Source organism: Variovorax sp. (assembly GCF_965279555.1).
In the GTDB taxonomy this organism is placed as follows: domain Bacteria; phylum Pseudomonadota; class Gammaproteobacteria; order Burkholderiales; family Burkholderiaceae_C; genus Variovorax.
On record NZ_OZ257247.1, the window covers coordinates 5,493,516 to 5,603,484 of the forward strand.

Annotated in this window: 113 protein-coding genes and 1 tRNA gene (2 of these 114 only partly in view); 67 read left to right on the top strand and 47 right to left on the bottom strand. The window is 67.4% G+C overall.

Translation table 11 applies throughout. From position 1 onward, the window contains the following. Positions 1-651, bottom strand: partial view of an esterase-like activity of phytase family protein gene (locus tag ACQY8B_RS25765; protein WP_422084532.1) — the 5' portion only. 498 nt of this gene lie to the left of the window's left edge; only the first 651 of its 1,149 coding nucleotides appear in the window; the start codon lies at positions 649-651; its stop codon lies beyond the left edge, outside the window. 227 nt (positions 652-878) lie between these two features. On the opposite strand from ACQY8B_RS25765, the gene rplN reads away from it, so the two are divergent. The 18 genes from rplN to ACQY8B_RS25855 all read left to right on the top strand — a co-directional run bounded on the left by rplN (position 879) and on the right by ACQY8B_RS25855 (position 9,796). Then, entirely contained in the window at positions 879-1,247 is a 369-nt protein-coding gene (rplN, locus tag ACQY8B_RS25770; protein WP_009124801.1) for a 50S ribosomal protein L14, read from the top strand. A 13-nt stretch (positions 1,248-1,260) separates the two neighbouring features. After that, positions 1,261-1,593, top strand: a complete 333-nt coding sequence (gene rplX, locus ACQY8B_RS25775) for a 50S ribosomal protein L24 (protein ID WP_422084533.1) — start codon at positions 1,261-1,263, stop codon at positions 1,591-1,593. Between the two features lie 11 nt (positions 1,594-1,604). After that, entirely contained in the window at positions 1,605-2,144 is a 540-nt protein-coding gene (gene rplE / locus ACQY8B_RS25780; protein ID WP_013544114.1) for a 50S ribosomal protein L5, read from the top strand. 8 nt (positions 2,145-2,152) lie between these two features. Then, positions 2,153-2,458: a 30S ribosomal protein S14 gene (rpsN, locus tag ACQY8B_RS25785; protein WP_237676609.1), complete on the top strand. Its 306-nt coding sequence runs from the start codon at positions 2,153-2,155 to the stop codon at positions 2,456-2,458. Between the two features lie 20 nt (positions 2,459-2,478). Continuing rightward, entirely contained in the window at positions 2,479-2,874 is a 396-nt protein-coding gene (gene rpsH / locus ACQY8B_RS25790) for a 30S ribosomal protein S8 (RefSeq protein WP_081267428.1), read from the top strand. 24 nt (positions 2,875-2,898) lie between these two features. Then, positions 2,899-3,432, top strand: coding sequence for a 50S ribosomal protein L6 (rplF, locus tag ACQY8B_RS25795; RefSeq protein WP_422084534.1), 534 nt, complete (start codon positions 2,899-2,901; stop codon positions 3,430-3,432). Positions 3,433-3,446: 14 nt separating this feature from the next. Beyond that, positions 3,447-3,812 (top strand): 50S ribosomal protein L18, encoded by a 366-nt coding sequence (gene rplR, locus ACQY8B_RS25800; protein WP_081267539.1) that lies wholly within the window; start codon positions 3,447-3,449, stop codon positions 3,810-3,812. An 18-nt stretch (positions 3,813-3,830) separates the two neighbouring features. Further along, the gene (gene rpsE / locus ACQY8B_RS25805; RefSeq protein ID WP_081267430.1) at positions 3,831-4,349 is read left to right on the top strand and encodes a 30S ribosomal protein S5; all 519 of its coding nucleotides are present in this window, start codon (positions 3,831-3,833) and stop codon (positions 4,347-4,349) included. Between the two features lie 24 nt (positions 4,350-4,373). Then, positions 4,374-4,556, top strand: a complete 183-nt coding sequence (gene rpmD / locus ACQY8B_RS25810; protein WP_019653974.1) for a 50S ribosomal protein L30 — start codon at positions 4,374-4,376, stop codon at positions 4,554-4,556. Between the two features lie 11 nt (positions 4,557-4,567). Then, the gene (gene rplO / locus ACQY8B_RS25815) at positions 4,568-4,999 is read left to right on the top strand and encodes a 50S ribosomal protein L15 (RefSeq protein ID WP_009124820.1); all 432 of its coding nucleotides are present in this window, start codon (positions 4,568-4,570) and stop codon (positions 4,997-4,999) included. Positions 5,000-5,026: 27 nt separating this feature from the next. Further along, a complete protein-coding gene (gene secY, locus ACQY8B_RS25820; protein ID WP_009124822.1) occupies positions 5,027-6,340 on the top strand; it encodes a preprotein translocase subunit SecY in 1,314 nt (437 codons plus the stop codon). A gap of 64 nt (positions 6,341-6,404) precedes the next feature. Beyond that, positions 6,405-6,518 carry a 50S ribosomal protein L36 gene (gene rpmJ / locus ACQY8B_RS25825; RefSeq protein WP_013544106.1) on the top strand — a complete coding sequence of 38 codons (114 nt, stop codon included), beginning with the start codon at positions 6,405-6,407 and terminating at the stop codon, positions 6,516-6,518. A gap of 23 nt (positions 6,519-6,541) precedes the next feature. Beyond that, on the top strand, positions 6,542-6,907 hold the full coding sequence (gene rpsM, locus ACQY8B_RS25830) for a 30S ribosomal protein S13 (RefSeq protein ID WP_013544105.1): 366 nt from the start codon (positions 6,542-6,544) through the stop codon (positions 6,905-6,907). A gap of 12 nt (positions 6,908-6,919) precedes the next feature. Beyond that, positions 6,920-7,324 carry a 30S ribosomal protein S11 gene (gene rpsK / locus ACQY8B_RS25835; protein ID WP_009124825.1) on the top strand — a complete coding sequence of 135 codons (405 nt, stop codon included), beginning with the start codon at positions 6,920-6,922 and terminating at the stop codon, positions 7,322-7,324. A 131-nt stretch (positions 7,325-7,455) separates the two neighbouring features. Beyond that, positions 7,456-8,079 carry a 30S ribosomal protein S4 gene (rpsD, locus tag ACQY8B_RS25840; protein WP_009124826.1) on the top strand — a complete coding sequence of 208 codons (624 nt, stop codon included), beginning with the start codon at positions 7,456-7,458 and terminating at the stop codon, positions 8,077-8,079. A gap of 142 nt (positions 8,080-8,221) precedes the next feature. Further along, positions 8,222-9,211, top strand: a complete 990-nt coding sequence (locus tag ACQY8B_RS25845; protein ID WP_009124827.1) for a DNA-directed RNA polymerase subunit alpha — start codon at positions 8,222-8,224, stop codon at positions 9,209-9,211. A 91-nt stretch (positions 9,212-9,302) separates the two neighbouring features. Continuing rightward, positions 9,303-9,701 (top strand): 50S ribosomal protein L17, encoded by a 399-nt coding sequence (rplQ, locus tag ACQY8B_RS25850; RefSeq protein WP_422084535.1) that lies wholly within the window; start codon positions 9,303-9,305, stop codon positions 9,699-9,701. An 18-nt stretch (positions 9,702-9,719) separates the two neighbouring features. After that, positions 9,720-9,796: transfer RNA gene (locus ACQY8B_RS25855), tRNA-Met, on the top strand. Positions 9,797-9,941: 145 nt separating this feature from the next. Here the strand turns inward: ACQY8B_RS25855 and ACQY8B_RS25860 are convergent. From ACQY8B_RS25860 to ACQY8B_RS25885, 6 genes are read right to left on the bottom strand one after another with little or no spacing between them, the layout of a single operon-like run. Next, entirely contained in the window at positions 9,942-10,340 is a 399-nt protein-coding gene (locus tag ACQY8B_RS25860; RefSeq protein WP_081267432.1) for a RidA family protein, read from the bottom strand. Next, positions 10,337-11,959, bottom strand: coding sequence for an AMP-binding protein (locus ACQY8B_RS25865; protein ID WP_422084536.1), 1,623 nt, complete (start codon positions 11,957-11,959; stop codon positions 10,337-10,339). The genes ACQY8B_RS25860 and ACQY8B_RS25865 overlap by 4 nt, the downstream gene beginning before the upstream one ends. Positions 11,960-11,964: 5 nt before the next feature. After that, on the bottom strand, positions 11,965-13,158 hold the full coding sequence (locus ACQY8B_RS25870; RefSeq protein WP_422084537.1) for an acyl-CoA dehydrogenase family protein: 1,194 nt from the start codon (positions 13,156-13,158) through the stop codon (positions 11,965-11,967). A 4-nt stretch (positions 13,159-13,162) separates the two neighbouring features. After that, positions 13,163-14,017 carry an enoyl-CoA hydratase family protein gene (locus ACQY8B_RS25875; RefSeq protein ID WP_422084538.1) on the bottom strand — a complete coding sequence of 285 codons (855 nt, stop codon included), beginning with the start codon at positions 14,015-14,017 and terminating at the stop codon, positions 13,163-13,165. Continuing rightward, the gene (locus ACQY8B_RS25880; protein ID WP_422084539.1) at positions 14,014-14,493 is read right to left on the bottom strand and encodes a MarR family winged helix-turn-helix transcriptional regulator; all 480 of its coding nucleotides are present in this window, start codon (positions 14,491-14,493) and stop codon (positions 14,014-14,016) included. The genes ACQY8B_RS25875 and ACQY8B_RS25880 overlap by 4 nt, the downstream gene beginning before the upstream one ends. Position 14,494: 1 nt before the next feature. Beyond that, complete coding sequence (locus tag ACQY8B_RS25885; RefSeq protein ID WP_422084540.1) at positions 14,495-16,873, bottom strand: bifunctional salicylyl-CoA 5-hydroxylase/oxidoreductase; 2,379 nt, start codon at positions 16,871-16,873, stop codon at positions 14,495-14,497. A 133-nt stretch (positions 16,874-17,006) separates the two neighbouring features. Here ACQY8B_RS25885 and ACQY8B_RS25890 point away from each other — a divergent pair, with 133 nt between their 5' ends. Both ACQY8B_RS25890 and ACQY8B_RS25895 read left to right on the top strand, forming a co-directional pair. Then, a complete protein-coding gene (locus ACQY8B_RS25890; RefSeq protein WP_422084541.1) occupies positions 17,007-18,275 on the top strand; it encodes a class I SAM-dependent methyltransferase in 1,269 nt (422 codons plus the stop codon). A gap of 11 nt (positions 18,276-18,286) precedes the next feature. Next, positions 18,287-18,610 (top strand): DUF1840 domain-containing protein, encoded by a 324-nt coding sequence (locus ACQY8B_RS25895; RefSeq protein WP_422084542.1) that lies wholly within the window; start codon positions 18,287-18,289, stop codon positions 18,608-18,610. 14 nt (positions 18,611-18,624) lie between these two features. On the opposite strand, the gene ACQY8B_RS25900 is transcribed toward ACQY8B_RS25895, so the two are convergent. Continuing rightward, on the bottom strand, positions 18,625-19,623 hold the full coding sequence (locus tag ACQY8B_RS25900; protein WP_422084543.1) for a Bug family tripartite tricarboxylate transporter substrate binding protein: 999 nt from the start codon (positions 19,621-19,623) through the stop codon (positions 18,625-18,627). A gap of 87 nt (positions 19,624-19,710) precedes the next feature. Then, positions 19,711-20,649 carry a LysR family transcriptional regulator gene (locus tag ACQY8B_RS25905; RefSeq protein ID WP_422084544.1) on the bottom strand — a complete coding sequence of 313 codons (939 nt, stop codon included), beginning with the start codon at positions 20,647-20,649 and terminating at the stop codon, positions 19,711-19,713. A 123-nt stretch (positions 20,650-20,772) separates the two neighbouring features. Here ACQY8B_RS25905 and ACQY8B_RS25910 point away from each other — a divergent pair, with 123 nt between their 5' ends. Further along, positions 20,773-21,543, top strand: coding sequence for an SDR family oxidoreductase (locus ACQY8B_RS25910; RefSeq protein ID WP_422084545.1), 771 nt, complete (start codon positions 20,773-20,775; stop codon positions 21,541-21,543). A gap of 129 nt (positions 21,544-21,672) precedes the next feature. On the opposite strand, the gene ACQY8B_RS25915 is transcribed toward ACQY8B_RS25910, so the two are convergent. The 3 genes from ACQY8B_RS25915 to ACQY8B_RS25925 are packed head-to-tail and all read right to left on the bottom strand — an operon-like array spanning position 21,673 to position 24,094. Then, positions 21,673-22,095: a MarR family winged helix-turn-helix transcriptional regulator gene (locus tag ACQY8B_RS25915; protein WP_422084546.1), complete on the bottom strand. Its 423-nt coding sequence runs from the start codon at positions 22,093-22,095 to the stop codon at positions 21,673-21,675. A gap of 23 nt (positions 22,096-22,118) precedes the next feature. Next, on the bottom strand, positions 22,119-23,087 hold the full coding sequence (locus ACQY8B_RS25920; protein WP_422084547.1) for an alpha-ketoacid dehydrogenase subunit beta: 969 nt from the start codon (positions 23,085-23,087) through the stop codon (positions 22,119-22,121). After that, positions 23,078-24,094, bottom strand: a complete 1,017-nt coding sequence (locus ACQY8B_RS25925) for a thiamine pyrophosphate-dependent dehydrogenase E1 component subunit alpha (protein ID WP_422084548.1) — start codon at positions 24,092-24,094, stop codon at positions 23,078-23,080. Before ACQY8B_RS25925 ends, ACQY8B_RS25920 begins: the two co-directional genes overlap by 10 nt. A 149-nt stretch (positions 24,095-24,243) precedes the next feature. Here ACQY8B_RS25925 and ACQY8B_RS25930 point away from each other — a divergent pair, with 149 nt between their 5' ends. The 17 genes from ACQY8B_RS25930 (at position 24,244) to ACQY8B_RS26010 (ending at position 41,048) form a co-directional block, all read left to right on the top strand. Continuing rightward, positions 24,244-24,525: a ParD-like family protein gene (locus tag ACQY8B_RS25930; RefSeq protein ID WP_422084549.1), complete on the top strand. Its 282-nt coding sequence runs from the start codon at positions 24,244-24,246 to the stop codon at positions 24,523-24,525. Beyond that, positions 24,522-25,319, top strand: a complete 798-nt coding sequence (gene map / locus ACQY8B_RS25935) for a type I methionyl aminopeptidase (RefSeq protein WP_422084550.1) — start codon at positions 24,522-24,524, stop codon at positions 25,317-25,319. The genes ACQY8B_RS25930 and map overlap by 4 nt, the downstream gene beginning before the upstream one ends. A 134-nt stretch (positions 25,320-25,453) precedes the next feature. After that, positions 25,454-26,347, top strand: coding sequence for a helix-turn-helix domain-containing protein (locus ACQY8B_RS25940; protein WP_422084551.1), 894 nt, complete (start codon positions 25,454-25,456; stop codon positions 26,345-26,347). A gap of 135 nt (positions 26,348-26,482) precedes the next feature. Further along, positions 26,483-28,102: an amidohydrolase family protein gene (locus ACQY8B_RS25945; RefSeq protein WP_422084552.1), complete on the top strand. Its 1,620-nt coding sequence runs from the start codon at positions 26,483-26,485 to the stop codon at positions 28,100-28,102. Continuing rightward, positions 28,099-29,163: a CobW family GTP-binding protein gene (locus tag ACQY8B_RS25950; protein ID WP_422084553.1), complete on the top strand. Its 1,065-nt coding sequence runs from the start codon at positions 28,099-28,101 to the stop codon at positions 29,161-29,163. The genes ACQY8B_RS25945 and ACQY8B_RS25950 overlap by 4 nt, the downstream gene beginning before the upstream one ends. Continuing rightward, a complete protein-coding gene (locus tag ACQY8B_RS25955) occupies positions 29,160-29,963 on the top strand; it encodes an ABC transporter permease (protein ID WP_422084554.1) in 804 nt (267 codons plus the stop codon). The genes ACQY8B_RS25950 and ACQY8B_RS25955 overlap by 4 nt, the downstream gene beginning before the upstream one ends. Further along, positions 29,960-31,033 (top strand): ABC transporter ATP-binding protein, encoded by a 1,074-nt coding sequence (locus tag ACQY8B_RS25960; protein ID WP_422084555.1) that lies wholly within the window; start codon positions 29,960-29,962, stop codon positions 31,031-31,033. The genes ACQY8B_RS25955 and ACQY8B_RS25960 overlap by 4 nt, the downstream gene beginning before the upstream one ends. Positions 31,034-31,079: 46 nt before the next feature. Beyond that, complete coding sequence (locus tag ACQY8B_RS25965; RefSeq protein WP_422084556.1) at positions 31,080-32,117, top strand: extracellular solute-binding protein; 1,038 nt, start codon at positions 31,080-31,082, stop codon at positions 32,115-32,117. 3 nt (positions 32,118-32,120) lie between these two features. After that, on the top strand, positions 32,121-32,963 hold the full coding sequence (locus ACQY8B_RS25970; RefSeq protein WP_422084557.1) for an ABC transporter permease: 843 nt from the start codon (positions 32,121-32,123) through the stop codon (positions 32,961-32,963). A 189-nt stretch (positions 32,964-33,152) separates the two neighbouring features. Continuing rightward, entirely contained in the window at positions 33,153-33,785 is a 633-nt protein-coding gene (locus tag ACQY8B_RS25975; RefSeq protein WP_081267540.1) for a response regulator, read from the top strand. Then, positions 33,786-35,096, top strand: a complete 1,311-nt coding sequence (locus ACQY8B_RS25980) for a phospholipase D-like domain-containing protein (protein WP_422084558.1) — start codon at positions 33,786-33,788, stop codon at positions 35,094-35,096. Between the two features lie 40 nt (positions 35,097-35,136). Beyond that, entirely contained in the window at positions 35,137-35,823 is a 687-nt protein-coding gene (locus ACQY8B_RS25985) for an alpha/beta family hydrolase (RefSeq protein WP_422084559.1), read from the top strand. Between the two features lie 125 nt (positions 35,824-35,948). Next, positions 35,949-36,452, top strand: coding sequence for a ferritin-like domain-containing protein (locus ACQY8B_RS25990; RefSeq protein WP_422084560.1), 504 nt, complete (start codon positions 35,949-35,951; stop codon positions 36,450-36,452). Between the two features lie 186 nt (positions 36,453-36,638). Then, entirely contained in the window at positions 36,639-37,661 is a 1,023-nt protein-coding gene (gene xylF, locus ACQY8B_RS25995; protein WP_081267451.1) for a D-xylose ABC transporter substrate-binding protein, read from the top strand. Between the two features lie 113 nt (positions 37,662-37,774). Further along, positions 37,775-38,965, top strand: coding sequence for a sugar ABC transporter permease (locus ACQY8B_RS26000; RefSeq protein WP_422084561.1), 1,191 nt, complete (start codon positions 37,775-37,777; stop codon positions 38,963-38,965). Positions 38,966-39,088: 123 nt separating this feature from the next. After that, positions 39,089-39,883 carry an ATP-binding cassette domain-containing protein gene (locus ACQY8B_RS26005; protein WP_422084562.1) on the top strand — a complete coding sequence of 265 codons (795 nt, stop codon included), beginning with the start codon at positions 39,089-39,091 and terminating at the stop codon, positions 39,881-39,883. Position 39,884: 1 nt separating this feature from the next. Continuing rightward, on the top strand, positions 39,885-41,048 hold the full coding sequence (locus ACQY8B_RS26010; RefSeq protein WP_285414036.1) for an ROK family transcriptional regulator: 1,164 nt from the start codon (positions 39,885-39,887) through the stop codon (positions 41,046-41,048). Between the two features lie 4 nt (positions 41,049-41,052). On the opposite strand, the gene ACQY8B_RS26015 is transcribed toward ACQY8B_RS26010, so the two are convergent. After that, on the bottom strand, positions 41,053-42,339 hold the full coding sequence (locus tag ACQY8B_RS26015; protein WP_422084563.1) for a helix-turn-helix domain-containing protein: 1,287 nt from the start codon (positions 42,337-42,339) through the stop codon (positions 41,053-41,055). A gap of 133 nt (positions 42,340-42,472) precedes the next feature. Between ACQY8B_RS26015 and ACQY8B_RS26020 the strand changes: the two genes are divergently transcribed. After that, complete coding sequence (locus tag ACQY8B_RS26020; protein WP_422084564.1) at positions 42,473-44,587, top strand: PQQ-dependent dehydrogenase, methanol/ethanol family; 2,115 nt, start codon at positions 42,473-42,475, stop codon at positions 44,585-44,587. Positions 44,588-44,606: 19 nt separating this feature from the next. Here ACQY8B_RS26020 and ACQY8B_RS26025 read toward each other — a convergent pair whose 3' ends face one another. Then, positions 44,607-45,587, bottom strand: coding sequence for a helix-turn-helix transcriptional regulator (locus tag ACQY8B_RS26025; RefSeq protein ID WP_422084565.1), 981 nt, complete (start codon positions 45,585-45,587; stop codon positions 44,607-44,609). Between the two features lie 192 nt (positions 45,588-45,779). Here ACQY8B_RS26025 and ACQY8B_RS26030 point away from each other — a divergent pair, with 192 nt between their 5' ends. Next, on the top strand, positions 45,780-47,906 hold the full coding sequence (locus ACQY8B_RS26030; RefSeq protein WP_422084566.1) for a carboxypeptidase regulatory-like domain-containing protein: 2,127 nt from the start codon (positions 45,780-45,782) through the stop codon (positions 47,904-47,906). 85 nt (positions 47,907-47,991) lie between these two features. Here the strand turns inward: ACQY8B_RS26030 and ACQY8B_RS26035 are convergent, their stop codons facing one another. Next, positions 47,992-48,966, bottom strand: a complete 975-nt coding sequence (locus ACQY8B_RS26035; RefSeq protein WP_422084567.1) for a tripartite tricarboxylate transporter substrate-binding protein — start codon at positions 48,964-48,966, stop codon at positions 47,992-47,994. Between the two features lie 251 nt (positions 48,967-49,217). Between ACQY8B_RS26035 and ACQY8B_RS26040 the strand changes: the two genes are divergently transcribed. Next, a complete protein-coding gene (locus ACQY8B_RS26040) occupies positions 49,218-49,787 on the top strand; it encodes a type 1 glutamine amidotransferase domain-containing protein (protein WP_422084568.1) in 570 nt (189 codons plus the stop codon). Here the strand turns inward: ACQY8B_RS26040 and ACQY8B_RS26045 are convergent. Continuing rightward, complete coding sequence (locus ACQY8B_RS26045) at positions 49,732-50,970, bottom strand: citrate synthase (protein WP_422084569.1); 1,239 nt, start codon at positions 50,968-50,970, stop codon at positions 49,732-49,734. The two genes, ACQY8B_RS26040 and ACQY8B_RS26045, sit on opposite strands and share 56 nt — an antisense overlap. Positions 50,971-51,052: 82 nt before the next feature. Here ACQY8B_RS26045 and ACQY8B_RS26050 point away from each other — a divergent pair, with 82 nt between their 5' ends. Together ACQY8B_RS26050 and ACQY8B_RS26055 are read left to right on the top strand one after the other, a co-directional pair. Further along, positions 51,053-52,174 (top strand): citrate synthase/methylcitrate synthase, encoded by a 1,122-nt coding sequence (locus ACQY8B_RS26050; RefSeq protein WP_422084570.1) that lies wholly within the window; start codon positions 51,053-51,055, stop codon positions 52,172-52,174. Between the two features lie 90 nt (positions 52,175-52,264). After that, positions 52,265-53,299: a hypothetical protein gene (locus tag ACQY8B_RS26055; protein WP_422084571.1), complete on the top strand. Its 1,035-nt coding sequence runs from the start codon at positions 52,265-52,267 to the stop codon at positions 53,297-53,299. Here the strand turns inward: ACQY8B_RS26055 and ACQY8B_RS26060 are convergent. The 7 genes from ACQY8B_RS26060 to ACQY8B_RS26090 all read right to left on the bottom strand — a co-directional run bounded on the left by ACQY8B_RS26060 (position 53,290) and on the right by ACQY8B_RS26090 (position 62,052). Next, positions 53,290-54,540: a phenylacetate--CoA ligase family protein gene (locus tag ACQY8B_RS26060; protein ID WP_422084572.1), complete on the bottom strand. Its 1,251-nt coding sequence runs from the start codon at positions 54,538-54,540 to the stop codon at positions 53,290-53,292. The two genes, ACQY8B_RS26055 and ACQY8B_RS26060, sit on opposite strands and share 10 nt — an antisense overlap. Positions 54,541-54,871: 331 nt before the next feature. Next, the gene (locus tag ACQY8B_RS26065; RefSeq protein ID WP_422084573.1) at positions 54,872-55,684 is read right to left on the bottom strand and encodes an ABC transporter ATP-binding protein; all 813 of its coding nucleotides are present in this window, start codon (positions 55,682-55,684) and stop codon (positions 54,872-54,874) included. A gap of 169 nt (positions 55,685-55,853) precedes the next feature. Further along, positions 55,854-57,185 (bottom strand): ABC transporter substrate-binding protein, encoded by a 1,332-nt coding sequence (locus tag ACQY8B_RS26070; protein ID WP_081267465.1) that lies wholly within the window; start codon positions 57,183-57,185, stop codon positions 55,854-55,856. A 51-nt stretch (positions 57,186-57,236) separates the two neighbouring features. Beyond that, entirely contained in the window at positions 57,237-58,301 is a 1,065-nt protein-coding gene (locus tag ACQY8B_RS26075) for a branched-chain amino acid ABC transporter permease (RefSeq protein ID WP_422084574.1), read from the bottom strand. A gap of 3 nt (positions 58,302-58,304) precedes the next feature. Then, entirely contained in the window at positions 58,305-59,234 is a 930-nt protein-coding gene (locus ACQY8B_RS26080) for a branched-chain amino acid ABC transporter permease (protein WP_422084575.1), read from the bottom strand. A 77-nt stretch (positions 59,235-59,311) separates the two neighbouring features. Next, positions 59,312-60,097 carry an ABC transporter ATP-binding protein gene (locus ACQY8B_RS26085; RefSeq protein ID WP_422084576.1) on the bottom strand — a complete coding sequence of 262 codons (786 nt, stop codon included), beginning with the start codon at positions 60,095-60,097 and terminating at the stop codon, positions 59,312-59,314. After that, on the bottom strand, positions 60,094-62,052 hold the full coding sequence (locus ACQY8B_RS26090) for an AMP-dependent synthetase/ligase (RefSeq protein WP_422084577.1): 1,959 nt from the start codon (positions 62,050-62,052) through the stop codon (positions 60,094-60,096). Before ACQY8B_RS26090 ends, ACQY8B_RS26085 begins: the two co-directional genes overlap by 4 nt. 84 nt (positions 62,053-62,136) lie before the next feature. Between ACQY8B_RS26090 and ACQY8B_RS26095 the strand changes: the two genes are divergently transcribed. Both ACQY8B_RS26095 and ACQY8B_RS26100 read left to right on the top strand, forming a co-directional pair. Beyond that, a complete protein-coding gene (locus ACQY8B_RS26095; RefSeq protein WP_422084578.1) occupies positions 62,137-62,916 on the top strand; it encodes a Crp/Fnr family transcriptional regulator in 780 nt (259 codons plus the stop codon). Further along, a complete protein-coding gene (locus tag ACQY8B_RS26100; protein WP_422084579.1) occupies positions 62,913-63,380 on the top strand; it encodes a hypothetical protein in 468 nt (155 codons plus the stop codon). Before ACQY8B_RS26095 ends, ACQY8B_RS26100 begins: the two co-directional genes overlap by 4 nt. A gap of 25 nt (positions 63,381-63,405) precedes the next feature. Here ACQY8B_RS26100 and ACQY8B_RS26105 read toward each other — a convergent pair whose 3' ends face one another. Next, positions 63,406-64,635: a type II toxin-antitoxin system HipA family toxin gene (locus tag ACQY8B_RS26105; RefSeq protein ID WP_422084580.1), complete on the bottom strand. Its 1,230-nt coding sequence runs from the start codon at positions 64,633-64,635 to the stop codon at positions 63,406-63,408. After that, positions 64,616-64,819, bottom strand: a complete 204-nt coding sequence (locus ACQY8B_RS26110; protein ID WP_428744991.1) for a helix-turn-helix domain-containing protein — start codon at positions 64,817-64,819, stop codon at positions 64,616-64,618. The genes ACQY8B_RS26105 and ACQY8B_RS26110 overlap by 20 nt, the downstream gene beginning before the upstream one ends. Before the next feature lie 229 nt (positions 64,820-65,048). Between ACQY8B_RS26110 and ACQY8B_RS26115 the strand changes: the two genes are divergently transcribed. Then, positions 65,049-65,813, top strand: a complete 765-nt coding sequence (locus ACQY8B_RS26115; RefSeq protein ID WP_422084582.1) for an SDR family NAD(P)-dependent oxidoreductase — start codon at positions 65,049-65,051, stop codon at positions 65,811-65,813. A 19-nt stretch (positions 65,814-65,832) separates the two neighbouring features. Further along, positions 65,833-66,090, top strand: a complete 258-nt coding sequence (locus ACQY8B_RS26120; RefSeq protein ID WP_422084583.1) for a hypothetical protein — start codon at positions 65,833-65,835, stop codon at positions 66,088-66,090. A 48-nt stretch (positions 66,091-66,138) separates the two neighbouring features. Here the strand turns inward: ACQY8B_RS26120 and ACQY8B_RS26125 are convergent, their stop codons facing one another. Further along, on the bottom strand, positions 66,139-67,155 hold the full coding sequence (locus tag ACQY8B_RS26125; protein WP_422084584.1) for an MBL fold metallo-hydrolase: 1,017 nt from the start codon (positions 67,153-67,155) through the stop codon (positions 66,139-66,141). A gap of 60 nt (positions 67,156-67,215) precedes the next feature. After that, the gene (locus tag ACQY8B_RS26130) at positions 67,216-68,202 is read right to left on the bottom strand and encodes a Bug family tripartite tricarboxylate transporter substrate binding protein (RefSeq protein WP_422084585.1); all 987 of its coding nucleotides are present in this window, start codon (positions 68,200-68,202) and stop codon (positions 67,216-67,218) included. A 209-nt stretch (positions 68,203-68,411) separates the two neighbouring features. Here ACQY8B_RS26130 and ACQY8B_RS26135 point away from each other — a divergent pair, with 209 nt between their 5' ends. Then, a complete protein-coding gene (locus ACQY8B_RS26135) occupies positions 68,412-68,789 on the top strand; it encodes a VOC family protein (protein WP_422084586.1) in 378 nt (125 codons plus the stop codon). A 19-nt stretch (positions 68,790-68,808) separates the two neighbouring features. Here the strand turns inward: ACQY8B_RS26135 and ACQY8B_RS26140 are convergent, their stop codons facing one another. From ACQY8B_RS26140 to ACQY8B_RS26160, 5 genes are read right to left on the bottom strand one after another with little or no spacing between them, the layout of a single operon-like run. Then, positions 68,809-69,390, bottom strand: coding sequence for a superoxide dismutase (locus tag ACQY8B_RS26140; RefSeq protein WP_422084587.1), 582 nt, complete (start codon positions 69,388-69,390; stop codon positions 68,809-68,811). Positions 69,391-69,429: 39 nt separating this feature from the next. Beyond that, positions 69,430-70,125 carry a helix-turn-helix transcriptional regulator gene (locus tag ACQY8B_RS26145; RefSeq protein WP_422084588.1) on the bottom strand — a complete coding sequence of 232 codons (696 nt, stop codon included), beginning with the start codon at positions 70,123-70,125 and terminating at the stop codon, positions 69,430-69,432. Positions 70,126-70,160: 35 nt separating this feature from the next. Continuing rightward, entirely contained in the window at positions 70,161-71,600 is a 1,440-nt protein-coding gene (locus tag ACQY8B_RS26150) for an efflux transporter outer membrane subunit (protein WP_422084589.1), read from the bottom strand. Beyond that, positions 71,597-74,677, bottom strand: coding sequence for a MexW/MexI family multidrug efflux RND transporter permease subunit (locus tag ACQY8B_RS26155; protein ID WP_422084590.1), 3,081 nt, complete (start codon positions 74,675-74,677; stop codon positions 71,597-71,599). The genes ACQY8B_RS26150 and ACQY8B_RS26155 overlap by 4 nt, the downstream gene beginning before the upstream one ends. Next, positions 74,674-75,783 (bottom strand): efflux RND transporter periplasmic adaptor subunit, encoded by a 1,110-nt coding sequence (locus ACQY8B_RS26160; protein WP_422084591.1) that lies wholly within the window; start codon positions 75,781-75,783, stop codon positions 74,674-74,676. Before ACQY8B_RS26160 ends, ACQY8B_RS26155 begins: the two co-directional genes overlap by 4 nt. A gap of 255 nt (positions 75,784-76,038) precedes the next feature. Between ACQY8B_RS26160 and ACQY8B_RS26165 the strand changes: the two genes are divergently transcribed. From ACQY8B_RS26165 to kdpE, 11 genes are all read left to right on the top strand, one after another. Then, a complete protein-coding gene (locus ACQY8B_RS26165) occupies positions 76,039-77,106 on the top strand; it encodes a M35 family metallo-endopeptidase (RefSeq protein WP_428744992.1) in 1,068 nt (355 codons plus the stop codon). After that, positions 77,087-77,539, top strand: coding sequence for a hypothetical protein (locus ACQY8B_RS26170; RefSeq protein WP_422084593.1), 453 nt, complete (start codon positions 77,087-77,089; stop codon positions 77,537-77,539). Before ACQY8B_RS26165 ends, ACQY8B_RS26170 begins: the two co-directional genes overlap by 20 nt. 121 nt (positions 77,540-77,660) lie before the next feature. Continuing rightward, complete coding sequence (locus tag ACQY8B_RS26175) at positions 77,661-77,783, top strand: hypothetical protein (protein WP_267898696.1); 123 nt, start codon at positions 77,661-77,663, stop codon at positions 77,781-77,783. Beyond that, entirely contained in the window at positions 77,780-77,878 is a 99-nt protein-coding gene (gene kdpF, locus ACQY8B_RS26180; protein ID WP_019657711.1) for a K(+)-transporting ATPase subunit F, read from the top strand. The genes ACQY8B_RS26175 and kdpF overlap by 4 nt, the downstream gene beginning before the upstream one ends. Before the next feature lies 1 nt (position 77,879). Then, entirely contained in the window at positions 77,880-79,679 is a 1,800-nt protein-coding gene (gene kdpA / locus ACQY8B_RS26185; protein WP_422084594.1) for a potassium-transporting ATPase subunit KdpA, read from the top strand. A 126-nt stretch (positions 79,680-79,805) separates the two neighbouring features. Then, entirely contained in the window at positions 79,806-81,899 is a 2,094-nt protein-coding gene (gene kdpB, locus ACQY8B_RS26190; protein WP_422084595.1) for a potassium-transporting ATPase subunit KdpB, read from the top strand. A gap of 13 nt (positions 81,900-81,912) precedes the next feature. Beyond that, on the top strand, positions 81,913-82,524 hold the full coding sequence (gene kdpC / locus ACQY8B_RS26195) for a potassium-transporting ATPase subunit KdpC (RefSeq protein WP_422084596.1): 612 nt from the start codon (positions 81,913-81,915) through the stop codon (positions 82,522-82,524). 13 nt (positions 82,525-82,537) lie between these two features. Next, entirely contained in the window at positions 82,538-82,912 is a 375-nt protein-coding gene (locus ACQY8B_RS26200) for a hypothetical protein (RefSeq protein WP_422084597.1), read from the top strand. Next, entirely contained in the window at positions 82,902-83,033 is a 132-nt protein-coding gene (locus tag ACQY8B_RS26205) for a hypothetical protein (RefSeq protein WP_267898697.1), read from the top strand. The genes ACQY8B_RS26200 and ACQY8B_RS26205 overlap by 11 nt, the downstream gene beginning before the upstream one ends. Before the next feature lie 14 nt (positions 83,034-83,047). After that, positions 83,048-85,813, top strand: coding sequence for a DUF4118 domain-containing protein (locus ACQY8B_RS26210; protein ID WP_422084598.1), 2,766 nt, complete (start codon positions 83,048-83,050; stop codon positions 85,811-85,813). Between the two features lie 4 nt (positions 85,814-85,817). After that, entirely contained in the window at positions 85,818-86,516 is a 699-nt protein-coding gene (kdpE, locus tag ACQY8B_RS26215) for a two-component system response regulator KdpE (RefSeq protein WP_422084599.1), read from the top strand. 126 nt (positions 86,517-86,642) lie between these two features. Here the strand turns inward: kdpE and ACQY8B_RS26220 are convergent, their stop codons facing one another. The 7 genes from ACQY8B_RS26220 to ACQY8B_RS26250 form a co-directional block, all read right to left on the bottom strand. Further along, entirely contained in the window at positions 86,643-87,761 is a 1,119-nt protein-coding gene (locus tag ACQY8B_RS26220; protein ID WP_422084600.1) for a zinc-binding dehydrogenase, read from the bottom strand. A gap of 86 nt (positions 87,762-87,847) precedes the next feature. Continuing rightward, positions 87,848-88,393: a dual specificity protein phosphatase family protein gene (locus ACQY8B_RS26225; RefSeq protein WP_422084601.1), complete on the bottom strand. Its 546-nt coding sequence runs from the start codon at positions 88,391-88,393 to the stop codon at positions 87,848-87,850. Then, positions 88,390-88,881 (bottom strand): hypothetical protein, encoded by a 492-nt coding sequence (locus tag ACQY8B_RS26230; protein WP_422084602.1) that lies wholly within the window; start codon positions 88,879-88,881, stop codon positions 88,390-88,392. Before ACQY8B_RS26230 ends, ACQY8B_RS26225 begins: the two co-directional genes overlap by 4 nt. Continuing rightward, a complete protein-coding gene (locus ACQY8B_RS26235; RefSeq protein WP_422084603.1) occupies positions 88,878-90,023 on the bottom strand; it encodes an MGDG synthase family glycosyltransferase in 1,146 nt (381 codons plus the stop codon). The genes ACQY8B_RS26230 and ACQY8B_RS26235 overlap by 4 nt, the downstream gene beginning before the upstream one ends. A gap of 459 nt (positions 90,024-90,482) precedes the next feature. After that, on the bottom strand, positions 90,483-91,559 hold the full coding sequence (locus ACQY8B_RS26240; protein ID WP_422084604.1) for an IS110 family transposase: 1,077 nt from the start codon (positions 91,557-91,559) through the stop codon (positions 90,483-90,485). A gap of 302 nt (positions 91,560-91,861) precedes the next feature. After that, positions 91,862-93,307, bottom strand: coding sequence for a nicotinate phosphoribosyltransferase (locus ACQY8B_RS26245; RefSeq protein WP_422084605.1), 1,446 nt, complete (start codon positions 93,305-93,307; stop codon positions 91,862-91,864). Between the two features lie 66 nt (positions 93,308-93,373). After that, complete coding sequence (locus ACQY8B_RS26250; RefSeq protein WP_422084606.1) at positions 93,374-94,444, bottom strand: bifunctional nicotinamide-nucleotide adenylyltransferase/Nudix hydroxylase; 1,071 nt, start codon at positions 94,442-94,444, stop codon at positions 93,374-93,376. Between the two features lie 83 nt (positions 94,445-94,527). Between ACQY8B_RS26250 and ACQY8B_RS26255 the strand changes: the two genes are divergently transcribed. The 5 genes from ACQY8B_RS26255 to ACQY8B_RS26275 all read left to right on the top strand — a co-directional run bounded on the left by ACQY8B_RS26255 (position 94,528) and on the right by ACQY8B_RS26275 (position 99,236). Beyond that, positions 94,528-95,361: a pseudouridine synthase gene (locus ACQY8B_RS26255; RefSeq protein WP_422084607.1), complete on the top strand. Its 834-nt coding sequence runs from the start codon at positions 94,528-94,530 to the stop codon at positions 95,359-95,361. Next, positions 95,328-96,455 carry a winged helix DNA-binding domain-containing protein gene (locus tag ACQY8B_RS26260; protein ID WP_422084608.1) on the top strand — a complete coding sequence of 376 codons (1,128 nt, stop codon included), beginning with the start codon at positions 95,328-95,330 and terminating at the stop codon, positions 96,453-96,455. The genes ACQY8B_RS26255 and ACQY8B_RS26260 overlap by 34 nt, the downstream gene beginning before the upstream one ends. 165 nt (positions 96,456-96,620) lie before the next feature. Next, entirely contained in the window at positions 96,621-97,277 is a 657-nt protein-coding gene (locus ACQY8B_RS26265) for a response regulator (RefSeq protein WP_422084609.1), read from the top strand. A 67-nt stretch (positions 97,278-97,344) separates the two neighbouring features. After that, entirely contained in the window at positions 97,345-98,736 is a 1,392-nt protein-coding gene (locus ACQY8B_RS26270) for a sensor histidine kinase (protein ID WP_422084610.1), read from the top strand. Positions 98,737-98,897: 161 nt separating this feature from the next. Further along, positions 98,898-99,236: a hypothetical protein gene (locus ACQY8B_RS26275; protein WP_422084611.1), complete on the top strand. Its 339-nt coding sequence runs from the start codon at positions 98,898-98,900 to the stop codon at positions 99,234-99,236. A 31-nt stretch (positions 99,237-99,267) separates the two neighbouring features. On the opposite strand, the gene aqpZ is transcribed toward ACQY8B_RS26275, so the two are convergent. Next, complete coding sequence (gene aqpZ, locus ACQY8B_RS26280) at positions 99,268-99,972, bottom strand: aquaporin Z (protein WP_422084612.1); 705 nt, start codon at positions 99,970-99,972, stop codon at positions 99,268-99,270. Positions 99,973-100,241: 269 nt separating this feature from the next. Here aqpZ and ACQY8B_RS26285 point away from each other — a divergent pair, with 269 nt between their 5' ends. Then, positions 100,242-101,294, top strand: coding sequence for an ABC transporter substrate-binding protein (locus ACQY8B_RS26285; RefSeq protein WP_422084613.1), 1,053 nt, complete (start codon positions 100,242-100,244; stop codon positions 101,292-101,294). Positions 101,295-101,414: 120 nt separating this feature from the next. Here ACQY8B_RS26285 and ACQY8B_RS26290 read toward each other — a convergent pair whose 3' ends face one another. The 7 genes from ACQY8B_RS26290 to ACQY8B_RS26320 all read right to left on the bottom strand — a co-directional run bounded on the left by ACQY8B_RS26290 (position 101,415) and on the right by ACQY8B_RS26320 (position 107,559). Next, positions 101,415-101,894, bottom strand: a complete 480-nt coding sequence (locus ACQY8B_RS26290) for a DUF3761 domain-containing protein (RefSeq protein ID WP_422089112.1) — start codon at positions 101,892-101,894, stop codon at positions 101,415-101,417. Between the two features lie 108 nt (positions 101,895-102,002). Continuing rightward, complete coding sequence (locus ACQY8B_RS26295; RefSeq protein WP_422084614.1) at positions 102,003-102,668, bottom strand: hypothetical protein; 666 nt, start codon at positions 102,666-102,668, stop codon at positions 102,003-102,005. Next, on the bottom strand, positions 102,665-103,504 hold the full coding sequence (locus ACQY8B_RS26300) for a hypothetical protein (protein ID WP_422084615.1): 840 nt from the start codon (positions 103,502-103,504) through the stop codon (positions 102,665-102,667). Before ACQY8B_RS26300 ends, ACQY8B_RS26295 begins: the two co-directional genes overlap by 4 nt. Beyond that, positions 103,501-103,992, bottom strand: a complete 492-nt coding sequence (locus ACQY8B_RS26305) for a hypothetical protein (protein ID WP_422084616.1) — start codon at positions 103,990-103,992, stop codon at positions 103,501-103,503. The genes ACQY8B_RS26300 and ACQY8B_RS26305 overlap by 4 nt, the downstream gene beginning before the upstream one ends. Continuing rightward, on the bottom strand, positions 103,989-104,624 hold the full coding sequence (locus tag ACQY8B_RS26310; protein WP_422084617.1) for a hypothetical protein: 636 nt from the start codon (positions 104,622-104,624) through the stop codon (positions 103,989-103,991). Before ACQY8B_RS26310 ends, ACQY8B_RS26305 begins: the two co-directional genes overlap by 4 nt. After that, positions 104,624-105,238, bottom strand: coding sequence for a hypothetical protein (locus ACQY8B_RS26315; RefSeq protein WP_422084618.1), 615 nt, complete (start codon positions 105,236-105,238; stop codon positions 104,624-104,626). Before ACQY8B_RS26315 ends, ACQY8B_RS26310 begins: the two co-directional genes overlap by 1 nt. 68 nt (positions 105,239-105,306) lie before the next feature. Then, positions 105,307-107,559, bottom strand: coding sequence for a hypothetical protein (locus tag ACQY8B_RS26320; RefSeq protein ID WP_422084619.1), 2,253 nt, complete (start codon positions 107,557-107,559; stop codon positions 105,307-105,309). A gap of 300 nt (positions 107,560-107,859) precedes the next feature. Here ACQY8B_RS26320 and htpG point away from each other — a divergent pair, with 300 nt between their 5' ends. Together htpG and ACQY8B_RS26330 are read left to right on the top strand one after the other, a co-directional pair. After that, on the top strand, positions 107,860-109,896 hold the full coding sequence (htpG, locus tag ACQY8B_RS26325) for a molecular chaperone HtpG (RefSeq protein WP_422084620.1): 2,037 nt from the start codon (positions 107,860-107,862) through the stop codon (positions 109,894-109,896). After that, positions 109,893-109,969 carry the 5' portion of a hypothetical protein gene (locus ACQY8B_RS26330; RefSeq protein WP_422084621.1) on the top strand. It continues 541 nt past the right edge of the window, so 77 of the gene's 618 nt are visible here — the first part of the coding sequence; the start codon lies at positions 109,893-109,895; the stop codon falls past the right edge of the window. Before htpG ends, ACQY8B_RS26330 begins: the two co-directional genes overlap by 4 nt.

The following is a 109,969-nucleotide window of genomic DNA, read 5'->3' on the forward strand; positions in this document are numbered from 1 at the left end:
CGCGTTCTCCATGCCCAGCCAGGCGAAGCGGCCGTCCGGCGTGAGGGTGACGCCCTCGAACGTCAGGTTGTCGCGCGGGCCGCGGCGCTTTGCCGGGTCGGGCTGGAACATCGGCGGCATGGCGAATTCGCGCAGGAAGCGCCCGTCGCGGGCCGATTCGTAGAGCGCGGGGCCGAAACCCCGGGCGATGTCGCCTTCGCTGGTCCACAGGATGGTGCCGGTCGAGGGGCGCAGGCGCAGGGCTTCGGGGTCGGGCACCGGGAGGCCGTCGATGGCCTGGCGCCGGCCGGGCCAGGGGCCGCCGCCGGGGCGTTGCAGCTTCACCACGCCGGTGGGTTCGGGCGGCGCGGCCTGCGGCAGGGGCCAACGTGCGGTGTAGTAGCGCACCGGATCGAAGTCTGACCGGTCATCGCTGATGAGCAGGTACTCACCTCGCACCGGGTCGTAGTCGATACCCGAGAGGCCGCCCACCGTGGTGCCTTCAATATGAAGGCGGTGCGCCCAGCGCGCCTCGGCCACCAGTCGCAGCCGGCCGGGGTCCTGCTGCGGAGCGGCGCTCCTGCAGGCGCCCAGGCCCAGCGCCAGCAGGCCGGCCGCGCCGGCCAGAAAGCTGCGGCGGCTCGGAAGCGGGGCTGAAAAGGGCGATTTCACAGGGGTGCGCACCTTTGTTAGTCTAGTGCCAGTGCTTGGTGGTGTAATAGGGTTGTTGACATCGGCACAAGTGCGTGCAACAATCGCGGGCTTCGCTTCCAAAAGGCGAAGCTTTCAGCCCAAAGCGGAAGTGCCTCGAGTGGTTCGAGGTGCGGACGACGGGCCCAAGACTGACCGCGGTGTTTCCCTCCTGGAGGCACATCGGTACAAGTTGGGAATATCAAGAAATGATCCAAACTGAATCCCGGCTCGAAGTGGCCGACAACACAGGCGCGAAATCCGTCCTGTGTATCAAGGTGCTCGGTGGCTCCAAGCGGCGTTACGCCAGCGTGGGCGACGTCATCAAGGTCAGCATCAAGGAAGCCGCTCCGCGTGGTCGCGTCAAGAAGGGCGAGATCTACAGCGCAGTGGTGGTCCGCACCGCCAAGGGCATCCGTCGCGCCGACGGTTCGCTCGTCAAGTTCGACGGCAATGCCGCCGTGCTGCTCAATGCCAAGCTGGAGCCCATCGGCACCCGCATCTTCGGACCGGTCACGCGCGAACTGCGCACCGAGAAGTTCATGAAGATCGTGTCGCTGGCACCCGAAGTTCTGTAAGGACAACAACGCCATGAACAAGATTCGCAAAGGCGACCAGGTCATCGTGTTGGCCGGCCGTGACAAGGGCAAGCGGGGCACCGTCTCGCTGCGCAAGGACGACTCGCACGTCGTCATCGAAGGCCTGAACCTCGTCAAGAAGCACACCAAGCCGAACCCCCTCAAGGGTATGGCCGGTGGCATCGTCGAGAAGTCCATGCCCATTCACCAATCCAACGTGGCGATCTTCAATGCCGCGACCGGCAAGGCCGACCGCGTGGGCATCAAGATCACCCAGGGTGCTGACGGCAAGCGCGTGGCTGTTCGCGTCTTCAAGTCCAGCGGCGACGAAATCAAGTTCGCCTAAGAGGTACTCACATGGCACGTCTCCAACAACACTATCGCGAAAAGATCGCGAAAGACCTGACGGAAAAGTTCGGCTACAAGTCGCCGATGCAGGTTCCGCGCCTCACCAAGATCACCCTGAACATGGGTGTGGGTGAAGCAGTCGCCGACAAGAAGGTTCTCGACAACGCCGTCGCCGACCTGACCAAGATCGCTGGCCAGAAGCCCGTGGTCACCAAGTCGAAGAAGGCTATCGCCGGTTTCAAGATCCGCGAAAACCAGCCGATCGGCTGCATGGTCACGCTGCGTGGCGTGCAGATGTATGAGTTCCTGGACCGTTTCGTGACCATCGCGCTGCCGCGTGTTCGCGACTTCCGCGGCATCTCCGGCCGTGCGTTCGACGGCCGTGGCAACTACAACATCGGCGTCAAGGAACAGATCATTTTCCCCGAGATCGAGTACGACAAGGTCGATGCCCTGCGCGGTCTGAATATCAGCATCACGACGACGGCCAAGACCGATGAAGAAGCCAAGGCGCTTCTCGCCGGCTTCCGTTTCCCGTTCAAGAACTGAGGTGATCCGTGGCTAAAGCATCTTTGATCCAGCGCGAACTCAAGCGCGACAAGCTGGTTGCCAAGTTCGCTGCGAAGCACGCGGAACTGAAGGCGACTTCCAACGACGTGAAGAAGACCGACGAAGAGCGTGCAGCTGCTCGTCTGGCGCTGCAAAAGCTCCCGCGCAACGCGAACCCCACGCGTCAGCGCAACCGTTGCGAAATCACCGGTCGCCCCCGTGGCACTTTCCGTCAATTCGGTCTGGCCCGCGCCAAGATCCGCGAACTGGCTTTCAACGGCGACATCCCCGGTGTCACCAAGGCCAGCTGGTAAGCCAGGCAGGAGCAAACAACATGAGCATGAGTGATCCCATTGCCGACCTGCTGACGCGTATCCGTAACGCGCAGATGGTGGCGAAGCCCACCGTGTCGGTTCCGTCTTCCAAGGTGAAGATCGCAATCGCACAAGTCCTGAAGGACGAGGGCTATATCGACGGCTTCCAGGTCAAGACCGAAGCCGGCAAGAGCGAACTTGAAATCTCGCTGAAGTACTACGCTGGCCGTCCGGTCATCGAGCGCATCGAGCGCGTGAGCCGCCCCGGCCTGCGTGTCTACAAGGCCAGTGCTTCCATTCCGCAAGTCCAGAACGGCCTCGGCGTTGCGATCGTCACGACCCCCAAGGGCGTGATGACCGACCGCAAGGCTCGCGCCTCCGGTGTCGGCGGTGAAGTTCTGTGCTACGTCGCCTAACCGAGACATCGAGGAGTTACTGAAATGTCCCGAGTAGGAAAAATGCCGATCACCATCCCCGCAGGCGTGGATGTGTCGATCAAGGAAGACCAGATCAGCGTCAAGGGCACGGGCGGTTCGCTCAGCCTGGCCCGCAATGCGCTGGTGAAGATCGTCAGCAATGACGGCAAGCTGAACTTCGAGCCCGCCAACGATTCGCGTGAAGCGAATGCGATGAGCGGCACGATCCGTCAGCTGGTGAACAACATGGTGGTTGGCGTGACCAAGGGCTTCGAGAAGAAGCTCAACCTGGTCGGCGTCGGCTACAAGGCTGCAGCCTCCAACAACAAGTTGAACCTGCAAGTCGGTTACTCGCACCCGGTCAACATCGACATGCCGCAAGGCATCACGGTGGCCACCGCGACCCCGACCGAAATCGTGATCAAGGGTGCTGACCGTCAGCGCGTTGGTCAAATCGCCGCTGAGATCCGCGCTGTTCGTCCGCCCGAGCCTTACAAGGGCAAGGGTATCCGTTATTCGGACGAGAAGATCGTGATCAAAGAGACCAAGAAGAAGTAAGGGGCAGCAAAATGATGTTGACCAAAAAAGCACAGCGTCTTCGCCGCTCGCGCCAGACCCGCATTCGCATCGCGACGCAGGGCGTGGCCCGTCTGACGGTGAACCGCACCAACCTGCACATCTATGCAACCGTCATCTCCGACGACGGCTCCAAGGTGATTGCAACCGCATCGACGGCAGAAGCCGAAGTGCGTACCTCGCTCGGCGGTTCGGGCAAGGGCGGCAATGCCGCCGCAGCCACCGCCGTCGGCAAGCGCATCGCTGAAAAGGCGAAGGCAGCCGGCGTCGAGAAGGTCGCTTTCGACCGCGCAGGTTTCGCTTACCACGGCCGCGTCAAGGCGCTGGCCGAGGCCGCCCGCGAAGCCGGCCTGCAGTTCTAACCGGACACGAGATTCAAAATGGCAAAGATTCAGGCAAGAACGCAGAACGAAGGCCCCGAGGACGGTTTGCGCGAGAAGATGATCGCGATCAACCGCGTCACCAAGGTGGTGAAGGGTGGTCGTATCCTCGGTTTCGCAGCACTCACCGTCGTTGGTGATGGCGATGGCCGCGTCGGCATGGGCAAGGGTAAGTCGAAGGAAGTGCCCGCTGCAGTGCAGAAGGCCATGGAAGAAGCGCGTCGCAACCTGCTGAAGGTTTCGATCAAGAACGGCACGCTGCACCACCAGGTGCAAGGCCACCATGGCGCTTCGACGGTTGTGATGTACCCGGCTCCCAAGGGTACCGGCATCATCGCCGGCGGCCCGATGCGCGCCGTGTTCGAAGTGATGGGTATCACCGACATCGTGGCCAAGAGCCATGGTTCGTCGAACCCCTACAACATGGTTCGCGCCACGCTCGACGGGTTGAAGAACTCGACGACCGCGGGTCAAGTGGCTGCCAAGCGCGGCCTCACCGTCGAAGAAATCTTCGCTTAAGCGCAAGCCGAAAGAAGCATTCAAATGACGCAACAACAAACCCTCAAGGTCCAATTGGTCAAGAGCCCGATCGGTACCAAGGAATCGCATCGCGCGACCGTGCGCGGCCTCGGCCTGCGCAAGCTCAACAGCGTGAGCGAGCTGCAAGACACGCCCGCAGTGCGCGGCATGATCAACAAGATCAGTTATCTGGTCAAAGTTCTGTAAGAGAGACTGATATGGAACTCAATGGCATCAAGCCGGCAGCCGGCGCCAAGCACGCCAAGCGTCGCGTTGGCCGTGGTATCGGTTCTGGCATCGGCAAGACTGCAGGTCGCGGTCACAAGGGCCAGAAGTCGCGCGCAGGTGGCTTCCACAAGGTGGGCTTCGAAGGCGGTCAAATGCCTCTGCAGCGTCGCCTGCCGAAGCGCGGCTTCAAGTCGCATCTGCTGAAGTTCAACGCCGAAGTCACGCTGACTGCCCTCGAGCAGCTCGGCCTGGCCGAAGTGGATGTCCTGGCGCTGAAGCAAGCCGGCCTCGTGGGCCAGCTCGCCAAGGTCGTCAAGGTCGTCAAGACCGGCGAACTGACCAAGGCCGTCAAGCTGACGGGCGTGGGCGCTACCGCTGGTGCCAAGGCTGCGATCGAAGCAGCCGGCGGCAGCATCGCCTGATCACCATCGGACTGAAAGAAGTTCTTCGTGGCAACTAACGCGGCAACGATCGCAAAAACAGGCAAGTTCGGCGACCTCCGTCGTCGGCTCGTCTTTTTGCTGCTCGCGCTCGTGGTCTACCGGATTGGCGCGCACATTCCTGTGCCGGGTATCAACCCGGACCAGCTGGCAGCGTTGTTCCAGGGCCAGCAGGGCGGCATTCTGAGCCTGTTCAACATGTTCTCGGGCGGGGCGCTCTCGCGCTTCACCGTGTTCGCGTTGGGGATCATGCCGTACATCTCGGCGTCGATCATCATGCAGCTGATGACCTACGTGCTTCCGACCTTCGAGCAATTGAAGAAGGAAGGCGAGGCCGGCCGCCGCAAGATCACGCAGTACACGCGCTATGGCGCGCTCGGTCTGGCACTGTTCCAATCGTTCAGCATCGCGGTGGCTCTCGAGTCGTCGGCTGGTCTGGTCATCGCTCCCGGTTTCGGCTTCCGCCTGACCGCCATGGTGAGCCTGACAGCAGGGTCGATGTTCCTGATGTGGCTCGGTGAGCAGATCACCGAACGCGGCCTGGGCAACGGCATCTCGATCCTGATCTTTGCAGGTATCGCGGCCGGCCTGCCGAACGCGATCGGTGGCCTGGCGTCGCTGGTGACGACTGGTGCAATGAATCCGATCATTGCGCTCTTCATCATCGCCGTCGTCGTGCTGGTCACCTACTTCGTGGTGTTCGTCGAACGCGGTCAGCGCAAGATCCTCGTGAACTATGCGCGGCGCCAGGTTGGCAACAAGGTCTATGGCGGCCAGTCGTCGCACCTGCCCTTGAAGCTGAACATGGCTGGCGTGATCCCGCCGATCTTTGCCTCGTCGATCATCCTGCTGCCCGCAACGGTGGTCGGCTGGTTCAGTACCGGTGAAGGCGGCTTCCGCTGGATCAAGGACGTTGCGGGCGCACTGCGTCCGGGCGAACCGATCTACGTGCTGCTGTATGCCGCTGCGATCGTTTTCTTCTGCTTCTTCTACACGGCACTCGTGTTCAACAGCAAGGAAACGGCCGACAACCTGAAGAAGAGTGGTGCATTCATTCCTGGCATTCGCCCGGGTGACCAGACCGCTCGCTATATCGACAAGATTCTGGTTCGCCTGACGCTGGCCGGCGCGGTGTATATCACCTTCGTCTGCCTGCTGCCCGAGTTCCTGATCCTGAAGTACAACGTGCCGTTCTACTTCGGTGGTACCTCCCTGCTGATCATCGTGGTTGTCACGATGGACTTCATGGCCCAGGTGCAAAACTACATGATGTCCCAGCAGTACGAATCGCTGCTGAAGAAGGCGAACTTCAAGACATCGTAGGGCTGTGTTTCAGTATTGAGTCCGGGCGGTAGACCGCCACGTTAAACAGTTTTAGGAGAATGAAATGAGAGTTTCGGCTTCGGTCAAAACCATCTGCCGTAATTGCAAGGTCATCCGCCGTAAAGGTGTGGTGCGTGTGATTTGCACCGACCCGCGCCACAAGCAGCGCCAGGGTTGATTGAAGAGTATTAGAGGACGCACATGGCACGTATTGCTGGCATCAACATCCCGCCGCACAAGCACGCTGAAATCGGCCTGACCGCCATCTTCGGCATCGGTCGCACCCGCGCCCGTCAAATCTGCGAAGCGAGCGGCATCGAGTATTCGAAGAAGATCAAGGATCTGACCGACGCCGATCTCGAAAAGATCCGCGACCAGATCGCTCTGTTCACCATCGAAGGCGATCTGCGTCGCGAGACGACGATGAACATCAAGCGTTTGATGGACATCGGCTGCTATCGCGGCTTCCGTCACCGTCGCGGCCTGCCGATGCGCGGCCAGCGCACGCGCACCAACGCCCGCACCCGCAAGGGTCCGCGCAAGGCTGCGCAGTCCCTGAAGAAATAAGGATAGACCAGCATGGCTAAAGCACCTGCAAACAACGCCGCACAGCGCGTTCGCAAGAAGGTTCGCAAGAACGTTGCGGACGGTATCGCCCACGTGCATGCCTCGTTCAACAACACCATCATCACGATCACCGATCGCCAGGGCAACGCCCTGTCGTGGGCTTCGTCGGGTGGCCAGGGCTTCAAGGGCTCGCGCAAGTCGACCCCGTTCGCTGCGCAGGTCGCTTCCGAAGTTGCCGGCCGTGCTGCTGTCGAACAAGGTATCAAGAACCTCGACGTCGAGATCAAGGGCCCCGGTCCTGGTCGCGAATCGTCGGTGCGCGCACTGGCTGCGCTCGGCATCCGGATCAATTCCATTGCCGACGTGACGCCCGTTCCGCACAACGGCTGCCGTCCCCAGAAGCGTCGTCGCATCTGATCGTCAGTCCGCAAGGCGCAGCCGGCTTTTTCAAGCGGCTGCGCATTTGTTTTTTATCTAAGCCCACCGCCATCCGCGCTTCGCAGATGGCTCCCGCAGGCAACTGCGGCAGATGACACAAAGGAAAAATCGTGGCACGTTACCTCGGCCCCAAGGCCAAACTTTCTCGCCGTGAAGGCACCGACCTGTTCCTGAAGAGCGCCCGCCGCTCCATCCAGGACAAGGCCAAGTTCGACTCCAAGCCCGGCCAGCATGGTCGCACCTCGGGTCAGCGCACTTCCGACTACGGTCTGCAACTGCGTGAAAAGCAGAAGGTCAAGCGCATGTACGGCGTGCTCGAAAAGCAATTCCGCCGCTACTTCGAAGAAGCCGATCGCCGCCGTGGCAACACCGGCGCCAACCTGCTGTTCATCCTCGAATCGCGCCTGGACAACGTCGTCTACCGCATGGGCTTCGGCTCGACCCGCGCCGAAGCGCGCCAGCTCGTGTCGCACAAGGCGATCACGGTGAACGGTCAGTCGGTCAACATCCCGTCGTACCTGGTCAAGACCGGTGACGTGATCGCCGTGCGCGACAAGTCGAAGAAGCAGAACCGCATTGTCGAAGCGCTGCAACTCGCCCAGCAAGTCGGTATTCCGGCTTGGGTCGACGTGAATGCCGACAAGGCCGAAGGCACGTTCAAGAAGGTGCCCGATCGCGACGAATTCGCAGCCGACATCAACGAATCGCTGATCGTCGAACTGTATTCGCGTTGATTTTTTCTACCCGCCGCGGCGCATTCGCGCCGGCGGGAGATTGATATTGTTGTTCACGTTCCTGCTCCGCGCTTCGTCGCGGATCAGGTGCTTCACCAGCCTTACCGGTGTAACGAGCCGGGGGTATTGAGAGGAAGTCTGCATGCAAACCACCCTGCTGAAACCCAAGACCATCCAGGTCGAGCAACTTGCCGCCAACAAGGCCAAGGTAACGCTCGAGCCTTTCGAGCGCGGCTACGGCCACACGCTCGGCAACGCGCTGCGTCGCGTTCTGCTGTCGTCCATGGTCGGCTACTCGGCCACCGAAGTCACGATCGCTGGCGTTCTGCATGAGTACTCGTCGATCGACGGCGTGCAGGAAGATGTCGTCAACATCCTGCTGAATCTCAAGGGCGTGGTGTTCAAGCTCCACAACCGCGACGAAGTCACGCTGAGCCTGCGCAAGGACGGCGAAGGCCCGGTCCTCGCATCGGACATCCAGACCCCGCACGACGTCGAGATCATCAACCCCGACCATGTGATCGCGCACCTGTCGCAAGGCGGCAAGCTCGACATGCAGATCAAGGTCGAAAAGGGTCGCGGCTACGTGCCCGGCACGATGCGCCGCTATGCGGACGAGCCGACCAAGTCGATCGGCCGCATCGTTCTCGACGCGTCGTTCTCGCCCGTCAAGCGCGTGAGCTATACGGTCGAAAGCGCACGTGTCGAACAGCGTACCGACCTGGACAAGCTGCTCGTCGAGATCGAAACCAACGGTGCGATCACCGCAGAAGACGCAGTTCGCGCTTCGGCTAAAATCCTGGTCGAGCAGCTCGCAGTGTTCGCGCAGCTCGAAGGCGGCGAACTGGCTGCATTCGATGCACCGGCACCGCGCAGCGCACAGCAATTCGATCCGATCCTGCTGCGCCCTGTCGACGAGCTCGAACTCACCGTGCGTTCGGCGAACTGCCTGAAGGCCGAGAACATCTACTACATCGGTGATCTGATCCAGCGCACCGAAAACGAGCTGCTCAAGACCCCGAACCTGGGTCGCAAGTCGCTCAACGAAATCAAGGAAGTGCTCGCCTCCCGCGGCCTGACCTTGGGCATGAAACTCGAAAGCTGGCCGCCGGCCGGTCTCGACAAGCGTTGATTTGAATTTTTGAATTTGGCTCCCCAAAGAGCCAGTGCACCGGGCAGTACCTGATACGGCTGCCTGTTTTTATAAAGTAAAGGAAAGCACCATGCGTCACGGACACGGACTCCGCAAACTCAACCGCACCAGCTCGCACCGCCTCGCGATGCTGCAGAACATGATGAACTCGCTCATCGAGCATGAAGTCATCAAGACCACGGTCCCCAAGGCCAAGGAGCTGCGCCGCGTCATCGAACCGATGATCACGCTCGCCAAGAAGCCCACGCTGGCCAACAAGCGCCTGGCTTTCGACCGCCTGCGCGACCGCGACAGCGTCGTGAAGCTCTTCGGCGAACTCGGTCCGCGTTTCGCAGCCCGTCCGGGCGGCTACACGCGCATCCTGAAGATGGGTTTCCGCGTGGGCGACAACGCGCCGATGGCGCTGGTCGAACTCGTCGACCGTGCTGAAATTAAAGAAGACGCAGCTGAGCAAAACGCTGCTGAATAAGCTATAATTTATTCTTGCCGCGCGATGGAGCAGCCTGGTAGCTCGTTGGGCTCATAACCCAAAGGTCGCAAGTTCAAATCTTGCTCGCGCAACCAATTTAAAAGGCCCTTTGAATTTTCAAAGGGCCTTTTTTCTTGGCCGGTAAATGAATTGAAAAAGCCCTCGCAAAGAGGGCTTTTCTGTTTCTGGAATTTACGCGCGCTCGTTACGGTGAAAGTGCGGCGCATGCCCGACGAGGCATCAGTCCGGAATGACCGCCGTCACCTCGATCTCGACCTTCGCGCGGTGCTCCACCAGCGCCGCAACCTGCACGCAGGTCATGGCCGGGAAGTTGCGCCCCATCGCATCGCGATAGACCGGGCCCAGCTCGGAGAGGCGGCGGCTGTATTCGTCGCGGTCCGTCACGTACCAGGTCATGCGCACCATGTGCTCGGGGCCCGCGCCGCCAGCGCGAAGCACTTCGGCGATGTTGCGCAGCGCCTGGCCGCATTGGTCGATGAAGTCGTCCGACTCGAACTGTTGCTGCGCGTTCCAGCCGATCTGGCCGCCGACGAACAGCATCGTTCCGCGTGCGGCGACGCCGTTCGCATAGCCCTTGGGAGGCAGCCAGCCTTCGGGCTGCAGGAGTTTGTTGATCATGATGTTGTGTTGGGTTGTCTCAGTTTGAATCGCTGGAGCTTGCCAGTCTCGGTGCGCGGAAGCGCCGTGACGAACTCGATCTCCCGAGGGTATTTGAAGGGCGCGATCGTCGCCTTCACATGGTCCTGCAGCGTCTTCACCAAGGCTGCATCGCCTTCATGGCCGGGCTTGAGCACGCAGAAAGCCTTGACGATCATGCCGCGGTCCGCGTCCGGCTTGCCGATCACACCGCACTCCGCCACGGCGGGGTGCTTCAGCAACGCATCTTCCACCTCCGGCCCGCCGACGTTGTAGCCGGCCGTGATGATCATGTCGTCGGCGCGCGCCTGGTAGAAGAAGTAGCCGTCGTCGTCCTGCACGAACGAATCGCCCGGGTAGTTCCAGCCGTTCTTCACGTAGTCGGCCTGGCGCGGATCGTCGAGATAGCGGCAGCCCACAGGCCCCTGCAGCGCCAGCTTGCCGACGGTGCCATGCGGAACCTCGTTGCCTGCGTCGTCCACCACCTTCGCGGTGAAGCCCGGCACCGCCTTGCCGACCGCGCCGCGGCGCACCTCGTCGCCGGCAGCCGAGATGTAGATGTGGAACACCTCGGTGCCGCCGATACCGTCGAGCATCTCGATGCCGGTGGCTTCCTTCCATAGCTGCCGCGTGGCGTCGGGCAGTGCCTCGCCGGCGCTCACGCTGATGCGAAGGCTCGGCATGCCGTGCTGCTTCACGAAGGGCGCCATCTGGCGGTAGAACGTGGGCGCTGTGTAGCTGATGGTCGCCCCGACCTGGTTGATCAGCTTCACGAGCCCTTCGGGCGAGAACGGTGCATCGGGAAAGTACACCGAGGCACCGGCCCACATCGGAAACACCAGCAGCCCACCGAGGCCGAAGGTGAAGGCCAGCGGCGGCGAGCCCACCACGATGTCGTCGCTGCGCGCCTTGAGCACGTGGCGCGGCCAGGTCTGGCACATCGCGAGCACGTCGCGATGCGTGGTCACGGGCGCCTTCGGCTTGCCCGTGGTGCCCGACGTGAACGCGAGCAGCGCAATGTCGTCCGATGCCGTGGGGCATGCGGTGAACAGGCCGCTCTTCTTCGCGGCGCGCGCCGAGAGCGAGTCCGGTGCATCGGGCTGGTTGAACGCGATCACGGTGGCGAGCACCGGATGCTCCCGCTGCGCAGTCGCAAGTTCATCGAGCAACCGGCCATCGCAAAGCGCGGCCACGGGCCGTGCCTTCTCGATGATCTCGCCCAGTTCCTTTGCGCGCAGCAGCGGCATTGTCGCGACCGCGATCAGTCCCGCCTTCACCACGGCGAGCCATGCCAGCGCCATCGCCACCGAGTTGCCGCCGCGCAGCAACACGCGGTTGCCTGGCACCAGCCCGAGGTCTTCCGTCAGCACCTGCGCGATGCGGTTGACCTCGACGGCCGCTTGCGAATAGGTGAGCGTGCCCTGCGGCGAACGAAGCATCGGGTTGTCGCCGAAGCCCTTGGCAGTTGCCTTGTCGAGCAGTTCCTCGACCAGGTTCAACTGGTCGGGCAGTTGCAACTCGGGCAGGTCGTAGCGAAATACGGGCAGCTGCGCGGCAGGCGGCAGGCGGTCGTGAACGAAGCGGTCGACTTGGGCAGACACGGTATTTATCCCCGCAGAACGGATTTGCCAATGATCAGTTGTTGAACCTCCGTCGCGCCTTCGTAGATGCGCAGCGAGCGGATGTCGCGGTAGAGGCTCTCAATCTTCGTGCCAACCTTCACGCCGAGGCCGCCATGCATCTGCAGCGCCATGTCGATCACGCGGCTCGCGTTTTCCGTGGCGCACATCTTCGCCATCGCGGCTGCTGCCGACACGTCGCCCACCGCGGGCGCGCCGCGCTGTTCGGCGTCGTCGCGCATCCATGCCGCGCGATAGGTGAGCAATGCCGCGCTGTCGATCAGTGCGGCCATCTCGCCGAGCTTGGCCTGCGTGAGCTGGAAGTCAGCGAGCGTCTGACCGAACATGCGGCGGTTCTTCGAATGCGCGATGGCTTCGGCCAGCGCGCGTCGCCCCATGCCGAGCGCCGCGGCGGCTACCGATGCCCGGAAGATGTCGAGCGTGCGCATCGCGAGCTTGAAGCCGCCGTTGAGCTCGCCGAGCTGAGCGGCGCGCGGCACCACGCAGTTCTCGAAGCGCAAGGTGGCTAGCGGATGCGGTGCCATCACGTCGATGTGCGCGGAGGTGTCGAGGCCCGGCGTCGTCGCATCGACGATGAACGCGGTGATGCCGCGCGTGCCGCCTGCAGGATCGGTCTTCGCGAACACGCAATAGAAGTCGGCGATACCGCCGTTGCTGATCCAGGTCTTCTCGCCGTTGAGCCTCCAGCCATCGGCGGTGGGCTCGGCGCGCATTGCCATCGCGCCCACGTCGGAGCCCGCCTCGGGCTCGCTGAGCGCGAAGGCCGCGATCTTGCTGCCATTGGCCACTGCCGTCAGGTAGTTGGCGTGCTGCCCGGGCGTGCCTGCGAGCGTGATCGCGCCGCTGCCCAGGCCCTGCATCGCGAAGGCGAAGTCGGCGAGTGGCGAATGGAAGGCGAGCGTTTCGCGCAGCAGCACGAGGGCGCGCGAGTCGAGCCGCTCGAGCGCACCGCCCGATGTGCCCGGCACGCAGTAGCGCAGCCAGCCGCCCTCGCCGAGACGGCGTACCCAGTCGCGGCAGGCGGCGCGGTCGTCGTGCTCGTCGATCTCCTGCGCAGCAGCCCAGGGCAAGAGGCCTTCGGCCAGCGCGCGATGCGCATCGTCGAAGAACGGCAGCGCCAGGTGCGCTGTCGACGGTGGGGCAGGTGCCTTGTTCGTCATGGCGTCAGTCTCCGCCGAACACCGGCTTGCGCTTGGCCGCGAAGGCTTCGTACGCACGCTTGAAGTCTTCGGTCTGCATGCAGATGGCTTGTGCCTGCGCTTCGGCCTCGATGGCCTGGTCGATGGTCATCGACCATTCCTGCGCGAGCATGGTCTTGGTCATGCCGTGCGCGAAGGTGGGGCCTTCGGCCAGCTCGCGCGCCACCTTGGTGGCGGTCTCGAGCAACGCATCGCTTTCGTGCAGCGCGTTGAAGAAGCCCCAGGCGTGGCCTTCCTGCGCGGTCATCGCGCGGCCGGTGAACAGCAGCTCCGAGGCACGGCCCTGGCCGATCACGCGCGGCAGCAGCGCGCATGCACCCATGTCCGCGCCGGCGAGGCCCACGCGGGTGAAGAGGAATGCGGTGCGCGTGGCGGGCGAGCCGTAGCGCAGGTCGCAGGCCAGCGCGATCATCGCGCCCGCGCCGGCGCACACGCCGTCGATCGCACCGACGATGGGCTGCGGGCACGAGCGGATGGCCTTCACCAGGTCGCCCGTCATGCGCGTGAACTCCAGCAGCTCCGGCATGCGCATGCCGGTCAGCGGGCCGATGATCTCGTGCACGTCGCCGCCCGAGCAGAAATTGCCGCCCGCGCCGGTGACCACGATCACCTTCACGTCTGTCGCGTAGGCCAGTGCGCGGAACAGGTCGCGCAGCTCGGCATAAGAGTCGAAGGTGAGCGGGTTCTTGCGCTCGGGCCGGTTCAGCGTGATGGTGCCGACGCCCGCTTCGTAGCTCCATGCGAAGTGCTCGGCCTTGTAGGCAGCCTTCGCCTCGAATTGCGCGCGCATGGGGTTGCCTGCGCCGATGTAGTGCTTCATTCCGTCTCCGCCATCGATTGGTTGTGTGAGTGTTGCTTGACCTTGCCGAGCAGCTTGTGCAGCTGCGCGATCTCTTTTCCGCTGAGGCCCGCGAAAGCCTCGACGATCCAGTCTTCGTGCTGTTGCGCCATCTCGTTGAAGAGCTTGCGGCCGCGCGCGGTGAGGCGCACGCGCCAGGCGCGGCGGTCGCCCTCGACATTGATGCGCTCCACCAGCCCTTCGGTCACGAGCTGGTCGGTGATGCCGGTGACGTTGCCGCCCGTCACCATCATGCGGCGCGAGAGCTCGTTCATCTTCAGGCCCTCGGGCGAGCGCTCGAGTTGAGACATCAGGTCGAAGCGCGGCAGCGTGGTCGCGAACTGCGAGCGCAGTTCGTTGCGCACCTGCTTCTCGATCAGCTGGGTGCAGGTGAGAAGCCGCAGCCAGAGCCGCAGGGCTTCGGGGTGTTCGCTGTGCGCGCGCGCTTCGAGGTCCATGTCAGTGTGTCTCCTCGGGGTTCGCCGCGGCGGCTGCAGCCATCTGCTGCTGCTTGGCGATCTCGCGGTACATCTGGTCGCGGCCGCTCAGGTACTGCTTCGGCCAGTCGACTTCGCGGCTTTGCAGCTTGGCGGCTTCATGCAGCGTCCAGGCCGGGTCGGCCAGGTGCGGGCGCGCGACGGCGCACAGGTCGGCGCGGCCGGCCGCGATGATGCTGTTGGCCTGGTCCGCATCGGTGATGGCGCCCACCGCGATGGTCGAGATGCCCACTTCGTTGCGGATGCGGTCGGAGAAGGGCGTCTGGTACATGCGGCCGTACACCGGCTTGGCGGCGCGCGTCGTCTGGCCCGAAGAGACGTCGATGAAGTCCGCGCCGGCCTCCTTGAAGAGGCGCGCGACCACGACAGCGTCGGCGTCGGTGTTGCCGCCGGGCGCCCAGTCATGCGCGGAGATGCGCACGCTCATGGGCTTGTCCGCCGGCCACACGGCGCGCATGGCGCGGAACACTTCGAGCGGGTAGCGGCAGCGTGCCTCGATGTCGCCGCCGTACTCGTCGGTGCGCAGGTTGGTGAGCGGGCTGATGAAGGCCGACAGCAGGTAGCCGTGCGCGCAGTGCAGCTCGAGCCAGTCGAAGCCGGCTTCCAGCGTGCGGCGCGTCGAGGCGACGAACTGGTCGCGCAGCGTGTCCATCTCGGCGCGCGTGATGGCGGCGGGCAGCTGGTTCTGTTCGCCGTACGGCACGGCGCTGGCGCCCAGCAGCGGCCAGTTGCCGCTTTCGAGCGGCTCGTCGGTGCCTTCCCAGCCCACGCGCGTGGAACCCTTGGGGCCGCTGTGGCCGAGCTGCATCGCGATCTTCGCGCTCGACTGCGTGTGCACGAAATCGACGATGCGCTTGAAGGCGGCCTGCTGCGCGTCGTTGTAGATGCCCGTGCAGGCCGGTGTGATGCGGCCTTCGGGTGTCGGGCTAGTCATTTCGACGAATACCATCGCGGCGCCGCCGAGCGCGCGCGCGCCCAGGTGCACCAGCAGGAAGTCTTGAGGCACGCCGTCGACCGCGCTGTAGGTGGCCATCGGCGACACCAGGATGCGGTTCTTCAGCGTGAGCCCGCGCACCTTGCAGGGCATGAGCATCGGCGGCACGGCCTTGCCGCCCGCGAGCCATTTCTCATAGCCGCCGAGCCATTGCGTGTCGCGCACGCGCAGGTTCTCGTGGCTGATGCGCTGGGAGCGCGTGAGCAGCGAGTAGGCGAACTGCTCAATCTCCATGCCCGTGTAGCGCGGCACGTTCTCGAACCACTCGGTCGAGTTGCGCGCGGCGTTCTGGATCTTCAGCACCTCGACGCTGCGGCGTGCCTCGTAGCCTTCGAGCACGTGGTCGACGGTACCGCCCTGTGCGAATTCGTTGGCCAGGTCGATGGCGTCTTCGAGCGCGAGCTTGGTGCCCGAGCCGATGGAGAAGTGCGCGGTATGCGCAGCGTCGCCCATCAGCACCACGGGGACGGAGCGGCCTTCGACGTCGATGCGGTGCGTCCAGCGCTCGCACACCACGCGCGGAAAGCGGATCCAGTTGGCCGAGCCGCGCAGGTGCGTCGCATTGCTGATCAGCGGATGGCCGCCGAGGTACTTGGCGAACAGCTTCTCGCAGAAGGCGATGGCCTCCGGCTGCTCCATCTGGTCGAGGCCATGTGCCTTCCACACGGCCTCCGGCGTTTCGACGATGAAGGTCGAGGTCTTGTCGTCGAACTGGTAGGCATGCGCCTGGAACCAGCCGTGCTCGGTCTGTTCAAAGGCGAAGGTGAAGGCATCGAAGGTCTGGTGCGTGCCCAGCCACACGAAGCGGCAGTTGCGCAGATCGATGTCTGGCTTGAACACGTCGGCATAGCGCTGGCGGATGCGGCTGTTGAGGCCGTCGCTGGCAATGACGAGGTCGGCCTCGTACTTCGCGGCGATGGCCTGGTCGTCGGTGGCATCGGTCTCGAAAACCAGGTCGACGCCCAGCGCCAGGCAGCGTTCCTGCAGGATGTTCAGCAGCCGCTTGCGGCCGATGCCGCAGAAGCCGTGGCCGCCCGAGCGCACCTGGCGGCCCTTGAAGAACACCTGGATGTCGTCCCAGTGATGGAACTCGTTGCCGATGAGCGCCGCGGTTTCGGCGTCGGCAGCGCGCAGGTTGCCCAGCGTCTGGTCGCTCAGCACCACGCCCCAGCCGAAGGTGTCGAAGGGGCGGTTGCGTTCCACCACCGTGATCTGCAGCGCCGGGTTGCGTGCCTTCATCAGCAGGGCGAAGTACAGCCCGGCCGGCCCGCCACCGATGCACAGGATACGTTGGAGATCCGCGGCTGGAGCGGGGCGGACGGATTGAACCGGGTTGAGGCTGTTCATGTTTCAATAGTTTAGACATAAACAATCTGCTGTCAATGCGGGTTGGCAACTACCGCCCGGGCGCACCGTTTCGAGGCTTCCGCCGACACGGGTAGTCATGCAAAAACTTGGAAAAATCAATACCATGGGCCCCATGCAAAACTTGATACCCAAGATCGAGTCGCAGCTGGCCTCGCTGCCTGTTCCTATCGCGCTGGAGTTGCCCGATGGCCGCCGCGTTGCCCAGGCGGGGGCCCGCGTCACGCTGGCCTTCAAGGAGTGGACGGTGCTTGCCAAGCTGGCGGCCCGGCAGGTGGGGGCCATCGGCGAGGCATACGTCGAGGGCAAGGTGCAGATCGAAGGCGCCATGCGCGACCTGATCGACGCCACGGTGGGCATGCTGCCGGGCAACCCGGCCGAGACCGACACCGGCTGGTGGAGCCGCCTGCAGCACATGGCCAAGTCGCACGGCTCGCATTCGCTGCGCAAGGACGCGGCCCAGATCGAGTTCCACTACGACGTTTCCGACGATTTCTACGCGCTGTGGCTCGACCCGCGCCGCGTCTATTCGTGCGCGTACTTCCGCACGCCCGACCTCACGCTGGCGCAAGCCCAGGAAGCCAAGCTCGACCACATCTGCCGCAAGCTCATGCTGCAGCCGGGCGAGCGCTATCTCGACATCGGCTCCGGCTGGGGCGCGCTGCTGCTGTGGGCGGCGGAGCACTACGGCGTGGACGCCACCGGCATCACGCTGTCGAAGAACCAGCACGCGCACGTGCAGCGGCTGATCGAGGAAAAGGGCCTGCAGGGCCGCGTGCGCGTCGAGCTGCGCGACTACCGCGAACTGTCGGTCGACCAGCCCTTCGACAAGATCTCGTCGGTCGGCATGTTCGAGCACGTGGGCGCGGCCAACATGCCGACCTACTTCCGCAAGATCCATTCGCTGCTCAAGCCCGGCGGCCTGGTCATGAACCACGGCATCACCTCGGGCGAGCTCAACTATCGCCAGCTGGGCGCGGGCATGGGCGACTTCATCGAGAAATACATCTTCCCCGGCGGCGAGCTGCTGCATGTGACGCACGTGCTGCGCGAGACGGCCGCGGCCGGCCTGGAGATGGTCGACACCGAGAGCCTCCGCCCGCACTATGCGCGCACGCTATGGGCCTGGTCGGACGCGCTCGAAGCGCAGCTCGACACCGCGCGCGAAATACTCAAGCGCAGCGGCGGCCGCCAGGGCGAAAACGCCGAGCGCGTGCTGCGGGCCTATCGCCTGTACCTCGCGGGCTCGGCCATGAGCTTCGAGCAGGGCTGGATTTCGCTGCACCAGATGCTGTCGACCAAGCCCGACGGCAAGGTCGAGCATGGCGTCTTGCGCGGTGCGCAATCGGTGTACCCTTTTGCCCGTGATTACATCTACAAGTAAGTGAGAACACCATGCTCTATCGATTCCAGTCCCGGGCTTCCGCCGATTTCGTGATGCTCGAAGTGCACGCGCGCCAGTTGCTCGACATCGTCGGCAAGTCGGCCGCGCCGCAAGGCATCATCACGGTCGAGCAGATTCCCGGCGCCATCTCCGCGCTCGAGGCCGCATTGGCCCGCGAGGGCGGCAATACCCACAACCACGACGACTACGCGGTCGAGGGCCATGCCAACGACGCCGAGAAGCAGCATGTAGGACTGCACCAGCGTGCAGCCCCCCTGCTTCACATGCTCAAGGATTCGCTGGCCGACAAGAAGGACGTGACCTGGAAGACCTGAGCGTCTTCAGCGGTTCAATCGACCTTCGCGCCGGAGTCCTTCACCACCTTCGCCCACTTCACGTGTTCGCTCGCAATGAGCTTCGTGAAGTCGGCGGGTGAATTCCCGCTCGGCAGCGCGCCCTGCGCGAGCATCTTCTCCTTGATGGCCGGCGTGCCCAGCGACTTGGCCACTTCCTGCTGAATGCGGTTCACGACCTCGGGCGGGGTGCCGGCCGGCGCCAGCAGCCCGAACCACGAGCTCGCCTCGTAGCCCTTGAGCGTCGGGCCTCCCACTTCGGCCACCGTCGGAATGTCAGGCAGCGCGGGCGAGCGCTGGGCGCTGGTCACGGCCAGCGCGGTGAGCTTGCCGGCCTTGATCTGCGCCATCGACGAAGGCAGGTTGTCGAACATCACGTCGGCGTTGCCGCCCACCATGTCCAGCAGCGCCGGGCCCGAGCCCTTGTACGGGATGTGCGCCATGAAGGTGCCCGTCATGCTCTTGAACAGCTCGCCCGCCAGGTGGATCGACGTGCCGCTGCCGCTGGACGCCATGTTCAGCTTGCCGGGGTTGGCCTTGGCGTATTTGATGAAGTCCTGCACGTTGTGGATGTTCAGCGCCTTGGCCTTTTCGGCGTTCATTTCCATCACGTTGGGCACGGCGGCCACCAGCGTGATGGGCGCGAAGTCCTTGATCGGGTCGAAGGGCAGCTTGGGGTAGAGCGCGCGGTTGATGCCGTGCGTGCCCACCGTTCCCATCAGCAGCGTGTAGCCGTCGTTGGGCGCGCGCGCCACGATCTCGGCGCCCAGGTTGCCGCCCGCGCCGGCGCGGTTGTCGACGATGAACTGCTGGCCGAAGGCCTTGGAAAGCTCCGGCGCGATCGCGCGCGCCAGGATGTCGGTGGTGCCGCCGGCCGCGAACGGCACGACGATGCGCACCGGCTTGGTCGGCCAGTTGCTCTGGGCCCAGGACGGGGCGGCCATCAGGGTAAGGGCGGTAGCGATCGAAGCCGCGAGCGCGGTCCGGCGATTCATTGAAGAGAAGGAAGTCATGCGCGCGTTTGTACCCGGCGGCGCTTACGGCGTCGCGAGTGAAAACCCCTTGAACCGGCGGGTCGTCGGTCAGCCCACCTGCATCCGCTGGGCGAAGCGTTCGCTGCGAAAACGCTCGAGCACGAAGTCTACGAACGCCCGCGTCTTCGGCGGCAGCAGCTTCTTGCTCGGGTAGTAGAGCCACACCGCGCCCGTCTCCTGGTACCACTCGGGCAGCAGCCGCACCAGTTCGCCGCCGCGCAGGTTGCGCTCGACGAAGGGCATGGGCAGCAACGCTACCCCCAACCCCATGAGCGCGGCCTGTGCCAGCGCCTCGGGGTCGTTGAAGACGGCGCGCGGGCGGGACAGCTCGACCGTGGTTTCCGCCTCGCTGGCGGCGGCGCGCACGTGCCGCAGCGTCCAGCCGCGCACACGGCCGGTGGGCGACGAGCGGCGCAGCAAGGCGTCGAGCGTTGCCAGGTCCGACGGGTGACGGGGTATCCGCCGCCCCTCCAAATAGCGCGGCGATGCCACCGCCACCTGGTGGACGCGAGCCAGTTCGCGCGCCACCAGCCCCGCCGACAGTTCGATGCCGCCGCCAATGGCCGCGTCGAAGCCCTCGCCGACCAGGTCGACCTGCTGGTTGTCGAAATGCCAGTCCGGCACGATGGCCGGGTAGCGCGCGAGGAAGTCGCCCAGCATCGGCAGCACATGCTCTCGCCCGAAGGCCTGGCCCATGCTGACCTTGAGCGCGCCGGCGGGCTGGCCGTCGTCAGTGTCGATGCCGGCCACGGCCTCCCGCAGCGTGGCGAGCGCGCCGCCGATCTGCGCGAGGAAGCGCTCGCCGCCCTCGGTCAGCGTGAGGCTGCGCGTGCTGCGCTGGAACAGCCGCAAGCCCAGCCGCGCCTCGAGCCGCGCCACGTTCTTGCTGACCGCCGCGGGCGTGAGCCCCAGGCGCCGGGCCGCGGCCGAAAAGCTGCCGCCCTCCGCGCTCTGCACGAAGGATTCAAGGTGATTGAGCGGTTCCATGCGCGCATTTTCATGCCGATATTCAACTTTCAGTTGAATTTGATTGACTCGATTGATGGCTAGCGGCAATGCAATGAAAGGCAGAGACTGGAGGCCTTCTTCCTCCAACAGATCGGAAAAATCATGGCTTCCAGCAACGTCGTTTCTTCTTCCCCCGTCCTGGCCGGCAAGGTCGCCTTCGTCACCGGCGGTTCGCGCGGCATCGGTGCCGCCATCGTTCGCCGGCTGGCGCGCGACGGCGCCGCCGTGGCCTTCAGCTATGCCAGTTCCGCCGCGCCGGCCGACGAGCTGGTGCGCGCCATCGAGGCCGAAGGCGGCCGCGCCCTCGCGCTGAAGATCGACAGTGCCGACGCCGACGCGCTCAAGGCCGGCATCGACCGGGCCGCCGGGCACTTCGGCGGGCGCATCGACATCCTGGTCAACAACGCTGGCGTGCTGCACCTCGGCCCCGTCGAGCAGTTCGCGCTGGCCGACTTCGACCGCACCATCGCGGTGAACGTGCGCGCCGTGTTCGTCGCGATCCAGGCGGCGCTGGCGCACATGGGCACGGGCGGGCGCATCGTCAACATCGGCAGCACCAACGCCGAGCGCATGCCCTTTGCCGGCGGCAGCGTGTATGCGATGAGCAAGTCGGCGCTGACCGGCCTGGTGCAGGGCCTGGCGCGCGACCTGGGGCCGCGCGGCATCACGGTCAACAACGTGCAGCCCGGCCCGGTCGACACCGACATGAACCCCGCCACCGGGCCGATGGCAGCCACCATGCACGGCTTCATGGCCATCGACCGCCACGGCCATGCGGACGAGATTGCCGGCATGGTGGGGTACCTGGCCAGCCCCGAAGCCGCGTTCGTGACCGGCGCGGGCCTGAACATCGACGGCGGCTTCGCCGCGTGAGCTTGGCTCGCCCCCAGGCTGCGCGCACTTCGTGTCGCTTCGCCTTCCCCCGGCCGGGGGCAACACCTGAGGCCCGGCGAAGCCGGTTCCTCGGTGTTCTGGAAGGGGGCGGGGTTTGGCGTGCCTTTGTCAACTGCTGCGTTGGACGGCCTTGATGAGTTTGTCTAGTGTTGCGTCTAGCTGGGCCAGTTCGTTGCCGTCGACACCTGCGAACAGCGCGGCCTCGCGCTCGCGGCCCAGTGTGGCGACTTTTTCATGCAGTGCCTTGCCGGCGGCGGTGAGGTAGAGGCGGCTGCTGCGCTGGTCGGTCGGGTCTTCGTGGCGCTGCACGCGCCTGTGGCGCTTCAGGCCGGCCAACGCGCGGCTCACCGCCATCTTGTCCAGGCCCGTCTGGTCGGCGACCTGCGTGGCGTTGAGGCCCGGCTGCGCGCCGAGCACGGCCATCGTGCGCCACTCGTTCAGCGTGAGCTGGTGCTCCCGGCCCACGCGTTCATGAAAAGGCCGGGCCGTGAGGTTGACCACCCGCACCAGCTTGAAGAAGAGCGGGTCCATCGCGCCTGTGTCGCGGCCGGACCTCAGCCGGCCAGCTTCTTCGCGGCGGCCACGATGGCCGGCATGCCCACGCGCGACTGCGCTTCCAGCACCGGCGCATAGCCGACCGGAATGCGCGGCGCGCCCAGCCGCGCCACGCGGCAGCCCGTGGCTTCCGCCGCGCTGGCCGCTATCTCCGCGCCGAAGCCCCCCGCCTGCACCGCCTCGTGCACCACCAGCAGCCGGCCGGTGCGCGCGCAGGACGACAGCACGGTCTCGCGGTCCCATGGCCACAGCGTGCGCAGGTCGATCAGGTCGACCGCGATGCCTTCGGCCGCCAGTGCGTCGCAGGCTGCCTCGCAGGCCTGCATCTGCCGGCTCCAGCTCACCAGCGTGAGCGCATTGCCCTCGCGCACCCGCGCGGCCTTGCCCAGCGGCACCGCAACGCTTTCGTCGACCTCGCCGCGCACGCCCCACAAGGTCTTGTGCTCGATGTAGACCACCGGGTCGCCGCACTGCAGCGCGGCGCGCAGCAAGCCGTGGTTGTCCTGCGGCGTCGAGGGGCACACCACCACCACGCCCGGCAGGTGCGCGAACCAGGCTTCGAGCGACTGCGAATGCTGCGCCGCCGATGCGTCCCAGATGCCGCCCGGCATGCGCGCCACCAGCGGCACGCGGCCCTGGCCGCCGAACATGAAGCGGTTCTTGGCGGCCTGGTTCACCAGTTCGTCCATGCCGCACAGGGCGAAGTCGACCACGCGCATCTCGACCACCGGCCGCAACCCCGCGAGCGCCATGCCCACGCCGGCGCCCATGATCGCGGCCTCGCTGATCGGCGTGTCGATCACGCGGCCGGCGCCGAAGTGCTGCTGCAGCCCCTTGTACTGGCCGAAGATGCCGCCGCGGCCCACGTCCTCGCCGAGCACGACCACGCGCGGGTCGGCCTCCATCTCGCGCCGCAGCGCGAGCAGGGCAGCTTCGGAATAGCTCAGGTCCTGCTTCGTCAATGCCATTGGCCTGCTCCGGTGGTCTGCACGTCGGTGAAGGCGGCGCCGGCGTCGGGCCAGGGCGCTGCATCGGCGACGGCCAGCGCGGTGTCGACCTCGTCGCGCGCGGCGTTCTCGATGGCGTCGAGCGTGGCGGCGGCGATGCCCGCCGAAAGAAGATGCCCGCGCGCCCGCGCGATCGGGTCTGTTTCCAGCGCCGCGGCCAGTTCGGCCGGGTCGCGGTAGGCCGCAAGGTCGACCGACACGTGCCCCTTTACTCGGTAGGTCAGCGCATGCAGCAGGCGCGGGCCGCCGCCGGCGCGCACCTCGCTGACCAGCCGCGCGGCGGTTTCGTGCACCGCGAACACGTCGTTGCCGTCGACCTGCGTGGCCGCGATGCCCAGCGACTCGGCACGCACCGAAGCGCCGTCGCCGGCCGTCATCGGCCCGCTCGCGGTGGTTGCGCTCCAGCGGTTGTCTTCGCAGACGAAGAGCACCGGCAGGTCGTACACCCGCGCCCAGTTCAGCGCTTCGAGAAAAGGGCCCCGGTTGATGGCGCCGTCGCCGAAGAAGCAGGCCGTGATGTCGTCGCCCCTGCCGAGCAGCTTCTGCGCATGCGCCGCGCCCACGGCGATCGGCAGCCCTGCCGCCACCACGCCGTTGGCGCCCAGCATGCCGACCGAGAAGTCCGCGATGTGCATCGAGCCGCCCTTGCCGCCGTTGAAGCCGGTGGCCTTGCCGAACAGCTCGCACATCATCCGAGCGAGGTCGGCTCCCTTGGCCAGCGTGTGGCCGTGGCCGCGATGGGTGGAGGTGAGGTAGTCGCTGGCGCGCAGGTGGGCGCACACGCCGGCCGGTACCGCCTCCTGGCCGGTGGAAAGGTGCAGCGGCCCGCGCACCTTGGCGGCGCCCGCGGCCTGCTGGCCATAGGCGCTCACGCCCCCCTGGCTGGCCGCCTCGGCGGCGTTCTCGAAAGCGCGGATGCGCACCATGACGCGATACAGCGCCTGCGCATCGGATGTGCTCGGGTCCATCTTGTCTCCAACGCGCTCGAGGTGGGCGCTTCGAGAAAAATCGTATCAAACGAGATCGGATCGCTGCACCGGGCTTACCCCGCCGTCGCGTTGAAACACATCCGCTGATTTGATATGATTCATATACGTTTCATATATTCAAGAGAGCCATGGGCATCGTCAAGATTTCAGACCTCATGCATGAGAACCTGCGCGTCGCGGGCAATGCACTGAGCCGTTCCATCAATGCGCAGGCCGAGCACTGGATGCGCATCGGCATGCTGGCCGAACTGCACCCCGAGCTCGATCACCGCGAGATCTGCCAGCTGCTCATCCGCGCCGAGCAGGCCGGCGGTTTCGACCTGGCCACGGTCTCCACCCTGCTGGAACCGCCGCCGCCCGCGCCCGCTGCTGCTCCTGCCGCACGCAAGCTGGCCGGGGCGCGCGCATGAGGGCCACCGCCGCACCGCTCAAGTCGCCCGACGAAATCGCGATGGCGCGCGCCGCGGGCCGGCTCGCCGCCGAGGTGCTGGCGATGATCGGCGAGCACGTGAAGCCCGGCGTCACCACCGAGGAGCTCGACCGCATCTGCCACGACCACATCGTCAATGTGCAGGGCGTGGTGCCCGCCAACGTCGGCTACCAGGGCTACACCAAGACGGTCTGCACCTCGGTCAATCACGTGGTCTGCCACGGCGTGCCGTCGGCGCAGAAGGTGCTGAAGAAGGGCGACATCATCAACATCGACGTGGCCGTCAACAAGGACGGCTGGTTCGGCGACTGCAGCCGCATGTACTTCGTCGGCGAGCCCAGCCCGCTCGCGCGCCGCCTGGTGGACACCACCTACGAGGCAATGCGCGCCGGCATCCTGCAGGTGCGTCCCGGCGCCACGCTGGGCGACGTGGGCCATGCGATCCAGAGCGTCGCGCACCGCGAGCGCTTCAGCGTCGTGCGCGAGTACTGCGGCCACGGCATCGGCCAGATCTACCACGACGATCCGCAGGTGCTGCACTACGGCCAGCCCGGCCAGGGCCTGCGGCTGGAGGCCGGCATGGTCTTCACCATCGAGCCGATGATCAACGCCGGCCGGCGCGAGACCCGCGAGCTGCCCGACGGCTGGACGGTGGTCACGCGCGACCATTCGCTGTCGGCGCAGTGGGAGCACATGGTCGCGGTCACGGAAGACGGCTTCGAGGTGCTGACGCCCTGGCCCGAAGGCACGGGGCGCTATCCGGCGATCGGCTGAGGCGGCGCATCCGGGTCGCCCGCGGGACCCTGCAGACAGGGAATTCCCGCCGCCCATGGCCTGGAAAATGCTTGAGAATTTGTGCACCTTCGAGGGACACCTCCCTCGCGCAACCCCTTCCAGGCACAAAACTCATGCAACCGCTGCGCCACCTGAACGACATGGAAGACCTGTGGGGCATGCGCAGTGCAGGCGCCCTCATCGACCTGCCGTCCACGGGCGTGTCGGTGCTGCGGTGGACGCGCACGACCGGCGGGCCCTTCGAATTCAACGTCGCCACCTCGCCCGACATCATGCTGTTCTCGATGGTGCTGCTGCCCATGGAGGCCTGCTCGCGCGTGGACGACTCGGTGATCTGGGACGGCCCCATCCGCGGCGGCAGCGTGCGGCTCATCGATTCGCGCAGCATCGAGTACACCGGCTTCGAGTCTCCGAGCCCGTTCGACCTGCTGCACATCCATTTCTCGCTCGACGAACTGCGCCTGGCCGCGCGCCGCTTCGGCGTGGACTTCGAAGACTTCCAGCCGAACGACGGCCCGCTATACCGAGACGACAGCATCGGCCGGCAACTGGGCGCGCAGTTCGTCGCGGCGCTCGATGCGGACGGCCCGGCAGGCCGCATGTATGCCGACGGCATCGCGCAGTCGCTGGTGGCGCACCTGCTGCACAACTATGGCCGCGTGACGGGCCCCTTGCAGTCCGCCGGCCCCGACGGCCTGCAGGCCGCGTTCGAGCATGTGGAGCGCCACCCGCATGAAACGCTCAGCGTGGCCCGGCTCGCGCGGGTGGCCGACATGAGCGAATTCCATTTCGCGCGCCGCTTCAAGCAGCGCTACGGCCTCACGCCGCACGCGCACCTGGTGGCGGCCCGGCTGCGGCTGGCCAAGGCCGACCTGGCCTTCTCCGACAAGAACATCCTGCAGATCGCCATGGACTGCGGCTTCTCCGACTCCAGCCATCTCGCGCGCCTGTTCCGCAAGATGGAGGGCGTGACGCCGCAGCGCTACCGGCAGGCGCTGCAGCAGTAGTCCGCAGCCGCCGCTGCCGGGCCGCACAGCAAGAACATGCTGTCCGCCGAGCAGGATTGAGCGAGACGGCATACCCCCTCGCTCGAAAGAATCGCCCTCGCCATCCGGCATTCCGGATGTTTCGAGGAGATTCGAGTGACAGCAGCATCCGCGATGCAGGAACACATGCCGGCCGTCGAGGCCGGCGACGAGATCGCGGCCGCGCGCCAATTGCGCGGCGGCCGCGAGAAGCCGCGCGCCACCGGCCGCGACCGCGGCGAAGGGCCGTTCGCCCGGCTGGTGCTGCGCGGCGCCACCGTCATCGACGGCACCGGCGCGCCGCCCTGGGGGCCGGTCGACATCGTGATCGAGGGCGACCGCATCGTCGAGATGCGCGGCGTCGGCGCGCCCCGCAAGGCCATCGACCCGGCCGTGCGCCCGGCCGCCGGGCAGCACGAGATCGACTGCCACGGCAAGTTCGTCACGCCGGGTTTCGTCGATGCGCATGCGCACATCGGCTCGCCCTTCGTGGCCGGCAAGGCGCCGCCGGCCGACTACGTCTACAAGCTCTGGCTGGCCCACGGCGTGACCACCGTGCGCGAGATGGGCTGCTTCAACGGCCTGGGCTGGACGCTGGACCAGCGCGAGCGCGCTGCGGCCGGCACCATCGCCGCGCCGCGCATGCTGGCGCATGCGTACTTCCCGGCGGTCAATGACATCCTGAAGATCATTCACACGCCGGCGCAGGCACGCGACTGGCTGGGCCGGCTGAAGGCGCGCGGCGCCGACGGCGTGAAGTTCTTCGGCGCCTCGCCCGCCATCATGCAGGCCGCACTGGCCGAATGCGCCAGCCTCGGCCTGCGCAGCGGCTGCCACCACGCGCAGACCGCCGTGACCCGCATGAACGCGCTCACCACCGCGCAATGGGGCCTGACCAGCGCCGAGCACTACTACGGCCTGCCCGAGGCACTGTTCGAGCACCGCGTGGTGCAGGACTACCCGGCCGACTACAACTACGGCGACGAGTACTTCCGCTTCTCCGTCGCCGGCCAGAGCTTCGGCCAGGCCGCGCAGCCGGGCAGCGCCACATGGCGCAACGCGATGGACCGCTTTCTCGAACTCGGCTTCACCTTCGTGCCGACCTTCGGCATCTACGACGCCAACCGCGACCTCATGCGCACCCGCCGCGCCGACTGGCACGACGAATACACCTGGAAGAGCTACTGGGACGGCTTCCAGCCCTACCGCGGTGGCCACGGCTCCTACTGGTATCGCTGGTCGACAAGGAACGAGATCGAGTGGAAGGAAAACTACCGGCTCTGGATGCGCTTCATCAACGAGTACAAGAACCGCGGCGGGCGCGTCTGCGCGGGCAGCGACTCCGGCTTCATCTTCCAGGTGTTCGGCTTCGGCTTCGTGCGCGAACTCGAGATGCTGCAGGAAGCCGGCTTCCATCCGCTGGAGGTGCTGCGCGCCGCCACGCTCGAAGGCGCGCACCTGCTTGGCATCGAGGCCGACTGCGGCAGCCTGGAGGTCGGCAAGCGCGCCGACCTGCTGGTGCACGACCAGAACCCGCTGGAAGACTTCAAGCTGCTGTACGGCACCGGCGCCATGCGGCTGAACGACGACACCCAGCGTGTCGAATGGCAGCGCGGGCTGAGCCGCACCATCGTGGGCGGCATCTGCTACGACACGGCCGAGCTGCTGGCCGACGTGCGCGCGATGGTTGCGGCCAGCCACGCCGAAGCCGCCGCGGCGGAGGCACCCGCCGCATGAGCAGCCCGTACAACGCCTCGCCGCCGATGCCGGTTCCCATCGAGCTGATCGTGCTCACCGGCTTCCTGGGCAGCGGCAAGACCACGCTGCTGTCGGCGTACCTGCGCCAGCCGCAGGCCGCCGACACCGCGGTGATCGTCAACGAGGTTGGCGAGGTCGACCTCGACGGCGCCGTCATCTCCGCCTCCGCCGACAAGGTGCCGATGGCGCTGCTGAGCAACGGCTGCGTCTGCTGCGCGATGGGCGGCGACTTGCCCGGCACCATTGCGGCACTGATCGAGGCGCGCGCCGAACAGGGCCTGCCGCCGCTCGCGCGAATCGTGCTGGAGACCACCGGCCTCGCGCGCCCCGGGCCGGTGCTGCGCAGCCTCGGTCCGCTGGCCGGACATCTGCGCGCGCATGTCGTGAGCACCTTCGACTGCGAGCGCGGTGCCGCCACGCTGGCGCTGCCCGAAGCCGCCGCGCAGATCGCCGGCGCGCAGCGCATCGTGCTGACCCGGCAGGACATTGCCCGGGCCGGTGCGGTGGACGCGGCGCGCGCGCTGCTGGCAAGCGTCAATCCGCTGGCCGAACTGGTGGCCCACGCCGAGCCGGGGCCGCGCGCACTGGCCGCGCTGGCATCGCCGCCGGCGCGCTCATCGCTGCCGCACCTCTCGCTCGCACCGGTGGACGAAGACGCGCTGCAGCCGCCGCACAGCGACATCCGCACCGCCCTGTGCCGCTTCACCGCGCCGGTCACGCGCGACGAACTCTCCGAGTGGCTCGACAACCTCGCCGGCCTGTGCGGCGAGCGCCTGCTGCGCGTCAAGGGACTGGTCAGGGTGCAAGACGAGCGATGGCCGTTGCTGGTGCAATGCGTCGGCACGCTGTTCAGCCCCATCGTGCCGCTCGCGGCGCAGGCGCCGGACTCGTTCCTCGTCCTCATCGTGCGCGGCATGCATCTGGATGAACTGCGCGAAGTGCAGCCGTCCTTGCCCTTCGTGCTGAAGGCGGCCGCGCTGTCCGCAAGACCGGCCATCGGCCGGCCGCTCGCCGCCGTGCTCGAGGAGGCCCGCGCGTGAGGCCCGCCACCGTCGCCCGCCGGTTCGCAGTGGCCGCGGCATACGCGGCCATGCTGCTGCCGCTCGTCACCGTGGCCTGGCTGAGCTTCTTCGAGCAGCCGATCATGAGTTTTCCGCCCGAAGGCTATTCGCTGCACTGGTACGCCAATGCATGGAGCAAGCCGCAGTTCGCGAGCAGCTTCATGCTGTCGCTGCAACTGGCCGCCGTCTCGGCGCTGCTCGGCGTGAGCACCGGCACGGTGGCCGCCTACGCCATCGAGCGCGGCAATTTTCGCGGGCGGCGCGCGCTGGCCGCGCTGCTGCTGTCGCCGCTGGCTTTTCCGGGTGTGGTGCTGGGCACCGGCATCTACGTGTTCTTCGTGCAGATCGACAACACCGTCGACCTGCAGATCGTTGCCACGCTGCCAGGCCTGATCGCCGCACATGCGCTGCTGGCCATTCCGTGGACCGTGCGCCTCGTGTCGGCCAGCCTGCAGGGGCTCGGCCGCGCGCCGGAGGAAGCCGCCGCCAACCTGGGCGCGCGCCCGGTCACGGTGTTCCTGCGCGTCACGCTGCCCTCGATGCACGCCGGCATCGTGGCCGCGGCTGTCTTCAGCTTCATCGCGAGCTTCGAGAACCTGGAGATGACCATGATGCTCACCGGTCCCGGGTACGCGACGCTGCCGGTGGAAATGCTGAGCTACCTCAACTTCAACATGGACCCGACACTGGCTGCGGTCGGCACGGTGCAGACCGTGCTCATCGCCGTGCTCCTGCTGGTGGCGGATCGTTTCGTCAGTCTGTCCCGGGTGACCACGTGAGCTATTTGCGTCTCGACAATCTCCAGTGCATCTACGACCGCACGGTCGCGGTGCGCAACCTCGACCTCGGCGTGGCGCAGGGCGAACTGCTCGCGCTGCTCGGGCCCTCCGGCTGCGGCAAGAGCACCACGCTGCGCATGGTGGCCGGCTTCGTGCAGCCGAGCGCGGGCCGCATCTTCTTCGGCGAACGCGAGGTGACGCATGCGCCGCCCCATGCGCGCGACACCGGCATGGTGTTCCAGGGCTATGCGCTGTTCATGCACATGAGCGTGGCCGAGAACGTGGCCTTCGGGCTGCAGATGCGCAAGGTGCCGCGCGCCGAGCAGGCCGCGCGCGTGAAAGAAGCGCTGCGGCTGGTGCGGCTCGATCACCTGGCCGACCGCCGGCCGGCCGCTCTGTCGGGCGGCCAGCAGCAGCGCGTGGCGCTGGCGCGCGCGCTGGTGGTGCAGCCCACGGTGTTCCTGCTCGACGAGCCCATGTCCAACCTCGATGTGCGCCTGCGCACCGAGGTGCGGCTCGAAATCCGCGCGCTGCAGCAGCGCCTGGGCCTCACCACGCTGCTGGTCACGCACGACCAGGAAGAAGCCCTCACCACCGCCGACCGCCTGGCCGTGATGGACCACGGCCGCGTGCGCCAGATCGGCACACCGCGCCAGGTGTACGAGCAGCCGGTCGACCAGTTCGTCGCCAACTTCATCGGGCGCTGCAACCTGGTGCCGGGGCGGGTCGATGCGCCGGGCGTGTTCCGCGCGGGGGCGCATACGCTGCCTTGCGCGCCATCGGCGGTGCCTGCATCCGCGCCGGACGACGTGGCGCTGATGGTGCGGCCCGACCGCATCCGCATCGCCAACGCGGGCGAGCAGGGCCTGCCCGCGCGGGTGCGGCTCAGCACCTACCTGGGCGGCACGACCGAATGGCACTTCGAGACCGACGTCGGCCCGATCTCTGTCGCGCAGCCCAGCGTGCTGGCACACGACAGCGCCGCGCGCGGGCCGGTCGAGGGCGAGTGCGTATCGCTGCAGTGGTCGCCGGAGCATGCGCTGGCGCTGCCCGCGGATGCCAGCGCCTGAACTTCCTTTCTTCTCTTCCTCCTCCTTCGTTTCTTCAACCACCGCCATGTCCTCACATTCCACACGCCGTTCCCTGCTGCTGGCCGCCGCTTCGCTGCCGCTGGCAGCCTCCGCGCCCGCACTTGCCGCCACTGGCGGACGCGTAGTCGTCGCCACCTGGGGCGGCGACTACGGCGACCTGCTCGGCAAGAACGTCGAGCAGCCGCTGCTCAAGCCGCGAGGCATCGAAGCCGTGCAGAGCACCGACGACGGCCCCCCGCGCAAGGCCAAGCTGCTGGCCGAACGCAACAGCCGGCGCGGCAGTCTCGACGTGGTGTCGCTGGTCGACTTCGAGGCCAGCGGGCTCGCGCAGATGGGCCTGTTCGAGACGCTGACCGACGCCAACGTGCCGAACGCGAAGAACGCCATCGCCGCGCTGCGCCAGCCGCAGGCGCTGCCGCACATCTACTCGGGCCTGGTCATTGCCTACAACCCCGGGAAGATCAGGACGCCGCCGAAGTCGCTCAACGACCTCTGGGACCCGAAATACAAGGGCCGCGTCGGGCTGGCCGACATCCTGTTCCCGTACAACATCGCCGCCGCCTCGCTGGCGGCCGGCGGCACGCTGTCCGACCTGGCGCCGGGCATGAAGAAGCTCGGCGAGATGAAGGCGCTGTCGCCCAAGATCTTCGCCACCAACGAGGCGGTGGCGCAGGCGCTGAAGTCGGAGGACATCTGGATCACGCTGGCCTGGCGCGCCCGCGTGTACCAGTGGCGCCGCGCCGGCGTGAGCGTGGCCGCCGCGGTGCCCACCGAAGGCATCATGCCGACCACCTTCAGCGCCGTGGTGCCGAAGAACAGCCAGCAGAAGGACAACGCCTTCGCCTATCTCGACGCCATGCTGGACGCGCGCGCCCAGGCCGCGTTCGCCGAGCGCATGGGCTACGTGCCCACCGTCACCAACGCCAGCCTGCCGGCCGAGCTGGCCGCGCAGATAGCGTTCACGCCCGAGGAGCAATCGCGCTTCAAGGTGCCCGACTTCGGCTACTTCGCACAGGCCATGCCGGCGCTGCTGCAGTACTGGTCGCGCGACTTCAAGGCCTGAGCGATGCGCCTGCTGACTCTGCCGGCCATCGCGATCGTGCTGGCGCTGATGGTGGCGCCCATGGCGATGCTGCTGCGCTACTCGCTCAACATCTACACGCCCACCGAGCTGATGGTCGAGGCATTCACGCCGCGCAACTATGTGCAGGTGTTCGCCGACCCGTACTTCCGCGAAGTGCTGTTCGTCACCCTGCGCGTCGCCGCCATCACCACGCTGATCGCATCGCTGGTGGGGCTGCCCGCCGGCTACACGCTGGCGCGCATGCCGCGGCGCTGGAAGATGTGGCTCACGCTCGCCACCATCCTGCCGCTGATGGTCGGCAACGTGGTGCGCTCGGCCGGCTGGCTGGCGCTGCTGGGCAACAGCGGCCTGTTCAACGCGGTGGCGCAGTGGAGCGGGCTGGTGCGCGAGCCCATGCAGCTCATGTTCAACCAGCCGGCCGTGGTGGGCGTGATGGTGACCATCGTGCTGCCGCTGATGGTGATGACGCTGGCCAGCGTGATCGAGGGCATACCGCGCAACGTGGAGGAGGCGGCCGCCAACCTGGGCGCGCGGCCCTTCACCGTATTCCGCCGCGTGGTGCTGCCGCAGGCCATGCCGGGCGTGATCGCGGGCATGTCGCTGGTCTTCATCCTGTGCATGAACGCCTATGCGACGCCGGTGCTCATTGGCGGGCCGCGCTTCAGGATGATGACGCCCGAGATCTACCAGCAGTTCGTCGGCCTGAACAACTGGCCCTTCGGCGCCGCGCTGGCCTTCATGCTGCTGGCGGTGACGCTGGTGGTCGTGCTGGGCATCGGGGCGCTGCTGCAGGGCAGCTGGCGCCGCCAGGAACGGCGCGCCTGAAGCCTTGCTGCTCCGGGCCTGTCGCCCGCGTCGTTTCTGTCCGACGCGGGCGACAGGCAATCCTGCATTGCCTTGCAGGACAACGCCGCGTCCTGCGTTTCGGGCGTTCCGGGGGGCGATGCCTGTGGCATCTTCGTTCCCCTGTCGCGCCGCCTCCTGGCGCGCATCGCTTCAAGCAGGAACAACACCATGATCAAGATCGGCATCGTCGACGACCACGCCGTCGTCCGCACAGGCCTCAAGGCGTTCTTCTCCACCTTCGTCGATTTCCGCGTGGTCGGAGAGGCCGGCTCCGGCCGCGAGGCCATCGACCTCGTGCGCACGGCCGACATCGACGTGCTCGTGATGGACCTCTCGATGCCCGGCCAGAGCGGCATCGACGCGCTCGCCATGGTGCGCGCCAAGGCGCCCGACCTGGGCGTGCTCATCCTCAGCGGCTACCCCGAGGAGCACTACGCGGTGAACCTGATCCGCCAAGGCGCATCGGGCTACCTCAACAAGGAATGCGAGCCCGAGGAAATCGCCAAGGCGATCCGCACGGTGGCGCTGGGCCGCCGCTACATCTCGCCCTCGGTGGCGGAGCTGCTGGCCGGCCAACTGGAGCGCAAGGACAACGCGCCGCCGCACAAGCACCTGTCGGAGCGCGAGTTCCAGGTGTTCCTGAAGCTCGCCAAGGGCGAGTCGGTGGGCAGCATCGGCGAGGCGCTGTCGCTGTCGGTGAAGACCATCAGCACCTACCGCACGCGCCTCATGGAGAAGATGAACCTCTCCACCAACAGCGACCTGACCTACTACGCGATCAAGACGCAGCTGATCGACTGATTGCCTGAGCAACACGCCCCGCGTCCTGACGTGCGCCGCCGAGGGACGCTCAAGACCGTCGTCTGGACTTTCGTCCTGACGCTGGCCGCCACGCTGCTGGTGCTCAACTTCACCAGCGGCGAGAAGAAGCTCGACGAGCAGGTCAAGCGCGAGTACGCGCTGCACGATGCGCAGTACCAGCGCGCGCTGGGCGTGATGCTCGGGCCGCCCATCACCGGCGGCAACCGCTTCGAGGCCTTCCAGAACGGCGACCAGATTTTTCCGCCGATGCTCGCCGCCATCCGCGGCGCCAGGCGGAGCATCACCTTCGAGACCTACATCTACTGGTCGGGCGACATCGGGCGCGAGTTTGCCGACGCGCTCTCCGAGCGCGCCCGCGCCGGCGTGAAGGTGCACGTGCTGCTCGACTGGGTGGGCAGCGCCAAGGTCGACGGCGACTTCATCCGCGAGATGGAAAGCGCCGGCGTGCAGATCCGCAAGTTCCACAAGCCGAGCTGGTACGACATCGCGCGCATGAACAACCGCACCCACCGCAAGCTGCTGGTGGTCGACGGCCGCACCGGCTTCACCGGCGGCGTGGGCATCGCGCCCGAATGGACCGGCCACGCACAGGACGCCGAGCACTGGCGCGACTCTCACTACAAGGTGGAGGGGCCGGTTGTGGCGCAGATGCAGGCCGTGTTCATGGACAACTGGGTGAAGGTGTCGGGCGACGTGCTGCACGGCGAAACCTACTTTCCGCCGATTTCCCCGATGGGCGACGGGCGCGCCCAGATGTTCAGCAGTTCGCCTTCGGGCGGCAGCGAGAGCATGCATCTCATGTACCTGCTGTCGATTGCGGCGGCCACCAAGACCATCGACCTGTCGAGCGCCTACTTCGTGCCCGACGACCTGACCGTGGGCGCACTGGTCGCCGCCATGAAGCGCGGCGTGCGGCTGCGCATCATCACGCCGGGCCCGATCATCGATTCGCAGACCGTGCGCGGCGCCTCGCGCGCGGCCTGGGGCCCGCTGCTGGAGGCGGGCGCCGAGATCAGCGAATACCAGCCGACCATGTTCCATTGCAAGGTCTTCACGGTCGACGGGCTGCTGGTGTCGGTGGGCTCCACCAACTTCGACAACCGCTCGTTCCGCCTGAACGACGAGGCCAACCTCAACATCTACGACGAGGCCTTCGCCGCCGAGCAGACCGCGCAGTTCGAGGCCGACCTGCGCCAGTCGAAGCGCCTGACGTACGAGGCCTGGAAAGACCGCCCGCTGCACGAGAAGGCAATGGAGCACCTGGCGGCGCTGCTGTCGTCGCAGCTCTAGGGTGAACAGGCCCTGGCTGCCGCGCGGGCACACTCGCGCGATGACCACCCTGCACAAACTTTCCATCGACGTGAGGCCCGGCATTGCGGTGTCGGCCCTTGCGATGTCGCCACCCTCGGCCGACGCGTGCCTGGTGCTCGCGCACGGTGCCGGCGCGGGCATGGCGCATCCGTTCATGCAGGCCGTGGCCGAGGGCCTCGCCGAGCGGCGCATCGCCACGCTGCGCTACCAGTTCCCCTACATGGAGCAGGGCAGCAAGCGCACCGATGCACCGCCGCTGGCGCATGCCACGGTGCGCGCGGCGGTGGCCTGCGCGTCGGCGCGCTTCGCAGGCATGCGCCTCTTCGCGGGCGGCAAGTCGTTCGGCGGCCGCATGACGTCGCAGGCCCAGGCGCTGGAGCCGCTTGCGGCCGTCGAAGGGCTGGTCTTCCTGGGCTTTCCGCTGCACCCGTCGGGCGCGCCAGCAAAGGCGGCCGGGCGCGCGGCGCACCTGCGCGAGGTCGACCTGCCCATGCTCTTCGCGCACGGGCCGCGCGACACGCTGGCCGAACCCGCGCCTTTCGACGACACCGTGCAGGCGCTTGGTCCGATCGCCACCGTGCTGGAGATCGACGGCGCCGACCATTCTTTTTATGTGCTCAGGCGCACCGGCCGCACCGACGAGGAGGCGCTGGACGAACTGCTCGACGCCATCGCCGTGTGGACGCAGGCCTGGCGCATCGGCTGAAGCCGGGCGGCGCGGGTCGTCCTTCGCCTACGCCGTGTCGCCCGATGGGACGACGCGGCGCAGCGGCGGTTTTTTGAACCATGGGTTTTCGACAGACAGCAATTCAACCCCGAAAGGACCCCGACATGGCATACACAGACGCATCCCTCGACACCCTGCAGGCGACCGGCCCCGTGCTCGCCAACGACGAAGTAGTGGACGTGCTCAACGACCTGCTCGAGAACTCGCGCGACGGCGAATACGGCTTCCGCGCCTGCGCCGATGAGGTAGAGAGCCCCGCGGCGAAGCAGCTGTTCGCCAATCGCGCCGAAGAGTGCCGCAAGGCCGGCAGCGAACTGATGGCGCTCATCACCGCCTACGGCGGCAAGCCGGCCGATGGCGGCACCGCCAGCGGTGCGCTGCATCGCGGCTGGGTGCACGTGAAGGGCTCGCTGGGCGCCAACAGCGAACTCTCGATCCTCGAATCGTGCGAGCGCGGCGAAGACACCGGTGTCGCGCGCTATCGCAAGGCCCTGAAGCAGAACCTGCCCGCCGACGTGCGCAGCGTGGTCGCTGCCCAGGCCGAAGGCGCACAGCGCAACCACGACCAGATCCGCGACCTGCGCAACGCCGCGCGCGCTCGCGACTGATCGCCGCCACGCGCGGAAGTGCATGAAGGCCGGGCTTGCCCGGCCTTTTTCATGGGCACCGCACGCTCCGGGAATTCCCGGATGCCCAGTACCTTGCCGCGATGGGATAGTTAGTTCGCCCTTCAAACTAACTAATTTCTTACACGACTGATCCCTGTGGGGCGCACCAACTCTGGAGAGACATCGATGCAACTGAAACACACCCTGGCCGCCATGGCCTTCGGTCTCACGGCCGTGGGCGCGATGGCGCAGACCGTGGTCGGCGTGAGCTGGTCCAACTTCCAGGAAGAGCGCTGGAAGACCGACGAGGCCGCCATCAAGGCCGAACTCGAGAAGCTCGGCGCCAAATACATCAGTGCCGATGCGGGCGGCTCTCCGGAGAAGCAGCTGGGCGACATCGAGGGCCTGATGTCCAAGGGCGCCAAGGCGCTCATCGTGCTGGCGATGGACAAGGACGCCATCCTGCCGGCGGTGACCAAGGCCACGCGCCAAAAAGTGCCCGTGGTGGCGTACGACCGGCTGATCGAGGCGCCGGGCGTCTTCTACATCACCTTCGACAACGTCGAGGTCGGCCGCATGGAAGCGCGCGAGGTGCTGAAGGTCAAGCCCAAGGGCAACTACGTGATCATCAAGGGCTCGCCGAGCGACCCGAACGCCGACTTCCTGCGCGCCGGCCAGCAGGAGGTGCTCGACGCCTCCATCAAGAAGGGCGACATCAAGATTGTCGGCGACGAATACACCGAAGGCTGGAAGCCCGAAGTCGCGCAGAAGAACATGGAGCAGATCCTCACCAAGAACGGCAACAAGGTCGACGCGGTGGTGGCGGCCAACGACGGCACGGCCGGCGGCGCGGTCGCGGCGCTCACGGCCAAGGGCCTGCGCGGCATTCCGGTGTCGGGCCAGGACGCCGACTTCGCGGCGCTCAACCGCATCGCGCTGGGCACGCAGACCGCGACCATCTTCAAGGACTCGCGCGAACTCGGCCGCGAAGCCGCCGCCGCGGCCATCGCGCTGTCGCAGGGCAAGCCGGTCGACAAGGCCGGCACCTGGAACTCGGGTCCCAAGAAGGTCTCGCTGCAATCGCGCCTGCTGACGCCGGTGCCCGTGACGCGCGACAACCTCGACGTCGTGGTCAAGGCCGGCTGGATCAAGAAGGACGAGCTCTGCAAGGGCGTGACGGGCGCCAGCGCGCCCGCGGCCTGCAAGTAAGCAAGCACGGATCACCCGCGCAACGCGGTCCCCGGCCGGCCCGCCCATGGTGTCCATGGGTCCGGCCGGCGGTCGGCTGCGCTCCTGTCCCAAGTCCCAAGGGGGTCTGAAAAATGAGCAATCCAACACCGGGCTGGTGGCGCCGCACGGGCATCGACCTGCGCCTGATCCTGATGTGCGTGCTGCTGGCCGTCATGGCCGTGGCGTTCAGCGTCATGTCGGGCGGCGTTTTCCTGTCGCCGGAGAACCTGTACAACGTCGCGCAGCAGACGGCGGTGGTCGGCATCGTGTCGACCGTCATGGTGCTGATCATCGTGGCGCGCCACATCGACCTGTCGGTCGGCTCGGTGATGGGCTTCGTCGGCGTGCTCATCGCGTACCTGCAATACACCTCGGGCTGGTCGTGGCCCACGGCCTGCCTCGCGGGGCTGGCGGTGGCGCTGCTGGTGTCCGTCTACCAGGGCTGGCTCACGGCGGTGCTGGGCGTGCCTTCGTTCGTGGTCACGCTGGGCGGCCTGATGTCGTTCCGCGGCGCTGCCTTCCTGGTGGCCGAGGGCAAGACGCAGCCGGTGAACGACGAATTCTTCCAGCGCCTGGGCGGCGGCTACGACGGCGGCATCGGCGTCACCGCGAGCTGGGTGATCGCGGGGCTGGTGGCGGTGGTGCTGTTCGCGCGCATGTTCCAGAAGCGAGCGGCGCGCGCGCGCCACGAGATGCCCAACGAGCCGCTGTGGCTGGAGCTGCTGCTCACGGCGGTGCCGGCGGCGGTGGTGATCGGCTTCGCGGCGGTCATGAACCACTACAAGATCGATTCGAAGGACGCGCCGCAGGGCATTCCGATTCCGGTGCTGATCTGGGCGGTGGTGGCCATCGTGCTGTCGTTCATCGTGCACCGCACGCGCTTCGGCCGCTACGTGTTCGCGATGGGCGGCAACCCCGACGCGGCGGCGCTGGTGGGCATTCCGGTCAAGCGCGTCACGCTGATGCTGTTCGCGCTGCTGGCGGTGCTGGTCACCATCGCGGCCATCGTGTCGATCGCGCGGCTCAACGCGGGCACGAATTCGCTGGGCACGGGCATGGAGCTGTACGTGATCGCGGCGGCCGTCATCGGCGGCACGGCGCTGGCGGGCGGCAGCGGCTCGATCTTCGGCTCGGTGCTGGGCGCGCTCATCATGCAGTCGCTCGACAGCGGCATGCTGCTGCTCGACGTGCCCATCGGCAAGCGCATGGTCATCATCGGACAGGTGCTGATCGTGGCTGTGGTGTTCGACGTTCTCTACCGGCGCAAGTTTGGGGAGAACTAGGAATGAACTCGGATTGCTGTTCAGGGCGCGATCACGCCGACTGGGGACATTCGCGGAGGGGAGTACCCGGCGCCGTTCGCACGCGTCTCGAACAAGAACGCCAAACCAAGGCAGAGCACTGAAATGGCAGACATCGACACATCCAAACCCCTCGTCGAACTGCGCGAGATCCGCAAAGCCTTCGGCGGCGTGAAAGCCGTGGACGGCGTGAGCGTCAACCTCTATCCCGGCGAAGTGGTCGCGCTGCTCGGCCACAACGGCGCCGGCAAATCCACGCTCATGAAAATGCTCGCGGGCGCCTACCCCATCGACTCCGGCGACACCCTGATCGCCGGCGAGAAGGTCAACATCCGCACGCCCGCCGAAGCGCAGGCACAAGGCATCGAGACCATCTACCAGACCCTCGCGCTGGCCGACAACCTCGACTCCGTGTCGAACCTCTTCCTCGGCCGCGAGAAGATGACGCGCTGGAACACCCTGGACGACCACTTCATGGAAGTGCAGGCGCGCAAGGTGTTCCACCGGCTCAACAAGAACTTCACCAATATCCGCGTGCCCGTGCGGCGCCTCTCCGGCGGACAGCGGCAGGTGGTGGCCATCTCGCGCGCGCTGTACTTCAACGCGCGCATCCTCATCATGGACGAGCCCTGCGCCGCGCTCGGCCCCGAAGAAACCGCGATGGTCGGCGGCCTCGTTAAGCAGCTCAAGGCCGACGGCGTGGGCATCTTCCTCATCACGCACGACATGCCGGACGTGTTCTCGCTGAGCGACCGGCTCGCGGTGATGAAGAACGGCAAGCTGGTCGGCACCTACCGCACCGCCGACGTCACCGAAGACGAAGTGCTCGGCATGATCATTGCCGGCAAGCGGCCCGAAGGCAAAGAGCAGGCCCATCACGCCGACACCGCGGCCGCCTGATGTGACCACCATCGGCGACCAGCAGCTCGTGAAGCGCATGAACCGCAGCGTGCTGCTGCGGCTGCTGCGCGCGCAGCCCGGCCTCTCGCGCGCGCGGCTGGCCGGAGAGAGCGGACTCACCAAGTCGACCGTGAGCCTGCTGGTGCGCGAGCTGATCGACGAAGGCTGGCTCAGCGAATCTGGCGCGGCCGTGGCCGACGGCCTGGGGCGGCCTTCGACGCCGCTGCGCATCAACGTGGGCGTGCGCGCGCTCATGGGCGTGGAGATCGCCGTGGAGACGGTGCGCCTCGTGTGCATGTCGCTGCAGGGCGAGGTGCTGTATTCGGACACCCGGGCACTGGCCGACAGCGCGCCCGCCGGCGTCTGCGCGCAGGTCGCGCGCATGGCCTCGGTCGCGCATGCGCGGCTCGAGCAGCTCGGCCTGCGCCTGTCGAGCATCGGCGTGTGCATACCCGGCGCGGTGGACGACTGCACAGGCGTGGTCCGCTTCGCGCCCAACCTCGGCTGGCGCAACGTGAGCCTGCTGCCTGCGCTTGAGAAAGCCTTTGCCGCCGTGGGCCTGCCGCGCGTCACGGTGCAGCTGCAGAACGACGCCGATGCCGCCGTGCTGGGCGAATACGAGTTCGCGGCAATGGAAGGCCAGGAGGGCGAAGACCCGCTGATCTTCGTCAACTGCGACGTGGGCGTGGGCGCGGGCGTGGTGCTGAACGACCGGCTCTTCACCGGCGCGCAGGGCATGGCCGGCGAGATCGGCCACACCATCCTCGAGCTCGACGGGCCGCTGTGCTCGTGCGGGCGGCGCGGCTGCGCCGAGGCCTTCTTCGGTTCGCGCGTGCTGCTGCGCGAAGGCCGCGACATGCAGCGCGCCGCCGCCTTCTTCGGCGTGATGCTGCAGAACCTGTGGGTCACCTTCAACCCGCGCGCGATCGTGCTGGGCGGCAAGGCCTGCACCGATCACCGCGACTTCGTGCAGGCGGCTTTCGAGAGCGTGCACCGGCACGCCGACCGCGCCGGCATGCCGGCACCCGAGCTGCGCACCGCGCGCTACGACGCATTGGCGCCGGCGGTGGGCGCCGCCGCACTGGCGCTGCACGAATACCTGCGGCCGCTGCAGCCCGACGCGAAGGCGCGGCGCGCGCGCGCGCTGGCCCGCGCCGCCGTCTGAACGCTCAGCCGTCCGGGATGGCCGGCGCGGTGTCTTCGTGCCAGCCGCGCAGCCGCCGGTACAGCGTGCCGCGCGACACGCGCAACTGCCGCGCCGCCTGCGACACATTGCCGCCGTGCGCGGCGAGCGTGTCCTCGATCAGCTTGCGGCTGTGCTCGCGCAGCGTGCCGGCGGGCAACGCGGCCTCGCCGGCGTCGGCGCCCGCATCGCCTTCGATGGCGGCAGCGGTGATGGCAATGGCCGGCACCGCATCGCATTCGAGGGCCGCTGGCGCCGTCTCTCCGGGCATCGCCACGGCATGGCGGAAGTCCGCGCCGTTCGCGCCCTTCAGCTGCGCCTGCACCCACACGCCGAGCCCGCTCGCCAGCCGCAGGGGCTGCGCCGCCTCGCGCCGGCCGAGCCGCATCAGGCTCGCGAGGTCGTGCCCCAGCAGGCATTCGACATCGCGTTCGTCCGCCGCCTCGGGCAGCCGTCCCAGCAGCCGCGCGCCCGCGTTGTTGAGCCAGGCGATGGTGCCGTCGGGCGCGATGCCGGCCAGCGCCTCCAGCGGCGTGCCCAGCAGCGTGGGGCTCGCCTGGAAGCGCAGGATGAGGTGGTCGCGCGACTGCGCCTGCAGCAGCCGGTTCTCGATGGTGGTGGCGTAGAGCGCCACCATCGACGCCGCGTCGAAGCCGAAGCGCCGCGCCTCCACCGTGAGATCGAGCACGCCGGCCAGCCGGCCCGTGACGTCGCGGATCGGCGCGGCGGCGCATTGCATGTGGCACAGCACATCGAAGTAGTGCTCCGCGCCGTCCACCGTGCAGGCCTGCCCGGTGCTGGTCACGATGCCCGGCGCGGTAGTACCCACCACGCGCTCCGAAATGTTCACGCCCACCCGCGCGGTCTTGCGCAGCACCGGCTGGTGCGCTGCGGCGGGCTGGTCGGTCACGTGCACCACCACGCCGTCGCGGTCGGTCAGGATCACGCGGCAGTCGGTGCCGGCGAGCATGTTCTCCATCTGCGCGAGTTCCTGCCGGGCCGCCTCCAGCAGCTCGCGGTTGCGCGCCAGCGTGGCGTGCAGCCGGCTCGGCGTGACCGCGTCGAAGGGCACGATGCGCTGGCGGTCGGCGTGCGTGCGGCTGCAGCGCAGCCACGACTGGATCACCGCCTCGCCGACCAGGCCCGAGGGCCGCACGCCTTCCTCGAAGAACTGCCGCCGCGCGAGCGCCACGCGCTGCGCCGGCGTGCTGGCAAAGAGCTGGCGCGGCGCATCCGCCGTGCCTAGCCTGCTGTCGAACTTGCCTTGGGACATGGGTTCGCCGCCTCCCTGTATTCGGGACCAGCAGCGAATGTGTTCCGCAATGGAACAGCGACGGATTGGGGAAATCCCGAAGGTGAACACGAAGCCGCCGCGAACGATCCTTGCGGCACAAAGGAGACCTGCGATGAAAAAAACACACTCCGGGCTGCTCGCGCTCGCCGGCGCGTTGTTGTGCCTGGGCGCATCGACGGGGGCCACGGCCCAGAACGCACAGGAGCGCGCCGCGGCCGCCACCGGGCGCGTCGACGGCAACTTCATACGCGCCAACGCGGCGCAGAAGAAAACCCCCGACTGGCCCAGCGTCGGCCTCGACTATTCGGAGTCGCGCTTCAGCAGGCTCGACCAGGTGAACACCGGCAACGTGAAGGACCTGGGGCTGGTCTGGTCGTACAACCTCGAGTCGACGCGCGGCGTGGAGGCCACGCCGCTGGTGGTGGACGGCATCATGTACGTCACCGCCTCGTGGAGCGTGGTGCACGCCATCGACACCCGCACCGGGCAGAAACTGTGGACCTTCGATCCGCAGGTCGACAAGTCCAAGGGCTTCAAGGGTTGCTGCGACGTGGTGAACCGCGGCGTCGCCATCCATGAAGGCAAGATCTATGTGGCCGCCTACGACGGGCGCCTGATCGCGCTCGACGCCGCCACCGGCCAGAAGGTCTGGGAGAAGGACACGCTCGAAGGCCAGAAGGGCAGCTACACCATCACCGGTGCGCCGCGCGTGTTCAAGGGCAAGGTCATCATCGGCAACGGCGGCGCCGAATACGGCGTGCGCGGCTTCGTCACCGCCTACGACGCGAAGACCGGCGACCAGAAGTGGCGCTGGTTCGTGGTGCCCGGCGACCCGGGCAAGCCCTTCGAAGACGCTTCCATGGCCAAGGCCGCGAAGACCTGGGACCCGAGCGGCAAGTACTGGGAAGCCGGCGGCGGCGGCACCGCGTGGGACAGCTTCGCCTTCGACCCCGAGCTCAACCTGATGTACGTGGGCACCGGCAACGGCTCGCCGTGGTCGCACAAGGCGCGCAGCCCCAAGGGCGGCGACAACCTCTACCTGGGCTCGGTGGTGGCGCTCGACCCCGACACCGGCAAGTACAAGTGGCACTACCAGGAGACGCCGGGCGACAACTGGGACTACACCTCCACCCAGTCGATGATCCTGGCCGACATGAAGGTGGGCGGCAAGCCGCGCAAGGTGCTGCTGCATGCGCCGAAGAACGGCTTCTTCTTCGTCATCGACCGCACCAACGGCAAGTTCATCTCGGCGAAGAACTTCACCGAAGTGAACTGGGCCACCGGCTACGACAAGAACGGCCGCCCGATCGGCGTGGCTGCCGCGCGCGACGGCACCAAGCCCAACGACGCCATCCCCGGCCCGTTCGGCGCGCACAACTGGCACCCGATGTCGTTCAACCCGCAGACCGGCTTCGCCTACCTGCCGGCGCAGCACGTGCCGATCAACCTGATGGACGACAAGGACTGGAAGTTCAACGAGGACGTGCCGGGCCGCCCGCATGCGGGCCTGGGCTGGAACCTGGCCAAGTTCGCGAACGTGGAGCCGCCCAAGAGCAAGCCCTTCGGGCGCCTCGTGGCCTGGGACCCGGTGGCGCAGAAGGAAGCCTGGGGCGTGGACTATGTGTCGCCCTGGAACGGCGGCACGCTCACCACCGCCGGCAACCTGGTGTTCCAGGGCACGGCCGACGGCCGCCTGCTGGCCTACAACGCCAAGACCGGCGAGAAGCTCTGGGAAACACCCACCGGCACCGGCGTGGTGGCGGCACCTTCGACCTACATGGTGGACGGCAAGCAGTACGTGTCGGTGGCGGTGGGCTGGGGCGGCGTGTACGGCCTCGCGCAGCGCGCAACCGAGCGGCAGGGGCCGGGCACGGTCTACACCTTCGCTGTGGGCGGCACGGCCAGGATGCCGGACTTCGTGCAGTACCGCATGGACAAGCTGGTGCAGGGCGTGAAGTACGACCCCGCCAAGGTCCAGGCCGGCACCATGCTGTACGTGAGCAACTGCGTCTTCTGCCACGGCGTGCCGGGCGTGGACCGCGGCGGCAACATTCCCAACCTCGGCTACATGGACGCGGCCTACATCGAGAACCTCGACAAGTTCATCCTCAAGGGCCCGGCCATGTCGCGCGGCATGCCCGACTTCACGGGCAAGCTCTCGGGCGAGGAGATCGAGAGCATCAAGGCCTTCATCCAGGGCACGGCGGACGCCATCCGGCCCAAGTAGCAGCAGCAAGCGGCGGGGCTCAGCCCGCGAGCCGCAGCTCCTGTATCAGCCCGGCCACGTTGCTCACCTCCAGCTTGTCGTAGATCGACTGGATGTGGTTGCGCACGGTGGCCGGCGAGCGGTGCAGGATGGTGGCGATGTCCTTGTGCGTGTCGCCGCGCGCCAGCAGCTCGGCGATGGTGCGCTCTCGCGGCGAGAGGCTGTCGGCGCGGCAGTGGCAGCGGCTCTTCAGGAACAGCAGGCGCTGCTCGACGTGGTGCGTCACCACGATCCCGTGCCCGCCGTAGCGGGGGTGCCCTTCCAGGAAGTGCTTGAGCAGCGGCGCGGGCAGCGTGCGCCCGTGCCACGCGGGCCACTCCGCCTTCAGCGCACTTTCGAAAAGGCCGTCGGCGTGATACAGCACGCCGCGCAGGTCGCCGATGGCCGAGCCGCACGCCGGTGGCCCGCCGGGCTCGAGCCGGTCCAGGTGCACGATGCGGTTGAGCGCCAGCGCCTGCATCACGTGCGGCATCAGGCTGGCGAGCAGCTGGCGTTCGTCTTCCGAGCCCTGGGCGCCGGGGTCCGCCCTGAACAGGCTGAGCCAGTGGACGAAGTTGGTCTGCCGATTCACGTCGGAGCTGATGAAGAAGTTGGCCTGCTCGAAACGCCGGCCGTAGTCGCGCAGCTGAGACTGCTCGGGCCGATGGAACCATGTGTCGGCGTTGAAGGCCAGCGTCGCGGTCGGCTGCTTGCCCACCTCCACAGCCGCGGTGTCGAGGTGCTTGACCTCTTCATAGGCCGTGATCATTTCCGCCGGCTGGTTGTGCAGGTGGATGGTGTGGATGTCGATGCCGCTGGCGGTGTTGGTGGCCGTGCCCCACATCGAAGAATCGAAGGGCAGCACCGGCTTGATGAGGTCGAGCGCCGCATCCTGGAAGGCGTCGATCGGCAGCTCGTGCGATAGCCGGTAGAGCTGCAGCAGCAGCGTGCTGAAGTCGTGCAGTGCGACCGGTTTTTTCATCTGGTCTCTTCTCCCTCGCCTCGGCGCAGTGCGCCATCCCATATTCCGGTGATTTTCCGGCTCCGGTCGGAAGGTACCCCGTGGCGGCGTTTCAAGAATGGTGCATTTGCATCATTTGTTTCCACAAAAGTGAAAGCTATGGTTTGCAGCACCTCCGGTAGGGGGGGTCAACCATTTGGAGAAGAACGAGATATGCCCGCACTCATCAAGAAAATTCCCGGTGCCCTGTCCATCGTCACGCTCGCGCTCCTCGGCGCCTGCGGTGGTGGTGGGGGAGGCGGCGGCGGCGTCGGCGGCTTGCCGGTTTCGCTCGGCGGCGGCCAGCAGCCTGCCGCCCCCGCCGCCGACACCACCACCACGCTGAGCGGCACGGTCGCCACCGGTGCCGCCTTCGCCGACGCGGCGCTCACCGTGTTCGACCAGACCGGCGCCAAGGTCTGCGAAGTGAAGGTCTCGGCCGAAGGCACCTACAGTTGCTCGTTGCCCGCCGGCACCAAGGCACCGCTGGTGATCCAGGCCGTGCGCGACGACCTCACGCTCTACAGCACCACCGCAAGCACCGCCACAGGCACGACCAACGTGACGCCGCTGACCACCATCGTCGTGGCGCAACTCGCACCCAACGGCGACCCGTCGAAGCTGGCCGCCGCCATCCAGGCCGACGCCGGCGCCGTGACCGCCGGTGCCATCAGCGACCAGGTGAAGAAGCTCGTGGCCGCGCTGCAGCCGCTGCTGGATGCCCTCAACATGAGCATCGACCCGATGAGCGGCGAGTTCAAGGCCAACGGCACCGGGCAGGACCGTGTGCTGGACACCATCAACGTGTCGGTACGCCCGGACGGCGAGGCGGCGAATATCGAGATCACGGTGAAAGCGCAGCCGGTCGACGACAAAAGCGCGCCGATCTCCATCGTGTTTCGCAGCGGGGCCGGCGAGATCCAGCCGCTGCCGGCCGTGGACCCCAATCTGCTCAAGCCCACGCCCACGCCCGCCATGGTGCAGGAGCTGCTCGAGCGCCTCAATGCCTGCTATGCGCTGCCGCTCGCACAGCGCGTGAACAGCCCCATCAACGGCGACGGCAACGCCTTCGGCACGGCGGCCAACGTGGTCGCGCCGGCCTGCCGCACCCTGTTCGTGGACGACAACCCGGAGAACTTCGTCTCGGCCGGCGCGTCCATCGGCCGCGACAGCGGCGGCACGCGCCACCCGTTCGAGAGCCTGTTCCGCGCCGGCCCCACCAACCTGAAGCACGACCGCGGCAACTTCGAATATTTCTACCCCAACGGAGACATCGCGCTGACCTACCGCTGGACCGATGTCGTGGGCAACACCGACAACGATGTCTTCAACGCGAAGATCGTGGGCGGCGCGCTCAAGCTCACCGCCAGCACCAACGCCTACCGCGCCTTCGTGCGGCCACAGCTGGAGATGAAGGACTACCTGAAGCACCCGAACCTCGTCTACCGCTCGACCGGCTATGCGCTGAACGTGGACAACGTGCTCGACCAGGGCAGCCCGAAATTCTCGAAGGTGGTGGTGACCAGCAGCGTGCTGGGAGACCGCGAACTGGTGCTGGTGCCGCGCGCCGGCCTCACCACGCTCGTCCTCACCTCGGACGGCACTGCCACCGGCACGCTGCTCAACTCCGCCATCTGGCGCATGGCCACGCGCTATGCCGACCCGGCGCAGCAGGGCGATCCGAGCAGCTTCGAGACCGGCAACTTGTTCGCCTCGCCGCAATACACCGAAGCCCAGCTGCGCGCCATCCCCGACCAGGCGGTCTGGCGGCTGGAGTTCTTCCATGCCGCCGGCGGCGACAACGTGGTGCAGTACGTGCGCACCTTCTCGCGCGCGCCGAGCATGGCGGAAGCCGTGCAGGTGCCGCTGGTGGAGCTGACGCCCGCGCTGCGCGCCGAGCTGCTCCAGGAGACGCAAGGCGTGGATCAGGGCATCGTCTTCCCGGCGCCGGTTCCCTCGGACCCCAACGCCAACAACATCGACTTCAGCGCCGAAGGCAACCTCGACGGCTGGCTCGTTCCCGATGGCGCGCTCGCTCCGACCACGTTCATCGCCAGCGGCCGCGGTCCCAACAACAACCGCTTCAACGACTCGGTGACGCTGCGCAACACCGCGCGCAAGGCCATCATCTATTGCCAGCCGGTGAACTCGCCCTCGGACAACCATTGCGTGCAGGTGGGTTCCAACGCCTATCAGTACGCACAGAACAGCAGGGTCAGCAGCTTCATCTTCACGGCACGCTCGGCGCGGCAGGTCGACCAGCGCAAGAGCTTCGAGGTGTGGAAGGTCGTGCAGCCCTGATCCCGCCGCTGCCTGCACCATGAAAAAAGCCGCCGGTCCCGAAGGGCCGGCGGCTTTTTCGTCGGCTATGGAAGCCGAAGGGCGATCAGTCGGCGTACACGCCGGCGGCCTTGATGATCGGGCCCCACTTGGCGATCTCGGCCGAGACGAACTTCTTGTGCTCGGCCGGCTCGGTGCGGCTGTCGGTGGTGATCACCGCGCCCAGCGCTTCTTCACGCTTGATGAAGCCCGGGTCCTTCATGGCGGCCTTGATGGCTTCGTTGAGCTTCTTCAGCACCGGCGCGGGCGTGCCCTTGGGGGCGTACACGCCGTGCCAGATCGTCACTTCGAAGCCCTTCAGGCCCGACTCGTCGAGCGTAGGCAGGTCCTTCAGCGCCGGGGTGGTCAGGCGCTTGGCAGTGGTCACCGCATAGGCCTTGACCTTCTTGGCCTCGATCTGCGAGGTGGTGTTGGTGGTCTGGTCGCACAGCAGGTCGATCTGGCCGCCCAGCAGGTCGGCGATGGCCGGTGCCGTGCCCTTGTACGGCACGGGCGTCATCTCGACCTTGATCGCGCTCTGGAACAGCAGGCCGCACAGGTGCGACGCGGCGCCCAGGCCGGCGTTGCCCAGGTTGATCTTGCCCTTGTTGGCGGCGATCCAGGTCGTCAGTTCCTTGTAGTTGTTGGCGGGCAGGCCGGGCTTGCCGATCAGCGTCATCGGCACTTCGTTGACCATGCCGAGGTACTCGAAGTCGGTCTCGACGTTGAAGGGCAGCTTGCGATACAGCGCCGGCATCGTCGACATGCCGATGTGGTTCAGCAGCAGCGTGTAGCCGTCGGGGTTGGCGCGCGCCACCTTGGCGGTGCCGATGGAACTGCCCGCGCCCGCGGTGTTGTCCACCACGATGGTGGTGCCGAGCGTCTTCTGCATGGCTTCCGCCAGGTCGCGCGCCACGCGGTCGGTCGGGCCGCCGGCCGCGAAAGGCACCACGAGCGTGACGGTCTTGTTCCCGGGGAAGTCCTGGGCATGAGCACCGGCAGCTGCGGCGGCAATCGCCGCGAGGGCGAACAGTTTCTTCATTTCGTCTCCGAGAGGGGTAAAAAGGCCGCGATCTTAAGGGCTGACTGCAGGCTGACCTATCCCCAATAGCCCTTATGCGGGAAGCATGATCCGCCCCTTGCCGGTGCATGCCGGGCATGGGTGCGTGCCTGAAAGCAGGTGCCCGTCGAACTGTCCGACAGGCGGAGCCGGCGCCGGACGATGCGGCCGCCGTGCGCAGGCCCTAGGGTGAACCTTCATTGCCGGTTTTTCACCCCAAAGGAGATTCACACATGCCCATCACCTCGTCTTCCCTCGACGGAATGAAGGTCGCCATCCTCGTGTCGGACGGCTTCGAGCAGGTCGAGATGACCGAGCCGCGCAAGGCGCTCGACCATGCCGGCGCGCGGACGCTGATCGTCTCGCCGGTCGATGGCCGCGTGCGCGGCTGGAACCACCACGACCCGGCCGACAGCTTCGAGGTCGACGTGCCGCTGCAGACCGCGAAGCCCGAAGACTTCGATGCCCTGCTGCTGCCCGGCGGCGTGGTCAACCCCGACACCCTGCGCATCGACGAGAAGGCGGTCGCGTTCGTGCGCGCCTTCGTGGAGGCGGGAAAACCCATCGCGGCCATCTGCCACGGGCCCTGGACGCTGATCGATGCGGACGGCGTGAAGGGCCGCAAGATGACTTCGTGGCCGTCGCTGCAGGCCGACCTGAAGAACGCCGGCGCCAACTGGAGCGACAAGGAAGTGGTGGTCGACCAGGGTCTTGTCACCAGCCGCAAGCCCGACGATCTGCCGGCCTTCAACCGCGAGATGACGAAGGCATTCGAGATCGCGCACGAGGCGTCGATTCACTGAGCTCCTGCGTGGCCGCATCGGCCGCCGGGCCGGTGTAGCGCGCACGCGGACGGATCAGCTGGCCGCTGGCCTGCTGTTCCAGCACATGCGCCGTCCAGCCGACGGTGCGCGAAAGCGCGAACAGCATGAGCGGCGCGCCGGCCGGCAGCTTGTGTACCGCCGCCAGCGCCGCGAGCGCGAAGTCGACGTTCACCGTGTCGCCGAGCAGCTTCTCGCCGACATCGCGCAACTCGCTGAAGGCCGGCGGCAGTTCGATGTTCGCCAGCAGCGCGCGGCAGCGTGCATCGCCGTCCGGATACAGCGGATGCCCGAAGGCGGCCAGCGGCAGGTCGTGCGCAAGCCATTCGCGCACCGCCGCTTCGGTGCCGATGGCCGCCGCACTGCGCATCAGCGCCTGTACCGCCGCGGAGGCGCCGCCGTGCAGCGGGCCCGTCAGGGTCGAGAGCCCGGTGAGCAGGCACGCCGCCACCGACGCGCCGGTCGATGCCGTCACGCGCGCCGCGAAGGTCGACGCATTGAGTTCGTGGTCGGCCAGCAGCACCAGCGCGCGGCGCAGATCGTCGGCGGCGCGAGGGCGGCGCCATGCAGAGGCCAGCCGCATGTGCAGCGGCATCGCGCGCGCAGGCGAGGTGCCGAGCAATGCATCGGCCAGCGCGCCGATCGCCTCCGCAGCCTCGGCCTGCAGTACGTTGCGGGACCGGCCCCGCGAGGGCAGGTCGGTGGCGGCGCGCGTCGCGAGTGCGAGCAGGCCGGCTTGAAGAGGCGACGAATTGCCGTCCGAGGCAAGCGGCACGGCGGAAGCCGGAAAGTGCGGCGGCGCGCTTTCCCAGAGCAGGCCCGCTACCTCTTCGAGCGTGGCGTGTTCCGACAGCACACAGGCGTCCTGCCCCCGATACAGCAGCCGGCCTTCGGCCACCGTGGACACCGCCGAAGCCAGCACCGGCTCGCCCCACTGGATCGCCTCGCTCGCCACCGTCTCGCTGCTGCGACGGCCGCGCGCGCGCGTTGCGATGCGTTGCACGTCGTCGCGGTGGTAGAGGCTGCGGCGCGGGTCGGCGGCATCGGGCTTGGCGCGGATGCGGCCGCGGCTCACGCTGGCGTAGAGCGTTTGCGGGCGCACCTGCATCAGTTCGAGGGCCTCGGCGGCCGGCAGCCACAGCGGCGCTGTTCTCCTCGTTGTCATGTTGACAGAATAGATCAAGATTGACGTCAATATACATCTGGCCAGAATCAATGTCATCGTGACAACCCAGGAGTAAAAAGCGATGAACAACGACGACGGCAGCCTCGAAGGCGTGGTGGCCGCGCATACCGTGCTGTCCGAGGTGGACGGCGAGGCCGGCCGGCTCGTGATCCGCGGCCATGCGCTGGACGAAATCGCGCAGCGCTGGCGCTATGAAGACGTGGTGGGCCTGCTGTTCGAAGGCTTCTTCGACACGCTGCCCGCCGCCGAGGCCCTGCGCACCGCCATCGGCCGTGCGCGCCGCGAAGCCTTCGAGCGCCTGCAGCCCAACGACGACGCCGTGCTGCGCCGGCTGCCGCCCATCGAGGCCGTACGCGCGCTGCTGGCGCGGCTGCCGGATGGCGACGACCTGCCGACCGCGCTGCGCCTGGTGGCCGCGCCCGCCGTGTACACCGCCGCGGTGATGCGCTGGCGCCTGGGCGTGCAGGCGCTCGCACCCGACGAGACGCTGCCGCACGCCGCCGACATGTTGCGCATGCTGCATGGCCGCGCGCCCACGCCGGCGCAGGGCGCCGCGCTCGACACCTACCTCGTCACCGTGTGCGACCACGGCCTCAACGCCTCGACATTCGCGGCGCGCGTGGTCGCGTCGACCGGCGCCGGCCTGGCCTCGGCCGTGATTGCAGGCATCAGCGCGCTCAAGGGGCCGCTGCACGGCGGCGCGCCCGGCCCGGTGCTCGATGCGCTCGACGCCATCGGCAGCGCCGGCAACGCCCGCGCATGGCTGGAGCAGGCCGTGGCCGAGGGCCAGCGGCTGATGGGCTTCGGCCATCGCATCTACCGCGTGCGCGATCCGCGCGCCGATGCGCTCAAGGGCGCGCTCGGGCGACTCGGCAAGGAGGGCAGCGTCAACGCCGCGCGCTTCGCGCTGGCCGAGGCGGCGGAGCAGGCTGCGCTGGCCATCCTGCGCGAGAAGAAGCCGGGCCGCGCGCTGGAGACCAACGTCGAGTTCTACACCGCGCTGCTGCTGGAGGCGCTGGGCTTCGGCCGCGAGAGCTTCACCTGCGTGTTCGCCGCCGGCCGCGTGGGCGGCTGGGTGGCGCATGCGCGCGAGCAAGTGAAGAAGGGGCGGCTGATCCGTCCGCAGTCGGTGTACGTGGGGCCCGAACCCGAGGAGGCGGGCGAAGCCGCACTCGCGCACTGAACCTACAGGGCGCGTGCGCCGTCATCCGATACGCTCGCTTTGTTCCTCGCATGCCACGGCATGCGCCATGCAAAGCGAAAGTACTCTCTCATGACGGCGACCTCCCTTCATCCGCAAACGCACGAGACCGCACGGCGCCTGCCGCGCGACCTCGCGCTCATCACCGTGGCCATCGATGCCCTCATGGTGCTGGTCAACCTGGCCGTGCAGCTTTCTCCCGACACGCCCGAGGGCGCGCAGATGCGCGGTACCTACGCCCTGCCGGGCGTGTGGATCCCGATGCTGTGCAGCATCGGCATGGCGTGGGTGCTGGCGGCGGCGCTGGCGTGGAGCCACGGGCGCAATGCGCTGGAGAAGCGCGGTTTTGACAGCATCTCGCAGCTTGCGCGGCCGCGCCTGCGCTATGCCGCCGCCTACCTGGTGGTGCTGCTGCTCAACTTCTATGCGCTGAGCCCGCTGCTGTACGAGGTGCAACTGCTCTTCATGCCGGGCGGCCGCCTGCACGACGCGGTGGGGCCGGCTTCCATTCGCACGGTGATGGGGGTGTTCGGGTTCCTGCAGTCCATCGCGCAGTTGATATTGCTCGTGCTCGGCGTGTGGGCCGCGGCGTGGGTCGCGCTGCGCGGCGGGCGTGCCGCGCAGCTGGCGACCGCCGAAGCGCCGGGCGGCGTGGAAGATCCGGGAGGCACGTCTGCACGCCGCGCGGTGGCGCTGGTGGGCGCCGCGATGTTCGCGTCGCTGCAGATGTGGAGCGGCGTGGCCATGAGCCGCTGGACCTCGATGGGGCGCGACGTGGACGGCCCCGAGCTGCTGTTCGCCTGGATGGTGCCGCCGCTGGTGGTTTTCGCGCTTGCATTCTGGGGTGGCTGGCTCGGCGCCACCTCGGGGCTCGCCAGGGCGCGGCCGTTCAGGGCCGTGGCTGCTTCGGCGCTGGCCTTCGTGCTGGTGCAGGTGAGCTGCATCGTCATTGCCATCGCATGGCTGTACATCGCTTCGCGCATGTCCGGCCTCAACAGCCTTGGGGGGCTCATCGGCTTCGTGCTGGCGTTCGTGCTGGTCTATGCGATACACGTGGTACTGCTCATGCGCGCCGCCACGCGCTGGCTGTACCGCCGCTACTTGTAGCTGCGAGCGTCCTCGATCACCTTGCCATCGTTGGGCAGTTCGCCCGCGCCCACCACCACGACCTCGCCGCGCAGCTTGGTCACTTCGCGGATCGCATCGCCCACGCGCGCCTGCAGCCCTTCGGGCACGGCGCCATCGCATTCGAGCTGCAACGTCATGCGGTCGTCGCCCATCTCGCCAGACACCACCAGCCGCGCACGCCGCGCCTCGGGAAAGCGCCGCAGTATCTCGGCCACCTGCGAGGGGTGCACGAACATGCCGCGCACCTTGGTGGTCTGGTCGGCGCGGCCGAGCCATCCCTTGATGCGCTTGTTGGTGCGGCCCGTGGGGCAGGTGCCAGCGAGCACCGCCGACAGGTCGCCGGTGCCGAAGCGCACCAGCGGGTAGTCGGGGTTGAAGGTGGTGACTACGATCTCGCCGACTTCGCCGTCGGGCACCGGGTCTCCGGTGCCGGGCCGCACGATCTCGACCAGCACGCCTTCGTCGATCACCAGCCCTTCGCGCGCGCTGGTCTCATAGGCGATGAGGCCCAGGTCGGCCGTGGCGTAGCACTGCGTGCCCTTCACGCCATGCGCGGCGATCCAGTCGTGCAGGCTGGGCGGAAAGGCTTCGCCGGAGACGAGTGCCTTGGTGAGCGAGGGCAGCTTCAGTCCTTTCTCTTCGGCCTTCTCCAGCAATATTTTCAGGAAGCTGGGCGTGCCTGCGTAGCCTTCAGGCTTGAGGTCGACCATGGCTTCGAGCTGCTGTTCGGTCTGCCCGGTGCCGCCCGCGAAGACGCTGCAGCCCAGGGCGTGCGCGCCGCTTTCCATGATGGAGCCGGCGGGTGTCATGTGATAGCTGAAGCTGTTGTGGATCAGCTCTCCACCGCGAAAGCCCGCCGCATGCAGTGCACGAGCGGTGCGCCAGTAGTCGCGCGCCCCGCCTTCGGGTTCGTAGATGGTGCCGGGGCTCGCGAACACGCGGGGCATGCGCGGGCCGCGTGCGATGGATGAGAACCCGCCGAAGGGGTCGTCGGTGCGTCGGGCCTTCTGCAGTTCGAGCAATTCCGATTTGCGCGTGACGGGCAGTCTGGCGAGTGCTTCGCGTGTCGTGATGTCGGCGGGCTTGACGCCGTCGAGGATCTTCGCGAACGCGGTTGCCGTCGTCTGCGCCTGCGAGATCTGCTTGGGCAATGCAGCCAGCAGGTCGCGTTCGCGTTCGGCGGGGTCACGGATCTCTAGCTTGTCGTAGTGGTCGGTCATGTCCGTACCCTTCAATCTGTTCAGTTCAGTTTTCTACCGAGCGGGTTTGTTCGGGGCGTGTGCACAGGCCATCGGGTACTCCCCTCCGCGAATGTCCCCCGGGGCTGCGCCCCTCCTCCTTTATTTCGCTGCGGGGAGCACCCGACGCCCTGTGCACGTTGGACGCCGCGCTTACGCGAGCCGATCAACAAGTGCGCTGAACGATCAGGCCGATGGGGTGCCTTGCGCAGCGAAATAAAGGAGGAGGCCGCAGGCCGGGGGACATTCGCGGAGCAAGGTACCCCGTCGGCCTGATCGCGCCCCGAACAGCGACGCACAACACGAAGAAGCCTCAAGCCAGCCACCTCTTGCGCCGCTTGTAGCTCTTCACATCCCGGAAACTCTTGCGGTCCGCGCCGCCGACGCCAAGGTAGAACTCCTTCACGTCTTCGTTCTCGCGCAGGCTCTTCGCCTCGCCGTCCATCACGATGCGCCCGTTCTCCAGGATGTAGCCGTAGTCGGCATAGCGCAGCGCCATGTTGGTGTTCTGCTCGGCCAGCAGGAAAGTCACGCGCTCCTTGGTGTTGAGGTCTTTCACGATCTCGAACACCTCCTCCACGATCTGCGGCGCCAGCCCCATCGAAGGTTCGTCGAGCAGCACCATCGTCGGGTTGGCCATCAGCGCACGGCCGATGGCGCACATCTGCTGCTCGCCGCCCGATGTGTAGGCCGCCTGCGAAGTGCGCCGCGTCTTCAGCCGCGGGAAATACGCGTACACCTTCTCCAGCGTCTGCTGCACCGCGGCCTTGCCGTCGGTGCGCGTGTAGGCGCCGGTCATCAGGTTCTCTTCGATCGTCAGGTGCGCGAAGCAATGACGGCCTTCCATCACCTGGATCAGCCCGCGCTTGACCAGCTCCGCCGGCGACAACGCCTCGATGCGATCGCCACGCAGTTCGATGGTGCCCTTGGTGACGGCGCCGCGCTCGCCCGCGAGCAGGTTGCTCACCGCGCGCAGCGTGGTCGTCTTGCCCGCGCCGTTGCCGCCGAGCAGCGCCACGATGCCGCCGTCGGGCACAGTGAGCGAGACGCCCTTGAGCACCAGGATCACGTGGTTGTAGATGACCTCGATGCCGTTGACATTGAGGAGGATGTTGGGTTCGCTCATGGTGTGGTCCGAAGCATTCGAAAGAACAACAGCGCAGTTCTTTCGGATGCTCGCTCGGCCATCCTCCCTTCGGGTAACACCGCGGAACCGGCTTTGCCGGGCCGCAGGTGTTGCCCCCTGAAAGGGGGTTGGCGAAGCGACACGAAGTGCGCGAAGACTGGGGGTCAGCTCAAGACTGGCAGTCGGCCGCTTCGCGGCGCGTGAGCTTCTTCTCGGTCGCGTACTTGTCGGCAGCGGCCTTGGCCATGGGCTTGATGATCTGGTCGTCGGCCTGGTACCAGTCGGGCGCGATGTTCCACTTGGCGCCGTCCCAGGTTTCCATGCGCGCCCAGGTCGAGCCGATGTGGTCCTGGCACGAAGTGCTCACCGGACGCATCACGCCGGCGAAGCCCAGTGCGTCGAGCTTCTTCTGGTCGAGCGCCAGGTTCTCCAGGCCCCAGCGCACCTGCTCGCCGGTCATGACCTTGCCCTTGCCGAAGCGCTCCTGCGCACGCCGCACCGCCTCGACGCCGAGCATCGAGATGATCGCGCCGCGCGTGTACAGCACCGAGCCCACTTCTTCCTTCGGGCCCGTGCCCTGGCCCTTGTCGTGCACCTGCTTGAGGATGTCCTGGATCACCTTGTTGTCGGGACCGGAGCCGTTCAGCGCCAGCGCGTTGTAGCCCTTGGCGTTGGCGCCCACGTCCTTCACGTCGGGTTCGGCGCCGGCCCACCACACGCCGTACATCTTCTCGCGCGGGTAGCCGGTGGCCACGGCTTCCTTCAGCGCGGTGGAGTTCATCACGCCCCAGCCCCACAGCAGCACGAAGTCGGGGCGCTGCTGGCGCACCTGCAGCCAGGCCGACTTCTGCTCCACGCCCGGCGCCGTCACCGGAATCAGCGACAGGTCGAAGCCGTGCATCTTCGCGCGCTCCTGCAGCAGAGGAATCGGCTCCTTGCCGAAGGGCGAGTCGTGATAGACGAGGGCGATCTTCTTGCCCTTGAGCTTGTCCATGCCGCCTTCCTTCTTGCCCAGGTGCTGGATCAGGATGTCGGCCGCGGTCCAGTAGGAGCCCATCAGCGGGAAGTTCCACTTGAAGACGCCGCCGTCCTGCGAGGCCGCGAGGCCGTAGCCCAGCGTGACGAGCGGGATCTTGTCGGTGGGCACCTTGTCGGTCAGCGCGAAGGTGATGCCGGTGGCCTGCGGGTCGAACAACGCCACGCCGGGGCGGCCCTTCAGGCGTTCGTAGCATTCCACGCCCTTGTCGGTGGCGTAGCCTGTTTCGCATTCTTCGAACGTGATCTTCACGCCGTTGATGCCGCCTTGCGCATTGACCAGCTTCAGGTAGTCCTGCTTGCCGTTGGCCCAGGGCGTGCCGTTGGGCGCGTAGGGGCCGGTGCGGTACACCAGCAGCGGGAAGAACTGTTCCTTGGCCTGCGCCTGGGCGACCGACGGCGCGAGCATGGCGCCGAGAGTGCTGGCCACCAGGGCGGCGGTCAGAGCGAGCGATTTCAGTTTCATGCCTGTCTCCTTTTGTGGGCACCTCGGTGCCGGGTTTTTACGAACGGGAACTCAGTGAGGGAAGGGCCACAGCCGCAGCTTCTCCTTGGCCGTGGACCACAGCCGGGCCAGCCCGTGCGGCTCCACGATCAGGAAGAACACGATCAGCGCGCCGAAGATCATGGTCTCCAGGTGCGAGGCCAGCGCGGTCGAAATCGAGAAGCCCAGCCACGCCGGCAGTTGGTTCAGGAACAGCGGCAGCAGCACGATGAACGCGGCGCCGAAGAAGCTGCCCATGATCGAGCCGAGCCCGCCGATGATCACCATGAACAGCAGCTGGAACGAGCGGTCGATGCTGAACGCCGCCGGCTCCCACGCCCCCAGGTGCACGAAGCCCCACAGCGCGCCGGCCACGCCGACGATGAAGCTGCTCACCGCAAAGGCCGTGAGCTTGGCGTACACCGGGCGGATGCCGATCACCGCTGCGGCCACGTCCATGTCGCGCATCGCCATCCATTCGCGGCCTATGGCGCTGCGCACCAGGTTCTTGGCCAGCAGCGCGAACACCACCACGAAGGCCAGGCAGAACAAATACTTCTGCACCGGCGATTCGATCGGCACGCCGAACACGTTGAGCCCCGCCACGCTCACCGAACCCGACGAAGAATTGTTGGTGAACCACTGGATGCGCAGGAAGGCCCAGTCGGTGAAGAACTGCGCCGCCAGCGTGGCCACCGCAAGGTACAAGCCTTTGATGCGCAGGCTCGGAATGCCGAAGAGCACGCCGATCACCGTGGCGCACAGGCCGCCCAGCAGCAGCGATGCGATGAGCGGCATGCCCTCGATGCGCACCTGGAAGTTGTAGGCCGCATACGCGCCCACCGCCATGAAGGCGCCGGTGCCCAGCGAGATCTGGCCGCAGTAGCCCACCAGGATGTTCAGCCCCAGCGCCGCGAGCGAAAGAATCAGGAAGGGCGTGAGGATGGCGCGCATCCAGTAGTCGGACACGCCCAGCGGCACCACCACGAACGCCACGAGCAGCAGCACCAGCATCGCGATGCGGTCCTGCGCGATCGGGAATATCTGCTGGTCGGCCCTGTAGCTCGACTTGAACTGGCCGTTTTCTCTGTAGAACATTGCTCAGACCCGATCGATGATCTTCTCGCCGAACAGCCCCTGGGGCCGTACGAGCAGGAAGACCAGTGCAAGAACATAGGCAAACCAGATCTCGATGCCGCCACCGAGCATGGGGCCGAGATAGATTTCGGACAGCTTCTCGCCCACCCCGATCAGCAGGCCGCCGATGATGGCGCCAGGTATCGAGGTGAGCCCGCCGAGGATCACCACCGGCAGCGCCTTCAGCGCCACCAGCGACAGCGAGAACTGCACGCCCAGCTTCGATCCCCAGATGATCCCGGCCACCAGCGCCGAGAAGCCGGCCACCGACCACACGATCACCCAGATGCGCTTGAGCGGAATACCGATCGACTGCGCGGCCTGGTGGTCGTCGGCCACCGCGCGCAGGGCGCGGCCGGTGGCCGTCTTCTGGAAGAAGATGGCCAGCACCACCACCAGGCCGGCCGCCACCAGCGCGGCGATCAGGTCTTCCTGGCTCAGCAGCAGGCCGCCCTGGAAGGTGCCTTCGAGCACCATCAGCGGTTCCTTGGGCATGCCCACGTCGATCTTGTAGATGTCGTTGCCGAACAGCGTCTGGCCCATGCCGTCGAGGAAGTAGGCGATGCCCAGCGTGGCCATCAGCAGCGTGATGCCTTCCTGGTTCACCAGCTTGCTGAGCGCGAGCCGCTCGATCAGCCAGGCGACCACCACCATCACCGCCATGGCGGCGATGAAGGCCAGGATGTTGGCGAGGATCTGGCTCTGGAAGCCGAACCACAGCGGGAACCATTCGGAGAAGCGCGCCATGGCCAGCGCGGCGAACAGCACCATCGCGCCCTGCGCGAAGTTGAAGACGCCGGAGGCCTTGTAGATCAGCACGAAGCCGATGGCGATCAGCGAATAGAGCATGCCGACCATGAGGCCGCCGAAGAGGGTTTCGAGGAAAAAGCCCATGTCAGTTTCTTTCTTGTTTTTCTCCCTCCCCCCGGAGGGGGAAGTAGCAGTGCTTCATGGCGAGGGTTGGCATGGCGTCAGTGCTCCACACCCAGATAAGCCCGGATCACGTCATCGTTGTTCCGCACTTCATCCGGCGTCCCGTCGCCGATCTTCTTGCCGTAGTCCAGCACCACCACGCGATCGGAGATGTCCATCACCACGCCCATGTCGTGCTCGATCAGCACGATGGTCGCGCCGAACTCGTCGTTCACGTCCAGGATGAAGCGGCTCATGTCCTGCTTCTCTTCCACGTTCATGCCGGCCATGGGCTCGTCCAGCAGCAGCACCTGCGGCTCCATCGCGAGCGCGCGGCCCAGGTCGACGCGCTTCTGCAGGCCGTAGGGCAGGCGGCCAACGGGTGTCTTGCGGTGCGCCTGGATCTCCAGGAAGTCGATGACGTGCTCGACGAACTCGCGGTGGCGCAGTTCCTCGCGCTCTGCGGGACCCCAGCGGAAGGCTTGCGCCAGCAGCCCGCTCTTCATCTTGAGGTTGCGCCCGGTCATGATGTTGTCCAGCACGCTCATGCCCTTGAACAGCGCCAGGTTCTGGAAGGTGCGCGCCACGCCCATCTCGGCCACCTGGCGCGAGTTCATGTGCTTGAAGGTCTGGCCGCGGAAGGTGATGGAGCCCTGCTGCGGCCAGTAGACGCCGTTGATGCAGTTCAGCATCGAGCTCTTGCCCGCGCCGTTCGGCCCGATGATGGCCCGCACCTCGTGCTCGCGCACGTTGAAGCTGATGTCCGTCAGCGCCTTCACGCCGCCGAAGCTCAAGGAGATGTTCTGCACGTCGAGGATGACCTCGCCGGTCTTCCTGCTGCTCATGCCGCCGCCTTCACGATGATGGGGAAAGTCTTCGCATCGACGACCTTCAGCGTGGCGCTCACCATGCCCGTGCGCCCGTCCTCGAACTTGACCTGGGTCTCGATGTACTGCTCGGTCCTGCGGCCATAGAGCGCATCGACCAGCACCGCGTATTTCTCGGCGATGAAGCCGCGGCGCACCTTGCGCGTGCGGGTCAGCTCGTCGTCGTCCGGGTCCAGCTCCTTGTGCAGCACCAGGAAGCGCGCGATCTGCGTCTCGCCCATGCCGTCCTCGGCCGCGAGGTCGGCATTCACCTTGCCGATGCATTCGGCCACCAGCGCCAGCACGTCGGGCTTGCCGGCCAGGTCGACGTAGCCGCCGTAGGCCAGCCCGCGCCGCTCGGCCCAGTTGCCCACGGCCTCGTAGTCGATGTTGATGGCCGCGCACACTTCGCCGCGGCCGTTGCCGAAGCACACGGCTTCCTTGATCTGCGGGAAGAACTTGAGCTTGTTCTCGATGTAGTTGGGCGCGAAGATCGCGCCGCTCACGAGCCGGCCCACGTCCTTGGCGCGGTCGATGATGCGCAGGTGGCCTTCGCTGTCGAGCACGCCCGCGTCGCCGGTATGGAAGTAGCCGTTGGCGTCCAGCACCTCGGCGGTGGCGTCGGGGCGCTTGTAGTACTCCTTGAGCACCGACACGCCGCGCACCAGCACCTCGCCGTCTTCCGCGATCTTCAGTTCGATGCCCGGCGCGGCGGTGCCCACGGTCTGCAGCTTGACCTTGCCGTCCTGCTGCAGGCACACGTATGCGCAGGTCTCGGTCTGGCCGTAGAACTGCTTCAGGTTGACGCCGATGGAGCGGTAGAAGCGGAACAGGTCCGGCCCGATGGCCGCGCCCGCCGTGTAGGCCACGCGGATGCGGCTCATGCCCAGCACATTGCGCAGCGGGCCGTAGATCAGCAGGTTGCCCAGGCCGTACATCAGCCGGTCGCCGGCGCTCACCGGCGCGCCGTTGAGGATGTCTGCGCCCACGCGCTGCGCCAGGGCCATGAACTTCGCATACAGCCAGCGCTTGGGCGCGGCCGCGTCTTCCATGCGGATCGACACGGCCGTGAGCAGGCCTTCGAAGGTGCGCGGCGGGCCGAAGTAATAGCTCGGGCCGATCTCGCGCATGTCGTTCATCACCGTCTCGCTGGACTCGGGGCAGTTGAGCGTGAAGCCGCCCACCAGCCACTGAGCCACCGAGAACAGGTGGTCGCCCACCCATGCCATCGGCAGGTAGCTCATGATGTTGTCGCCGGGGCCGAGCCTGTCGGTCTGCACGCCGCCGCGGCCCGCCGCGATGAAGCTCGCATGCGTCTGGCACACGCCCTTGGGGCGGCCGGTGGTGCCGGAGGTGTAGAGGATCACGCCCACGTCCGTGGCCTCGCCGCTGGCCACCGCGCGGTCGTAGTAGCCCACGTTGGCCTTGTCGAACTCGCGGCCCAGCGCGCGCAACTGCTCGTAGCTCATGAGCCCGGGCTGGTCGTAGTGGCGCAGGCCCTTGGGGTCGTCGTAGATGATGTGGCGGATGGCCGGCAGCTTGCCCTGCTGGAGTTCGCGGCACTCCAGCAGCTTGTCGACCTGCTCCTGGTCTTCGACGATCACGAACTCGATGCCCGCGTCCTGCAGCATGAAGACCATCTCGCCGGCCACCGCGTCCTGGTAGAGCGGCACGGGCACGCCGCGCAGGCTTTGCGCGGCGATCACCGCCATGTACAGGTGCGGCCGGTTGGCGCCGACGATGGCCAGGTGGTCGTTGGCCTTGAAGCCCAGGCTCGCCAGGCCGCAGGCCATTTCGCGCACTTCCTGCGCCACGGCGTTCCAGGTCCAGGTTTGCCAGATGCCGAGATCCTTCTCGCGCACGGCGGGCGCCTCGGGTTGGGCCTCGGCATGCGCGAGCAGCAGACGGGGGAAGGTAGGGGCGGTTGTTTGCACAGTGGGCGGATCGTAGGTCTCACTTTGACGCCCGGTTGTCGTTCCAACGACAATCCTAGGGACACTACTCCCCGGAGTTTCCCGATGCCTCACGGCAACCTCAACCACAACAACGTGCTCGGCGGTTCGATCAAGGACCGCGTGCGTCCGGCCAACGCCGCCGAACTCGACGGCATTCCCTGGCTGCCCACGCTCACGCCCGCCGAGCGCCGCCGCGCCGAGGCCACGCTGGTGGTCGGCGAAGCAGAGCCCGGCGACCTGGTGTGCCGCGTCGGCCGCTCGCCCACCTACTGGTTCGGCGTGGTCGAGGGCCTGCTCAAGATGAGCAACGACAACGCCGACGGCGGCTCGGTCACCTACACCGGCGTGCCGCCCGGCGGCTGGTTCGGCGAAGGCACGGTGATGAAGCGCGAGCCCTACCGCTACAACATCCAGGCGCTGCGCCGCAGCCTGATTGCGGGCCTGCCTATCGAAAGCTTCCACTGGCTGCTCGACCACTCCATCGGTTTCAACCGCTTCGTGATGAACCAGCTCAACGAGCGGCTCGGCCAGTTCATCGCGGCGCTGGAGATCGACCGGCTCAACAACCCCGACGCGCGCGTGGCGCGCAACCTGGTGTCGCTGTTCAACCCGGTGCTGTACCCGGGCGTGGGCGAGGTGTTGCGCATCACGCAGCAGGAGCTGGCCTACTTGGTCGGCCTGTCGCGCCAGCGGGTGAACGAGGCGCTCAACGGCCTGTCGGCGCAGGGGTTGATCCGCGTGGAGTACGGTGGCCTGCGCGTGCTCGACCTGCCGGGCCTGCGCGCGACCGCGATGTCGAACAAGAAGAACAGCCAACCCTCCGCGGAAACGGAAACCTCATGACGCTCAAAGACCAGATACAGATCGTGCCCGCGAACGCGGAGGCCGCGTTCATTCCCCCGCCGGAGCCGTCGAAGAAGCCCAAGGCCGAAGAGGCCGGGCCGACGCTCGAAGAGGCGCTCGCGCGCAATGAGCAACTGGCCGAAAAGCTCGAGGAACTCGATGCGGTGCTGGCCAAGCCGCTCAGCGAAATCCTCGCCGACCGCGAGAAGGCCGAGGAAACCGCACTCGCATGGGACCGCTTCGGCGCCATGTGGATGCTCTCGCAGCGTGCCATGCGGCGCGTGGCGCTCGACCTCGCGGCGCAGCTCGGCGTGAGCGAGGAAGAGGTCGTGGCGCGCGCCATGGCCAACGCCAACGCGGTGCTCAACGGCGCGGACGAAGTCGACCTGGGCGGCACCGTCGCGCCCGCGCAGCTGCAGCACATCGCCCGGCACCGCAACTTCCTGCGCAAGCAGTTCCGCTAGGGGCGGGCCCGATGTATCCAGCGACCTACCGGGACTTGGCGTAGGTCATCCCGTCGGCCCACATGTGCCGCATCTTCTCCAGCAGGTCCTTCGGGATTCGCTGGTCACTGCCCGCCTGGTCCAGCGTCTTGCGCATCCCCTCGGCGATTCGCGCGAGAACGAGTGCGGGCTTTGCGACTCCGCATACCCTGCTGCCGAACAGCAGCAATTCTTCGGTGGTCGGATAGGCCTTGGTGTGGCCCTTGCCGGCAAAGAGCTTGAGCGCCAGCGTGCGGTCTTCCAGTTCGGGACCGCCTTCATAGCGCGTGTACTTGTAGATCGCGGTGGTCACCACGTCGAACATCGGGGCCAAGCGACAGTACGCCGCCGATGTGTAGAGCAAGCCGTAGTTCTTGAGGTGGCCGTCGCCATTGCGCACCATGATGCTGAATGCCACCTGCTCGAAGAAGCGCGCGAGGTTCTCGCTGGGCAGTTGAAGGTATTGCATCAGCTCGGCGATGCGCTGGTAGCTCCCGTGGTATTTGCGATCGGATTGGATGTCGCGCACCCGAAGGTTCATCAATGCGGCGATGTCCTCGAAACCGATGCGAGACCCGTCCGCCGAGATGTCGAACCGGTCGACCAGGAGCAGATGCCCGTCGTCCGAGAGATCGAACGTGGGGGTCTCGATGCCGGCGTGGCCGGCGGCTGTCAGGCACATGAACTCGTTGGCCGACAGGCCTGGATAGGACGGTGCCGCGGCCTTCACGATGATAGTGGGCACTGGAAGAGTGACCCGATCCGGCACCATGATCTTCGGCTGCATGCCGGCGATGCCGGCGCCCGTGCTCAGGTAGGCCCGCACCAGCTCGTCGAACACCTCAGGCGTGTAGTGGGTTCCGAGCAAGGTCTTGCGGTCGATGATGCGAGGCGCCGCCGGCGGCTGCGCCCCCGGCAGCCTGAACCCAAGCCGCCCGATGCCATTGGAGCCGACCACCGCGAGCAGGTGCATCGGGGTGAGCTGCTGCTTGGGAAACATCGCCCGCAGGCGCAGATACAGGTCGCCTTCGGGCAGGTTCTGATCCATGGCGGCGAAGAGGTCGCCGTCCTGATATGTCGGCCGGGTCGGTGGCATGAGCAGCGCGACCGAGGGCTGATCCGCGCGGCTGTCGAGATACCGGAACTCGTAGACCGAATGCCTGAGCAACTGTCCGGCCGACGCGCCGGCGATCTCGACATCGAGTTGCCTGATCTTTTCAGGAAGCATCGTCGTCATCCTGTCCGAAGCGCTGCGTGACTTCCTCCAGCGTCGGCATGCCCAGCCGCTCCAGGCGGATCGTGAGGTCCATGGCGCGCAGGATGTCGAAAAGCGAAGCGAGGGTGATGTCTTCCCCCCGTTCCAGGCGGTAGAGGACGTTGCGCGCGCGGCCCGACCGCGAGGCGATGTCGGTTGCCTTCATGCGGCCTTCTTTTCGTGCGCGCTGGATTGCCTGGCCAAGCTCGAGAGGGAGTCTGATTTTGTCCTTCATATGACACATTTTGTGCTAATGGAGAAAAAATGTCTATTTATCAGGACACTTTTCCAGCGCGATATTCGGAATCGTGTGGCTACGGCCAGCTCAACCGCAGGCCCCCAAGCTTTTGCGCATTCGCCTAAGCTCGCGGGTTTCCGTCTTCACCGCAATCTCCATGTCCATCTCCCACCTCACCATCATCACCGGCGCCTCGCGCGGCCTGGGCCAGGCCATGGCCCGACAGCTGCTGCAGGCCGGCCACACGGTGCTCGGCATCTCGCGCAAGCAGTCGCCCGAGCTGGCCGAGGCCGCCAAGGCCGCCGGCGCCGAACTCGTGCAATGGGAGCAGGACCTGTCCGACCCGGTGGGCGCATCGGAGCGCGTGTCGGCATGGCTCAAGACCGTCGACGCGCAGCGCTTCGACAGCGTCACGCTCATCAACAACGCCGGCACCGTCGGCAACCCCGCGCCGCTGTCGCGCGCCGTGGAGGCCGAGCTGTCGCTGGCCCTGCGCATCGGCCTGGAAGCGCCGATGCTGCTGACCGCCGCGTTCCTGGGCGCGACGCGCGAATGGCGCGGCTTGCGCAAGGTGCTCAACATCTCTTCGGGCCTGGGCCGCAACGCGATGGGCAGCCAGGCGCCCTACTGCGCGGCCAAGGCCGGCATGGACCACTTCTCGCGCGCCGTGGCGCTCGAAGAGGCGAACGCACCCAACGGCGCGCGCATCGTCTCGCTCGCGCCCGGCGTGATCGACACCGACATGCAGGTGCAGCTGCGCGGCGCCTCGGCCGACAAGTTCCCCGACCGCACGCGCTTCGAGAAGATGAAGAACGAGGGCATGCTCGACAGCCCGGCCACGGCGGCGGCGAAGGTGCTGGGCTACCTGGCGCGCGAAGACTTCGGCGCCAAGCCCGTGGCCGACGTGCGCGATCCGGCCTGAAACCGAGGACGCCCAAGCCATGGCCACCGCCAAGTCGATCGACACCCTCGAATACAAGCTCTTCCCCTCGCCGAGGAACGTGCACCGAATCGTCTTCGAGCACCAGGTCTTCGTGCCTTATCCGTACGCGCTGATCGTGATGGACGAGTTCTACTTCAAGGGCCGCTACAGCCTGTTCTCGGCCTGCAGGATGAGCGACGGGAAGATGGGGCAGGTGGCGACGTTCGAACTGGAGTCGGACGTGGCCATCTTCAACGCGAAGTTCGTGCCGGACTGAGTCTTCGGTATTTCTCCTTCCCCCAGAGGGGGAAGGAGCAAGGCACGCTCACTGCATCGCGAACCTGTCGCGCTGCGCCTGCGCGCATTCGCCCATCACGCTCAATGCCCGCTCCACCGTCGGCGTGCCCATCACGAAGGGGTTCGCCGCGCCCGCCGGCTGCCGCCGCAGCGCGGCCATCTTGGCCTGCGAGCTGTCCACGTTCGAATGGTTCGACAGCATCACGTCGATGTTCTGCGCCTTCACCAGCGAGTCCATGCGCTTCGTGGACGCGATGTAGCTGTCCAGCCGCGGCACGTCCTTGCCGAAGTTGAAGCCCGTGCCGCCCCACAGCATGGCCCGGTGCTTGCGGCCGTTCTCGCTCACGTCGAACACCGGCGAGAGCGTGCCCATGGTGTGGCCCGGCGTGAGGTACAGCGTGACGGTCGAGTCGCCCAGGGTGATGCGGTCGCCGTCCTTTGCCGAGATGTCGCCCGCGCCGCGCCTGGGCGGCGCGCCCCAGATGGGCGTGGCGAATTCGAGCTTGGTCTCGGTCATCTTCCAGTCGGCATCGCTCATCACCACGCGCGCGCGGTATTTCTGCGCGAGGTAGGGCGCGCCGCCGTAGTGGTCGCCGTGGCCGTGCGTGACGATCACGTACTTGATCTGCGCCGGGTCGAGGCCCAGCTTGCGCATGCCGCCTTCGATCAGCGCGGCGGCTTCCACCTGGTTGTTGAGCGCATCGATGAGGATGATGCCGTCCGAGGTCTTGATGGCCCAGGCGCTGACCCAGTCGGCGCCCACGAAGTACAGGTTGTCGAAGGCTTTGGCGGGCGGTGGCGCCGGCTTGTTGATGAGCAGCGGAAGGCCCTTGTCGAGCTCTTCCTGCGGCGGGCGCGTGGCGGGAGCCGGCTTGCACAGCGAGAGCAGCGGCCCGAGGTCGGAGCCCGCGGCCTGCGTGGCCGCCGCGACGTGGGCAGCCACGGTTGCGTCGGAAGGCTTCTGCGCGGGCGTCTGCGCGCAGCCCTGGACGAGTGCGACAACCGCCGCCAGGGCGGCCGTCTTCAGGGGAAGGGAAGGAACCATCGGTGTCTCCATGCCGTCGTTGCGGCTTGTCCTGGAGACACCATTCTGCGACGCCCTGTCTTATTCGATTGTCGCGCCCGAGGCTTGCACGATGCCCTTCCACTTTTCGTAGTCGGTCTTCAGCAGCTTGCCGAACTGCTCCGGCGTCATGCTTTGCGGCTCGGCGCCCTGGGCGATGATGGCGGCCTTCACTTCAGGCGTGGCCAGCAGCTTGTTGACTTCGGCATTGAGCGTGGCCACCACGTCCTTGGGCGTGCCGGCCGGCACGAACAGGCCGTACCAGGTGCTCACGTCGAAGTCCTTGTAGCCCAGTTCGGCCACGGTGGGCGTGTCGGGCAGCGAGGTGCTGCGCTTGGCCGAGGTCACGGCCAGCGGCCGCAGCTTGCCCGCCTTGATCTGCGCCATGGCCGAGGGCACCGACGACACCATCAGGTCGACGTTGCCCGCGAGCACGTCCATCATGGCCGCGTTGGAGCCCTTGTAGGGCACGTGGCGCATCTTGATCTTGGCGGCGCCGTTGAAGATCTCGCCGGCCAGGTGGATGGTGGTGCCGTTGCCGGGCGAGCCGTAGGTGATGGTGTCGGGCGCGGCGCGCGCGGCCTTCACCACGTCGTCGAGCGTCTTGAACTTGGAGTTGGCCTGCGTGACGATCACCACCGGCGTGTAGGCCACGTGGGCCACCGCGGTCAGGTCTTTCACCGGGCTGTAGCTCAGGTTCTTGTAGAGCCAGGGCGCGACGACCATGTTGTCCTTCTGGCCCATCACGATGTCGTAGCCCGTGGGCGCGGCGCGCGCCGCCTCGGCGATGCCGATGGTGCCGCCGGCGCCCGCGCGGTTGTCGGGCACCACGGTCCAGTGGTTCACCTCGGTGAGCTTCTGCGCGACCAGGCGCGCCAGGATGTCGGTGCCGCCGCCTGGCGGGAAGGGCACGATCATGCGGATCGGCTTGGCGGGGTAGGCCGCGGTCTGTGCGTGGGCGAGGGGGGCCGTGAAGGCCAGCGGGAATGCGAGCGCGATGGCCAGCGTGCCGAGGTGTCTGCGGATCATGGTTGTCTCTTTGTGGGGAGCGAAGCGGATCGGGGTTGCAGTCGTCGCATTGTCTTCACTGCACCGGGGGTGCAGTGTGCCGGAAGCGGTGCCTCGGGGTTTTCGCGATTCGCGATGGGGCCCGTATCGGCTCGCGCTGGCTTGACAGGGGGCGGCCCGAGGCAAATACTGCACCGGCCGGTTGAGTATTCCCGGAAAAGGAGACATCCATGCTCGGAAACATCGACGCCGTGGCCAACCTCGCGGTGAAAGACCTCGCCGTGGCGCGCCGCTTCTACGAAGGCACGCTGGGCCTTTCACAGGTCGACGCGGAAGGCGAGGAAGTGATCGTCTACCGCAGCGGCAACACCCGCATCAACGTGTACCGCTCGTCGTTCGCGGGAACCAACCAGGCCACCGCGGTGACCTGGCAGGTGGGCGACGACATCGGGCGCCTCGTGGCCGCGCTCGGGGCCAAGGGCGTGCGCTTCGAGCACTACGACATGCCCGGCACGAAACTCGAAGGCGACCTCCACGTCATGGGCGGCATGAAGGTCGCGTGGTTCAAGGACCCCGACGGGAACATCCTGAACCTCATCAACGGCTGAGCGGTCAGCCGGCGTTTTTTCAGCCGAAGTTCTTCTCGGCGAATTCCCAGTTGACCAGCTTGGCCAGGAAGGTCTCGACGAACTTCGGGCGCAGGTTGCGGTAGTCGATGTAGTAGGCGTGTTCCCAGACGTCCACGGTCAGCAGCGCGGTGTCTGCAGTCGTCAGCGGCGTGCCGGCGGCGCCGGTGTTCACGATGTCCACCGAACCGTCGGCCTTCTTCACCAGCCAGGTCCAGCCCGAGCCGAAGTTGCCCACGGCCGACTTCACGAAGGCTTCCTTGAAGGCGTCGTAGCTGCCCCACTTGGCTTCGATGGCCTTGGCCAGCGCACCGGTGGGGGCGCCGCCGCCTTGCGGCTTCATGCAGTTCCAGAAGAAGGTGTGGTTCCAGATCTGGGCGGCGTTGTTGTAGATGCCGCCGCTGGCCTTCTTGACGATCTCTTCGAGCGTGAGCGATTCGAACTCGGTGCCCTTCTGCAGGTTGTTGAGGTTCACCACGTAGGCGTTGTGGTGCTTGCCGTAGTGGTACTCAAGGGTTTCCTGCGAGTACTCGGGTGCCAGCGCGTCCAGGGCGTAGGGCAGGGGTGGGAGCTTGTGTTCCATCGTGATTACCTTCGTGGTTGTTGAAAAGAAGAAACGGATTCACTCGTCGGCCGGCAACGCGCCCGGCTTGGGCACGACCCGGTAGGCACATCGCCGCGCGCCCGCGAGCACATGCTCGACACGGCTCACGGTCACGTCGGGCCCCAGCACTTCGTCGAAGAGCTGCAGCTCGCTGCGGCAGAAGCCGCTGCAGGCCTGCGCCGCCGTGCAGATGGGGCAATGGTTTTCGATGAAGAGCCAGCCGTTGCCCTGGCCTTCTTCGTCTTCGGGCCGGAACTCGGCCATGTAGCCTTCGCGGCTGCGGATTTCCGCCAGCCGCGCAAGCCGCGTCTTCAGGCTGCGCGCGCCGCGCATGGCCTGCGTGTAGTTGGCGCGCATGGTGGCCTCGCGCGCCGTGATGAGCTGGTCCATGCCCTTCTCGCCGAACACGCTGATGACGGCGCTGATCATCTGCACCGTCATCTCGGCGTGCGTGTCGGGAAAGCGCTTGTGGCCTTCGCCGGTGAGCCGCCAGATCTGCGTGGGCCGGCCGCGGCCGCTCGGGCGGCTCTCGGCGTCGACCAGGCCTTCGGCCTCCAGCTTGGCCATCTGCTGGCGCACCGCTTCCACGGTGACGTTCAGCACCTTGGCGATGTCGGGAATGCCGAGCGCGCCGCGGGTCTTGAGCGTCGAGAGGATGCGGTCTGCCGGCTGGTGCGGCATCCAGGTGGGCTTGGCGGCATCTGGGGCGGACATGGCGAGTTCGGTCGTGGAGGAAAACGGGTCCATTGTCAGGTGGTTGGACCTCCCCTTGCCGCCGCGGGTGCTTGCCAGCCGCCGCCCAGCTCCTTGTAGAGCGCGACGAGGCTGGTGTACGAGGCGGTTTCGGCCTCGGCCACGGCATCTTGCGTGCGCAGCAGGGTGCGCTGGGCGTCGAGCACGCTCAGGTAGGGCGCGGCGCCTTCGCGGTAGCGCACCTCGGCCAGTTCGGCGGCGCGGCCGCTGCGGGCCGAGGCCTCCATCAGCCGCTGCAGCCGCAGCTGGTTCTGGCCGTAGCCGGTGAGGGCGTTCTCGACGTCCTCGATGGCGCGCAGCACGGTCTGCTCGTAGAGCGCGCGGTCGCCTTCGGCGCGGGCCTCGGCGCCGCGCACGCGGGCCTTCACCGAGCCCAGCCGCAGGGCGGGCCAGCTCACGCCGGGCGTCACGCTGAAAGCCCGGCTCGACGAGCTTCCCAGGTCTGAACCGCGCAAGGCGATGAAACCGAGGAAGCCGCCGATGTCGAAGCGCGGATAAAGCTCGGCCGTGACCGCGCCCACGTCCGCCGTGCTGGCCGCGAGGCCGCGCTCGGCGCGCAGCACGTCGGGCCGGCGCCGCAACAGGTCGGCCAGGTCGCCGACGGGCAGGCGCTTGTCGAGCGCATGCAGCGGCCGGGGCTGCAGCATCGGTTCGAGCTCGGCGGGGCGCAGGCCGGCCAGCACCGCTACGCGGTAGGCTGCCTGGCGGCGCGCCGTTTCCAGCGCGGGCAGCTGGCTCTCGGTGGTCGCCAGGTTGGCCTGCGCGCTCGCCAGGTCGCCTTCGAGGCCGCGGCCGGTCCGCACCTGCGCATCGGTCACGCGCAGGCTCTGGCGCAGGCTGTCGAGCGTGCGGCGCGTCACGGCAATGCGCTGCTCCGCGCCGCGCATCTCGTAGTAGTTGCGCGCCAGTTCGGCCACGGCCACGATGCGCACCTGCTCGAGGTCGGCGGCGCTGGCTTCGGCGCGTGCGGTCGCTGCTTCATCGAGCCGCTTCAGCCGGCCGAACAGGTCGATTTCCCAAGAGGCGTCGAAGCCCGCGCGGCTGCTCTGCGACAGCGAGCGCACATCGGGCTGCGCGCCGTCGTTGCCTTGCGCGATGCTGCGCGTCTTGCTCGCGCCTGCGGTGACCACCGGCAACCGGTCTAGCTCCGCCTCGGTCTGCGTGGCGCGGGCTTCGAGCAAGCGGGCCTGCGCGATGCGGATGTCGTGGTTGGCGGCCAGCGCGCGGTCGATCAGCGCATCGAGTTGCGGGTCGTCGAGCTGGCGCCACCAGTCGCGCTGCACCGCGTCGTCGGCGAACAGCGAGCGCTCGGGCGCGGAGATGGCAACCGGCGCGTCCGAAGGCGCGGTGTACTCAGGCCCGACCGCGCAGCCGGCCAGCACGAGCAGGCTCAACGAAAAGGGCGCGGTGTATGAAAAGAGTCGGTTCATGGTCATGCTCCTTCGGCCAGCGCATCGAGTTCGGCCGTGCGCCGCGAGCGGCCCGCCGCGCGGTGGTCGCGCGCCAGCAGCGTGTACATGGTGGGCAGCACGAACAGCGTGAACAGCGTGCCCACCAGCATGCCGACCACGATCACCAGGCCGATGCTGAAGCGGCTGTTGGCCCCCGCGCCGCTCGCGAACAGCAGCGGCACCAGGCCCACCACCATCGCGGCGGTGGTCATCAGAATGGGGCGCAGCCGTATGCGCGCGGCCTCCTCGATCGATGCGCGCCGGTCGAGTCCCTTGTGCATCTGGATCTCGTTGGCAAACTCCACCATCAGGATGCCGTGCTTGCTGATGAGCCCGATCAGCGTCACCAGTCCGATCTGCGTGTAGATGTTGATGGTGCCGAAGCCCAGCGCCAGCGGCACCAGCGCGCCGCAGATCGACATCGGCACGCTGATCAGGATGATCAGCGGGTCGCGCAGGCTCTCGTACTGCGCGGCCAGCACCAGGTAGATCACCACGATGGCAAACACGAAGGCCATCACCAGCGCCGAACCCTCCTGCGTGAACTGCCGCGCGTCCGACTGCCAGTCGTAGCTGAAGCCGGCCGGCAGCTTCTTCGCCTCTTCGCTCAGGAAGGCCACCGCGTCGCCCATGGTCACGCCCGGCATCGGAATGGCCTGGAAGGTGGACGCATTGAGCTGGTTGAACTGCGTGAGCTTGTTGGGGCCCACGCTGGTCGACAGCTGCACCAGGTTGGCCAGCGGCACGGGCTGGCCGCTCGCGCTCTTCACGAAGTAGCGCGACAGTGCCTCGGCCGACAGGCGCTGCTCGCGCGGCGACTGCGGAATCACGTCGTAAGAGCGGCCGTCCATGCCGAAGCGGTTGACGTAGTTCTCGCCCACCAGCACCGCCAGCGTGTCGCCGATGGACTTCATCGTCACGCCCATGCTGTTGGCCTTGGCGCGGTCCACGCGGATCTCGACCGTGGGGTTGTTGAACTCCAGGTCGCTGTCGACCACGGCGAACTTGCCGCTGTCGCGCGCCGACTTCTTCAGCGCTTCCATGGCCTCGAACACGGTGCGGTGGTCGCCCGCGCTGCGGATCACCATCTGCACCGGCAGCCCGCCGGTCGAGCCTGGCAGCGAGGGCAGCTGGAACGCGAAGACGCTGCTGCCTTCCACCTCGTTCATGCGGCCCTGCGTGTCGCCCTGGATCTGGTCGGCGTTGCGCTTGCGGTCTTTCCAGTCGGACAGCTGCACGCCGCCGATGCTGTTCGACACGCCGTCGGAGCCGTTGATGAGCCAGCGGCCGGTGTTCTCGGGCAGCGTGGCAAACACCTCGTCCCACTTCTTGCCGAACTTCTCGACGTAGTCGATGTTGGCGTGCTGCGGCGACTTGATGGCCGTGAGCACCATGGCCTGGTCTTCGCCCGGAGCCAGCTCGCGCTGCGCCGCGTTGTAGAGGAAGGGCAGGCTCGCCAGCACCAGCGCAGCGAACACGCCGGTCACCCAGCGGTGGTGCAGCGACACGTCGAGCAGCCGGCCGTAGCCCGTGGCTAGCTTGTGGAAGAACGCCTCGGCCGCGCGCGCCATGCGGCTGCCCGTGGTGTCCTGCGGCAGCAGGAACGAACTCATCACCGGCGACAGCGTGAGCGCGATCACGCCCGACACCACCACCGCGCCCGCCAGCGTGAAGGCGAACTCCTTGAAGAGCGAACCCGTGAGCCCGCCCATGAGGCCGATGGGTGCGTACACCGCGGCCAGCGTGAGCGTCATCGCGATCACCGGGCCTGCCACTTCGCGCGCGCCGATCAGCGCGGCCTGCACGCGCGATCTGCCTTCCTCGATGTGGCGGTGCACGTTCTCCACCACCACGATGGCGTCGTCCACCACCAGCCCTATGGCCAGCACCATCGCCAGCAAAGTCAACAGGTTGATGCTGAAGCCGAACAGCAGCATCAGCGCGGCGGCGCCCAGCATCGACAGCGGAATGGTCACCACCGGGATCAGCACCGCGTGCACCGAGCCCAGGCACAGGAAGATCACGATCACCACGATGGCGATGGCTTCGAGCAGCGTCTTCTGCACCTCGTCGATGGAAGCCTCGATGAAGCGTGCCAGCTCGAAGGGCAGCTGCACTTCCACGCCCGGCGGCAGGTTCTGCTTGATGCCGGGCAGCAGGTCGCGGATGCGCTTCACGATCACCAGCGGATTGCCGTTGGGTGCCGCCTGCAGGCCGAGGTAGATGGCGGGCACGCCGTCCATCGTGGCGCTGCTGTCGGCGCTTGCAGCGCCCAGCTCCACGGTGGCCACGTCGCCAAGGCGCACGATGGCGTCACCTTCGCGCTTGACCACCATGTCGCGGAACTCGGCCACGTTCACCAGGTCGGTGTTCACGCGGATGTTCGACACCACGTACAGGCCCTTCACCTGACCGGGCGCGGCCTGCACGTTGTTCTGGCGCAGCGCGTCGGCCAGCTCGCCGGCCGAGATTCCGCGCGCGGCCATGCGGTTGGGGTCGAGCCACACGCGCATGGCCAGCGTCTGCCCGCCCGAAACCTCGACGCCCGACACGCCGGTGATGGACGCGAACTGAGGCTGCACCACGCGCGAGAGGTAGTCGGTGAGCGCCGGCATCGGCATCGTCTTGCTGGAGAAGCCGACGTAGGCCACCGCGGTGGCTTCGCCCGATGACTTCAGGATCACCGGGTCGAAGGCCTCGGCCGGCAGCCGGTACTTGACCTGGCTGACCTGCGCCATCGCCTGCGTGAGCGCCTGGTTGGCGTCGGCGTTGAGCTTCATGCGCACGCTGATCACGCTGCGGCCCAGCGTGGAAGACGACGACAGGTAGTCGACGTTCTCGATGGTCGCCACTGCCTGCGCGATCGGCTGCGTGACGAAGCCCTGCATCAGCTCCGGCGAGGCGCCGGGGTACTGCGTGGTGATGGTGAGCGTGGTGCTCTCGGTCAGCGGGTATTGCCGCACCGGCAGGTCGCCCAGCGCACGCGCGCCGAGCAGCAGGATGAGCGTGCTCACCACCAGCGCCAGCACGGGCCGGCGCACGAAGAGGTCGGTGAACTTCATGGCTTCGATTCCTGCGCGACGGCCAGCGTGTCTGTCGCCGTCGGCATCACGGCCGCGCCGGTGTACAGGCGCAGCTGGCCGGAGGTGACGACCTTGTCGCCGGGCGTCAGGCCCTTCTCGATCACGACCAGACCGTCCTGCCGCTCGCCGGCTTTCACGAACACCTGCTGCGCGGTGAAGCCGTCGCCCTTCTCGGCGGGCCGCACCACGAAGACGGAGTCGCCGTGCGTGCTGTAGGTGATGGCCGTCTCGGGCACGGTGATGGCGTCGGTGCGTGCAGGCAGCGCGACCTTGCCGTTGACGAACATGCCGGGCGTGAGCGCGCCGTCTGCGTTGTCGATGGTGGCCTGCAGGCGCACGGTGCGTGTGTCGCTGCCGATCTGCGGCTCGATGGTGCTGAGCCTGCCCTGGAACACCCGCCCCGGATACGCATCGACCGACAGCGACACCTGCTGGTTGCGCTTGAGCACGGGCAGCGCGGTTTCAGGCAGCGTGAGGTTGGCGAAGAGCGTGCGGCTGTCGGTGAGCGACACCAGCGCATCGCCGGCCCGCACGAACTGGCCGAGGTTGACGCGGCGGATGCCGAGCACGCCGTCGAACGGCGCCTTGATGCGCTTCTGCTCGAGCACGGCCTGGGCGCGCCGGAGGTCGCCGCTGGCCTGGTCGAAGGCGGCCTGCGCCTGTTCGAGCTGCTCCTGCGTGGCCGCCTGCTGCGGCAGCAGGCGGCGCGTGCGCTCCAGCAGCGCCTTGGCATTGGCGCGCTGGGCCGTCAGGCGCTCCAGGTCGCCTTGCTCGGGCGCGTCGTTGAGCTGCACCAGCAGCTGCCCCGCGCGCACCTCGCCGCCGGGCGTGAAGAGGATCTTCGCGACGCGGCCTTCCACCTCGGCCGGCACCTCGACCTGCCGGTTGGCCTCCAGCGTGCCGATGCCGCTGAGGAAGCGCGCCACCTCCGTCTTCTGCGCGGTGGCAACGGCCACCTTGGCCGGCGGCATGCCGGCGCCCTGCGCGTGTGCCGGCTCGAGCTTCGTGACGAGCCCGTAGCCGGCTCCCCCCAGTACCAATGTCGCCAGGCCGGCGCCCAGCCAGGCCCTTGATTGCTCGTTCATTACGACGTCCATTATTAATCAAAGAGAGAGCTTTGATTATTTGATGGCGCCGGCCGCCTGTCGAGGACGGCTTGGCAATGGCCGTCATAGGCCGGGGCTATTCGAGCGAGGCTGCTGCTGTGCATGTCGGGTTCTCCAGGTGTTGCGCGGGGGAACCCCGCAGACCTGAAGACGTGCCAGCCGGTCGTGTTGTGACTGTCGGGCTCCTCTGTTTCGCCGGATGCGCCGCGTGAAGTAAGTCGCGACGCCGGGGTTTTGTCCGCGGCGATTGGTGCCGGCGTCACCTGGGCTCTCTACAAGTTGCTGTCTTCAACTTGGAGATTCATCGGAATGATGCGAAAGGTGATCGTGGTGGGTGATCCACCGGCGCCGGGTGGTGCGGTGCTGCCCTATGGCGGCCATATGTCGGATGTGTTCGGACACCGCATCGCGCTGATCGGCGGGCGGGCGTACTGCGAGGGTTGCAACAGCGTTGGCATCATTGCCAAGGCCGGCGGGCCTCGCAGAGGATGTTTTCATGGTGCCGAGATGGCACTGGAGGGTGACGTGGTGGTCTGCCACTGCCCGGTTCCGCCGCCGCTTGTTTCCGGGCAGCGATATGCGCCGGTCTATGACGATGAGATGGCTTGGGCTGCGGATGAATTCGAACCGGGCTTCGCGGCGTCGCCGGGGTGGTTCACGGGTGATGCCGCAGCTGTTGCCGCAAGTAAGAAGCTGGTCGATGGCATGGTGGAGCATCCGCCTCAGGCCGAACAGATAGAGAAGATCTGCCCGAACATGACCAACAAGGAATTCGCCACCAAGGTCATGGGGCTGCGAGATCTGGCCGTCGATCTGGTCGAAAGGCGCGTCAAGGACTTGGGGGTGTGGGGCAAGGCCGAGCGTGAACACGCGGCCAAATGGTTCGGCCAGAACGACGAAGACTTGCGTCGCCATCTGGGTGTCGGCCTAAGGTCATGCAGCCGTGTACTGAAGGGACTGACAGAGGCCAATTTTGTACGCTACTCCGAGGACTTGATGCGCAGCCTTGGTTGTGTTCCTTCGGGCAATGGCGACCGTCTTGCTGCCGAAGTATGTAAACCCGACCTGGAGACGCGCACGATCGGAATAGGGCTCGCGTTCTGCGAACTTCCCGATATCTCCTACAGAATCGATTCGAAGCTCGCAACCATCATCCACGAGGCGACTCATTTCAACGACGTGTTTTCATCGAACGATGCGGTCTATCAAATGGGGCAGAGTCTGAATCTGCTGGCCTCAAAGCCAAGCGCGGCGAGAGTGAACGCGGACAGCATCGTGGGGTATGTGCTTTATGCTGAGTAGAGGCTTCTATTTTTTCCTTGTTGCCCAGATCGGGCTGAGCGCTTGTAGCGTGGCACAGGCATGCACGCCCGCAGTCTCGACCGTCGTTGTCTTCGCCGAGGGCTCTGCAACTCTCGATCATGACCAGATCGCGTTGATCGCCACCCGGCTGGACCACTTCCGCCGCCTGTATCCGCACGCGAACGCGGTGGATATCGAGGGCGTGGCGCGCAGCACCGCACCGGGGGCGAAGCAGTTGGCGCAACGCCGCGCTGCCGAGGTGGCGAATGCGGTGCGGACGCTTTTCGATGGAGTGGAACTACACGTTTTCTCGAACGTGTATTCGCCAAAATGGTCCACGCATGACGGCAACTACGCTGCCTTCGACGTGGTTCCCTCGACGGAAGACACATCGCCCTGCGCATCAGTCCAGGTGCCGGGCTTCAAGCGCTGAAACTGCCCTCGCAGCCGCCGTTTTTACGCTTTCTTTACGGCCATACCTTCACTCTTTCCCCCGTTTTGACGCACGACTGCCGAGACTGAAGCCCATCTTTTCTCGTTTGCAGGAGTGATGTATGGACATCGTCTGGATGGGCGCCTTGCTGGCGCTTTGGGCCGTGGTGGGGGCCATGGTGGTCGGGCTGAACAGGCTCGACGCACCGAAGCCATCGAACAAGACCGACGGAGCGCCGTCATGATCAGCCTCGAAGTTCTTTACGGCTTCGGCGCTCTGATCGCCGTGGTGCTTTTCGCCTACTTGGTGTTCGCGCTGATCTGCGCGGAGGAATTCTGAAATGACCTCCTCCGCATGGGGCCTGCTGGCCCTTTTCATGGCCGCGCTGCTGGTGCTGGCCTGGCCCGTAGGCAAGTTCCTTGCCGCACTGTGCAACGAGCGCGTGCCGCGCTGGATGCAGCGCGTCGAGGCGCCACTGTACAAGCTCGCCGGCACCAAGCCCGAGCAGTCGATGCACTGGCTGCGCTACGCGCTCGCGCTGCTGGCCTTCAATGCCATCGGCGCGATCTTCGTCTACGCCCTGCAGCGCCTGCAGGGCTGGCTGCCGTTGAACCCCGCGGGCATGACGGCCGTGTCGCCCGACTCGGCCTTCAACACCGCGGTGAGCTTCGTCTCCAACACCAACTGGCAGGGCTACTCCGGCGAGTCGACCATGAGCTATCTCACGCAGATGCTCGGCCTGACGGTGCAGAACTTCTTCTCCGCCGCCACCGGTATCGCGGTGGCCTTCGCGCTGGTGCGCGGCTTCGCGCGTCGCGGCGACGGCAAGGGGCTGGTCGGCAACTTCTGGGCCGACGTCACGCGCATCACGCTGTGGGTGCTGGTGCCGATCTCGTTCGTGCTCGCGATGATCTTCGCGGGCCAGGGCGTGATCCAGAACTTCGACGCCTACAAGGAGGTGAGCACGCTCGAGACCACCGCCTTCCAGCAGCCGAAGAACGGCGCCGACGGCCAGCCGCTGAAGGACGAGAAGGGCCAGCCGGTGATGGAAGACGCCACCACCAAGACGCAGACCCTGGCCATGGGCCCGGTGGCTTCGCAGGAAGCCATCAAGATGCTCGGCACCAACGGCGGCGGCTTCTTCAACGCCAACTCGGCGCATCCGTATGAAAACCCGACGGCGCTGGTGAACCTGCTGCAGATGATCGCGATCTTCCTGATCCCGGCGGCGCTGTGCTTCACCTTCGGCCGCGTGGTCGGCGACATGCGCCAGGGCTGGGCCGTGCTCGCGGCGATGACGATCATGTTCGTCATCGCGGTGATGGTCATCACGCCCGCCGAGCAGGCAGGCAACCCGCTGTTCGCCTCGCTCGGGGTCGACCAGGTGTCGAACGCGCTGCAGGCCGGCGGCAACATGGAAGGCAAGGAAGTGCGCTTCGGCATCGATGCCTCGTCGCTCTTCGCCGCCATCACCACGGCCGCATCCTGCGGCGCGGTCAACGGCATGCACGACTCGCTCACCCCGCTGGGCGGCATGGTGCCGATGGTGCTGATGCAGCTGGGCGAAGTGGTGTTCGGCGGCGTGGGCTCTGGCCTGTACGGCATGCTGATCTTCGCGATGCTCGCGGTATTCATCGCCGGGCTGATGATCGGCCGCACGCCGGAGTACCTCGGCAAGAAGATCGAGGTGCGCGAGATGAAGCTGATCTCCATCGCCATCCTGGTCACGCCGGTCCTGGTGCTGGCGGGCACGGCGGTGGCGGTGATCGCGGGCGCCGGCAAGGCCGGCATCGCGAACCCGGGCGCGCATGGCTTCTCTGAAATTTTGTACGCGCTGACCTCGGCCGCCAACAACAACGGCAGCGCCTTCGCGGGCCTGTCGGCCAACACGCCCTTCTACAACGGCCTGCTCGCGCTGGCCATGTGGCTCGGCCGCTTCGCGATGATCGTGCCGGTGCTGGCCGTGGCCGGCGCGCTGGCCGCCAAGAAGCGCCTGCCCGTCACCAGCGGCACGCTGCCCACGCACGGCCCGCTGTTCGTCTCCCTGCTGATCGGCACGGTGCTGCTGGTCGGCCTGCTCAACTATGTGCCGGCGCTGGCTCTCGGGCCCATCGTCGAACACCTGGTGCTCTGGAAATGAAGCACTCCCCCAGGCTTCGCGCACTTCGTGTCGCTTCGCCATCCCCCCTCGCCGGGGGCAACACCTGCGGCCCGGCAAAGCCGGTTCCGCGGTGTTCCTGGAACCTCCCTTTGAGGAGCAACTGACATGCAAACCAAATCTTCTCTTTCGCTGTTCGACGCGGCGCTGGTCAAGCCCGCGCTGTGGGCCGCCTTCGCAAAGCTCAACCCGCGCACCCAGTGGCGCAACCCGGTGATGTTCATCGTGTACATCGGGAGCATCCTGACCACGGTGCTCTGGGTGCATGCGCTGAGCTTCCCGGGCGACACCGGCATGAAGCCCGCCTTCGTGCTGGCCGTGACCATCTGGCTGTGGTTCACCGTGCTGTTCGCGAACTTCGCCGAAGCCCTGGCCGAAGGCCGCAGCAAGGCGCAGGCCGCTTCGCTGCGCGGGCTGCGCAAGGACACCTGGGCCAAGAAGCTGCAGGAGCCGCATCACGGCGCACAGTGGCTGCCGGAGCAGGCGCCCAACCTGCGCAAGGGTGATGTCGTGCTGGTCGAGACCGGCGACGTGATCCCGCTCGACGGCGAAGTGATCGAAGGCGTGGCCTCGGTGGACGAAAGCGCCATCACCGGCGAATCGGCGCCCGTGGTGCGCGAATCGGGCGGCGACTTCTCGGCCGTGACCGGCGGCACCCGCGTGCTGTCCGACTGGCTGGTGGTGCGCATCTCGGTGAACCCGGGCGAGTCTTTCCTCGACCGCATGATCGGCATGGTCGAGGCCGCCAAGCGCCAGAAGACGCCCAACGAGATCGCGCTGACCATCCTGCTGGTGGCGCTGACCATCGTGTTCCTGATGGTCACGGTCACGCTGCTGCCGTTCTCGATCTTCAGCGTGGAAGCCGCCGGCGCCGGCACCGTGGTGTCGCTCACCGCGCTGGTCGCGCTGCTGGTGTGCCTGATTCCGACCACCATCGGCGGGCTGCTGTCGGCCGTGGGCGTGGCCGGCATGAGCCGCATGATGCAGGCCAACGTGATCGCCACCTCGGGCCGCGCGGTGGAAGCCGCCGGCGACGTCGACGTGCTGCTGCTCGACAAGACCGGCACCATCACGCACGGCAACCGCCAGGCCACTTCGTTCCTGCCCGCGCCCGGCATCACCAAGGCCCGGCTGGCGCGCGCCGCCATGTTCTCGTCGCTCGCCGACGAGACGCCCGAAGGCCGCAGCATCGTCGAACTGGCCCGCCGCGACGGGCTGGACACCACCGCCGTGGAGGGCGCGCGCTTCGTGCCCTTCACCGCGCAGACCCGCATGAGCGGCGTCGATTTGCCGGCCGAGCCCAACAGCCTGGACACCGACGACATCCTGCTGCGCAAGGGCGCGGTCGATGCGGTGCGCCGCCATGTGGAAGCGCTCGGCGGCAGCATGGCGCCCGAGGTGCTGCGCGCGGCCGAGGAAACCGCCCGCCGCGGCAGCACGCCGCTGGCCGTGGCCGAAGGCAACCGCGTGCTCGGCGTGGTCGAGCTCAAGGACATCGTCAAGACCGACATCAAGGAGCGCTTTGCCGAACTGCGCCGCATGGGCATCAAGACGGTGATGATCACCGGCGACAACAAGCTCACGGCGGCGGCCATCGCGGCCGAAGCCGGCGTGGACGACTTCCTGGCCGAAGCCACGCCCGAGGACAAGCTGGCGCTCATCCGCCAGTACCAGTCCGAAGGCCGCCTCGTGGCCATGACCGGCGACGGCACCAACGACGCCCCCGCGCTCGCGCAGGCCGACGTGGCCGTGGCCATGGGCAGCGGCACGCAGGCCGCCAAGGAGGCCGGCAACATGGTCGACCTGGACTCCAACCCGACCAAGCTGCTGGAAGTGGTGGAGACCGGCAAGGCGCTGCTCATGACGCGCGGCTCGCTCACCACCTTCTCCATTGCCAACGACGTGGCGAAGTACTTCGCCATCATTCCGGCGATCTTCGTGTCGACCTATCCGCAGCTGGGCGCGCTGAACGTGATGCGGCTGGCGAGCCCGTCCTCGGCCATCCTGAGCGCGGTGATCTTCAACGCGCTGGTCATCGTGTTCCTGATTCCGCTGGCACTGAAGGGCGTGCGCTACCGGCCCGTGGGCGCCGCGTCGCTGCTGCGCCGCAACCTGGCCATCTACGGCCTGGGCGGCTTGCTGGTGCCCTTCATCGGCATCAAGCTGATCGACTGGCTTCTTGTCGTCGTCCATCTCGTCTGAGGAGTTTTTCATCATGAACAACAACAGCGGCAACATCGCCCGCCCCGCGCTCGTGCTCTTCGTGCTGCTGAGCGCGCTCACCGGCCTGATCTACCCGATGGCCGTCACCGGCGCCGCCAAGGCGGTGTTCCCCGCGCAGGCGGCCGGCAGCCTGGTCGTGCTCGACGGCACCACGGTGGGCTCGAAGCTCATCGGCCAGAACTTCAGCGATCCGAAGCACTTCTGGGGCCGCCCGTCGGCCACCGCGCCGCAGCCCTACAACGGCGTGGCCTCCGGCGGCTCGAACCAGGGCCCGCTCAACCCGGCGCTGACCGATGCCGTGAAGGCGCGCGTCGAGGCGCTGCGCGCGGCCGACCCGGGCAACACCGCGCCGGTGCCGGTCGACCTGGTCACCGCATCGGCCAGCGGCCTCGACCCGGACATCAGCCCGGCCGCAGCGCGCTACCAGGCAGCGCGTGTCGCCCGCGTGCGCGGCATTCCGCTGGACCGCGTCAACACGCTGATCACCGACAACACGGAAGGCCCCAAGTGGGGCTTCCTGGGCGAGTCGCGCGTCAACGTGCTCGCGCTGAACATCGCGCTCGACGCTTTTGCAGGTTCCTTCAGTCCTTCGACTCCCCGTTGAGGAGAAACAAACCATGGCCTATGCCGCCTACCGAGAACACCCCGGCGTGCCGCGAACGCACGCACTCATGAGCAAGCCGAACAGCAAGCAGGGCACGGGGCCGTACTACGTGCTCGACGTCACCGTCTGCTGCGCCGACGCCCTGCGCGTGCGCCGCAGCATGGCCGGCTGCCCCGACGCGGGTGTGGTGCGCTGCGAGCCGCTGCTGCACGCCTGCAGCACGCAGGAAAGCGATGCGCCCTGCGTGCGCCTGATGATCCGCCTGCCGATCGGCAGCTACGCGGACGTGCTGCATCGCCTGATCGAATGCGTGCCTTCGGGCGAGATCGGCCGGCTCGTGAGCTGGCGCGATCACCTCGCGCGCTGCGGCCTCGGCCATGGTCACTGACCTGCTTCTTGCGCTGCTGGCGATGGCGGCGCTGTTCGTGCCGCTGGGCTTTGCCTGGTGGGTGCTCTCGCGCACCGCGCGGCGGCACGCGGACCGCCGCAAGGACCCTCCGATGCGATAACCTGCGCGGCACCCATGCTCGACGACCGCCCCGACCCCGACGCCCTGCTCGCGCAACTGCGCAGCGACGAAGCGCGCGCGCAGCGCGGCAAGCTGCGCATCTACTTCGGTGCCAGCGCTGGCGTCGGCAAGACCTGGGCCATGCTGAGCGCCGCGCAACGCGAACGCGCCGCCGGCCGCGACGTGCTCATCGGCGTGGTCGAGACCCACGGCCGCAGCGAGACCGCCGCGCTGCTCGCGGGGCTCGACGCGCTGCCGCTGCGCGAGCTGGCCTACCGCGGCCGCACCCTCGCCGAGTTCGACCTCGACGCCGCGCTGGCCCGCAAGCCAGCCGTGCTGCTGGTCGACGAACTGGCCCACACCAACGCCCCCGGCTCGCGCCATGCCAAGCGCTGGCAGGACGTGCAGGAGCTGCTGGCCGCCGGCATCGAGGTGTGGTCGGCGCTCAACGTGCAGCACCTGGAGAGCCTGAACGGCACGGTCGGCGCCATCACCGGCGTGCGGGTGCACGAGACCGTGCCCGACACCGTGCTCGACGAGGCCGACGAGGTGGTGCTGGTCGACGTCACGCCCGACGAACTGACGGCGCGGCTCGCTGCCGGCAAGGTCTACCTGCCGCGCCATGGCGAGAACGTGGCCGAGCGTGCGGCGCAGAACTTCTTCCGCAAGGGCAACCTCATCGCGCTGCGCGAGATCGCGCTGCGGCGCACCGCCGAACACGTGGAAGACGACGTGCGCGGCTGGCGCGTGGAGCAGTCGGGGCCGGGTGCCGGCGGGAACGGAAAAGGGCGCGGCCTGCAGGCCTGGAACACCTCGGGCGCGATCCTCGCCTGCGTCGGTCCGCACGAAGGCGCGGCGCAGACGGTGCGCACCGCGGCGCGGCTGGCGGGCCAGCTCAATGTGCGCTGGCATGCGGCGTATGTCGAGACGCCCCGCCTGCAAAGGCTGGCGGCCGCCGAGCGCGACCGCATCCTCGCCGTGCTCAAGCTGGCCGAGGAACTGGGGGCGGCCACGGCGGTGCTCACCGGCTCCGACGTGGCGGAGCAGCTCGCCGAACAGGCACGGCGCCTCAACTGCGCAACCCTGGTGCTCGGGCGCTCGGAGCCGGCCGCGGGCTGGCGCCGCTGGTGGCCCGCCGCCGCATCGCCCCCGCTATCGCGCGCGCTGGCGCAACGCGCGCCCACGCTCGACATCATGGAAGTCGCGCCTGCCGACAGCTCGCGCCGCCTGTCGCGCGCGCCGCTGGAAGGTGCGCGCATCGACAGCGACGACCACGAGAAAGCGCCCACCTACTGGCCGGCCTACGCATGGGCCACCGCCACCAGCATCGCGCTGACACTGGTGTGCACGCCGCTTGCCAGCGTGCTGGAGCTGTCGAACATCGTCATGCTGTTCCTGCTGGGCGTAGTGGGCGTGGCAATGCGTTTCGGGCGCGGGCCTTCGGCGCTGGCGGCGCTGCTCAACGTCGCGGCCTTCGACTATTTCTTCGTGCCGCCGCGCCTGTCCTTCGCGGTCAGCGACGTGCAGTACGTGCTGACCTTCGCCATCATGCTGGGCGTCGGCCTGCTGGTGGGGCAGCTGACGGCCGGCCTGCGCTTCGCAGCCGGTGTGTCGACCAGCCGCGAGCGGCGCGCTCGCTCGCTGTTCGAGCTGACGCGGGAGCTGTCCGCCGCGCTCGAAAGCTCGCAGGTGGTCACGCTCGGTACGGCCGCGGTGCAGGGGCACTTCGGCGGCCATGCGATGGTGCTGGTGACCGACGCGGCCGACCAGCTCGTGCTGCCGGCCAACGCACCCGAAGGCTTCGATCCGCAGGTGGCCGACTGGGCCTTCCGCCACGGCCAGCCGGCCGGCCTGGCGACCGCCACGCTGGCCGCGCAGCCCTGGCACTACGTGCCGCTGCGCGCGCCGATGCGCGTGCGCGGCGTGCTGGCGCTGTCGCCCGCGCAGCCGCGCTGGCTGCTCATTCCCGAGCAGGCGCAGCAGCTCGACACGCTGGCGCGGCAGATCGCCATCGCGCTGGAGCGGGTGCACTACGTCGAGGTGGCGCAGCAGGCAGTGGTCGAGATGGAGTCGGAGCGGCTGCGCAACGCGCTGCTCGGCGCCATCTCGCACGACGTGCGCACCCCGCTCACCGCGCTGATCGCGCTGGCCGAATCGCTGCAGACCCTGCCGCCCGAGGAGCGCGACAACGCCGCGCGCGCCATCGTCGCGCAGGCGCACGAGCTGCATGCGCTGGTCAACAACCTGCTCGACATGGCGCGGCTCGAAAGCGGCATCGCCGGCGGCGCGGTCAACCTGCGGCGCGACTGGCAGTCGGTGGAAGAGGTGGTGGGCTCGGCCATCCGCGCGGCGCGCACCTCGCTGGGCGACACCGTCGTGCACACCGCGCTCGGCGCCGGGCTGCCGCTGGTCGAGTTCGACGCGGTGCTGATCGAGCGCGTGCTCGTCAACCTGCTGGAGAACGCCACCAAGTACGGCGCGCCGCCCATCGAAGTCGGCGCGCGGGCCGAGCCCGGCACGCTGGTGCTCACCGTGCGCGACCACGGCCCTGGCCTGCCCGCCGCGCTGCTCGGCCACGAGCAGAAGCTGTTCGACAAGTTCACGCGCGGCGAGGCCGAATCGGCGACGCCGGGCGTGGGCCTGGGCCTGGCAATCTGCAAGGCGGTGGTGAGCGCGCACGGAGGCGAGATCACCGCGTCGAATGCGCGCGGCGGCGGTGCAGAATTCACGGTCACGCTGCCGCGCCGCGAGCCGCCCGAATCCGCCGAAGCACAACTCTGAACCCATGCCAGCCCCCACCGCCATCGTGATCGAAGACGAACCGCAGATACGCAGGTTCGTGCGCGGCGCGCTCGAGGCCGAAGGCTGGCTGGTGCACGAGGCCGGCACCCTGCGCGACGGCCTGGCGGCGGCCGGCACGCGGCAGCCCGACCTGCTGGTGCTCGACCTCGGCCTGCCCGACGGCGACGGCGTCTCGCTGATCCGCGACGTGCGCGGCTGGTCGGCTGTGCCGATCATCGTGCTGTCGGCGCGCACCGACGAGGCCGACAAGATCGCCGCCCTCGATGCCGGCGCCGACGACTACCTGACCAAGCCCTTCGGCACCGGCGAACTGCTGGCGCGCGTGCGTGCCAACCTCAGGCGCCCCCGCGCCGCGGGCGGCGGCAATGACGAACCGGCCGAGGCGCTGTTCCGCTTCGGCGAGATCGAGTTCGACCGCGCGGCGCGGCTCGTGCGGCGGGCCGGCGCTGAAGTACACCTGACGCCCACCGAATACCGGCTGCTGTCGGTTCTGGTCGCAAACGCAGGCCGCGTGCTGACGCAGCGCCAACTGCTGCGCGAAGTGTGGGGACCGTCGCACACCGACCAGAGCCACTACCTGCGCATCTACATGGGGCACCTGCGGCAGAAGCTCGAGGCCGATCCCGCGCAGCCCCGGCATTTGCTGACGGAGACGGCTGTGGGGTATCGGCTGGTGGTCTAAGTTTTTGGTGCACTGCGTTGGCTGCTGCCCGCTAGAGGGCTGTGGTGAGGGCAGCCGGCATCAACCTCCCGGCAGAGCCCGGTACGCGCCGTACCGTGTACCGGGCGCTTTACCCGGAGACCACGATCACTTGTTCGGATTCAGCAGGAACTTCTCACCAGTAGCCTGCTTGCCATAAACCCCGATCGCATCGAGCTGCAGCATCTCCACCAGCGAAACCTCGCGCGTGTACTTGCTGGCGAAGGTGGTCTTCAGCTCCGCCACGACACGGGCCTTCAAACGCTGCGTACCGGCATCGCCGAGCTTGCCGAGGAACGGAAACAGCAGCCACCCGCCCATGCCCCACGCCATGCCGAAGTTGCGCACGAATTCGGTGGGAGAGCGATCAAGGCCGCCGTAGATGTAGACCTGCTTGTGCGTGGTCGAGCCGTAGCGGCTGTATTCCTTGGCGGTGCGGTTCAGTGCCGCTTCCATGCAGCCGAGGATCTGCCCGGCGAGCTTGCCGCCGCCGGTGGCGTCGAAGGCCAGCGTGGCGCCGGTCTCTACCAGCGCCTGCGTCAGGTCTTCGAGGAAGGTGGGCGAGGTGGCGTTGCAGACGTACTTCGCGCCCAGGCCGCGCAGCAGGTCTTCCTGCTCCTGCTTGCGCACGATGTTGACGAGCGCGATGCCGTCCTTCTGGCAGATCTTGTTGAGCATCTGGCCCAGGTTGGACGCGGCGGCCGTGTGCACCAGCGCCTTGTGGCCCTCCATGCGCATGGTCTCGACCATGCTGAGCGAGGTGAGCGGGTTGACGAAGCAGGATGCGCCTTCGGTCGGCGTGGTGCCGTCCGGCAGTTCCAGGCACTGGGCGGCGGCGAGGCAGCGGTACTGCGAGTACATCGCGCCGCCGATGGCCGCCACGGTCTTGCCGAGCAGCGCCTGCGCGGCCGGCGACGATCCGGCCTTGACCACCACGCCCGCACCTTCGTTGCCCACCGGCATCGACTGGTCGAGCCGCGCCGCCATCGCGGGAAGCACGCGCTCGGGCACGGTGGCGGTGACGACCGGGCGCTCGGGCGTGCCCGAGGCCTTGGCGGTGCTCATGTCGGCCGCGCCGAACAGCAGGCCCAGGTCCGACGGGTTCAGGGGCGACGCCTCGACGCGGATCACCACTTCGTGGGCCTGCGGTTCGGGGATCGGGTCGTCGTGCAGAGAGAGTTCGAGTTCGCCGTTCGCGCGAACGAGGGAGCGGATTTGGAGTGCCATGGAAGAGCCCTTCGTGAAGCTTCGCAGATGGCCATCGGCCACGGGGCGGCCAGTATAGGAGCGGGGTACGGAAGCCGCTGGCGCCTTCAGGACACCACGGGGATCACGGGGGCATGCGCCAGCGCGTGGCACATCTTCGCGGGGTCGAGCCGCTCGATGTAGCGCGGGATGTTGCGCCACAGCGTGTGGTAGCCGTAGCCGCCTCGCAGCATCTCGTGGCGCGCGCTGTCCTTGTCCCAGTCCTGCACGGCCATGCGGTAGACCGCGGCGATCACGCCGGTGCGGTCGGCGCCGTGCATGCAGTGGATCAGCACCGGCCCCTGCTTCTCCGCCTCGCGGATGGCGAGCAGCGCGCGCAGCACCTTGGCGTCGTCGATGGACCAGGTGTTGATCGGCACGCGCACCAGCCGCATGCCGGTGCCGGCGAACACCTTCTTGTCGTCGTTGAACGAGCGCAGGCTCACCACCGTGCGAATACCGAGCGCCTGCAGCGCGGCCATGTTGGCGCGCCGGGGCTGCGCGCTGCGGTACAGCGTGGGCGTGATGCGGTGCAGGTTCTCGACGTGCAGTTCGTCGAGCGGGTCGGCCCAGTGGCCGGGGCGCGTTTCGTCGTCGCCGCCAGCCGCGCTCATGGCTTGCGCTTCCAGTGGCGAACCGAGAGGATCAGCAGCGCCACCGCGAGGCCGCCCCAGTAGTCCACCGGCGCGCCCCACAGCCAGTGCTTGTGCCAGAACGCGTCGACCGGGTTGAAGCGCGCCCAGCCGAAGGCCGGGTTGATGATGAACCACAGGAAGTCCTCGCAGACCCAGAACACGATCAGCCCCGCCACCGCGAGCCCGACGTTGCGCCATGTCCAGCGGCCGTTGAAGGCCAGCGGCGAGAAGAACACCAGCGCCATGAACGTGAACACCCATGCGTGGTAGCCCGTCATCGCGCGGCCGCCCCAGAAGATGTCGAGCCAGATGCTGTTCTCGATGCGCCAGGTCGGCAGCGACGTCGCCCAGCCGGCGCCGCCTTCGATCTGGATCTCGGCGTTGGCGAAGAAGAAGGCCATGACGGCCACCCAGGCGAGATAGCCGAGCGTGCGGCCCACGCCGGTCTTTTCGGTGTCGCGGTTCATGCCGCGCTATCCGACAGAACGTGTTGCAGCACCGCGCGCGCGGCCTGCGGCTTGCCCAGCGCGCGGCTGCGGGCGGCCATGTTCGCGAGCTTGGCGGTGTCGGCCATCAGGCGCGCCACTTTGTAGTCGAGGCCGATGGCGTCGTAGGCCAGCCACGCGGCGCCTTCTTCCATCAGGAAGCCGGCGTTGTGTTCTTCCTGCCCGGGGATGGGCGAGATCAGCAGCATCGGCTTGCCCAGCGCCAGGCATTCCGACACCGTGAGACCGCCCGGCTTGGTGACGACGAGGTCGGACGCGGCCATCATCTTGTGCATTTCGTTGGTGAAGCCGATGGCGACCACGCGCCCCGGGTAGCGCCTGGCCAGCGCCTCCAGCTTGCCGTATGCCTCCACGTTGCGGCCCGCCACGGCAATGACCTGGAAGCTGCCTTCGCCGCCGAGGCCGAGCACGCGCTCGACCATGCTCGGCAGGTCGCCCACGCCCGCGCCGCCCGAGGCCATCAGCAGCACCGGCCGCGAAGGATCGAGGCCCAGTTCTGTTGCACAGGCGTTGCGCGCGAGCGCCGGTGCGTCGGGCTCGGAGAACGCCGGCATCACGGGGATGCCTGTGACGTGGATGCGGTCCGCCGGAATGCCGCGCGCCCGCAGGCGGAACGCCACTTCTTCCGTGGCGGCCAGGTAGCCGGCCATGCCCGGCACGAGCCACATGTTGTGCAGGTCGTAGTCGGTGATCTGCAGCCACACGGGGTAGTCGATGCGGCCGCGGTTGCGCTCGCGCATCAGCAGTTCCGCGGGCAGGAAGTGCGTACAGATCACGGCGTCGGGCTGCTCGCGGCGGATTTCCTTCACGAGGGCGCCGGTGCTCAGCCGCTCGATGCCGCGGCGCAGGCGTTGCGAGGGCGCGTGGTGCGGCGTGGTGTCGGTGCGCTGGTGCAGGTACGACCACAGCTCGGGGGCCCGGTTCACGAGCTGGATGTACCAGTCGGTGTAGACCTTTCGAAAGCCGCCGGCCACATGGGCCATCGCATCGATGTGGACCGCCGTGCAGGGCGGGGCGAGGGTCTGGGCGGTGGCGGCAAGCGCCTGTGCTGCACGCACGTGGCCGTTGCCGGCGCTCACGCTGAGGATCAGGAGTTTGGTCATGAAATCCGGGAGTTGGGCGGATTATGGCGATGCTGTGTGGCGGTGCTTTTTGGGGCCGTCGTTTGACGCCGTCATTCAGTGCGCGCTCACGCCGACGGGGTACCTTGCTCCGCGAATGTCCCCCGGCCTGCGGCCTCCTCCTTTTACCGGGACTTCTCACCCAGTCAAGGCTGTTTTCTTGCCAGGCTGTATTGCCTGCCGTGTGATGAGGACCAAGCTGCAACGAAACGAGGAACAGACTGCACATCTACCGTCGGTCTTGTTGCACCGGCTCGTGGCCGTGCGGACCCAGATACGAACCGCTCAGCGGGGCTCCATTCATTTCTCGTGATGCCCACTGCAATTGGCGCCACCAAGGAGGAGTCGAGCTTGCCCGCTGCCGGTCTGACCTGTTCATTGCATCTTCGAACTCACGTCTGGCAAGCAGATAAACAACCGAGCTTGTTCAAGTGGATCGCGCTACGTGGCAATGACCGCGGCGATGGCGCCTGGCGGCTTGGTGCTCACGTGGTGTGCATCGAAGGCCCGGCCCCTTGCGAACACGGCCCACAGGATGCGCGCGTTCTTGTTGGCCAGCGCCACCACCGCCGTCTGCCAGCCCGATCTCTCGCGCAGCGCCTGTGCCCAGCGCGAGATCGGGTCCTGTCGTCTGTGCGCTGTCAGCACCACCGATTTGGCCCCCTGGATGAGCAACGTGCGCAGGTACGAGTCGCCTCGCTTGGTGATGCGCCCCAGGTTGTTCTTGCCGCCGCTGGAGTTCTGCCGGGGCGTCAGGCCCAGCCAGGCGCCGAACTGCGCACCATTCTTGAATTGCTTGAAGTCGACCACGGTGGCCACCACAGCGGATGCGGTGACCGGCCCCACGCCCATCAACTGCTCAGCCTGACGCACCTGCTCGCTGGCCTTGCCGTGCGCGGCGATGCGCTCGTCGCACCATTGCATATGCGCATCGAGTTCCTGCCACTGTGCATAGGCGCGCTGCAGCGCCAGCCGGGCCAGGCCACCCAGTTCGTTACTGGCGTCTTCGATCGCGTCGGGCAGCGCCCGGCGCAGCGCCTCGGGGCTTTGGGAGAACACCACCCCGAACTCCGCCAGCAGACCCCGAACGCGGTTGATGCAGGCGGTGCGCTGTGCCTTGAAGCCCTCGCGCAGGCGGTGGATGCAAAGCATGCTCTGCTGCTCGACGCTCTTGATGGGCACGAAGTGCATGTGCGGGCGCGAGGCGGCCTCGCAGATGGCGGCGGCATCGTTGGCGTCGTTCTTGCCGCTCCTGCCCTGCGGCCGATAGGGCAGGACATGTTGCGCAGCGATGATGCGCGCATCCAACCCCAGGGCGAGCAGCTTGCGTCCCCAGTGATGGGCGCTGGAGCTGGCCTCCATGGCGACCAGGCAGCCCGCGGGAAGTTGCACGCACCAGGCCAGGAATTTGTCGCGTCTCAATGCGCGCCCGCTCACGCGCAGCCCAGCGCCGTTCACCGCGTAGACCTGGATCACGCTCTTTGCCAGATCGACGCCAACTCGGGTAATCTCGTTCATGGGGCTTCTCCTTCAAAAGGTTTCAGATTGACTTCGCAAATCAATCTTGGCACTCGATGCCGTGACCGTGAAGCGAGAAGTCCCTTCGCATTCATTTCGCTGCGCAAGGCACCCCGCCGTCGTGAGCGTTCAGAGCACTGGTTGATCGGCCAGCACGAGAGCCGCGCTCGTTGTGCGCAGGGCACCGGGTGCTCCCCGCAGCGAAATAAAGGAGGAGCCCGAAGGGCGGGGGACATTCGCGGAGGGGAGTACCCGGTGGCCTGTGCACCCGCCCTGAATGAATGAACCCCGAGTCTTGCCCGTCAGAGAGGCGCCCGCGAAGTAATGAACTGATTCACCCCCGCAGCAGCCCGCTCGCGAACAGCATCGAAAGTGGTGCTCTCCACGATGCGCCCGTTCTCGAACACCGTCTGCAGCAAGTCGGCCTGGCCCGCCGCCAGCGTCTCTTCACGCACAGTGCTTTCGACGCCGTTCGCATCGCGTACCAGCGCAAGACGCCCCTTCTTCGAAGCCTTGCCCATGTCCCCCACGGGCGACTTGTACACGTCGCGCCACTCGCCGTTCACCTGCATCGCCGAGCACTTCATCGCCCACTGCATCGTGTCGCGGTTGACCTGCTGCAACAACCCGCCGCCCATGCCGAAGGAGATGTTCTCCGTCGAAAAACCGTTGTGGAAAAAGTTCGACAGGCACAGCCGCAGCGAATCGAGATTCACGCCGTCGCCCTGGATGATGCGCACGTTGTTCAGCACACGGAAGCCCTTGGCGTTGGTCGTCGTGCCGAAGCGCTCGGCCAGGATCTGCGCCACCTTCAGCGTGGTTTCCGCCGGGTCGCCCGAATCCGGCCGCACCACCAGCGTCGCGCCCGAGGCCACCACCTTCGCCTTCAGCTCGTCGCCCCAGATGCGCGCGCAGGCATTGAAGATGTCGTAGCTGTCGCTCACCACCGCAAAAGTGGCGCCGGGCTTGCCGAACTGGTCGACCATGTTGCTGTACGCATCGGCTTCATGATCGCGGCCCCAGCCCGTGATGGTGCTGTGCTCCGCCGCCGGAATCGAAAAGCCCGCCACGTCGCAGTCGTAGTACCGGCGCGCCGCCACCAGCGCGGCCAGCGTGTCGGTGCCCATGAAGTTCACCAGGTGCGCCATGCCGCCGAGCGCGGCCGATTCGAGGCTCGACACGCCGCGCGCGCCGAAGTCGTGCAGCCTGAAGGCGATCTGCCCTTGCGGGTCGTCGCAGGTCGCTTCCAGGTAGCGCAGCAGCGTGGTGCGCGCTGCTGCCGACAGCGTGGCGACCGTGGTGGGATACCAGATAGCGCGCAGCAGCTCGGTCTCGAGAAAGCTCGTGACCCAGAAGAACTCGGGATCGGTGTTCTCGATGGTCGCTAGCACGTTGTGCACCGGCGTCACGCTGCCTTCGGGCACGGCGCGGATGCGCACCGGCATCAGCCCGCCGTGCTTCTCGATCAGCCGCAGCCAGCCTTCGCGGTTGAAGGGCTCGCCGTGCGCGGCCATGAGCAGGGTGGCTTCTTCCACGTCGTCGCGCGTCACCGGCGTCTGCAGGTATTCGCGCAGGTAAGCCTGCAGCCCGAAGAACAGCGAGTGGCTGAAGATGCCGCCGCGCGACTCGATGTAGCTGTATACCGTCTGCGTGCCGGGCGGGTACTGCATCCAGTGCGACACCTTGTAGGAGTCGGTGCGAAGCAGCAGGTTGTTGCCCAGGGGCGAGGAGGTGAGATTGCGGTTCATGTGAAAGCTCCTTTCACTGTGGCACCCGTCAACCGGGTGCCGTTCTTGCTGACAAAGCCTGGTCGTTCAGTTCTTGCCCAGGCCACCCAAAAAATGATTCGCGATGAAGAAGTGGTCTTCGTAGATGCGGTCCTGCATGTCGAGGAACTCGGCGATCGGCACCCAGCGCACTTCGGCCGCGTCGTCGTCCGCGCGCACTTCCGAAAGGCCTGCCCACTGGTTGTGCGCCAGTTCGAAGAAGAAGCCGTGCGTGATGGTGCGCCCGCGCTGCGAGCGGTCGGGCGCGTCGAACACATGGCTGGCCTTCATGCTGCCGTTGAGCACTGGCACGGGCACCTTGAGCCGGGTTTCTTCCTTCAGCTCGCGGATGGCCGCGTCCTGCAGCCGCTCCTGCTGGCCGACGAAGCCGCCGGGCAGCGCCCAAGTGCCCTTGCCTGGATGGAACTTGCGCTGCACCAGCAGGATGTGGCCGGCCTCGACCACGACGGCGTCGACCGTGGTGTAGATGGGTGGAAACTCGCTGCCTGCGTAGCGGTACTTGTCGCGGTAGTCGAGCAGGAAGGCGCGCTCTTCGCTGAGCTCGGCGTAGTCGGCGGTGCGGGTGAACTGGTCGAGGAACGCGGCCGTGCCGTCGGGCAGGCCGGCGCGTGCGAGCTGCCCGCGGTTCTCGGGGTCGAAGTAGAGGCTGCGCACGTCGGTGGCGTTGAGGCTCTCCACGCTGTTCTGCCCGACGAACTCCCAGTGCGGGAACATCTTCAGGTAGTAGCTCGATGCGTCCTTCAGGTGCCCCACCAGTGCCACCTTGGCCTTGGCCGGTGCATGGCCGTCCTGCGCGATGAGCCGCTCGACCGCCGACTGGATCGACGCGATCCAGATCTGGTCGTTGTAGGGCGAGTCGCCCACGCCGACCACGCTCACGCGCATCTGGTCGCTGCTGCGCAGGCAGGCGCGCACCATGCGTTCGCGTTCGTCGAAGGTAAAGGGGTTCTTGACGCTTCGCGGCTGCCGGTCGGAGCCGACCACCACGATGACCCGATCGGCGGCGCGCGAGGCCTCTTCGATGAGTCGTTGATGTCCGAAATGAACGGGCTGGAAGCGCCCGATGACGATGGCGTATTGGTACTTGCGTGTGCTCACTTGGGAATCCCCCAAAAAGGGCGCGATCAGCTCGCGCTTGCGTTCAGGATAGCATCGGTGCCGCACATTGATCAAGCCTTCCGATGACCGAGCCCTCTTCTCCCCCCGCCGATGCCGTGCGCCTGAACAAGCGCATGGCCGAACTGAAAATGTGCTCGCGCCGCGAGGCCGACGAATGGATCGCCAACGGCTGGGTGAAGGTCAACGGCAAGCCGGCCGAGATGGGCGTGAAGGTCACGCCCTCCGACCGCATCGAGATCGACAAGGCCGCCAGGGGCCAGCAGGCGAACCAGGTCACCATCCTCATCAACAAGCCCATCGGCTACGTGAGCGGGCAGGCCGAGGACGGCCATGAACCGGCGGTCACGCTGTTCACGCCGCAGAACCGCTGGGCCGAAGACAACGCGCGCTTCTTCTTCAGCCCGCAGCAGCTGCGCGGCCTGGCGCCGTGCGGCCGGCTCGACATCGACTCCATCGGCCTGCTGGTCATGACGCAGGACGGCCGCATCGCGCGCCAGCTCATCGGCGAAGACTCGGTGATGGAAAAGGAATACCTGGTTCGCGTGGCCTACCACGGCCTGGGCCAGCCCGCGCCCACCGGCCAGCTGGTGCGCATGAACGACGACGACCCCGTCACCACCAACGTGCAGGCGGTGTTTCCGCCGGCCATGCTCGCGAAGCTGCGCCACGGCCTGAGCCTCGACGGCCAGGCGCTGAAGCCGGCGCGGGTCGAATGGCAGAACCCGGAGCAGCTGCGCTTCGTGCTCACCGAAGGCAAGAAGCGGCAGATCCGCCGCATGTGCGAGCTGGTCGGCCTGAAGGTGGTGGGGCTGAAGCGTGTGCGCATCGGCAAGGTCATGCTGGGCAACCTGCCGGTGGGGCAATGGCGATACCTGGCGCCGCACGAGAAGTTCTGAGCCTGCGCGCGCTGAACCGCGCCACGCTGGCGCGGCAGATGCTGCTGCAGCGGCGCAGCCTCACGGCGGCGCAGGCCGTCGAGCGGCTGGCCGGGCTGCAGGCGCAGGCGCCCAACCCGCCCTACATCGGCCTCTGGAGCCGGCTCGAAGGCTTCCGGCGCGAGCAGTTGACCGACGCATTGCACAAGCGCCGCATCGTGCGCATGTCGACCCTGCGCGGGACGCTGCACCTGATGAGCGCGCGCGACGCGCTGGCATGGCGCCCGCTGCTGGAGCCGGTGCATCAGCGCGGCCTGCAGGGCAGCAATCACAAGAAGGCGCTCGACGGCATCGACCGCGCGGCGGTGGTCGAGGCCGCACGCACGCTGCTCGCCGAGCGTCCGCGCACCGGTGCCGAACTCGGGCAGGCCCTCGGCCTGCGCTGGACCGGCCGCGAGAGCGCCTCGCTCGCCGCGCTGATCCGCAACAGCCTGCCGCTCGCGCACTTGCCGCCGGCGGGCACCTGGAACTCGCACCAGAGCGCGCTGCTGCAGCCCCTTGGCGACTGGCTCGGGGATGCGGCGGCCGATGCCACCCCCGCCACCCAGGACGACCTGCTGCTGCGCTACCTCGCCGCCTTCGGTCCCGCCACGCTGGCCGATGCCGGCGCATGGTCGGGCCTCACCGGCTGGAAGGCCGCGGCCGAGCGCCTGCGGCCCCGGCTGCGCGTGTTCATGGGCGAAGACGGCCAGGAGCTCTTCGACCTGCCCCGCGCGCCGCGGCCCGACCCCGACACGCCCGCGCCGCCGCGCCTCGTGGCCGAGTGGGACAACCTGTTGCTCTCGCATGCCGACCGCGCCCGCGTGCTGAGCGAGGCGCACCGTGCCCGCGTGTTCACCGCCAACGGCATCGTGCGCGGCACGGTGCTGCTCGACGGCTTCGTGGCGGGTGTCTGGAAGATCGAGCGCGAGAAGAAGAACATTGCCGCCGTGCTGCTGGAGCCCTTCGCACGCTGGTCGAAGGCCGACCGCGCTGCAGTGGAGAAAGAGGCCCTCGACCTGCTGGCCTTCGCCTCGGACGGCGAGGGCGAGCGCCACGCCGTGCGCATGGCCTGAGCGTTGCCGCGGCGCCATTGCCTCCGCCATTGCCTGCGCGATTGCCCCCGCGATGCACCCGCCGCCTAAGCCGCGTCTAAGTATTCACACCTACTCTGCGCCCCGGCGCAGGCTCTTCCGATCATCCCGGTCGCGTGCTACCTTGCGGCCGAAGGAGTCGCCGCAATGCGCGTTCTGCTGGTGGAAGATGACGAGATGATCGGGCGCAGCCTCAAGCAGGCGCTCGAGGGTGCGGGCTGGTCCGCGGATTGGGTGCGCGACGGCGAGCTTGCCCAGAGCGCGCTGGGCGACGGCGGCTACACCTGCGTGCTGCTCGACCTCGGCCTGCCCAAGCAGGACGGCACCGAGGTGCTGCGCCGCGCCCGCGAACGCGGCGACGCCACGCCGGTGCTGGTGCTCACCGCCCGCGACGGCCTCGACGACCGCATCCACAGCCTCGACCTCGGCGCCGACGACTACCTGCTCAAGCCCTTCGAATTCCGCGAACTGCTCGCACGCATGCGTGCCATCGTGCGGCGGCGCGACGGTGCCGCGCATTCGCTGGTCGGCAGCGGCATGCTGCAGCTGGACCTCACCACGCGCGAGGTGCTGGTCAACGGCGAGCGCGAGGCGCTCACCGCGCGCGAGTTCGCGCTGCTGCACGCCCTGCTGGAGCGCCCCGGTGCCATCCTCTCGCGCGAACAACTCGAGAACCGCATCTACGGCTGGGGCGAAGAGGTCACCAGCAATGCGATCGACGTGCTGATCCACGGCATGCGCCGCAAGCTTGGCGCCGACTCTATCCGCAACGTCCGCGGCCTGGGTTGGCGAGTGGTCGCATGACCAGGCTCGCCCCCAGGCTCGGCGCACTTCGTGTTGTTGCGGCGTTTCGCGAACCGGCCGTTGGTCCATGACCGGCGGTGACCGTAGCGGCGGCCGCTGGTGGCGGCCGCATTCGCTGCGCACGCAGCTGCTGCTGTGGCTCATCACGCTGCACCTGGGTGCCGCGGTGCTGACTGCGTGGTTCTCTTTCGTGGCCTACGGCAACCTCGTGCACAACGCGCTGGACGACCAGATGCGCCTCGTGGCCGAGTCGTATGCGGGCAGCGACCCGCTCAAGGTCCCGCGCCCGATGGACGGCGAGGCGGCGTTCTCGCGCGGTGCCTTCATCGTGCAGATATGGAGCCCCGACGGCCACACGCTGCGCGCCAGTTCGTGGCCGGTGCTCGCGGTGCCGCTGCAGTCGCGCGCGGGCTTCAGCGACGTGAGCACGGGCACGCATGCGCAGTCGAGCTGGCGCGTGTTCACCGCCGAGCCCGGCGCGCGCGCCGACCAGCCGCGCGTGCAGGTGCTGCAGAACGAGGACTACCGCCGCCGCCGTGCCCTGCGCCGCGCATTGCTCGAAGGCCTGCCGATCACGCTGCTGCTGCCGCTGGCGCTGCTGATCCTGTGGATCATCGTGTCGGCCGCCTCGCGCTCGCTGCGCGCGGTGGCGCGCGACGTGGCCTCGCAGGACGAACGCAGCCCCACCGAGCTGTCGCTGTCGCGCGTGCCCGAAGAGATCGCACCGCTGGTGGGCGCCTTCAACAACCTGCTGTCGCGCGTGCGCAGCGCCTTCGCCACGCAGCGCCGCTTCGTGCAGGATGCGGCCCATGAGCTGCGCACGCCGATGGCCGCCATCGGCCTGCAGATCGAGAACCTGCGCGCGCACGTGCCGGCCGGAGAGGCGACCGAGCGCTTCAACCAGCTCGAAGCCGGCGTCACGCGCGCGCAGCACCTGATCGAGCAGCTGCTCAACCTGTCGCGTCAGGACGCGCCGCAGCGCAGCACCGCCGGCGAGCGTGTCGACATCGAAGTGCTGCTGCGCGAAAGCGTGAGCCAGCTCATGGTGCTGGCCGATGCACGGCGCGTGGACATCGGCTTCGAGGGCGGCATCGCGGCAGTGGTGGTTGCGCCCGCGGCCGAACTGCGCAGCGTGTTCGACAACCTGATCGACAACGCGCTGCGCTATGCGCCCGAAGGCGGCGTGGTCGACGTGAAGCTGCACCAGTTCGGCGGCCATGCGGTGGTCGACGTGCTCGACAACGGCCCCGGCATTCCGAAGGCCGTGATGGGCCGCGTGTTCGATCGCTTCTTTCGCGTGCCGGGCGCGGCGGCGGGCGGCAGCGGCCTGGGGCTGGCCATCGCACGCACGGCGGCGGAGCGGCACGGCTTGCGCATCGAGCTGCACAACCGCGACGACGGACCGGGATTGATGGCGCGCGTGCATCTGCCGCCGTCTCCGGCAGCGGCGCTTTCTTGATGAGTGCCAAAGGCCGAGGCGTGGCGCGGCCACTCACCGGCGCCTAACTCTTCGCTCACCTTCACCTCAGTCTGCGTGCCTAGAGTGCACTCAGGTCCTGCCACGCGCAGTTCGCGTGATGGCACGAGGCCGGAGACAACATGCCCTCAGGAGAACACACCATGCGTACATCCCTCAAGCTTCTCGCCGTCGGTTCTTTCGCTGCCCTCGCGGCGCTCGGCACTGTCGCTGCATCGGCCGAAACCACCGATGGTTCGGACTTCCATCCGCTGCAGATGAACTCGCCCACGAACCCCGATGTGCAGGCCGGCGCGATGGCTGCGGCCCGTCCGAGCGGCACCGAGCCCATTGGCCAGTCGACCAGCGCACCCGCGATGAGTTCGACGATGCCGGTGTCCGACATCCAGGCCGGCGCCTATGCGGCGTCGCATCCGACCGGCACCGAGCCGATCGGGCAATCGACTTCGCTGCCGATGGTGAAGTCGGGCAGCGGCAGCTGAGTGCCGCCGCCGGTTGCAACGGCGACTGTGTTCAGTCGTCGTTGCTGCTGAGCAGCGCGCGGTAGATCACCGCGCCGATGATGGCGCCCGCGATGGGCGCCACCCAGAACAACCACAGCTCCGACACCGCATAGGACGGCCCGAACAAGGCCGGGCCTGTGCTGCGTGCGGGGTTCACCGAAGTGTTGGTCACCGGGATCGACACCAGGTGGATCAGCGTGAGGCACAGGCCGATGGCCAGCCCCGCGAAGCCGCCGGCCGCGCGCTTGGCGGTGGCACCGAGGATCACGATCAGGAACACCGCGGTCATCACCACTTCGCAGATCAGCGCGGCGGTCATGCCGTACTTGCCGGGCGAGTGTTCGCCATAGCCGTTGGTGGCGAAGCCGCCGATGTCCGCGCCCGGCTTGCCGGTGGCGATGAGATAAAGAACGCCCGCCGCCGCGATGGCGCCGAGCACCTGCGCCACGATGTAGCCCGCGAGCTGCGAGGCCTTGAAGCGGCCCGCCGCCGCAAGGCCGATGGACACCGCCGGATTGAAGTGCCCGCCCGAGATCGGGCCCAGCGCATAGGCCCCGGTCACCACCGTGAGGCCGAAGGCCAGCGCGACCCCGTGAAAGCCGATGCCGGTACCTGGAAAGGCCGCCGCGAGCACTGCGCTTCCGCAGCCTCCGAGCGTGAGCCAGAAAGTACCAATGAACTCGGCAGACCACTTTTTGTAGGTACTGTGTTCCATGACGCTCCATCCTGAAGTTGAGGGATTGCGCCCGGCCCACGGCCTTGCGCGGGGCGGATTCTAGGAACGGCAAGGACGGTAGCGCAGCATGTCTTTCGGCCTATCGGAACCTGTTCACGTTCGTTGCAGCTTTGTGCATTTGCGCCCAGGCGAACACCAGGTCTTCCGATGCGCGCAAGCTGGCCGCACGCTGAAAACCCCTGCACCGCCGTGCGACGCGGGCGCTATCCTGCGGCTTCCAGCCATCGAACAACGAGGAGACACGCCGTATGCGTCCATTCGCCATTCCACAGACCGCAGCCGCCGCCGCATGCACGGCCCTCGTGGCCACGGCGGCGCTGCTGGGCGCATCGAACGCGGCCGCGCAGGGCACCGTCAACGCGCTGTGCAGCACCGACGCAGGCTGGTGCGAGGCCGCCGCCGCAGCCTTCACGCGCGAGACCGGCATCAAGGTGCTGCAGGCCCACAAGGGCACCGGCGAAATCGGTGCGCAGCTGCGCGCGGAAGCGGCCAACCCCAAGACCGACATCTGGTGGGGCGGCACGGGCGATCCGTTCCTGCAGGCGGCCGAGCAGGGCCTGCTGGAGCCTTACCGGCCGGCCTACATCGACGACCTGTACGACTGGTCGGTGCGCCAGTACGCGATGTCGCAGAACATGGTGGGCGGCTTCTACACCAGCGCCATCGGCTTCGGCTTCAACACCGAACTGCTGAAGAAAAGGAAGCTGCACGAGCCCAGGTGCTGGGCCGACCTGATCAAGCCCGAATACAAGGGCGAGATAGAGATATCGCACCCCGCCTCCAGCGGCACGGCCTACACCATCATCGCGGGCCTGGTGCAGCAGATGGGCGAGGACGAGGCCTTCGAGTACCTCAGGAAGCTGCACCGCAACGTGACCAGCTACACCCGCAGCGGCCAGGCGCAGGCGCCCAACGTGGCCAAGGGCGAAGTGGCCATCGGCGTGAGCTTCATCTTCGGCTTCGAGCGCTGGCGCTACGACAAATTTCCCGTGAAGACCGCCGCGCCCTGCGAGGGCACCGGCTACGAGATCGGCGGCATCGCCCTGGTGAAGGGCGCGCGCAACAAGGAGAACGCCAAGCGCTACTACGACTGGCTCATGAGCCCCGCGGGCCAGTCCATCGGCGGCAAATCAGGCAGCCTGCAGTCGCCGGCCAACAAGACCTTCAAGCCCGACCCGCGCATCCCGTCGATGGCCGACGTGAAGCTCATCAAGTACGACTTCGAGAAATACGGCAAGGCGGCCGAGCGCAAGCGGCTGATCGACCGCTGGACCCGGGAAGTCGAGTCTCAACCGAAGTGACAAGGAAGGAGCCGGATTCTTCCGGCGAACACCGCGGAACCGGCTTTGCCGGGCCGCAGGTGTTGCCCCCGGCAGGGGGTTGGCGAAGCGACACGAAGTGCGCGAAGCCTGGGGGCGAGCCTATGAACACGCCTTGTTGTGGGAGGCGTGCATGCCCTTGGCTTTTGCATCGGCCTCGCTCAGGTACTCGCCCTTCTTGGTCTTGCCGTAGTAGCGGTCGCCCATGCAGTGGTAGACCTTGGTCTCGTCGTTGGCCCACACCTTGCCGGCACCGCCGCCGGGCGCTGCGGCCATCTTCGTGAGGTCCGGCGCGCCGGGTGTCTTGGTGGCCGTGCCGGTGCTCGGCGCGACGCCGGTCTTGCCGACATCGGCCGACTGGGTTTGCACGGCCGGAGCCGCGGCGGCAGCAGGCGCCGCTGCGGCGGCCTTGCCGAACCACGTCTTGATGCCCTTGTGCCCGCGGCAGGCGCCGGACTTGGTGTCGGGCGACGCATAGCTGCCGTCCTTGCATTGCACGGTGGTGCCGGCCGGCGCGTCGGCCGGCACTTGCGCCTGCGCTGCAAACGCGGCGAGGCCGAGGCAGGCGGCGATCCACAGCATCCGGGGATTCTTGTTGTTCATGCAAAGCTCCTGGTGGGTTTAAAGGGCAACCCCGCAGCTTTGGGCATCAATCCCAGCGGAAGCTGACTTGCCCGCCCTGCACCCTGCTCAGGGCGAACTCGCTGTGAAGGTGACGACGCCGGAGTAGGTGCCGGCGGTGCGGCTGGCCGAGTTGGCGTACTGGAAGGTCCAGGTCGCATTGCGCACGGTGACGAGGCCGGTGGTGTCGGTGGGAGCCACGTTCACGGTGGCGCCGCTGCCCGCGGCAGGAATCACCGGGGCGGGCAGGTTGCCGTCGCTCGAGCTGATCGTGATTTCCGACATCGGGATGGTGTTCGAGCCGGTCGTGAGCGGCGTGGTCACCGTGGCGTGCAGGCCGATCCGTCCGGCGTTGCTGCGCACCTCGACCGGCAGCACGTTGCCGTTCGGCGTCACGCCCAGCGTGGGCGCGGCGCCGCTCCAGTTGACCGGCTTGTTGTTGCCGGCCGTCGGCGTGGTGGGGCCGCCGGGAATCGTCGGCGCCACCGTGAAGCTCACGCTGCTCGTGGTGCCGCCCGGCGAGGGCCAGGCGCCGTCGCCGATGCGAAAGAAGATGAACTTGTCGATCGCGAGGGTGAAGTTCAGCGCCACGGTGCCCGTTGTGAGCGGCACGTTGGCGCTCGGGCCCGCCGTGCTGGAGGCGGCGAGCACGGCCATCGGCGCGGTGGCGGCCGCCGCCAGCAGGCAGGCAGCGGCAAGCGCACCGTGCTCGCACAGGCCGCCGCCGTGTTTCATTTCAGCTCCACGTCCACCTTGAAGCTGCCTTTCTCCCAGTCCAGCGCACCGCTTGCCTTCACCGGGTAGACGGGCTGCGGTGCGGATGTTCCGCCGTCGCCCTTGGGCACCAGCGCCAGCGTGCGGGTCTGGCCCGGCAGGATCGGCGTGCCTTCTGGCACCAGCTCGAACGCGCGGCCCTTGCTGTCGGTGGCGTCCAGGCTGCCTTCGAGCCGGCCGTGCGCGTCGCCGGTGTTGGCAACGGTGATCAGCGAGCGCCGGGCGCCGGAGGCCTCGCCGCTGGCGATCTGCCGGATCTCGAGCTTGGGCTCGGCGCCGTTGAGCAGCACGTACACCGCCACCGCGATGCGACCGGTGACCGGCAGGTTCAGGCTCGCGCCGCCGCCGCGGATGACGGTCTGCTGCGCGGGCTCCGTGCCTTCGATGGCGATCATGAAGCGGCACTCGCCGCGCGGTGCGTCGGCCGGCGGATCGACCTGGAAGCGGAACGACTTCTTGCTGCGCGCCGGCACCGAGACGATGCGCCGCTCGAGCATCACCCAGGGCCGGCAACTGCCCGGCAGCAGCTCGTCGTGATAGCCGATGTTGCCCTCGGGCGAATAGCTCCAGTCGATGGTGCGTATCGCCACCTCGGTCGGGGCCGATGCCAGGTTGTGGATGTCGAGCGACTGCCCGACGCGGGTGCCGCCCTTGGCCGCGAGCTCGAAGCGCGAAGGCGTGACGGCGATCTCGAATGGCGCGGCTGCCGCGTGCTGCTGCGCCGCAACGAGGAGCGCGAGCACGGCTGCGGCGCGCAGCAGCCGGCATCGGCGAGGAAAGGGGATGGCGTCGTTCATGGCAATGTCTCGATCTCGAAGGTCGACTCGAAGCTCAGCGCCGCGCCCGTGGGCAGGCGCAGTTCGCGCGGGTCCACGCGCAGCGTCAGGTCGAAGGTTTCGTTCATCCACGGCGTCTTCACGACGCCGTTCCACACCTGCACCCGGTCGCCGGGGCGGCCCGAGCCGCTCGCGAAAGCGCCGCTGCCGCGCCAGTCGACCCGCAGGCCGGCCGGCGAGCGCAACCCCACGACGGCCGGCGGAATCACGTAGAAGATGCGCGCGCGCCGCCCGGTGTAGGGCGCCGTGGCCAGCCGGTATTCGACGCGCCCGAAGGGCAGCACCAGCAGGTTGCCGTCCATGCCCTGGGCGCTGCTGAAATCGCCGCGCACCTGCGCGCGCGGCGAGGCCGAGTCGTCCAGCCGCGCCACCTGCGCCCAGGCGGCCACGGCCGCGCCGAGGCACGCAGCGCAGGCCGCCGTTCGCAGGTACCGGCGCCGCGTGCTCATTCCATCGACGCCGTGAAGCGTACGGTGCCCATGTAGGTGCCGCCGGGGTAGACGGTGTCGTTGGCGTAGGTGAACTGCAGCGTCGTGGACGACAGCTGCCGCGACTGGTAGGTCCAGGTGCCGACGCCCAGCACGCACGGCAGGCCCAGCAGGCCGGTGCAGAAGGAGGCGTTGGCGTTGTAGCTGGCGATTGTCTGGTTGGCCGTGCCGTCGAAGCTGCCGCTCTGGATGTCGCCCGACGCGGCGTTGTCGTTGCCCGAGGCGGTCCAGCTGACCTTGCTGAAGGGAATGGTGATCGAGCCGCAGCCGGACCACTGGCAGACCAGTCCCGAGGACGAATCCACGCGCAGCGTCACGGGGCGCGCGGTGGTGTTGCTGGCGGTGATCGGCCGCACCGGCGTGACCCACACCGTGATCGGCTGCGAGCCGGTCACCGCCGTGGGCGTGAGCCCGGCGTTGGGGCCGGTGACGCTGAAGGCCACGGTGTCGACCGTGGTGCCGGGCGAGCCCACGCGCAGCACGAGTCCGTAAGTGCTGCCGGTGTCCGTCACGATGGTGATGACGGCGCGCGCCGGCGCCGCGGCGCACGCCAGCGCCAATGCCGCCGCGCCCGCGACTGCGGGGGCGCGCATCAGATGCCCTGCGCTGTGTACGTGATGGTGTTGGTATAGACGCCCGCAGCCCATAAGCCGGGCGTGCCGCCCAGCGTATAGGCCCAGGTGCTGGTGGCCACCACGTTGGAGCCGAACGAGGTCGATGCGCAGGCGCCGAGGTTGGCGCCCGGATGCGGCAGGTTGCCGACCGCCGTCACGGAGAAGTCTCCGTTGGCCGGGCCGCCGGTGGCGCTCCAGGTGCCCAGGGCGCAGTTGATGGTGCCCGCGCCCGCGTTGGTCCACGCGTACACCGTGAGCGTGCTGCCCGCCGTGCTGGTGGTGACCGTGGGTGCGGTGCCGTTCCAGTCGACCTGGGTGTTGTTCACGCCGGCCAGCGGCGTGGTGGGGGTGGCGCCGGGAATGCTGAGGGCGGAGGTCCAGGCCACCGTGTCCACCGTGGCGTTGGTCGAGCCCACGCGCAGCAGGATGAGCTTGGGCACCGTCACGCTGAGGTTGACCTTGGCCTGCGCGGTGATCGTGCCCGTGCCGGAGCCGTACTGGCTCTCCGCCAGGGCGCCACCGCCCGGCAGGGCCAGGGCGAGCGCGGCCAGCAATGCGGCCAGCGGGCGGGGGGCGAATTTTCTTCGGCTCATGGTGTCTCCTTTTGTTGAACGCACGTGGGAACAAACCGGGCGAAAGCGCTGCTGATTCATTGATTCATTCATTCGGCCACCTTGACCACGGGGATCTCGGTGGTGGCCTGGCCACGCAGTGGCACGTCGACGCTCACGCCGCTGTCGCTCCTGGCACCCCACGGCAGGGGCACGCTTTCGAGCGTGAGCGTCAGCTGGTGGCGGCCGGTCGTGACCAGCGGAAACTCGAAGCGGCCGTCTCGGTCGGTGATGGCGCGGTAGCGGCCGTCGAGCAGCACCTCGACGCCTGCCACGCCGCCTTCGCCGGGCTGCCGCACGCCGTCGCGGTTGGCATCGAAGAACACCTGCCCCGACACGCTTCCGCCGCCCGCGCCGCCGCCGCGCACCCCGGCCGCCTGGTAGGCCGTGCCGGCGCTGCCCTCCCAGCGCAGGTAGATATAGGCGGACTTCTCTTGACTACGATAGAGATTGGTACCGGAGAAGGTGGTCGGCACCAGCGCCGCGCGCGCCTGGTTGAAGCTGGCCGCGAAACCCAGGCGCCAGCCCGGCGCGAGCTCCTTCTCGGCGGTGAGCGTGCCCGACAGGCCGCGGCTGGTGTAGAGGCCGCCGCTTTGCGAGGTGTAGCGCAGGTTGCCGCCCAGCTGCAGGCCGCCGTCCATCCAGTAGCGGAACTGCACGCCGGCCGTCGGGTAGTTGCGCGCGGTGCCGCCGCTGCGGTCGCGCGCATAGCCGAGGGTGGTGGTGAACTCGGGCCGCTTCGTCTCGAAGCGCCCGCCGATCCAGTCCTGCTCCCACTGAAGTTCCTGGCCGGTGGCGGCCGGCTCGTTGCGCACGAGCAGATCGTTGCGCCGCACCGTCAGCGTGAAGCGGCTGCGCGGCCAGTCGAAGAAGCGCGTTTGATAGAAGGCGTTGCCGTAGAGGCTGCGCGCATCGGACGCTGCCACGGCGCTGCTGGCTGCGGGGTCCGTGGCCTTGTCGTAGCGCGTGCGGTACACGTTCAGGCTGCCGCCGGCCGAGGTGTCGCGGTCGAACAGGTACTGGAAGTTGCCGTTCGCGCCCACCCGCGAATAGCCCGCGAGGTGGTAGTTGGGGTCGGCCTGGGTGCGCTCCTGGTCCAGGCCCGCGCCCCAGCTCATGCGGCTCGTGCTGCGGTCCACGCGCCAGTAGGCGCCGCCCGTGCCGGTGGAAAGCGCGTAGTCGCCGAAATGCAGGTTCGGCCGCGCCGTGTACACGCCGAACTCGTGCCGGTAGAGCCCGGAACGCGCGCTCGCCTCGAGAAACAGGCCCTGCGAGCCGCCCGTCGCCACGCCCGCCGTGGGCGAGCTCACGCTGCTGCCCACCAGCGTGGCGCGCGCCTTGAAGTCGCCGTCGCGCACCACCTCGCGGCCATGGCCCAGCGAGGCGGCCCAGCTCGTGACGTCCTTGCGGCCGAAGCCCTGCGCCGTAAGCGGGTCAAGGTAGTAGGCCGGCACGTCGCGCGCCTGGTCGAGCTGCAGTGCCGTGAACCACGAATCGCCCAGCCGCTGCGTGAACCCGAGCCAGCCCAGCGTGCCCTGGCTCTTCTCGAAGCCCGGGTAGGGGCCGCCCGCCATGTTGCCGCGCTGGCCGAAGCCGGCGCGCACGTCCAGGTCGGAGTTGAAGATGCGCATCGAGGCGCCGCGCACCGTCGTCGAGCCCAGCGAGAGCCGGTAGTTGCGGCCCAGGCCGTCGGTCAGTTCGCTGTAGATGTCCCCTACGGCGCTGTCGGCAAAGGTCTGCGTGGTGACAGGGAAGCCCAGGTTGCGCAGCGTGAAGCGTCCGCTGGTGGGTTCGCGCGCATAGCCCAGCGCGCCGATGCCACCGCCGCCCACGAGGCTGTCGCCGCTGAGGTGGCGGCCGTCGGCCTGCAGCACGAACTCGCCGTAGTTCAGCGTCTCGCGGCGGTATTCGAAGCGCTGGCCGAACTCGGCCGCGCGCTGGCTGCCGTAGCCGGAGGCCGATGCGGAACCGAAGCCGATGCGGCTTTCCACCAGCCATGCGCGAAAGCCCTGCGGCTGTTCTGCCTCGGCTGCCGTGCCGCCGCCGGTGGTGTCCGCGTCGGTGTCCGCCGTCATGAAGCGGTCTTCGTAGGCCTTGGGGGCGGAAGCCGCGAGCGCTTTCAGCCGCGCCTGCTCCGCCTGGGCGCGGTCCATGGGCTGGATGCGCGCGTCAGCTGCCACGGTCGCGCCGGGTGAAGGAGGTGACTGGCCATGCGCCGGCTGCAGGCAGAGCACGGCGGTCGTGCATCCCAGCCATGCGCGCGCGGTGATCTGGAGCAGGGGCACCCCGGCTGGATTGGCCATGGTCCGCGGAGTCACTCGAATCATCAAACGACATCCTGTTTCCCGATGCATTGATGCCCTGTTCAGATCGGGACCTAGGATATTTCAGAAATGTTATCTGCGGTAACCTTTTGTGTTTCAGGAGGCGTCGTGCGCTTACATGGAAGCCATTTGTTTTTGCTAAAAATGTGAAGTGCGTCACGCAAGAGGCCCGTGCTGTTGATAAAGAACACGAATGCCTTACCTGAGAAAGTCGGCACGCCGTCACCTTGTGGCCGCCGTGCCGACTTAGAATTTTTTTGACTCGATATTTCTCTTTCCATGGCTGATTCCTCCAACACCAAACTCCCGTTCCAGGCTGAAGTCGCGCAACTGCTGCACCTCGTCACGCATGCGCTTTATTCGAACAAGGAAATCTTCCTGCGCGAGCTGATCTCGAACGCTTCCGACGCGTGCGACAAGCTGCGCTTCGAGGCGCTCGACCACCCCGAGCTGTACGAAGGCCAGTCCGATCTCGACGTGCGCCTCTCCTTCGACAAGGCCGCGCGCACCATCACCATCACCGACAAGGGCATCGGCCTGTCGCGCCAGGAAGCCATCGACAACCTCGGCACCATCGCCAAGAGCGGCACCAAGGACTTCATGAGCAAGCTCAGCGGCGACCAGAAGGCCGACGCACAGCTCATCGGCCAGTTCGGCGTGGGCTTCTACTCGGGCTTCATCGTGGCCGACAAGATCACGGTCGAATCGCGCCGCGCCGGCCTGCCGGCCGACCAGGGCGTGCGCTGGGTCAGCGGCGGCGCCGGCGACTTCGAGGTGGCCGACATCACCCGCTCCGAGCGCGGCACCAGCATCACGCTGCACCTGCGCGACGACGCCGACGAATACCTCAACGCCTGGAAGCTCAAGCAGATCGTCGGCAAGTACTCCGACCACATCTCCCTGCCCATCCTCATGGAAAAGGAAGAGTGGAAGGAAGGCGAGAACGACCAGCCCGGCGACATGGTGAAAACCGGCGAATGGGAAACCGTCAACAAGGCCAACGCCCTGTGGAGCCGCCCCAAGAAGGACATCACCCCCGAGCAGTACGAGGAGTTCTACAAGAGCATCAGCCACGACTACGAGGCCCCGCTCGCCTGGAGCCACAACCGCGTGGAAGGCAGCACCGAATACACGCAGCTGCTCTACATCCCGGCCAAGGCCCCGTTCGACCTGTGGAACCGCGACAAGAGCGCGGGCGTCAAGCTGTATGTCAAGCGCGTCTTCATCATGGACGACGCCGAGGCGCTGCTGCCCAGCTACCTGCGCTTCGTGAAGGGCGTGATCGACTCGGCCGACCTGCCGCTGAACGTGAGCCGCGAACTGCTGCAGGAAAGCCGCGACGTGAAGGCGATCCGCGAAGGCAGCACCAAGCGCGTGCTCGGCATGCTCGAAGACCTGGCGAAGAAGCAGAAGACCGGCCCCGAGAGCACTGAAGGCCGGATCGACGTGGGCTCGGGCGAATCGGTGCCGGCCCCCGAGCCGACCGAAGCCGTGACGGACGTGGTCGACAAGAACGCGCCCACCGCCGCCGAAGCCGCCGCGAGTGCCGCAGACGAATCGGGCAAGTACGCCAGGTTCTACGCCGAGTTCGGCGCGGTGCTGAAAGAAGGCCTGGGAGAGGACTTCGGCAACCGCGAGCGCATCGCCAAGCTGCTGCGCTACGCCTCCACCACCACCGACACGGTGAGCGTGAGCTTCGCCGACTACAAGGCCCGCATGAAGGAAGGCCAGGACGCGATCTACTACATCACGGCCGACACCCTCGCCGCCGCCAAGAACAGCCCGCAGCTCGAAGTCTTCAAGAAGAAGGGCATCGAGGTGCTGCTGATGACCGACCGCGTCGACGAGTGGGCGCTGAACTACCTCAACGAGTTCGACGGCACCCCGCTGCAGAGCGTGGCCAAGGGCGCGGTCGACCTCGGCAAGCTGCAGGACGAAGCCGAGAAGAAGGCCGCCGAGGAAGCCGCCGAGTCGTTCAAGCCGCTGCTCGAGAAGCTCAAGGAAGCGCTCAAGGACAAGGCCGAAGACGTTCGCGTGACCACGCGCCTGGTCGACTCGCCCGCCTGCCTCGTGGTGCAGGACGGCGGCATGAGCACGCAGCTCGCGCGCATGCTCAAGCAGGCCGGCCAGCCAGCGCCCGAGCTGAAGCCGGTGCTCGAGGTGAACGCCGAGCATCCGCTGGTGAAGAAGCTCGAAGGCTCGGCGCACTTCGACGACCTCGCGAACATCCTGTTCGACCAGGCGCTGCTGGCCGAAGGCGGCCTGCCCGCCGATCCGGCGGCCTATGTGAAGCGCGTGAACGCGCTGCTGGTGTGACCGGCCGGCCGCGCACCGTCCGGACAACAGCCGCCGCGGTTCCCGCGGCGCTGCTGCTCCTCATGGTGGGCGG

Bases quoted from the DNA above. Each gene is read 5' to 3' on its own strand.
- rplQ (WP_422084535.1), top strand. From the start codon at position 9,303: ATGCGTCACGGACACGGACTCCGCAAACTCAACCGCACCAGCTCGCAC.
- ACQY8B_RS26295 (WP_422084614.1), bottom strand. From the start codon at position 102,668: ATGAAACACGGCGGCGGCCTGTGCGAGCACGGTGCGCTTGCCGCTGCC.
- ACQY8B_RS26315 (WP_422084618.1), bottom strand. From the start codon at position 105,238: ATGAGCCGAAGAAAATTCGCCCCCCGCCCGCTGGCCGCATTGCTGGCC.
- ACQY8B_RS26055 (WP_422084571.1), top strand. From the start codon at position 52,265: ATGACGGCGACCTCCCTTCATCCGCAAACGCACGAGACCGCACGGCGC.
- ACQY8B_RS26015 (WP_422084563.1), bottom strand. From the start codon at position 42,339: ATGTCCCAAGGCAAGTTCGACAGCAGGCTAGGCACGGCGGATGCGCCG.
- rpsE (WP_081267430.1), top strand. From the start codon at position 3,831: ATGGCAAAGATTCAGGCAAGAACGCAGAACGAAGGCCCCGAGGACGGT.
- ACQY8B_RS26210 (WP_422084598.1), top strand. From the start codon at position 83,048: ATGCTCGACGACCGCCCCGACCCCGACGCCCTGCTCGCGCAACTGCGC.
- ACQY8B_RS25990 (WP_422084560.1), top strand. From the start codon at position 35,949: ATGGCATACACAGACGCATCCCTCGACACCCTGCAGGCGACCGGCCCC.
- kdpF (WP_019657711.1), top strand. From the start codon at position 77,780: ATGATCAGCCTCGAAGTTCTTTACGGCTTCGGCGCTCTGATCGCCGTG.
- ACQY8B_RS26120 (WP_422084583.1), top strand. From the start codon at position 65,833: ATGGCCACCGCCAAGTCGATCGACACCCTCGAATACAAGCTCTTCCCC.
- ACQY8B_RS26285 (WP_422084613.1), top strand. From the start codon at position 100,242: ATGCGTCCATTCGCCATTCCACAGACCGCAGCCGCCGCCGCATGCACG.
- ACQY8B_RS26260 (WP_422084608.1), top strand. From the start codon at position 95,328: ATGGCGATACCTGGCGCCGCACGAGAAGTTCTGAGCCTGCGCGCGCTG.
- rplE (WP_013544114.1), top strand. From the start codon at position 1,605: ATGGCACGTCTCCAACAACACTATCGCGAAAAGATCGCGAAAGACCTG.
- ACQY8B_RS25925 (WP_422084548.1), bottom strand. From the start codon at position 24,094: ATGGACCCGAGCACATCCGATGCGCAGGCGCTGTATCGCGTCATGGTG.
- ACQY8B_RS26000 (WP_422084561.1), top strand. From the start codon at position 37,775: ATGAGCAATCCAACACCGGGCTGGTGGCGCCGCACGGGCATCGACCTG.
- ACQY8B_RS26160 (WP_422084591.1), bottom strand. From the start codon at position 75,783: ATGAACGAGCAATCAAGGGCCTGGCTGGGCGCCGGCCTGGCGACATTG.
- ACQY8B_RS25915 (WP_422084546.1), bottom strand. From the start codon at position 22,095: ATGGACCCGCTCTTCTTCAAGCTGGTGCGGGTGGTCAACCTCACGGCC.
- map (WP_422084550.1), top strand. From the start codon at position 24,522: ATGAGGGCCACCGCCGCACCGCTCAAGTCGCCCGACGAAATCGCGATG.
- ACQY8B_RS26135 (WP_422084586.1), top strand. From the start codon at position 68,412: ATGCTCGGAAACATCGACGCCGTGGCCAACCTCGCGGTGAAAGACCTC.
- ACQY8B_RS25870 (WP_422084537.1), bottom strand. From the start codon at position 13,158: ATGACGAACAAGGCACCTGCCCCACCGTCGACAGCGCACCTGGCGCTG.
- ACQY8B_RS26175 (WP_267898696.1), top strand. From the start codon at position 77,661: ATGGACATCGTCTGGATGGGCGCCTTGCTGGCGCTTTGGGCCGTGGTG.
- ACQY8B_RS26105 (WP_422084580.1), bottom strand. From the start codon at position 64,635: ATGACGACGATGCTTCCTGAAAAGATCAGGCAACTCGATGTCGAGATC.
- ACQY8B_RS26025 (WP_422084565.1), bottom strand. From the start codon at position 45,587: ATGAAAAAACCGGTCGCACTGCACGACTTCAGCACGCTGCTGCTGCAG.
- ACQY8B_RS26220 (WP_422084600.1), bottom strand. From the start codon at position 87,761: ATGGCACTCCAAATCCGCTCCCTCGTTCGCGCGAACGGCGAACTCGAA.
- ACQY8B_RS26065 (WP_422084573.1), bottom strand. From the start codon at position 55,684: ATGAGCGAACCCAACATCCTCCTCAATGTCAACGGCATCGAGGTCATC.
- ACQY8B_RS26020 (WP_422084564.1), top strand. From the start codon at position 42,473: ATGAAAAAAACACACTCCGGGCTGCTCGCGCTCGCCGGCGCGTTGTTG.
- ACQY8B_RS26040 (WP_422084568.1), top strand. From the start codon at position 49,218: ATGCCCATCACCTCGTCTTCCCTCGACGGAATGAAGGTCGCCATCCTC.
- ACQY8B_RS26130 (WP_422084585.1), bottom strand. From the start codon at position 68,202: ATGATCCGCAGACACCTCGGCACGCTGGCCATCGCGCTCGCATTCCCG.
- ACQY8B_RS26095 (WP_422084578.1), top strand. From the start codon at position 62,137: ATGCCTCACGGCAACCTCAACCACAACAACGTGCTCGGCGGTTCGATC.
- ACQY8B_RS26070 (WP_081267465.1), bottom strand. From the start codon at position 57,185: ATGAAACTGAAATCGCTCGCTCTGACCGCCGCCCTGGTGGCCAGCACT.
- ACQY8B_RS26240 (WP_422084604.1), bottom strand. From the start codon at position 91,559: ATGAACGAGATTACCCGAGTTGGCGTCGATCTGGCAAAGAGCGTGATC.
- ACQY8B_RS26310 (WP_422084617.1), bottom strand. From the start codon at position 104,624: ATGCGCGCCCCCGCAGTCGCGGGCGCGGCGGCATTGGCGCTGGCGTGC.
- rpsK (WP_009124825.1), top strand. From the start codon at position 6,920: ATGGCTAAAGCACCTGCAAACAACGCCGCACAGCGCGTTCGCAAGAAG.
- ACQY8B_RS26270 (WP_422084610.1), top strand. From the start codon at position 97,345: ATGACCGGCGGTGACCGTAGCGGCGGCCGCTGGTGGCGGCCGCATTCG.
- rplN (WP_009124801.1), top strand. From the start codon at position 879: ATGATCCAAACTGAATCCCGGCTCGAAGTGGCCGACAACACAGGCGCG.
- kdpB (WP_422084595.1), top strand. From the start codon at position 79,806: ATGCAAACCAAATCTTCTCTTTCGCTGTTCGACGCGGCGCTGGTCAAG.
- rplO (WP_009124820.1), top strand. From the start codon at position 4,568: ATGGAACTCAATGGCATCAAGCCGGCAGCCGGCGCCAAGCACGCCAAG.
- htpG (WP_422084620.1), top strand. From the start codon at position 107,860: ATGGCTGATTCCTCCAACACCAAACTCCCGTTCCAGGCTGAAGTCGCG.
- ACQY8B_RS25970 (WP_422084557.1), top strand. From the start codon at position 32,121: ATGCGCCTGCTGACTCTGCCGGCCATCGCGATCGTGCTGGCGCTGATG.
- ACQY8B_RS26045 (WP_422084569.1), bottom strand. From the start codon at position 50,970: ATGACAACGAGGAGAACAGCGCCGCTGTGGCTGCCGGCCGCCGAGGCC.
- kdpE (WP_422084599.1), top strand. From the start codon at position 85,818: ATGCCAGCCCCCACCGCCATCGTGATCGAAGACGAACCGCAGATACGC.
- ACQY8B_RS26030 (WP_422084566.1), top strand. From the start codon at position 45,780: ATGCCCGCACTCATCAAGAAAATTCCCGGTGCCCTGTCCATCGTCACG.
- ACQY8B_RS26050 (WP_422084570.1), top strand. From the start codon at position 51,053: ATGAACAACGACGACGGCAGCCTCGAAGGCGTGGTGGCCGCGCATACC.
- ACQY8B_RS26115 (WP_422084582.1), top strand. From the start codon at position 65,049: ATGTCCATCTCCCACCTCACCATCATCACCGGCGCCTCGCGCGGCCTG.
- ACQY8B_RS26255 (WP_422084607.1), top strand. From the start codon at position 94,528: ATGACCGAGCCCTCTTCTCCCCCCGCCGATGCCGTGCGCCTGAACAAG.
- ACQY8B_RS25975 (WP_081267540.1), top strand. From the start codon at position 33,153: ATGATCAAGATCGGCATCGTCGACGACCACGCCGTCGTCCGCACAGGC.
- ACQY8B_RS25985 (WP_422084559.1), top strand. From the start codon at position 35,137: ATGACCACCCTGCACAAACTTTCCATCGACGTGAGGCCCGGCATTGCG.
- ACQY8B_RS26145 (WP_422084588.1), bottom strand. From the start codon at position 70,125: ATGTCCGCCCCAGATGCCGCCAAGCCCACCTGGATGCCGCACCAGCCG.
- ACQY8B_RS26100 (WP_422084579.1), top strand. From the start codon at position 62,913: ATGACGCTCAAAGACCAGATACAGATCGTGCCCGCGAACGCGGAGGCC.
- ACQY8B_RS26005 (WP_422084562.1), top strand. From the start codon at position 39,089: ATGGCAGACATCGACACATCCAAACCCCTCGTCGAACTGCGCGAGATC.
- ACQY8B_RS26275 (WP_422084611.1), top strand. From the start codon at position 98,898: ATGCGTACATCCCTCAAGCTTCTCGCCGTCGGTTCTTTCGCTGCCCTC.
- xylF (WP_081267451.1), top strand. From the start codon at position 36,639: ATGCAACTGAAACACACCCTGGCCGCCATGGCCTTCGGTCTCACGGCC.
- ACQY8B_RS25890 (WP_422084541.1), top strand. From the start codon at position 17,007: ATGCAAAACTTGATACCCAAGATCGAGTCGCAGCTGGCCTCGCTGCCT.
- ACQY8B_RS26125 (WP_422084584.1), bottom strand. From the start codon at position 67,155: ATGGTTCCTTCCCTTCCCCTGAAGACGGCCGCCCTGGCGGCGGTTGTC.
- ACQY8B_RS26245 (WP_422084605.1), bottom strand. From the start codon at position 93,307: ATGAACCGCAATCTCACCTCCTCGCCCCTGGGCAACAACCTGCTGCTT.
- rpmJ (WP_013544106.1), top strand. From the start codon at position 6,405: ATGAGAGTTTCGGCTTCGGTCAAAACCATCTGCCGTAATTGCAAGGTC.
- ACQY8B_RS25860 (WP_081267432.1), bottom strand. From the start codon at position 10,340: ATGATCAACAAACTCCTGCAGCCCGAAGGCTGGCTGCCTCCCAAGGGC.
- ACQY8B_RS25875 (WP_422084538.1), bottom strand. From the start codon at position 14,017: ATGAAGCACTACATCGGCGCAGGCAACCCCATGCGCGCGCAATTCGAG.
- ACQY8B_RS26235 (WP_422084603.1), bottom strand. From the start codon at position 90,023: ATGACCAAACTCCTGATCCTCAGCGTGAGCGCCGGCAACGGCCACGTG.
- ACQY8B_RS25895 (WP_422084542.1), top strand. From the start codon at position 18,287: ATGCTCTATCGATTCCAGTCCCGGGCTTCCGCCGATTTCGTGATGCTC.
- ACQY8B_RS25905 (WP_422084544.1), bottom strand. From the start codon at position 20,649: ATGGAACCGCTCAATCACCTTGAATCCTTCGTGCAGAGCGCGGAGGGC.
- ACQY8B_RS26035 (WP_422084567.1), bottom strand. From the start codon at position 48,966: ATGAAGAAACTGTTCGCCCTCGCGGCGATTGCCGCCGCAGCTGCCGGT.
- kdpA (WP_422084594.1), top strand. From the start codon at position 77,880: ATGACCTCCTCCGCATGGGGCCTGCTGGCCCTTTTCATGGCCGCGCTG.
- ACQY8B_RS26205 (WP_267898697.1), top strand. From the start codon at position 82,902: ATGGTCACTGACCTGCTTCTTGCGCTGCTGGCGATGGCGGCGCTGTTC.
- ACQY8B_RS25880 (WP_422084539.1), bottom strand. From the start codon at position 14,493: ATGGACCTCGAAGCGCGCGCGCACAGCGAACACCCCGAAGCCCTGCGG.
- ACQY8B_RS26200 (WP_422084597.1), top strand. From the start codon at position 82,538: ATGGCCTATGCCGCCTACCGAGAACACCCCGGCGTGCCGCGAACGCAC.
- ACQY8B_RS26170 (WP_422084593.1), top strand. From the start codon at position 77,087: ATGTGCTTTATGCTGAGTAGAGGCTTCTATTTTTTCCTTGTTGCCCAG.
- ACQY8B_RS25950 (WP_422084553.1), top strand. From the start codon at position 28,099: ATGAGCAGCCCGTACAACGCCTCGCCGCCGATGCCGGTTCCCATCGAG.
- ACQY8B_RS25965 (WP_422084556.1), top strand. From the start codon at position 31,080: ATGTCCTCACATTCCACACGCCGTTCCCTGCTGCTGGCCGCCGCTTCG.
- rplF (WP_422084534.1), top strand. From the start codon at position 2,899: ATGTCCCGAGTAGGAAAAATGCCGATCACCATCCCCGCAGGCGTGGAT.
- ACQY8B_RS25940 (WP_422084551.1), top strand. From the start codon at position 25,454: ATGCAACCGCTGCGCCACCTGAACGACATGGAAGACCTGTGGGGCATG.
- ACQY8B_RS25845 (WP_009124827.1), top strand. From the start codon at position 8,222: ATGCAAACCACCCTGCTGAAACCCAAGACCATCCAGGTCGAGCAACTT.
- ACQY8B_RS26080 (WP_422084575.1), bottom strand. From the start codon at position 59,234: ATGGGCTTTTTCCTCGAAACCCTCTTCGGCGGCCTCATGGTCGGCATG.
- ACQY8B_RS26230 (WP_422084602.1), bottom strand. From the start codon at position 88,881: ATGAACCGCGACACCGAAAAGACCGGCGTGGGCCGCACGCTCGGCTAT.
- ACQY8B_RS26150 (WP_422084589.1), bottom strand. From the start codon at position 71,600: ATGACCATGAACCGACTCTTTTCATACACCGCGCCCTTTTCGTTGAGC.
- ACQY8B_RS25910 (WP_422084545.1), top strand. From the start codon at position 20,773: ATGGCTTCCAGCAACGTCGTTTCTTCTTCCCCCGTCCTGGCCGGCAAG.
- ACQY8B_RS26305 (WP_422084616.1), bottom strand. From the start codon at position 103,992: ATGAGCACGCGGCGCCGGTACCTGCGAACGGCGGCCTGCGCTGCGTGC.
- aqpZ (WP_422084612.1), bottom strand. From the start codon at position 99,972: ATGGAACACAGTACCTACAAAAAGTGGTCTGCCGAGTTCATTGGTACT.
- ACQY8B_RS25900 (WP_422084543.1), bottom strand. From the start codon at position 19,623: ATGAATCGCCGGACCGCGCTCGCGGCTTCGATCGCTACCGCCCTTACC.
- ACQY8B_RS25930 (WP_422084549.1), top strand. From the start codon at position 24,244: ATGGGCATCGTCAAGATTTCAGACCTCATGCATGAGAACCTGCGCGTC.
- ACQY8B_RS26300 (WP_422084615.1), bottom strand. From the start codon at position 103,504: ATGAACGACGCCATCCCCTTTCCTCGCCGATGCCGGCTGCTGCGCGCC.
- ACQY8B_RS26140 (WP_422084587.1), bottom strand. From the start codon at position 69,390: ATGGAACACAAGCTCCCACCCCTGCCCTACGCCCTGGACGCGCTGGCA.
- rpsM (WP_013544105.1), top strand. From the start codon at position 6,542: ATGGCACGTATTGCTGGCATCAACATCCCGCCGCACAAGCACGCTGAA.
- ACQY8B_RS26290 (WP_422089112.1), bottom strand. From the start codon at position 101,894: ATGCTGTGGATCGCCGCCTGCCTCGGCCTCGCCGCGTTTGCAGCGCAG.
- ACQY8B_RS26155 (WP_422084590.1), bottom strand. From the start codon at position 74,677: ATGAAGTTCACCGACCTCTTCGTGCGCCGGCCCGTGCTGGCGCTGGTG.
- rplR (WP_081267539.1), top strand. From the start codon at position 3,447: ATGTTGACCAAAAAAGCACAGCGTCTTCGCCGCTCGCGCCAGACCCGC.
- ACQY8B_RS26225 (WP_422084601.1), bottom strand. From the start codon at position 88,393: ATGAGCGCGGCTGGCGGCGACGACGAAACGCGCCCCGGCCACTGGGCC.
- rpmD (WP_019653974.1), top strand. From the start codon at position 4,374: ATGACGCAACAACAAACCCTCAAGGTCCAATTGGTCAAGAGCCCGATC.
- ACQY8B_RS26110 (WP_428744991.1), bottom strand. From the start codon at position 64,819: ATGAAGGCAACCGACATCGCCTCGCGGTCGGGCCGCGCGCGCAACGTC.
- ACQY8B_RS26085 (WP_422084576.1), bottom strand. From the start codon at position 60,097: ATGAGCAGCAGGAAGACCGGCGAGGTCATCCTCGACGTGCAGAACATC.
- kdpC (WP_422084596.1), top strand. From the start codon at position 81,913: ATGAACAACAACAGCGGCAACATCGCCCGCCCCGCGCTCGTGCTCTTC.
- rplX (WP_422084533.1), top strand. From the start codon at position 1,261: ATGAACAAGATTCGCAAAGGCGACCAGGTCATCGTGTTGGCCGGCCGT.
- rpsH (WP_081267428.1), top strand. From the start codon at position 2,479: ATGAGCATGAGTGATCCCATTGCCGACCTGCTGACGCGTATCCGTAAC.
- ACQY8B_RS25920 (WP_422084547.1), bottom strand. From the start codon at position 23,087: ATGGCATTGACGAAGCAGGACCTGAGCTATTCCGAAGCTGCCCTGCTC.
- ACQY8B_RS25885 (WP_422084540.1), bottom strand. From the start codon at position 16,873: ATGAACAGCCTCAACCCGGTTCAATCCGTCCGCCCCGCTCCAGCCGCG.
- ACQY8B_RS26060 (WP_422084572.1), bottom strand. From the start codon at position 54,540: ATGACCGACCACTACGACAAGCTAGAGATCCGTGACCCCGCCGAACGC.
- ACQY8B_RS26265 (WP_422084609.1), top strand. From the start codon at position 96,621: ATGCGCGTTCTGCTGGTGGAAGATGACGAGATGATCGGGCGCAGCCTC.
- ACQY8B_RS26320 (WP_422084619.1), bottom strand. From the start codon at position 107,559: ATGGCCAATCCAGCCGGGGTGCCCCTGCTCCAGATCACCGCGCGCGCA.
- ACQY8B_RS26075 (WP_422084574.1), bottom strand. From the start codon at position 58,301: ATGTTCTACAGAGAAAACGGCCAGTTCAAGTCGAGCTACAGGGCCGAC.